The organism is Bacillus massiliigorillae (assembly GCF_000380245.2).
In the GTDB taxonomy this organism is placed as follows: Bacteria; Bacillota; Bacilli; order Bacillales; family DSM-1321; genus Bacillus_AD; species Bacillus_AD massiliigorillae.
In genome coordinates this window covers 3,382,229-3,475,612 of the sequence record NZ_HG428741.1, presented here as the reverse complement: position 1 = coordinate 3,475,612, position 93,384 = coordinate 3,382,229, and the positions used below count along the sequence as shown (strand labels likewise).

The 93,384-nt window shown below is 34.2% G+C and carries 85 protein-coding genes, 9 pseudogenes and 3 riboswitches (1 of these 97 running past the window's edge); of the genes and pseudogenes, 61 read left to right on the top strand and 33 right to left on the bottom strand.

Features of this window, described 5'->3' with window-relative positions:
- Positions 1 to 9: 9 nt before the first annotated feature.
- Entirely contained in the window at positions 10 to 1,293 is a 1,284-nt protein-coding gene (locus TX86_RS16060; protein WP_042349915.1) for a glycoside hydrolase family 18 protein, read from the bottom strand.
- Between the two features lie 152 nt (positions 1,294 to 1,445).
- Here TX86_RS16060 and TX86_RS16055 point away from each other — a divergent pair, with 152 nt between their 5' ends.
- From TX86_RS16055 to TX86_RS16045, 3 genes are all read left to right on the top strand, one after another.
- Positions 1,446 to 2,066 carry a GyrI-like domain-containing protein gene (locus TX86_RS16055; RefSeq protein WP_042349913.1) on the top strand — a complete coding sequence of 207 codons (621 nt, stop codon included), beginning with the start codon at positions 1,446 to 1,448 and terminating at the stop codon, positions 2,064 to 2,066.
- Between the two features lie 231 nt (positions 2,067 to 2,297).
- Positions 2,298 to 2,855 carry a VanZ family protein gene (locus TX86_RS16050; protein ID WP_042349912.1) on the top strand — a complete coding sequence of 186 codons (558 nt, stop codon included), beginning with the start codon at positions 2,298 to 2,300 and terminating at the stop codon, positions 2,853 to 2,855.
- Between the two features lie 184 nt (positions 2,856 to 3,039).
- Complete coding sequence (locus tag TX86_RS16045; protein ID WP_042349910.1) at positions 3,040 to 4,449, top strand: SpoVR family protein; 1,410 nt, start codon at positions 3,040 to 3,042, stop codon at positions 4,447 to 4,449.
- 333 nt (positions 4,450 to 4,782) lie between these two features.
- On the opposite strand, the gene TX86_RS16040 is transcribed toward TX86_RS16045, so the two are convergent.
- Both TX86_RS16040 and TX86_RS16035 read right to left on the bottom strand, forming a co-directional pair.
- The gene (locus TX86_RS16040; RefSeq protein WP_042349908.1) at positions 4,783 to 5,988 is read right to left on the bottom strand and encodes a COG4705 family protein; all 1,206 of its coding nucleotides are present in this window, start codon (positions 5,986 to 5,988) and stop codon (positions 4,783 to 4,785) included.
- Between the two features lie 211 nt (positions 5,989 to 6,199).
- Positions 6,200 to 6,661: a DUF2231 domain-containing protein gene (locus tag TX86_RS16035; RefSeq protein ID WP_042349906.1), complete on the bottom strand. Its 462-nt coding sequence runs from the start codon at positions 6,659 to 6,661 to the stop codon at positions 6,200 to 6,202.
- Between the two features lie 188 nt (positions 6,662 to 6,849).
- On the opposite strand from TX86_RS16035, the pseudogene TX86_RS26355 reads away from it, so the two are divergent.
- Both TX86_RS26355 and TX86_RS16025 read left to right on the top strand, forming a co-directional pair.
- Positions 6,850 to 7,169: pseudogene (locus TX86_RS26355) on the top strand (SpoVR family protein); the annotation flags it as partial.
- Positions 7,170 to 7,440: 271 nt separating this feature from the next.
- On the top strand, positions 7,441 to 8,388 hold the full coding sequence (locus TX86_RS16025; RefSeq protein ID WP_042349903.1) for an NAD-dependent epimerase/dehydratase family protein: 948 nt from the start codon (positions 7,441 to 7,443) through the stop codon (positions 8,386 to 8,388).
- Between the two features lie 539 nt (positions 8,389 to 8,927).
- On the opposite strand, the gene TX86_RS16020 is transcribed toward TX86_RS16025, so the two are convergent.
- Entirely contained in the window at positions 8,928 to 10,163 is a 1,236-nt protein-coding gene (locus tag TX86_RS16020) for an IS110 family RNA-guided transposase (protein WP_042349902.1), read from the bottom strand.
- 446 nt (positions 10,164 to 10,609) lie between these two features.
- Complete coding sequence (locus TX86_RS16015) at positions 10,610 to 11,317, bottom strand: hypothetical protein (protein WP_042349899.1); 708 nt, start codon at positions 11,315 to 11,317, stop codon at positions 10,610 to 10,612.
- A 211-nt stretch (positions 11,318 to 11,528) separates the two neighbouring features.
- On the opposite strand from TX86_RS16015, the pseudogene TX86_RS16010 reads away from it, so the two are divergent.
- From TX86_RS16010 to TX86_RS16000, 3 genes and pseudogenes are all read left to right on the top strand, one after another.
- Positions 11,529 to 11,951, top strand: a pseudogene (locus TX86_RS16010) (DUF4275 family protein).
- Positions 11,952 to 12,133: 182 nt separating this feature from the next.
- Entirely contained in the window at positions 12,134 to 12,484 is a 351-nt protein-coding gene (locus TX86_RS16005) for a hypothetical protein (protein WP_042349896.1), read from the top strand.
- 118 nt (positions 12,485 to 12,602) lie between these two features.
- Entirely contained in the window at positions 12,603 to 13,094 is a 492-nt protein-coding gene (locus tag TX86_RS16000; RefSeq protein WP_042349894.1) for a hypothetical protein, read from the top strand.
- A 185-nt stretch (positions 13,095 to 13,279) separates the two neighbouring features.
- Here the strand turns inward: TX86_RS16000 and TX86_RS15995 are convergent, their stop codons facing one another.
- On the bottom strand, positions 13,280 to 13,990 hold the full coding sequence (locus TX86_RS15995) for a hypothetical protein (RefSeq protein WP_042349892.1): 711 nt from the start codon (positions 13,988 to 13,990) through the stop codon (positions 13,280 to 13,282).
- Between the two features lie 337 nt (positions 13,991 to 14,327).
- Between TX86_RS15995 and TX86_RS15990 the strand changes: the two are divergent.
- Positions 14,328 to 14,964: pseudogene (locus TX86_RS15990) on the top strand (SpoVR family protein); the annotation flags it as partial.
- Between the two features lie 290 nt (positions 14,965 to 15,254).
- Here TX86_RS15990 and TX86_RS15985 read toward each other — a convergent pair.
- Together TX86_RS15985 and dsdA are read right to left on the bottom strand one after the other, a co-directional pair.
- Entirely contained in the window at positions 15,255 to 16,580 is a 1,326-nt protein-coding gene (locus tag TX86_RS15985; RefSeq protein WP_042349891.1) for a GntP family permease, read from the bottom strand.
- 14 nt (positions 16,581 to 16,594) lie between these two features.
- Positions 16,595 to 17,887 carry a D-serine ammonia-lyase gene (dsdA, locus tag TX86_RS15980; RefSeq protein ID WP_042349889.1) on the bottom strand — a complete coding sequence of 431 codons (1,293 nt, stop codon included), beginning with the start codon at positions 17,885 to 17,887 and terminating at the stop codon, positions 16,595 to 16,597.
- Positions 17,888 to 18,177: 290 nt separating this feature from the next.
- Here dsdA and TX86_RS15975 point away from each other — a divergent pair, with 290 nt between their 5' ends.
- From TX86_RS15975 to TX86_RS27485, 7 genes and pseudogenes are all read left to right on the top strand, one after another.
- A complete protein-coding gene (locus tag TX86_RS15975) occupies positions 18,178 to 18,723 on the top strand; it encodes a helix-turn-helix domain-containing protein (RefSeq protein WP_042349886.1) in 546 nt (181 codons plus the stop codon).
- Positions 18,724 to 18,920: 197 nt separating this feature from the next.
- Positions 18,921 to 19,045, top strand: a pseudogene (locus TX86_RS27870) (SpoVR family protein); the annotation flags it as partial.
- 60 nt (positions 19,046 to 19,105) lie between these two features.
- Positions 19,106 to 19,774 (top strand): response regulator transcription factor, encoded by a 669-nt coding sequence (locus TX86_RS15970; RefSeq protein ID WP_042349885.1) that lies wholly within the window; start codon positions 19,106 to 19,108, stop codon positions 19,772 to 19,774.
- Positions 19,775 to 19,806: 32 nt separating this feature from the next.
- Complete coding sequence (locus TX86_RS15965; protein WP_230203629.1) at positions 19,807 to 20,781, top strand: sensor histidine kinase; 975 nt, start codon at positions 19,807 to 19,809, stop codon at positions 20,779 to 20,781.
- 156 nt (positions 20,782 to 20,937) lie between these two features.
- The gene (locus TX86_RS15960; protein ID WP_042349883.1) at positions 20,938 to 21,705 is read left to right on the top strand and encodes an ABC transporter ATP-binding protein; all 768 of its coding nucleotides are present in this window, start codon (positions 20,938 to 20,940) and stop codon (positions 21,703 to 21,705) included.
- The gene (locus TX86_RS15955) at positions 21,695 to 23,770 is read left to right on the top strand and encodes an ABC transporter permease (protein ID WP_042349882.1); all 2,076 of its coding nucleotides are present in this window, start codon (positions 21,695 to 21,697) and stop codon (positions 23,768 to 23,770) included. Before TX86_RS15960 ends, TX86_RS15955 begins: the two co-directional genes overlap by 11 nt.
- Before the next feature lie 86 nt (positions 23,771 to 23,856).
- Positions 23,857 to 23,946: pseudogene (locus TX86_RS27485) on the top strand (SpoVR family protein); the annotation flags it as partial.
- Positions 23,947 to 24,119: 173 nt separating this feature from the next.
- On the opposite strand, the gene TX86_RS15950 reads toward TX86_RS27485, so the two are convergent.
- The 3 genes from TX86_RS15950 to TX86_RS15940 all read right to left on the bottom strand — a co-directional run bounded on the left by TX86_RS15950 (position 24,120) and on the right by TX86_RS15940 (position 26,825).
- Entirely contained in the window at positions 24,120 to 25,118 is a 999-nt protein-coding gene (locus TX86_RS15950; protein WP_042349881.1) for an NADP-dependent oxidoreductase, read from the bottom strand.
- 71 nt (positions 25,119 to 25,189) lie between these two features.
- Complete coding sequence (locus tag TX86_RS15945) at positions 25,190 to 26,425, bottom strand: NADH:flavin oxidoreductase/NADH oxidase family protein (protein ID WP_042349880.1); 1,236 nt, start codon at positions 26,423 to 26,425, stop codon at positions 25,190 to 25,192.
- Positions 26,426 to 26,468: 43 nt separating this feature from the next.
- Positions 26,469 to 26,825, bottom strand: a complete 357-nt coding sequence (locus TX86_RS15940; RefSeq protein ID WP_042349878.1) for an ArsR/SmtB family transcription factor — start codon at positions 26,823 to 26,825, stop codon at positions 26,469 to 26,471.
- Positions 26,826 to 26,972: 147 nt separating this feature from the next.
- Here TX86_RS15940 and TX86_RS15935 point away from each other — a divergent pair.
- Positions 26,973 to 27,177, top strand: a pseudogene (locus TX86_RS15935) (SpoVR family protein); the annotation flags it as partial.
- Between the two features lie 230 nt (positions 27,178 to 27,407).
- On the opposite strand, the gene TX86_RS25850 reads toward TX86_RS15935, so the two are convergent.
- Together TX86_RS25850 and TX86_RS15925 are read right to left on the bottom strand one after the other, a co-directional pair.
- Positions 27,408 to 28,490: a GGDEF domain-containing protein gene (locus tag TX86_RS25850; RefSeq protein WP_052343696.1), complete on the bottom strand. Its 1,083-nt coding sequence runs from the start codon at positions 28,488 to 28,490 to the stop codon at positions 27,408 to 27,410.
- A 226-nt stretch (positions 28,491 to 28,716) separates the two neighbouring features.
- Positions 28,717 to 29,556, bottom strand: coding sequence for a DUF2935 domain-containing protein (locus TX86_RS15925; RefSeq protein WP_042349874.1), 840 nt, complete (start codon positions 29,554 to 29,556; stop codon positions 28,717 to 28,719).
- A 315-nt stretch (positions 29,557 to 29,871) separates the two neighbouring features.
- Between TX86_RS15925 and TX86_RS15920 the strand changes: the two genes are divergently transcribed.
- The 4 genes from TX86_RS15920 to TX86_RS15905 are packed head-to-tail and all read left to right on the top strand — an operon-like array spanning position 29,872 to position 32,423.
- The gene (locus TX86_RS15920; RefSeq protein ID WP_042349873.1) at positions 29,872 to 30,573 is read left to right on the top strand and encodes a copper amine oxidase N-terminal domain-containing protein; all 702 of its coding nucleotides are present in this window, start codon (positions 29,872 to 29,874) and stop codon (positions 30,571 to 30,573) included.
- A gap of 40 nt (positions 30,574 to 30,613) precedes the next feature.
- Positions 30,614 to 30,946: a hypothetical protein gene (locus tag TX86_RS15915; RefSeq protein WP_042349871.1), complete on the top strand. Its 333-nt coding sequence runs from the start codon at positions 30,614 to 30,616 to the stop codon at positions 30,944 to 30,946.
- Between the two features lie 2 nt (positions 30,947 to 30,948).
- On the top strand, positions 30,949 to 31,875 hold the full coding sequence (locus TX86_RS15910) for an FAD:protein FMN transferase (protein ID WP_042349870.1): 927 nt from the start codon (positions 30,949 to 30,951) through the stop codon (positions 31,873 to 31,875).
- The gene (locus tag TX86_RS15905) at positions 31,872 to 32,423 is read left to right on the top strand and encodes a ferric reductase-like transmembrane domain-containing protein (protein WP_042349869.1); all 552 of its coding nucleotides are present in this window, start codon (positions 31,872 to 31,874) and stop codon (positions 32,421 to 32,423) included. The genes TX86_RS15910 and TX86_RS15905 overlap by 4 nt, the downstream gene beginning before the upstream one ends.
- A 109-nt stretch (positions 32,424 to 32,532) precedes the next feature.
- Here TX86_RS15905 and TX86_RS15900 read toward each other — a convergent pair whose 3' ends face one another.
- The 3 genes from TX86_RS15900 to TX86_RS15890 form a co-directional block, all read right to left on the bottom strand.
- Positions 32,533 to 32,991: a DUF2231 domain-containing protein gene (locus tag TX86_RS15900; protein ID WP_042349867.1), complete on the bottom strand. Its 459-nt coding sequence runs from the start codon at positions 32,989 to 32,991 to the stop codon at positions 32,533 to 32,535.
- 65 nt (positions 32,992 to 33,056) lie between these two features.
- Complete coding sequence (locus TX86_RS15895; protein ID WP_042349866.1) at positions 33,057 to 34,286, bottom strand: sensor histidine kinase; 1,230 nt, start codon at positions 34,284 to 34,286, stop codon at positions 33,057 to 33,059.
- 1 nt (position 34,287) lies between these two features.
- Entirely contained in the window at positions 34,288 to 34,959 is a 672-nt protein-coding gene (locus TX86_RS15890; RefSeq protein ID WP_042349865.1) for a response regulator transcription factor, read from the bottom strand.
- A gap of 461 nt (positions 34,960 to 35,420) precedes the next feature.
- Between TX86_RS15890 and TX86_RS15885 the strand changes: the two genes are divergently transcribed.
- Entirely contained in the window at positions 35,421 to 37,331 is a 1,911-nt protein-coding gene (locus TX86_RS15885) for a heavy metal translocating P-type ATPase (RefSeq protein WP_042349864.1), read from the top strand.
- Positions 37,332 to 37,708: 377 nt separating this feature from the next.
- Positions 37,709 to 38,149 (top strand): ferritin-like domain-containing protein, encoded by a 441-nt coding sequence (locus tag TX86_RS15880; protein WP_042349862.1) that lies wholly within the window; start codon positions 37,709 to 37,711, stop codon positions 38,147 to 38,149.
- A gap of 464 nt (positions 38,150 to 38,613) precedes the next feature.
- On the opposite strand, the gene TX86_RS15875 is transcribed toward TX86_RS15880, so the two are convergent.
- Entirely contained in the window at positions 38,614 to 39,816 is a 1,203-nt protein-coding gene (locus tag TX86_RS15875; RefSeq protein ID WP_042349861.1) for an MFS transporter, read from the bottom strand.
- Positions 39,791 to 40,258 (bottom strand): MarR family winged helix-turn-helix transcriptional regulator, encoded by a 468-nt coding sequence (locus TX86_RS15870; protein WP_042349859.1) that lies wholly within the window; start codon positions 40,256 to 40,258, stop codon positions 39,791 to 39,793. Before TX86_RS15870 ends, TX86_RS15875 begins: the two co-directional genes overlap by 26 nt.
- Before the next feature lie 424 nt (positions 40,259 to 40,682).
- Here TX86_RS15870 and TX86_RS15865 point away from each other — a divergent pair, with 424 nt between their 5' ends.
- On the top strand, positions 40,683 to 40,946 hold the full coding sequence (locus TX86_RS15865; protein WP_042349858.1) for a CD3324 family protein: 264 nt from the start codon (positions 40,683 to 40,685) through the stop codon (positions 40,944 to 40,946).
- 154 nt (positions 40,947 to 41,100) lie between these two features.
- Positions 41,101 to 41,736: a FusB/FusC family EF-G-binding protein gene (locus tag TX86_RS15860; protein WP_042349857.1), complete on the top strand. Its 636-nt coding sequence runs from the start codon at positions 41,101 to 41,103 to the stop codon at positions 41,734 to 41,736.
- A 231-nt stretch (positions 41,737 to 41,967) separates the two neighbouring features.
- Here the strand turns inward: TX86_RS15860 and TX86_RS15855 are convergent, their stop codons facing one another.
- Positions 41,968 to 42,726: an SDR family oxidoreductase gene (locus TX86_RS15855; RefSeq protein ID WP_042349855.1), complete on the bottom strand. Its 759-nt coding sequence runs from the start codon at positions 42,724 to 42,726 to the stop codon at positions 41,968 to 41,970.
- Between the two features lie 1,192 nt (positions 42,727 to 43,918).
- Between TX86_RS15855 and TX86_RS27865 the strand changes: the two are divergent.
- From TX86_RS27865 to TX86_RS15845, 3 genes and pseudogenes are all read left to right on the top strand, one after another.
- A pseudogene (locus TX86_RS27865) lies at positions 43,919 to 44,308 on the top strand (PAS domain-containing protein); the annotation flags it as partial.
- Positions 44,309 to 44,416: 108 nt separating this feature from the next.
- Positions 44,417 to 44,740 (top strand): annotated as a pseudogene (locus tag TX86_RS27860) (methyl-accepting chemotaxis protein); the annotation flags it as partial.
- A 163-nt stretch (positions 44,741 to 44,903) separates the two neighbouring features.
- Positions 44,904 to 47,963 (top strand): hybrid sensor histidine kinase/response regulator, encoded by a 3,060-nt coding sequence (locus TX86_RS15845; RefSeq protein WP_052343695.1) that lies wholly within the window; start codon positions 44,904 to 44,906, stop codon positions 47,961 to 47,963.
- On the opposite strand, the pseudogene TX86_RS27855 reads toward TX86_RS15845, so the two are convergent.
- The 3 genes and pseudogenes from TX86_RS27855 to TX86_RS27050 all read right to left on the bottom strand — a co-directional run.
- Positions 47,856 to 48,084 (bottom strand): annotated as a pseudogene (locus tag TX86_RS27855) (DUF2935 domain-containing protein); the annotation flags it as partial. The gene TX86_RS15845 and the pseudogene TX86_RS27855 sit on opposite strands and share 108 nt — an antisense overlap.
- Positions 48,085 to 48,195: 111 nt before the next feature.
- On the bottom strand, positions 48,196 to 48,483 hold the full coding sequence (locus tag TX86_RS15840; protein WP_042349851.1) for a hypothetical protein: 288 nt from the start codon (positions 48,481 to 48,483) through the stop codon (positions 48,196 to 48,198).
- A gap of 350 nt (positions 48,484 to 48,833) precedes the next feature.
- On the bottom strand, positions 48,834 to 48,989 hold the full coding sequence (locus tag TX86_RS27050) for a hypothetical protein (protein WP_195892900.1): 156 nt from the start codon (positions 48,987 to 48,989) through the stop codon (positions 48,834 to 48,836).
- 157 nt (positions 48,990 to 49,146) lie between these two features.
- A riboswitch (Fluoride riboswitch) is annotated at positions 49,147 to 49,206 on the top strand.
- Between the two features lie 47 nt (positions 49,207 to 49,253).
- On the opposite strand from TX86_RS27050, the gene TX86_RS15835 reads away from it, so the two are divergent.
- The 10 genes from TX86_RS15835 (at position 49,254) to TX86_RS15795 (ending at position 56,991) form a co-directional block, all read left to right on the top strand.
- Positions 49,254 to 49,628 (top strand): fluoride efflux transporter FluC, encoded by a 375-nt coding sequence (locus TX86_RS15835; protein WP_042349849.1) that lies wholly within the window; start codon positions 49,254 to 49,256, stop codon positions 49,626 to 49,628.
- Positions 49,629 to 49,633: 5 nt separating this feature from the next.
- Positions 49,634 to 49,993 (top strand): fluoride efflux transporter CrcB, encoded by a 360-nt coding sequence (gene crcB / locus TX86_RS15830; protein WP_042350552.1) that lies wholly within the window; start codon positions 49,634 to 49,636, stop codon positions 49,991 to 49,993.
- 147 nt (positions 49,994 to 50,140) lie between these two features.
- On the top strand, positions 50,141 to 50,749 hold the full coding sequence (locus tag TX86_RS15825; RefSeq protein WP_195892899.1) for a TVP38/TMEM64 family protein: 609 nt from the start codon (positions 50,141 to 50,143) through the stop codon (positions 50,747 to 50,749).
- A 69-nt stretch (positions 50,750 to 50,818) separates the two neighbouring features.
- A complete protein-coding gene (locus tag TX86_RS27045; RefSeq protein WP_195892898.1) occupies positions 50,819 to 50,971 on the top strand; it encodes a hypothetical protein in 153 nt (50 codons plus the stop codon).
- A gap of 394 nt (positions 50,972 to 51,365) precedes the next feature.
- The gene (locus TX86_RS15820) at positions 51,366 to 52,073 is read left to right on the top strand and encodes a GntR family transcriptional regulator (protein ID WP_042349847.1); all 708 of its coding nucleotides are present in this window, start codon (positions 51,366 to 51,368) and stop codon (positions 52,071 to 52,073) included.
- Entirely contained in the window at positions 52,070 to 53,272 is a 1,203-nt protein-coding gene (locus TX86_RS15815) for a CaiB/BaiF CoA transferase family protein (protein ID WP_042349845.1), read from the top strand. The genes TX86_RS15820 and TX86_RS15815 overlap by 4 nt, the downstream gene beginning before the upstream one ends.
- Positions 53,273 to 54,160 (top strand): hydroxymethylglutaryl-CoA lyase, encoded by an 888-nt coding sequence (locus TX86_RS15810; RefSeq protein WP_042349844.1) that lies wholly within the window; start codon positions 53,273 to 53,275, stop codon positions 54,158 to 54,160.
- Positions 54,161 to 54,170: 10 nt separating this feature from the next.
- Positions 54,171 to 55,208: a TRAP transporter substrate-binding protein gene (locus TX86_RS15805; RefSeq protein ID WP_439096814.1), complete on the top strand. Its 1,038-nt coding sequence runs from the start codon at positions 54,171 to 54,173 to the stop codon at positions 55,206 to 55,208.
- Positions 55,209 to 55,222: 14 nt separating this feature from the next.
- Entirely contained in the window at positions 55,223 to 55,720 is a 498-nt protein-coding gene (locus TX86_RS15800; protein WP_042349842.1) for a TRAP transporter small permease, read from the top strand.
- Positions 55,717 to 56,991: a TRAP transporter large permease gene (locus TX86_RS15795; RefSeq protein WP_081707682.1), complete on the top strand. Its 1,275-nt coding sequence runs from the start codon at positions 55,717 to 55,719 to the stop codon at positions 56,989 to 56,991. The genes TX86_RS15800 and TX86_RS15795 overlap by 4 nt, the downstream gene beginning before the upstream one ends.
- A gap of 148 nt (positions 56,992 to 57,139) precedes the next feature.
- On the opposite strand, the gene TX86_RS15790 is transcribed toward TX86_RS15795, so the two are convergent.
- On the bottom strand, positions 57,140 to 57,598 hold the full coding sequence (locus TX86_RS15790; protein WP_042349840.1) for a helix-turn-helix transcriptional regulator: 459 nt from the start codon (positions 57,596 to 57,598) through the stop codon (positions 57,140 to 57,142).
- 237 nt (positions 57,599 to 57,835) lie between these two features.
- Here TX86_RS15790 and arcA point away from each other — a divergent pair, with 237 nt between their 5' ends.
- The 5 genes from arcA (at position 57,836) to TX86_RS15765 (ending at position 63,089) form a co-directional block, all read left to right on the top strand.
- The gene (gene arcA / locus TX86_RS15785) at positions 57,836 to 59,056 is read left to right on the top strand and encodes an arginine deiminase (RefSeq protein WP_042349838.1); all 1,221 of its coding nucleotides are present in this window, start codon (positions 57,836 to 57,838) and stop codon (positions 59,054 to 59,056) included.
- A 36-nt stretch (positions 59,057 to 59,092) separates the two neighbouring features.
- On the top strand, positions 59,093 to 60,088 hold the full coding sequence (argF, locus tag TX86_RS15780; protein WP_042349837.1) for an ornithine carbamoyltransferase: 996 nt from the start codon (positions 59,093 to 59,095) through the stop codon (positions 60,086 to 60,088).
- Between the two features lie 14 nt (positions 60,089 to 60,102).
- Positions 60,103 to 61,038, top strand: coding sequence for a carbamate kinase (gene arcC / locus TX86_RS15775; protein ID WP_042349835.1), 936 nt, complete (start codon positions 60,103 to 60,105; stop codon positions 61,036 to 61,038).
- Between the two features lie 86 nt (positions 61,039 to 61,124).
- A complete protein-coding gene (locus tag TX86_RS15770; protein WP_042349834.1) occupies positions 61,125 to 62,660 on the top strand; it encodes a YfcC family protein in 1,536 nt (511 codons plus the stop codon).
- A 105-nt stretch (positions 62,661 to 62,765) separates the two neighbouring features.
- Entirely contained in the window at positions 62,766 to 63,089 is a 324-nt protein-coding gene (locus TX86_RS15765) for a hypothetical protein (protein WP_154663121.1), read from the top strand.
- Between the two features lie 213 nt (positions 63,090 to 63,302).
- On the opposite strand, the gene TX86_RS15760 is transcribed toward TX86_RS15765, so the two are convergent.
- From TX86_RS15760 to TX86_RS15745, 4 genes are all read right to left on the bottom strand, one after another.
- Positions 63,303 to 63,959 carry a cupin domain-containing protein gene (locus TX86_RS15760; RefSeq protein ID WP_042349831.1) on the bottom strand — a complete coding sequence of 219 codons (657 nt, stop codon included), beginning with the start codon at positions 63,957 to 63,959 and terminating at the stop codon, positions 63,303 to 63,305.
- A 207-nt stretch (positions 63,960 to 64,166) separates the two neighbouring features.
- Positions 64,167 to 64,754: a TVP38/TMEM64 family protein gene (locus TX86_RS15755; protein WP_042349830.1), complete on the bottom strand. Its 588-nt coding sequence runs from the start codon at positions 64,752 to 64,754 to the stop codon at positions 64,167 to 64,169.
- Between the two features lie 209 nt (positions 64,755 to 64,963).
- A complete protein-coding gene (locus TX86_RS15750; protein ID WP_042349829.1) occupies positions 64,964 to 65,413 on the bottom strand; it encodes a winged helix-turn-helix transcriptional regulator in 450 nt (149 codons plus the stop codon).
- Positions 65,414 to 65,434: 21 nt separating this feature from the next.
- On the bottom strand, positions 65,435 to 66,808 hold the full coding sequence (locus TX86_RS15745; protein WP_042349827.1) for an FAD-dependent oxidoreductase: 1,374 nt from the start codon (positions 66,806 to 66,808) through the stop codon (positions 65,435 to 65,437).
- A 168-nt stretch (positions 66,809 to 66,976) separates the two neighbouring features.
- Here TX86_RS15745 and TX86_RS26345 point away from each other — a divergent pair, with 168 nt between their 5' ends.
- The 8 genes from TX86_RS26345 to TX86_RS15710 all read left to right on the top strand — a co-directional run bounded on the left by TX86_RS26345 (position 66,977) and on the right by TX86_RS15710 (position 77,366).
- Positions 66,977 to 67,126, top strand: a complete 150-nt coding sequence (locus tag TX86_RS26345; RefSeq protein ID WP_154663120.1) for a hypothetical protein — start codon at positions 66,977 to 66,979, stop codon at positions 67,124 to 67,126.
- A gap of 224 nt (positions 67,127 to 67,350) precedes the next feature.
- Positions 67,351 to 69,870: a bifunctional diguanylate cyclase/phosphodiesterase gene (locus TX86_RS15740; RefSeq protein WP_081707680.1), complete on the top strand. Its 2,520-nt coding sequence runs from the start codon at positions 67,351 to 67,353 to the stop codon at positions 69,868 to 69,870.
- Positions 69,871 to 69,989: 119 nt separating this feature from the next.
- Positions 69,990 to 70,625: a hypothetical protein gene (locus TX86_RS15735; protein ID WP_154663119.1), complete on the top strand. Its 636-nt coding sequence runs from the start codon at positions 69,990 to 69,992 to the stop codon at positions 70,623 to 70,625.
- Positions 70,622 to 71,362, top strand: coding sequence for a GGDEF domain-containing protein (locus TX86_RS15730; RefSeq protein WP_052343694.1), 741 nt, complete (start codon positions 70,622 to 70,624; stop codon positions 71,360 to 71,362). The genes TX86_RS15735 and TX86_RS15730 overlap by 4 nt, the downstream gene beginning before the upstream one ends.
- Before the next feature lie 336 nt (positions 71,363 to 71,698).
- Positions 71,699 to 73,045 carry a branched-chain amino acid transport system II carrier protein gene (gene brnQ, locus TX86_RS15725; protein ID WP_081707679.1) on the top strand — a complete coding sequence of 449 codons (1,347 nt, stop codon included), beginning with the start codon at positions 71,699 to 71,701 and terminating at the stop codon, positions 73,043 to 73,045.
- A 479-nt stretch (positions 73,046 to 73,524) separates the two neighbouring features.
- On the top strand, positions 73,525 to 75,420 hold the full coding sequence (locus TX86_RS15720) for a heavy metal translocating P-type ATPase (RefSeq protein WP_042350547.1): 1,896 nt from the start codon (positions 73,525 to 73,527) through the stop codon (positions 75,418 to 75,420).
- A 174-nt stretch (positions 75,421 to 75,594) separates the two neighbouring features.
- Complete coding sequence (locus TX86_RS15715) at positions 75,595 to 76,317, top strand: ABC transporter ATP-binding protein (protein ID WP_042349823.1); 723 nt, start codon at positions 75,595 to 75,597, stop codon at positions 76,315 to 76,317.
- On the top strand, positions 76,314 to 77,366 hold the full coding sequence (locus TX86_RS15710; RefSeq protein WP_042349821.1) for an ABC transporter permease: 1,053 nt from the start codon (positions 76,314 to 76,316) through the stop codon (positions 77,364 to 77,366). The genes TX86_RS15715 and TX86_RS15710 overlap by 4 nt, the downstream gene beginning before the upstream one ends.
- A gap of 303 nt (positions 77,367 to 77,669) precedes the next feature.
- Here TX86_RS15710 and ribH read toward each other — a convergent pair whose 3' ends face one another.
- The 6 genes from ribH to TX86_RS15675 all read right to left on the bottom strand — a co-directional run bounded on the left by ribH (position 77,670) and on the right by TX86_RS15675 (position 84,895).
- Positions 77,670 to 78,140, bottom strand: coding sequence for a 6,7-dimethyl-8-ribityllumazine synthase (gene ribH / locus TX86_RS15700; protein WP_042349819.1), 471 nt, complete (start codon positions 78,138 to 78,140; stop codon positions 77,670 to 77,672).
- A 15-nt stretch (positions 78,141 to 78,155) separates the two neighbouring features.
- The gene (locus TX86_RS15695; protein WP_042349816.1) at positions 78,156 to 79,346 is read right to left on the bottom strand and encodes a bifunctional 3,4-dihydroxy-2-butanone-4-phosphate synthase/GTP cyclohydrolase II; all 1,191 of its coding nucleotides are present in this window, start codon (positions 79,344 to 79,346) and stop codon (positions 78,156 to 78,158) included.
- Between the two features lie 20 nt (positions 79,347 to 79,366).
- Positions 79,367 to 80,005 carry a riboflavin synthase gene (gene ribE, locus TX86_RS15690; protein WP_042349815.1) on the bottom strand — a complete coding sequence of 213 codons (639 nt, stop codon included), beginning with the start codon at positions 80,003 to 80,005 and terminating at the stop codon, positions 79,367 to 79,369.
- A gap of 9 nt (positions 80,006 to 80,014) precedes the next feature.
- On the bottom strand, positions 80,015 to 81,097 hold the full coding sequence (ribD, locus tag TX86_RS15685; RefSeq protein WP_042349814.1) for a bifunctional diaminohydroxyphosphoribosylaminopyrimidine deaminase/5-amino-6-(5-phosphoribosylamino)uracil reductase RibD: 1,083 nt from the start codon (positions 81,095 to 81,097) through the stop codon (positions 80,015 to 80,017).
- A 157-nt stretch (positions 81,098 to 81,254) separates the two neighbouring features.
- Positions 81,255 to 81,388: riboswitch (FMN riboswitch) on the bottom strand.
- A gap of 161 nt (positions 81,389 to 81,549) precedes the next feature.
- Positions 81,550 to 81,682, bottom strand: a riboswitch (FMN riboswitch).
- Positions 81,683 to 82,363: 681 nt separating this feature from the next.
- Positions 82,364 to 83,791: an MDR family MFS transporter gene (locus TX86_RS15680; RefSeq protein ID WP_042349813.1), complete on the bottom strand. Its 1,428-nt coding sequence runs from the start codon at positions 83,789 to 83,791 to the stop codon at positions 82,364 to 82,366.
- Between the two features lie 300 nt (positions 83,792 to 84,091).
- Complete coding sequence (locus TX86_RS15675; protein ID WP_230203627.1) at positions 84,092 to 84,895, bottom strand: C39 family peptidase; 804 nt, start codon at positions 84,893 to 84,895, stop codon at positions 84,092 to 84,094.
- Between the two features lie 224 nt (positions 84,896 to 85,119).
- On the opposite strand from TX86_RS15675, the gene TX86_RS15670 reads away from it, so the two are divergent.
- The 10 genes from TX86_RS15670 to TX86_RS15625 all read left to right on the top strand — a co-directional run.
- Positions 85,120 to 85,854, top strand: a complete 735-nt coding sequence (locus TX86_RS15670) for a polysaccharide deacetylase family protein (protein ID WP_052343693.1) — start codon at positions 85,120 to 85,122, stop codon at positions 85,852 to 85,854.
- A gap of 267 nt (positions 85,855 to 86,121) precedes the next feature.
- Positions 86,122 to 86,310 (top strand): hypothetical protein, encoded by a 189-nt coding sequence (locus TX86_RS15665; protein WP_042349812.1) that lies wholly within the window; start codon positions 86,122 to 86,124, stop codon positions 86,308 to 86,310.
- A 383-nt stretch (positions 86,311 to 86,693) separates the two neighbouring features.
- Positions 86,694 to 87,884 carry an ABC transporter substrate-binding protein gene (locus TX86_RS15660; RefSeq protein WP_042349811.1) on the top strand — a complete coding sequence of 397 codons (1,191 nt, stop codon included), beginning with the start codon at positions 86,694 to 86,696 and terminating at the stop codon, positions 87,882 to 87,884.
- 77 nt (positions 87,885 to 87,961) lie between these two features.
- Positions 87,962 to 88,840, top strand: coding sequence for a branched-chain amino acid ABC transporter permease (locus tag TX86_RS15655; protein WP_042349810.1), 879 nt, complete (start codon positions 87,962 to 87,964; stop codon positions 88,838 to 88,840).
- Between the two features lie 15 nt (positions 88,841 to 88,855).
- The gene (locus tag TX86_RS15650) at positions 88,856 to 89,821 is read left to right on the top strand and encodes a branched-chain amino acid ABC transporter permease (RefSeq protein WP_042349809.1); all 966 of its coding nucleotides are present in this window, start codon (positions 88,856 to 88,858) and stop codon (positions 89,819 to 89,821) included.
- Complete coding sequence (locus TX86_RS15645; RefSeq protein WP_042349807.1) at positions 89,796 to 90,578, top strand: ABC transporter ATP-binding protein; 783 nt, start codon at positions 89,796 to 89,798, stop codon at positions 90,576 to 90,578. Before TX86_RS15650 ends, TX86_RS15645 begins: the two co-directional genes overlap by 26 nt.
- Positions 90,578 to 91,285: an ABC transporter ATP-binding protein gene (locus tag TX86_RS15640; RefSeq protein ID WP_042349806.1), complete on the top strand. Its 708-nt coding sequence runs from the start codon at positions 90,578 to 90,580 to the stop codon at positions 91,283 to 91,285. Before TX86_RS15645 ends, TX86_RS15640 begins: the two co-directional genes overlap by 1 nt.
- A gap of 402 nt (positions 91,286 to 91,687) precedes the next feature.
- Complete coding sequence (locus tag TX86_RS15630) at positions 91,688 to 92,554, top strand: SPFH domain-containing protein (RefSeq protein WP_042349803.1); 867 nt, start codon at positions 91,688 to 91,690, stop codon at positions 92,552 to 92,554.
- 11 nt (positions 92,555 to 92,565) lie between these two features.
- Positions 92,566 to 92,733 carry a type II toxin-antitoxin system antitoxin gene (locus tag TX86_RS27040; RefSeq protein WP_195892897.1) on the top strand — a complete coding sequence of 56 codons (168 nt, stop codon included), beginning with the start codon at positions 92,566 to 92,568 and terminating at the stop codon, positions 92,731 to 92,733.
- 142 nt (positions 92,734 to 92,875) lie between these two features.
- Positions 92,876 to 93,384, top strand: the 5' portion of a protein-coding gene (locus tag TX86_RS15625; RefSeq protein WP_042349802.1) for an NAD(P)/FAD-dependent oxidoreductase. Its footprint extends 391 nt past the window's final position; 509 of the gene's 900 nt are visible here — the first part of the coding sequence; the start codon lies at positions 92,876 to 92,878; its stop codon lies beyond the right edge, outside the window.

The window sequence follows — 93,384 nt, the reverse complement described above, 5'->3', positions numbered from 1 at the left end:
ATAAGGAATCTATTTTTTCACTACATTGAAATTATCATCAAGGAGTAGCCAGTTTTGTGGGAAAGCTAGACCTAATTTCCAATAGCTCATTCCTCGAAGGTTGAGTTCCTTCAGTAAATTAAATTTGGCTTGAATGGATCGTGCATCCTCGAACCATACCTCATGCTCATTACCTGATTCATCTCGATATCTGAAAAAAGGTGCCTGTGCTTTGTAGTCATATTCAATATTGACATGAAATTGTCTTGCAATATCGATTGCTTGCTGGGGACTAATGGCTTTTGCTGTGGTTCCTGGTTTAAATGGTAATGTCCAATCATAGCCATATAAGTTTTGCCCCATCATAATTTTTTGAGCAGGTATTTCACTAATGGCGTAGTTGAGTACATTACGCACTGGACCAATTGGAGAAACAGCCTGAGCCGGCCCACCTGAATAACCCCATTCATAAGTCATAATAACCACGAAATCAACAACAGCTCCTTGCGCTTTATAGTCATGCGCCTCATACCACACACCTACTTGTGTAGCACTTGTTTTCGGGGCAAGAGCAATAGATAGGAACCAGCCATTTTTGGAAAAACGTTCTTTAGCTTTACGGAGAAAAGCTGTATAAGCATCCCTGTCTTCAGGTCGAAGATGTTCAAAATCAAAATGAATATCTCGAAATCCATATTTTTTAGCTGTTTCTTCTATATTGTTTAAGAATTTATTTTGAATATTCATATCCGTTAATAAAATATGGCCAAGTTCATCACTAAAGGCATCATTTTCTTGGTTTGTAATGACCATCATCAGTACAGTATTGTTTTCCTTCGCAATGTTAGGAAATTCATTTAATAAAGGTTCCTTTAAACTACCATCTCGTTTTGCTTGAAAGCTGAAGGGAGCAAGGTAGGTTAAGTACGGAGCTGCATCTCGTGCTCCTTGTTCTAAAGTCGGAGACACACTAGTACCTCGTGGTTCTACATAGCCGTTGAATTCTGCATAGCTCTTTTTTCTAGGAGGAATATATAATCGTTGTCCGACCATTAATGGTGTGTTAAGTGAAATATTATTTGCTGAAGCGATTGCTTGTGGTGTCATGCCAAACTTTCTTCCAATAGTCCATAAACTATCTCCTTGCATTACCCAATAATAACTTCCTTGTATAGGGATAACTAATGCTTGCCCAATAACTAATTGATTTGGTGTTTTTAATTCGTTAGCGGTAATAATGCTATCTGGAGTTGTATTAAAGGCATTTGCAATACTATAAATACTTTGCCCTTGCTGCACAACATGAATTTGCATAGTAAACCTCCAATGTTACTTTTTTCTATCATTGTATGTCTAAGAGTACTCACTCATGAATTCTAGGTTTGGAATTGCGATAGAAGAGGGAAAGGATAAAAAATATATATCCATAAATACTCAGCAATTTTAATTAAGAAGGAGGAGAAATAGTGAAATACGAATGGAGAAAAGCGGCTAAAGATTTATACATACCAAAGAAGAAACCAGAGCAAGTAACGATACCGAAGTTTAGTTTCTTCATGTTAGAGGGTAAGGGAAATCCTAATGATGAAGCTTTTTCAGAAGCGATTGGTGTCTTATATTCATTATCTTATACACTTAAAATGCTACCGAAAAAAGGGATTATTCCAGAGGGGTATTATGAATATACGGTCTTTCCTCTTGAGGGTGTTTGGGATATGGAGGAAGCGGGAGATATAAGTACTTTAGAGAAAGATAAACTTATCTTTACAATTATGATTCGCCAACCTGATTTTGTAACGGAAGAATTAGCGAAAGAAGTAGTGGAGATGGTGAAGAAGAAGAAACCTCATCCTTTATTAGATCAAGTTACATTTAGCAGTATTGATGAAGGTCTATGTGTACAAATGTTACACATTGGCTCGTATGATGATGAATCAGCAAGCTTTGCAAAAATGGATGAATATTGTGAACAGCATAACTTAAGCAGAATTTCTCGAACTCATCGCGAAATTTATATTTCTGACCCTCGTAAAGTACAACGAGATAAACTGAAAACCGTATTGAGATTTGAAGTAGAAGCAAATTAAGCTGCTGTTATTGTCATGGATGGTAGTACAAAAGAAAACCAATTTTATTTGGATATGAAACTTTTTAATTCTGAATTACGTATATTATGTATAAGCATTTTAAGTTTAAGAGACACAGTAGACAATCTTAAGAAATTATTAATAATTTCGCTTATAAATTCTTTAGAAATATACTGTATGATTCAAAATAAGAAATGACATTAATAAACGATTTGTAAAAGAGGTGAGCCCTTGAAGCGTGTATTAAAGTTTGGTTTAGTTGTGGTCTTTAGTCTATATTTGGTCATCTTGACAAAAATAATTCTATTTAAGTACTATCCTATCTCTGAAGCTATCGAGCATTTGCAAAACTTTCGTATAAGTTACATAGAAAAAGGATGGGATACAGCTAACTTCATTCCTTTTCAAACAACAATTGACTATCTGTTTTATGTTGATATTCCATTAATAGCTAAAGTAAAAAAATTAGGAGTATACATAATTGCATTTGCGCCTCTTGGAGCCATGCTACCTCTTTTTTCAAAACGTTTTTTAAAAGCTCGGTATGTTTTATTAGTTGCCGCAGCAATCGGTTTGGCGTTTGAATTATTTCAAGGCATCTTTAAATTTGGTGTTTTTGACATAGATGATTTGTTACTTTATGTAGTAGGAAGCGCTATTGGTTTCATACCTATGCTGCTGATTAATTACATTCAGTTAGCGAAGCAAAAGAAAAATGTTAAAAAATTTAGAATTGAATGTAATGGGCTAAGTAGAAAAAGCCAAGAAAACTATCGGGCATATCAATAAATAAAAGCTGTGCAAAAATTGATTGAAATATCACTTTTTGTACAGCTTTTTAGTTTTCCCTAAAACTTGCTCTATGAAAAAGAATAAATAAATTTTTCTTTTCTTTCCTATTATCGTTGATTGTTACGTCATTTTCTACGTGTCCTTTCATACTATGTGATAAGAAGGAAAAGGAGGGAGTAAGGTGAAAATAGATGAACAAAAGGATTTAGAAAAAGCCATCGATGAAATAACGGAGATTGCTACTGGTTTTGGTTTAGATTTCTATCCAATGAGATATGAGATTTGCCCGAGTGAAATTATTTATACATTCGGTGCTTATGGTATGCCTACTCGCTATTCCCATTGGAGCTTTGGTAAGCAGTTCCACAAAATGAAACTTCAATATGATTTTGGCCTAAGTAAAATCTATGAATTAGTTATTAATTCTAATCCTTGTTATGCTTTTTTATTAGATTCGAATGCACTCATTCAAAATAAGTTAATTGTAGCCCATGTATTAGCCCATTGCGATTTCTTCAAAAATAATATTCGCTTTCAAAATACAAATCGAGACATGGTTGAAAGCATGGCGGCAACCGCTGACCGCATTCGCCAATATGAAATTGAGTATGGCAAGAGAGAAGTAGAAATCTTCTTAGATGCAGTCCTATCTATTGAGGAACATATTGATCCAGCGCTCCTACACCCTGCAACAACGATTGAGATGGAAGAGGAAGAAGAAGAAGTGAAACAAAAACCTTCTCCATACGATGATTTATGGAATTTAGAAAAGAAAGAAACAAAACCAGAACAACCAAAAAAGAAATATAAAAAATTCCCGGCACAACCTCAAAAGGATTTACTACTTTTCATCCAACAATATAGCCGAGAATTAGAAGACTGGCAACGTGATATTCTTACAATGATTCGTGAAGAAATGCTATATTTCTGGCCTCAGCTAGAGACGAAAATCATGAATGAAGGTTGGGCATCCTTCTGGCATCAACGCATCCTACGCGAAATGGACTTAACATCAAGCGAGTCTTTAGAATTTGCGAAATTAAACGCAGGCGTTGTGCAGCCATCTCGTACAGGAATTAATCCGTATTACTTAGGCTTAAAAATCTTCGAAGATATTGAAGAGCGCTTTAATAACCCAACAGATGAAATGGTTCGTCGAGGTGTAAAACCAAACTCTGGTCGAGAGCAAATGTTTGAAGTGAGAGAAGTAGAATCAGATATTTCCTTCATACGTAATTACTTAACGAAAGACCTTGTGATGAGGGAAGATATGTATTTGTTCCAAAAACAAGGCAAGGACTATAAAATTGTTGATAAAGAATGGAAAGGTGTCCGAGATCAGCTTGTGAATATGCGAGTGAATGGCGGGTTCCCATATATTACGGTTAATGATGGCGACTATTTGAGAAACGGTGAGCTGTACTTGAAGCATTGGTATGAAGGTATTGAATTAGATGTGAAGTATTTAGAGAAGGTTCTTCCTTATATTTATCAGCTTTGGGGTCGAGGTGTTCATTTGGAAACAAAGGTGGAGGAGAAGCCGATTCTTTATACGTATGATAGTAAGGGGATTTATAAGAAGTATTTGTAATTTCATATTGTTATTGGCTTTTTTGATTAAATACATGGAGAAGAACGATCTTTTCTTATTAGATTATAGAGATGCTGATTGATATTTAGAAGACAATTAATGAATTAGAGCAGTCAAATCTATCTGGAATCGGGTTTCCTAAAATAAGAAGCAGCGATAAAGTCTTATAATATCGCTGCTTTTTATTTGTGGTTGTCTATATAGGTTGCATTATAGATATTTATAAAGCTTATTTTATAAGTTACTTTGAATTATTCTCAATTTTCTATTCTTGATACGAATAGGTAAGGGTTCCATTAAAAAAGGAACCGCGATTGGCGATTCCTAAGAGTATTATTTATTTGCACCTTTTAAGACACTAAATGAATTAGTAAGTGCAGTTTTACTATTATTAATATCAGGTTTTGAAGAACGAACTGCTGCTAGCACAGAGTCAATTGTTCCATCAATTTTTGTCCATGTAGTGCTATCAATTTTTCGAAGCTTAGGTTCTTGTGTATCCCACTGATGTTCCAAATTATCAGAGCCTTTTTTTGCTGAAGCAAAGTTATTTTTATTTACAGCGTTTAGTATATCATTTTCAATTTTAATAAAATCATTTAATTGACCCACTAATGTAGTTTGCCCTGAGGCACCTTGTGATGCAATATTATTACTGCGCCATTTATAACCACCTGTACCAACAACTAAGAAAATTATGAGTACAACAATCGTTTGTGTTAGCACATGTTTCTTAGTTGCCTTACTTTGGTTTGTTTCCGCTATACCACTTTTAGCATTTGTATCAATTTTTGAAACGGTAAGGAAAACGATGATTGCTAAAATAGCGATAAGAAAAATTACACTCGTAACGGTTGTTCCGAGTCCTAATCCGCCATTTACTTTTGATTGAGATAGGTAATCTCCAATTGACGCTCCAAGTGGACGAGTTAAAATATACGCAATCCAGAAAGCTAATATTCCGTCAAGTTTCAAAAATTTATAAGCTAAGAACACAAGAGCAATAATAATAGCAACGCCTAATCCTGTATTAAGATAACCAAATCCAAGTTGTTCGGAATATAAATCGCCGACCGCTGTTCCAAGTGCAAAGGTGAAAAGGACCGTAAGCCAGTAGAAAACTTCTCTTTTTCTAGTAAAAATCGAGTGGATTGATAGAGTTTTTTCACTAAGATACCAAAATAGAAAAGTCAGTCCTAGTAACACCGAGAATACAGCTGTACTAACCTCAAGTAGAACGCCCATATTATCTGTCAAATTATCCGTTACAAGTGTTCCAAATACGCTTATAAGAACAACTGTTACCCAGTAAATGGCTGGAACATATTTGGTTGCTTTAAATTGAAAAAACAATGCAATAAAAAATGCAACTCCCATAATAATGGTAGTAAGTGTTAAACCAAGTCCAATGTTGAAATTGATATAATCAGCAAATGTTTCGCCAACAGTTGTACACAAAACTTTGATGATCCAAAAGAAAATCGTCACTTGTGGTACTTTGTTAAGTAAAATTTTCATTTTATTTTGGTTTTTTCGCATATATAATCTCCTTTCTTTAAAGGGCTTCCCACAAAAATTATATTTCTCTCTCTAAGTCAAGTTAATCATTAAGGAAGTCTGTGCTGTTTCTTCCACAGTAGTTGCCATAATCTTTACGATTCCAAAAAAATATGGTGACTTGTGATTCTTTGCTTATCATTTATCGACCTAAAGGTTGGATCATTTCAGTTTGTTCAGAAAATGATAAGTTTTATTGATTGGTACTTACTTGATGTTCGTAGACAATTTTACCACCCAGATGACCTGTGATAGCCATTAAAGCCGTTCCAGAAATACTTAAAATGATGATTAGAATCGTAATTAATCCACTTTTGAAGATCGGTTTTTTTAGAAATTCAAATTTAAAAAATGTGTGTTTAAATAATAATTTAATAGCAGTTAAAACCCCAAAAATAATCATGGACAAATCAGCGAAAAAGGAATGTAATTCAACCTGATCGTGAAGAATTCTACCCCAGTTTGAAAAAGCAAATTCTTCTGCCCCATCCCCTGAAAGAACAGTAGCTATCCCAGAAATGAAACCTATGACGATTAATGTTGTTCCCATTTTATTAAGGGTCTCTTTTTTTAGAAAAACATTTACGATTTCAACTACTGCTCCAATAATGAGTAGCGCAATAGGGAAATGGACAAGTAATGGATGTAGTGGCATTTTTCATCGTCTCCTTCTATTTGATATCACTATCATATAAAACAAAACTGAAGGAAAACTGAATTTTAGCCACCAATGGGTAGAGAAATAATAAATGTTGTCTCTTTTCCTAACGAGCTTTTTACATTTACTGTTCCTTTGTAATAATCAATAATAAATGATGCATAAATAAAATATTTTGTTAGTAACTTAATCCTTTAACATTAAAAATCTTCGAGGACATTGAAGAACGTTATAATAACCCAACAGAAGAAATGATTCGTCGGGGTGTGAAACCAAATTCAGGTCGGGCTCAAATGTTTGAAGTACGTGAAATTGAATCAGATATCTCCTTCATACGTAATTACTTAACGAAAGACCTTGTGATGAGAGAAGATATGTACTTGTTCCAGAAGCAAGGTAAGGATATAAAATTGTTAATAAAGAATGGAAAAATGTTCGGTATCAGCTTGTGAATATGCGTGTGAATGGTGGATTCCCGTATATAACAGTCAATGACGGTGACTATCGGGTGCTAGAGCTTAAGTTCAGGGCTGCTTTATAGTAGCCTTTTTTTCGTTATGCGATTGGTGCAGGTTAGTTCAAGAAGGATTTGATTAATATTATAAAGAATAATATTTGCACCAAAGCAATGTCATCATTTAGCCTTATCCGTCATATGATGACATTACTTATTATTTCTCGAAGCAGGGCAGGTCAATAGCTGTACTAAGCAAATCTAGCAGGGGGCCTTCGTTTATTCACAACCTAATGGCTCCTAAGAAAAGGAGCATAGATTCATGGAAAAAGTATTCGTTACAGGCGGTACTGGCTACATAGGAAAATCACTAATTCAGGAAGCGTTTAAGGAAAATATGGAAATTATCGTACTTACTCGTTCTGATGAAAAAGCGAGACAGCTGGTGGAACAAGGAGTTTCAGCAGTCGTTGGCGATCTGCTGGAGGATGGCGAGTGGCAAAAGGTTATTCAAGAGTGTCAGTACGTCATTCACTTGGCAGCACCGCCAACCTGGGGTAAGAAGGTTACGAAAAAAGTGGCTTTGGAATATAGCCATGGACATTATGCCATGACGGTGCGCTTGCTCAATCACATCAATCCCTCTGCTATTCAAAATATTATTTATGTCGCAGGTACGAGCTACTTAGGAGATAGCGGTTCAGATATGCCTAAGGATGAAACATACCGCAGTGAGCCTAAAGGATGGGGACCTTATATAGTGCCTTCTGTAAATGAGTTAGACAAGTATAAAAATAGTGGGTTGCCGATTACAACTGTGTTTCCTGCACAAATTTATGGCGCGGATTCTTGGACCGTGCAACTGTTTATAGAGCCACTGTATCGTAAGAAGCCCATTTATTCTTTATGGGGAAAAGAACCGATGTTTTCGCCCATTCATGTGGAAGATTGCGCAAGAGCCTGCCTGTATTTAACGAAACATGCCAGTATAGGTGAAAAATACATTCTTTGTGATTCCCATCCCATTACATCAGAAAGCTTCAAACAAATGATTGAACAGGAACTTCGTGTGACTGGAAAAACGGTGAAAATCCCTGCATGGCTGTGTCGACTGGTTATTGGACCTGTTCTAACGGAGTATGCAACTGCACATACTTATTTTTCAAATGATAAGTTACTAGATACAGGTTTTAAGTTTCGTTATCCGAGCGCAGTTGAAGGAATTCCTCAGGTAACAAAGCAATGGCTGTCTAGTCTTTCCTCCAAATAGAGGAGTCTCCACCTTCATCAATGTCAAATCAATATTTTTCCATTATAACGCTCTCAAGGGTCTTTCTCTATATTAAGAAGAACGGATGGCAGCTATTGGTAGCGTAGAAACGTTAGCTCTCTGTATATGAAGTAACGGTTCCGAAAATTTAAGGCTGAAGGCGGCTGCAACGCAAGCAGAGATGGCCGCGGTTATGTACCGTATGCTGCAAAAGATGAACTTCAGGTAGGTTAGAAAAACTATACACTTTGAGGTCTGGCCTTTCTGTACTGTTTGCTTATGCTTACCCCTATTTAAGATACGGTTCATCGAAACAAATATTGAATTCGTTCTTAAGAATGGGATTCCCTCTTGAACTGACTTGCCCTATATATAACTCGATAGTTTGCGAATAAATACGCTTAAACAAAACCAGCTAATAGTTTGTCAAACATTTCGCTAAATAATGAGATTCTAGAGTGCTATACTAAAAGTAGGGCATGACAAATAAGCTTCCTCTAACGATATGGAAGTTCCTTGAAGATATGTGAAAAATTATTTTAAGCAACATCTTGGAATGTTGTTTTGTTTTTCAAAAGAGCGTAAATCCAATGTAAAAGCTTGTTAGCACAGGCAATAATGGATACTCGATAAGGTTTGCCTTCTTCACGTTTCTTATCGTAAAACTCACGTAATCTCTTATTTCGAGGGATGAGTTCTTTTGTCGTTCGGGTTTTACGTGCATCTCGAATGGCACAACGGACAGCTGTAAATAGGGCATGTCTAAGCCTGCTGGAACCCCTTTTCGTGATATGATTTTTAGTTCCCTTAAAGGTACCAGATTCAAATATGCTAGGGTCAATTCCTGCAAATGCAACCAACTTCTTAGGGTGATTAAACCGATCTATTTCTCCAATTTCAGAAATAATCGTTGCTGCGATTTTTTCACCGATACCAGGAATGGATTGGGTAATCTTATATTCTTCAATATTTTTTGCTAAAGCATCTATCTCTTCTTCAAGCTTAGATAGGTGCTTTTTATATTCAAGAAGAATCCCTATAAGCATCTCTAAACTAATCAAATGACTATGATATAAAGTCTGTTGAAATGGATTTCGACTAGCTGCTTTCATTAGTTTAGAAGCTTGATTACTAGCCCACTTTTGTGAACGACTTTTACACAGTTCATGAATCTTTATGGATACGGCTTCTTCGCCAGCTTCTAAAATGCCTTTTGAGGTAGGGTAGGTTAATAAGGTAAGTAAAGAAACATTCGAATATAATTCTCCAAATACGCCTACATATTCAGGAAACACTTGGTCCAACACAGATTGAAACTGTAATTTAGATTGTACAAACATACCTGTTAAATTTTCGTGTTGTCTCGTCAGATTACGTAAGTTTAATAGTTGAATACCACGCTTTTTATATGGCTCTAAATCTTCTTTATAATACATCTCGCAGAGATGTTGGGCATCGATTATATCGGTTTTGACTTTACGTAAACTTGAGCTTTTCGTTTTATAAGAAATGAGTGGATTCACAATGATTAACAGGTAACCTCTTTTTTCGAAATACTGTACAACAGGCGTATGATAATGCCCAGTAGACTCCAACATAATGGGTGGTTGTGAACCTGATACTTCTTCGATTTCTCTGATAAATACGTGGAGTTCATGTAATCCTTCTAGTGTATGTGCTACTTTAAAGCTCTTTTTATATGGTTTCTTTTTCTCCAAGAATGCTTGAACCTGACTTTCTCCTTTTGAGACATCCAGACCAATGACTGGATTCATGTGTATCTCCTCCTATTAATCAAATCACTGGTAACCCCTATGGCTGCTTATAGTGTCATAGCTTCGCTTGTTATACGAGATCTACGTCCCAACCAGCTTCAATCATGTTTCTATAAGTAGGGGGTGAACGGTTTAGTTTTCGGGCTTAACTCCCACAGGTGCAGTCGTTCTACCCCAGCTACCATTAGTATTCTAGAACCTAAATTAAAAGGTCAACCAATAACATTGGTCAACCTTATAATACGATCAGGTGCTTTAGTTCAATAAGAATTAAACAACTTTATTAATGATTTTTAAGTACAAATACCTTTTAAATATATAGAAATTAAACAACTTTATTGTTGCCAATCACAATTTACGCTTTGACAGAGAATTTGTTCTTGTGATTGGAAGTAGATTCGCAAAACGTAGATTAAATTAGGAAACATAAGGTTGAATAAGATGCTTCATTGATTTGAAGCATCTAAAAAGGGATTGAAATTAATACCGAGATAATAATGAAAATAAATATCATGGAACTCTTCATGTGTTATACCAAATTTTTGGGAAATCATATCCAATATAATTTTTGAATCGGTTTTATGAGTATAGTCATGTCCTGCGGAGGTAATTAGTCGAAACTTATTATCCGCGTAGTTTAATACTTCTAATTCAAGCTCAGCTTTATCTTTTCTAGAATTATAGAGTAAATGATTTAGGGTGCTAGTATTATAGGATTTTTTATTATTTATATAAAATAAATTTTCAGTCTTATAATGCACTAACTTTTTATTAGGTATCTCACTTGATAAAAGGTATTTGTTTGAATCTGTGTTTCCAATTAGTTTTAAATCAGAAATATGTAAAGTATTTTGGTTATCGCTAGTGAGTAGATAATGTCTTAGTTGTCTTTGAAAGTACTCAAATACAGCAAACTGGTTAATCGTCTCTAGTTCATCATACTGATTTTTTAACTCCAGGTTAATTTCAATAGTTGAATAGCTATATTGAACGTCAATATTTTCGATAAGATAGTTTAAAGAATTAGATTGTATAATCTCGTTTGCAACTTTTTTTAGATCACTAACAGTTCCACTGCTTTCAACGATATGTAAAAGACACATTGTGGTTAAGATTAAGAAACTTATGCTAAAAATTATAACTTTTCTTTTCATTTTAATCCTCTTTTCCTCCTCAGGAAAACAGCTTATGAAAAAAAATTGATAAAAATGTGTGAAAAGTAGGAGTGTTAAATGAACTCGATAGGAAACAAAAGAGTAAATGAGTTTCTCCTTTCTTATGCAACTATCGGAGCAGTTTAGTTGAAGAAGGGCTTTCGTATATTATGGCGAATTTAACTTTATTTAGGAAGAGAGAGAATGAAAAATGAATGATCTATATGATAGACTTAAAACCAAAAAAATAAAGATAACTGAAATTCCAAAATGGGGACCTTATTTACGAAAGCAATGGGGAAATATTTTTGCTAGTCATTTAAGTGATAAAGATAAGAAATGAATTTATCTATTTGATACGGGTGGCTATTTATGGCACTTGTTTAGTTATGAGAAGAAGGATTGTTTAGGGGAAGAAAAAGCTGAAGCCGCATTCAATAATCAGACAAAGAATAATTGTTATGTGTTTTATCAACATTCGGATTATGCTCTTTTTCTTGAGAATGCCTCTATGTTTAATACTGATGACCTCATAAATGAACAAGATATTTATATTGTAGATAAAGGATTTAACTGGACTTACATACAAACACACGAAGCTGGATGGTGTGGACCATACTTTAGTGTTAAATGAAATTAGGTTGTTTCGCTAACAGGTGCAATAGCTTGGGTTCAGAGTTGATTTTTGTCAGCTCTTTTTCTTATGCAACAAACGGAGCAGGTTAGTTACATAAGGAGTATTTACGAAATTGTGTAAAAATCTATAATTAGTGTAATATTACACTGTAGAGTGAAGGGATAAGAGCATTAATTTAAATGAAAATATGTACGAAGATGAAGCAAAAGGGATGGTGTTTATGGGGGGGGCGAATAACGTTTGTATGTATATTGTTTGTCGTAGCTTCACTTTTAGGGGTGGGTGCTCAAGACGTTGCTTATATGCCTATGTTTGATAAAACAGGTTTGGGTAGTCCTGAGGCATTGGAGTGGTCAACTTACTTGAGTTGGTTCTTCTTTGTGGTTATGTACATACTTATAGCTGTTTCTGCCACTAAGAAAGATACTAAAGACAATAGCGTGAAGGTTATATATACTTTGTCCGTAATATTATCGATACCCGTATCAGCGTGGTCGTTGTTTGTAATTGCGATGAGTATTGGGCATTAAATGAAGAAGGAAAGTACGGCAACTAGATACTTTTCTTTTATTTACGTTAGTTGCTACAAACGGGGCAGGCTAGTGGAATTAAAAAAATCATTCTTGTAATGTTGAAAGGGGTGATAAAATGGAAAAGTCATTTAACGAAGTTTACGATTTATTACAAGAATATATTAAAGAAGATTCTGGGATGATAGACTTGGGTTGGTGTGGAGAGCTTCTATATCCTTTTTATAAACATTTTAATGATAATGATATAAGATATAGAGCAGGTTCACTTATAGCATTTTTTGGGTTACTAGAAGAATGGGAATTAGAGTGTGGATTTCCTTTTTGTACTGGAAAGTTTGATATAAATAAGAGTCATCATTTTGATAAGTATATCGAAGAATTTTTGAAATACTCGTCGAATATAGAGGAACAATTACCTCATATTAATAAAGTTATTATATATTTTTTAATGCTATTAGATAAAAGAGATGGTTTTGAGAACACTTTTCCAAATATCAATAATGAACTTTTTAAGATAATTAGAAAGCAATTGTTTGGTAGTGAAATACTATTGTCAGATGATTTATATATAAAAGCATTTAGAGAAGCAAACATTGATATTTCTTAGCTAAATATAAATGTTTACTTGTGAATAAACTTACTTAAACTAACGGGTGCATTCGTAGAAGATCAGGGCTGTCATTTAGACAGCTTTTTCTTATGCAGCTAACGGGGCATTTTAGTGGAATTAGCGTTTTAGAAAAAAACTCCTAGAAAATACAAGGTTAATTATAAAAAATAAAACCCTACTCTTCAGTAGGGAAAGGTAGGAAATAAATAATATTTGTTATCAATGTCAGCAAGCTCCTCAGCAGTTAAATTAAATTTATCGCAAGTCGCTTCCACAATTAACGGATCATCTTGGTCTGGATTATAATACTTTCCATTCTTAGTTATAAGAGTAAATAGTCTTCGAGCGTATCGGTGTACGTCTATATCATCATAGCCATTAACTTTTTCAATAGAAGTATTTGAAATGTGTTGGTTAGTTACTCGTTTAAACTCAGAAGATGAAAAAATGATTTTTTTATTTATTGAAAAGTAGCTTTCATAGGATAAGATTAAATTTTTATTGGGTAATATACTATCATATACAAAAGTGTTTTCATCAAATTTCCCGTAAATAATTACATCTTTTCTGCTTAGGAAATTAGCTTTTTTATTGGAATGATTATTAAGAATGACACGAAGTTTTTGGGTAAACATTTTAAAATTCATAAATTGCTCAATGGTAGCCATATTTGAAATTTTTCTATCTATGTCTAATTCTATATAGATAGTTCTATTATCAATACTAAACCTTGGATTACTAAATAAATTTAATAGGTAGTGTTTTTCAATTATTTGAAATGCAGATTGTTCGAGAATCTTTATTTGTTTGTTTTTGTTGTACGTAGCAGAAGAATCTGAAGAAAGTGTAATTATTAACAGTAAAGGTAGTAAAAAGATGTATTTCTTGTTCATTCATTCTCCTTAATAAAATTTTTGTACTTAAATAGAAATTTTATTAAAAAGTATTGAGAGAAGTACGTAATGAATATGGACAATTTATTAATAAAAGTTAGGGAATTTAAGAGTGAAATGTTTTTTTAATTTGACGACAAACAACTTTATTATGAAATAGGATAGAGATTGTGGAGACAAACTGCGGCAAGTTTGTGAGGTTTTACACTTAAACTATTAGATGCAATAGCTCAATAAAGAGTAGTGTAGGTTTGAGGAGTAATTAATTGAATCTTGATATGTTCTGAAAGCCTGATTATTGATATATCAGGCTTTTACATAAGATCCTTAGGAGAAGGAAGGCTGGGCATCTTATTGGCATCAACGAATTCTAAGAGAAATGGACTTAACATCAAGCGAGTCTCTAGAATTTGCGAAGCTAAACGCAGGTGTTGTGCAGCCATCTCGTACAGGAATTAATCCGTATTACTTAGGTTTGAAAATTTTTGAGGATATTGAAGAACGTTATAATAATCCAACAGATGAAATGGTCCGTCGTGGTGTGAAACCAAACTCAGGTCGAGAGCAAATGTTTGAAGTGAGAGAAGTCGAATCAGATATTTCCTTCATACGTAATTATTTAACGAAAGACCTTGTGATGAGGGAAGACATGTATTTGTTCCAGAAGCAAGGCAAAGATTATAAGATTGTCGATAAAGAGTGGAAAGGTGTGCGAGATCAGCTCGTCAATATGCGAGTAAATGGTGGATTCCCGTACATTACGGTTAATGATGGTGACTATTTACGAAACGGTGAGTTGTATTTAAAGCATTGGTGTGAAGGCATTGAGTTAGATGTTAAATATTTAGAGAAGGTTCTTCCTTATATTTATCAGCTTTGGGGAGGGACGTAGGGTTCATTTGGAGACGAAGGTGGAGGAAAAGCCAATTTTGTATACGTATGATAGTAAGGGGATTTATAAGAAGTATTTGTAATTTCATATTGTATAAGGATCACTATATGCTAAGCTGTTTGTTGGGATTTTGACTTTATTTTGTAATAATTTATGTTTATTTAAAAGACAATTATAAATAAAGTACATGATATGATTATCAAAAAGAGAAGCAAAGGTCGTATATTGCCTTTGCATCTCTTTTGTATCTATTTAGATTGATTATTTGTTATTAATGATTTCGTTCAAAGAGTCTATTTCAGAAATCGACGGATCAGGTTTAATTTTTTCTCATTAAGTATATTCTTTGCATTTTTTTAACTTATTTCTAGTTTATAGTAAAACAAAAGATAACAACATTACAATGGTGAAAGCTACGAGAGAAACGATAACGCTGGTGATAGGTAAAACTTTGTAGGCGTATTTTGATTCAAGATCGGAGGCAGTCACCACTGACCAGAACATATCGTCGTTTCCGTGGAAGACCATAAAGGAACCAGACGCGCACGCCAGAAAGATCAGCATCGTGCCCAAGGTGCTATCGTAGCCCATGGCAGGAATCACTGGAGCGATGATCAAAGTCGCAGTCAATAACGAAACGGTGATAGAGCCGATGGCAGTTCTAAATAAAACGCCGATCAAGAAAGGTGTTAATAAGCCTAAAGAAGAGCCCACCATTAATTTAGCCAAGACATCTTTAAGCTCCGTCGCTTGCAAGATGGCGCCAAACGCGCTACCGGCGCAAATGATCATTAAAATTTGTGCTCCTGTTCGTAACGAATTACCAACAATCCCATCAAATTGCCAGATTGTCGCATCTTTTTGTTTTTTCCAACACAAGATTAAGGCTATCAGCATTCCCACAGCTAAAGCGATTTCAGTTGTGCCTAAACTAGCTAAAATCATGTACGGCACTGAATCTGTAGTTAGCTGATCTAACAAGAAAGTTTTTGTTAAAATCAATAGTACTGGTAATAAAATCGGTGCGATGGCAGCCCAAAATGGAATTTTACTTGCATTTTCCTGTGCGTCAATTTCGTTTAACGTTTTAGGATAAGGATATTTTTTTCCTAACCAGCGGGCACATAAGTAGATGGTAATTAATAATGGAATGAAAAAAAGCAACGACACGAACATTACTTTCCCGATATCCAATTCCAGCACATTTATGGCTGATAATGGTCCTGGCGCTGGCGGCATAAAGGTTGTCGGAACCAAACAGCCTAAGCTTAAGGCGATAATCATTACCATAAAATCGACTTTGGCTTCTTTACTGATTTTTTTTGCTAAAGGCGCTAGCAAAATAAACGTAGAAGAACAAAAAACCGGGATCGATACGATAAAGCCAGTGATGGCTAGACCGATAGGCGATAACTTTGGCCCAGTGATCTTGACGATTTTCTTGGCAATTACATCTGTGGCGCCGCTAGCTTCCAATAAGCCTCCGGTCACAGTTCCAATCAATACGATCAAGCCTAAATCTACCACCGCCGAACCCATTGCTTCTTTGATAATGGTCATGATCTCTAGTAAATCTAAGCGAGACAATAAACCATAGACTAATGCTACACTTAGTAAAGCGAAAAAAGGATGCAATTTAATTTTGATACTTAAAAAAATCAATAATAAAATACTAACAACTAACGTGATAGCTACCATATCTTTACCTCACCTTAAGCTTGCGCTAAAAGGTCTTTACCTTTTTGATAATAAGTAGCCATTTCATCTTTTGGCACCATATTTCCTCCAGTTGCCCAGACGATATGAGTACCCGTTTTCATAAATGGTTCTGTTTCGGCTAAATGACGATTCAAATCCGCAAGAGAAGTAAATCCAGACGCTGCGGAAGGTTCCACATAAATCTTTTCACTATCCACTAACATCGCTAAGTATTGATATAAACGATCATCTTGGAATGTTGTTTCGGCATACATTAACGGTTCGATCACTTTGCCGACTAAACGAGAAGGGCGGCCAACTGCTAATCCGTCAGCAGCGGTTTTTCCGTCGATGCCGATATCGTTTACAGAAATGTCATCATGTAATTGCGTGTATAAGCCTAATAACATACAAGGAGAGTGAGTCGGCTCTACGAAAATAATATGGACGTTGTCGCCAAATAAAGTTTTTAAACCAAAGGCTACACCGCCAGGGCTACCACCAACGCCGCAAGGAAGGTACACAAACAATGGATTTTCTTCTGAGACTTCGATTTTTTGCGCAGTAAATTGTTTTTGCAAACGGAATGCCGCCACCGCATAGCCTAAAAATAAATCACGAGAAGCTTCGTCATCGACAAAATGACACATTGGATCTTTTTCCGCTTCGGCACGTCCAGCCTCTACTGCTAGGCTGAAATCTCCCTGATGTTCCACTACGGTTACGCCTTTTGAACGCAATAAATCTTTTTTCCATTGTTTCGCGTCTTCTGACATGTGGACAGTAGTGTGAAAACCTAATTTCGCTCCCATGATCCCGATACTCAAGCCTAGATTACCTGTGGAACCTACAGCAATACCGTATTGTGAAAATAACTCAACAAATTCCGGCTCCGCTAATTTGGCGTAATCATCAGTTACTTTTAGTTTGCCAGATTCTAAAGCAATCGTTTCCGCTAATTTCAACACTTCGTAGATTCCGCCCCGAGCTTTGATGGAACCAGAAATCGGCAAATCACTGTCCCGTTTCAAATACAAACGGCCGTTAGTTTCGATTTGGTCGAATTTTTCGATGGCTGCCAACATGTGGGGGATTTCCGTTAATTCTGATTCGATGATGCCGTTAGTTTTTTGTGTTTCCGGAAAAACAGTGGCGATGTATGTCGCAAAACGCTCCAAACGCTCTGATGCGTCTTGAATATCCTCTAAATCAAACAGGTTCTCACCAGCTTGACCTAATTTGGGATTTTTCCAGCAAACTTCTTGATAGTTCTGTAATTGTTCTAAAAAGTTATCCATCTTTATCATAATTCTCTAACTCCTCTAGCTGCATTTTTCATTCAAGCTCAATCTTTGGCAGAATCACCTTGGAAGCCTTTTGATTTATTACACTACTAGTTATAATAGTGGTAAATCTAATTTAACACTTAAAGGCCCTTTCATTTTGGTGAAAAATAAAGTCATCAGCTATGATTATTTTAAATGTAGGCAGACCACCGAAAAAATGTGAATGATTACACAAGTAATAATAGCATAGCTGTTATTGGGTGTGAAGTGTGATTTAACAAAAATAAATATAATTTAACAGGAGTTACAAAATGGAATCTCTCGATGTTGGAAAAAAAGTAGAAAAGTTTAGAAAAGACAAAGGTTATAGTTTGCGCGAATTATCCCGTTTAACGGATATTACCCCTTCGATGTTAAGTCAGATTGAACGGGGCTTAGCCAATCCATCCTTACAAACTTTAAAAGTTTTAGCGGGAGCTTTAGACATACCTATTTTTCATTTCTTTTTAGAAGAACGTGAAACTTCAGACTTGATTGTCAAAAAACAAAAGCGCCGCAAAATGATCGTGGATAATTTAACTTATGAATTGCTTTCACCAGACTTCAGCGGCGAATTAGAAACTGTCGTAATGAAAATACCCCAAGGTGTCGCATCTTCTAACGAACCCATCGGCCACAAAGGAGAAGAAATTGCCTTCGTATTGAATGGAACAGTCCAGCTTTACTTAGGGGATAGTATTTACCAATTAGAAGAAGGGGACAGCGTTAAAATCCCTGCTTTTATGAAACACAAATGGGAAAACTTAAGTCAAGAAGACGTCACGGTTGTATTCTCCGTTACTCCGCCATCATTTTAATTATTAGTTCTAAACTCAATAGTGTCGCAAGGAAGTTCCAAGCTTAAAAGACATATATTTAAAACTATCCATACACAGAACAGTCCTTTATATTACTCTCGGATGACTTATCCATGACAAATAAAAAGGACTGCTGTTGATATAGCTGTTCCTATCCTAAAATGGATGGGGTTGAGGTTTTAGAAAAAATAAGAGATTTCCCATATATTACGGTAAATGATGGAGATTATATACGGAATGATGCATTGCATTGTATCTAAAACATTGGTACGAAGAAATAGAGTTAGATGTGAAACATTTGGAGAAGATGCTTCTTTATATGTAAACCTAATAAAGATAAAATGAATAATTGAGAAGTAAATAAAATGTTGGGAATAAAAATATGATTAAAATAATGATTGTTGAAGATAATGTGCAGCTACAAAATGAGATTGCTTATATGTTAAGTCAGCATGGTTATTCGGTTATTAAGGCAATGGAATTTGATCAAATACCTAGTTTAGTAAAGGAAAGACATCCACATTTGATATTGTTAGATATTAATTTACCATTTGAGGATGGATATAAAATATGTACAGAAATACGTGATTTTTCAAAAGTACCGATAGTTTTTGTGACGAGTCGCAATACGAATATGGATGAGCTCATGAGTATTACGTTGGGTGGCGATGATTTTATAGCTAAGCCATACAATACACAAATTTTATTAGCGAGAATTAATGCACTTTTAAAGAGAGCGTATCCAAGTGAAAATGCTATGGATGTGATTGAGTATAATGGAATCAAGTTGAACATTTTATCAAGTACAGTTGAGCATAATGGGAATGTTGTTGAACTGACCAAGAATGAATTGAAAATATTGCATTATCTTTTAAATCATCAAGGGAAAATTGTTTCTAGGGTGGATATTATGGAGCATTTATGGGATAGTGCTTTATTTGTAAATGATAATACGTTAACAGTAAATATTACGAGAATACGGAATAAAATTGAAGAGCTCGGTGTAAAGGAGTTTATTAAAACGAAAAGGGGACAAGGCTACGTCATATGAGGTTCAAAGAGTACATAAAGGACAGAATACACGTGCTTTTTTTACATGGGATATGCTTTATTACACTGATGGTCTTTTTGTTTAGTGTGGGTAATACATTCGATACCATGAAAGTAATTGCAATTGTATGGATTTTTATATTCATCACCTTTTTTACCTATGAATACAGAAAGCGAAAAATATATTATGAAGCGATTTTACAGGCGGCTGATCAGCTTGATAAGAAGTATCTTATTAGTGAAGTAATAGACATGCCACCTTATGCAGATGCAGTGCCATATTATTTGTTGTTGAAAAAAGCGAGTAAGTCTATGCGTGAAGAAATCAATCACATTAAAAGTCAACGTAAAGAGTATAAAGAATATATTGAGCAATGGGTACATGAAGTAAAAACACCGATAGCTTCTATTAAAATATTAGAAGAAAACAATAAAACGAATACATCCCGAGTTGTTTTACAAGAGCTAGAACAGATTAACAGGTATGTGGAACAAGCATTGTTTTATGCTCGAAGCGAAGAAATAGAGAAGGATTATTTAATCAAGGAAATTTCATTATTAGATTCCGTTAATAATGTTATTATTCAAAATAAGCAGATGTTCATCTTGAATAATATTGATATTGAACTAGCTGATTTACATCAAACAGTGTATTGTGACAGTAAATGGATCGAATTTATTTTGAATCAAATTATCGTTAATTCAGTAAAGTATCGAACAGAGAAAAATCCTATCGTTAAAATCTATACAGAGAATGTAAGAAATGGCATTCAATTGATTGTTGAGGATAATGGAATCGGTATCCCTCAGTGTGAAATCAATCGTGTCTTTGAAAAAGGATTTACAGGTAATAAAGGAAGAACAAACAATAATGCGACAGGTATTGGATTATATTTATGTAAAAAACTATGTGATAAACTGAGCTTACTACTAACGATTGAGTCTGAAGAGCAAGTATATACTAGGGTAAGAATTACATTCCCAAAAGGAACCTTTTCAAAAGTATAAGAAATGTAGTAATGGGACGTCGAATTTGTTTTTTCGACGTTTTTTTATTTGCTTGTGATTTACATAGAGTTAAGTGACAACATTGTAACTTTAAAGTAAGGTTACATCGAATTTCAGTTGGCTAAAATCATATACAATACAATCGAGGTGATAGTGATGGATACAGTATTAAAAATAGATAGTGTAGAAAAGTATTATGGAAACAAAGGAAATGTGGTAAAAGTTATTGATGATATAAATTTTGATGTGTTTGAAGGAGAATTTATTGGCGTTATGGGTCCTTCTGGCTCAGGAAAGACAACTTTATTAAATATGATAGCAACGATTGATGAAGTTAGTTCTGGGCATATTTATGTTGATAACAAAGATATAACTGAAATTAGCCAAAAAGATTTAGCGAAGTTTAGAAGAGAAAATCTAGGTTTTATATTTCAGGATTTCAATCTTTTAGATACATTGACGATTCATGAAAATATTGCCTTAGCCTTAACAATAAACCGCTGTAAAAAAGGTGATATCGATGAAAAAGTAAAGAAAGTTGCACATACATTAGGAATTGATGAGATTCTAACTAAGTATCCATACGAAGCATCGGGTGGGCAAAAGCAACGGTGTGCATGTGCAAGAGCCTTAATTACGAATCCGAAGCTGATTCTTGCAGATGAACCAACTGGTGCCTTAGACTCAAGGTCTGCTCAAATGTTAATCGAAATGCTGTCAAATTTAAACAAAGAGTTAGGTGCTACTATATTAATGGTTACGCATGATTCATTCACTGCTAGCTATTGTGATCGAATTCTTTTTATTAAAGATGGCAAGATCTTTACAGAGCTACGAAAAGGAGAAAATTCTCGTAAGCAATTTTTTAATCAAATACTAGATGTGGTTGCATTGCTAGGAGGGGACGTAAGAGATGTTCGCTAGATTAGCCATTGGAAATGCTAAACGATCTATTAAGGATTACTTGATTTATTTTATTACGATTACATTATGTGTTAGTTTTTTTTATGCATTTACTTCGTTATCGAGTTCGAGCTATAAATTCATAACGGAAGGTTCATATAATTTTGAGATGTTACAGAATATATTAAAATACTCAACGTATGGAATTACAGCTTTACTAATTATTCTCATTGGATATGTGAATCAATACATGATGAGAAGAAGGCAGAGAGAATTTGCTACGTATATTTTATTAGGAACGGAACAAAAGAGTGTTGCTTTCATGTTTTTTATTGAAACATTATTGATTGGAATAGTTTCGATTATTTTGGGGATTTTTATTGGAACATTATTTTCACAAGTCGTAACAGCACTAGTACTCTTAACAGCTAAACAAGAAATCGTTTTTTCTTTTCGATTATATATGGATACAGTAGTAATAACCTTTCTCTTTTTTATTGCTATGTTTTGTATTATAGGTATCTTTAACATTAGAGTATTGAATAAAAAGAAACTGATTGATATGTTACACGCTGACAAGAAAACAGAATTTCAATTTAAGCGAAGTAGTAAAGTATATATCATTACTTTTATGACATCAGTGATGATGTATGGAGTTTGTGGTTATTGTACGTACAAGCTTATTAGTATAATCAACCATTCAGGAATGATTGAAATCAGCGACCGAGTATACATACCGTTTGCTTTAATAAGTTTTATTATCGGGACATATGCATTATTTTATTCCTTGGCATATATCATTATTTTTATAAAGAATCGATGGCTCCATTTTAAATATGAATACACAAATCTGTTTTTAATAGGGTCAATCGTTTCAAAAATTAAAACAGCACCAATTCTAATGGCGACTATTGCTATTACCTTTTTAGGAGCATCTTTAAGCTTTACATTAACGCTCATTCTTTCACAATGGAGTTTGGGATATTTAGATTATCGAGCGCCGTATGATATTAGTATATCGAATGAATATGCTATTGCTTCAAATATAAAAGATATACCGAAAATAGATTATAACGACTTAACGGAATATCTACATAAGGAAGGCTATAACATAGATGAATATCGTCAAGTTGAAAAATATTTTTTACAGGATGAAGATTTTTACCAAAGAGAAAAAAGTAGCATGCCGATTTTAGCAATTGGATTGAGTGATTTTAATAAGCTAAGAGATATGCTTGGCTATGACAAGGTGGACTTAGGAGAAAATGAATTTACAATGCAATGGGCCAAAATGGCAAGTGAAGCAGAATTAAAGCGATACATAAAAGAACATTCAACACTAAAGATAAATGGACAACATTTTACTATTAGCTCTGAACCATATTTTAAGGAATCAATTGGTGAAGGAGTCTATAATTACTTTACAGATGCACTTATTGTATTGCCTGATGCTATATGTAAAGAATTAACGATAGCAAGTACAGATTTTCTTGCGAATACTACTAAAGAAATCAGCTATGAAAAAGCTAGTTATTTCGAAAAACAGATTGTACCTAAATGGTTTGAATTAAAACATAATGATTTATTGAGTAAGTATGATGAAGAACTCAAAAGTGGTGAGAGGTTTTATCCAATTCATACTAATATGAAAGTAGTCGAAGTGAGTGAAATATTAAACGCTACACTAGCAATGAGAATATTAGGCATTTATTTAGGAACGGTACTGTTAATGATTAGTTTAACGGTACTTGCCTTACAACAATTAGCGGATTCTATTGAACATAAAGCAAGATTTAAAACATTAACTAAATTAGGAATCGATCATAAAGAGATTAGTAAAATCATCTTAAAACAAATATCCATCTATTTTGTATTACCTATTTCAATAGCGATTATAGGCTATGTCCTATTTATTAGTAACTATATACAGTTATATAGACAAGAAATTAATTCGTATATAGGCGATCAAGCTTTTCGGTTGAATGTTGGTATATCAATTTTACTAATCTTAGGCATTTACGTCGTTTACTTTATAGCGACCTATTACACTTTTAAAAGAAATGTTAAAGATGGATTTAAGAGATGAATAAGGAATGGAAAACACTCCAGTTTAGTTAGGGGTGTTTTCTTTGTTTTTCTGAGCTTTTAAAATAACCGCCTTAGCTGAAATATGGCTGGGCATCCTTCTGGCATCAACGTATCTCACGTGAAATGGACTTAACATCAAGTGAATCTTTAGAATTTGCGAAGCTGAATGCAGGATGATTAATGTCTTCGTTCAAAGAGTCTAATTCAGAAATCGACGAACCAGGGTTTAATAGCATCATCTATAATTGCTTTATACATGTTTAAATGCACAGTTAAACATACTTATATTTGTGGTAGAATCCAAATTTAGATTTACAACGTTAAGGAAATAATTGTTTGTTTAGAAATTATCTGATTTTCAAAACTATTTTCCCTTTAGCTCTTCCTGACTCCGAATAGTCCATTGCCTTTTGAGCATCTTTAAAAGAAAAAACTTGGTCAATGACGGGTTTGATTTTATTTGACTCAATCATGTTTGTAATAATACGTAATTGATTTCCACTTGGCTTCATAAACAGAAACGTATATTGAACATTATGTTTTTTTTCAAGTGCAGTAATTTTTTTAGTTGCTGCTGAAAATAATATTGTTTTTAAAAATCCGGAACCGTATTCTCTACCAAAACGAGCATTCGGTAATCCTGAAACAGAAACAATTTTTCCTCCTTCTTTTACAACATCAAATGATTTTTCGAGGTTCTTACCCCCAAGTGTATCAAATACGGCATCATAATTATTTAATCGATCTTCAAATCTCTCTGTCTTGTAATTGATTATTTCATCTGCACCAAGAGACTTTACTAGATTCATACCAGCTTCACTAGCGGTAGTAGCGACAGTGGCACCCATTAATTTAGCCAGTTGTATAGCGAAGGTACCAACACCACCAGCCCCAGCTTGAATCAATATTTTTTGTCCTTTTTGTAATTGAAGTATGTCATGAAAAGCTTGATAGGTGGTTAATCCTACTAGTGGGATTGAGGCTGCTTCCTCAAAGCTCAAATTTTTCGGTTTGAAGGCAATGTCATTTTCATGAATGGCGATATATTCCGCAAAAGTGCCGATTTTACTCTTACGTGGACGTGCATATATTTCATCGCCGACTTTAAAACGAGTCACTTTGGCTCCAACCTTGACTATAACACCAGAAAAATCATTGCCAAGAATAAGAGGCATTTTATATTTAACTAATAATTTCACTTTCCCATCGCGTATTTTATAATCAACAGGATTAATACTAGCAGCATGAATTTCTGCGAGTACTTCATGTTCTTCTATTTCAGGTATAGGTACTTCTGCCAAACGCATTGGGAATTTCCCGTACTTATCAATAACCATTGCTTGCATTTCTGATTCCTCCAAATCATGTTTGTTTCTATTTCATGATTTCAATAAAACATTGCTTAGAAAAAATATTATTAAGCCCTTCTCTTTTTAAACACTTCTAAACCATGATTAGCCATATTCTGGATTAACGATAACCAAGGGCAGTAATTTGGTTTAGGATTTTTTCCTTTCCCTATTCGGACAAGTTGCTGTTCATACCAACCTAAATCTAACATAGAGCCGACTCTTGCATCTAACCATTTAACATCTGTTCTAATAGGTTTGATTTCCATTGTTTGGTACGTACCTGCAAAAATACGATTTGGCAGATCAGGCATTAATACAAATGGTTTTCCTATCCCAACCATATCGACTGCGTTGCTTTTGATGGCGTTCGTCATACCTTCCTCTGAACGAAATCCTCCTGTTACAACTAAAGGAACAGATATTATTTTTCTCGCTTTTTCGGCATATTCTAAAAAATACGCTTCTCTCGTTTTGGTACGATTATTTGAACTACTTTCCATCATGACGGGGTTTTCATAATTACCTCCCGATATTTCAATTAAGTCTATCCCAACTTCAGACATTTTCTTTAATACTTGCATAGATTCCTCTTCAGTAAATCCTCCTCGTTGAAAATCAGCAGAGTTCAGCTTAAGTCCGATAGGAAATTCTTCTCCCACTTGACGTCGAATTTCATGATATGTTTCTAACAAAAATCTCATGCGGTTATTTAAACTCCCGCCCCATTCATCATTTCGTTGGTTATGGTGAGGTGACAAGAATTGACTAACTAGATATCCGTGAGCACCATGGATCTGAACACCTGTAAATCCTGCTTTTTTTGCAATTCTAGCTGCGTTGCCAAAACGTTTAATAAGATCTTTAATTTCCTCTACTGTAAGAGCTCGTGGTTTATTAAATATATTTGATACATGGCCAGAAAGTGGTATGGCACTTGGGGCAACGGGTGTTTTCGATACACTTTTTGGTGATTGTTTCCCAGGATGATTCAACTGTAACCATAATTGTGTTTCATTTTGTGTACCTGCTTGCGCCCACTTCTTTAACATATCTAAATCTCGTTCATCCTCAATAACAACATTTCCTGGTTCACCTAGAGCTTTGCGATCAATCATCACATTTCCAGTCACTAGTAGACCTGCACCACCTTTAGCCCATGCCTCATACAAAGTAACTAATAACGGTGTAGGATTATTCTGTTTAGTACCTAACGTTTCACTCATGGCTGACTTATGAAAACGATTTTTAATTGTTACTTTGTCAGATAGTTTTAGTGGATTTCCTAAAGTAGAATTTTTCATTTGTTGTCTATCTCCTTTTCCAATAGGTATCATAAAAAATTTATTATGAAGATTCTTTTGGAGCATCCCAATGATTTGTCATGTATTCTTCAATATGTTCTGTTAAATTTTTCAGCAAACGAATGGTGCTTTTGGTTGGATCTAAATAGTAGTAATTCATTGTTCCTTGACGATTAAGATTCACTACTTTGGCTTCTTTTAGAATCTTTATATGGTGAGAAACAGCTGGTCGGGAGAGATGTGTTTTCTTTGTAATTTCTCCTACTCGCATTCCTTCACAACCAACGCTTAGTAATGCAATGATAATGGATTGTCTTGTTTGATCTCCAATTGCAATTAACACTTCTTGACAGTCTTCAAATTCTCGAGCTAATAAATCAAGATTTCCAGTATTCTTCATAAGCATGACTCCTTTGTTTAAATGTTTAATCCATTGAGTAAATGAATCATAACATATTATTTTTTTAAAAAAGCATTGGGAAAGAAAATCGAGACCATTGAATGAACATTTATGTTCAGTTATTAACATAAGTGTTCCATGTATATTCCAACAGATGAAATGGTCCGTCGTGGTGGGAAACCAAACTCTGGTCGAGAGCAGATGTTTGAGGTGCGTGAAGTAGAATCTGATATATCCTTCTTACGTAATTATTTGACGAAGGATCTTGTGATGAGCGAGGATATGTACTTGTTCCAGAAGCAAGGGAAGGATTATAAGATCTTTTGATAAAGAGTGGAAAGCTGTGCGTGACTAACTAGTTAATATGCGTGTGAACGGAGGTTTCCATACATCACAAGGGATATTGAGTGAGAGTTCAAAAGATGTCGGACGGGTTTTACGAACAGTTTCTTTTTTTTATAGTGTAAATACACCTATCCGATTAAGGATAAGTGCATTTGGTAAGGGCAATATGATCAAATTAAGAATAACAAACAGAAAAAATATAACCTGTCCCATCATCAGAACAGTGATATTATACTGTTAGGTGTCCTGTGAGAAAGAATAGGAATCCTTACCACTACGCTTCGCCTGATAAAGGGCTTCATCTGCTTCACGGTAAATCGTCTCGAAGCTTTTGTGGGTTTCATGCTGAAAAAATGCAGCACCGATGCTGACGGAAAAATGATACTCTGGCATGTCGGGAATGGATAAACGACGAATTTTCTGTATGATACGGTCTATGTATATTCTTCCGTCCTCCTGATTTTCTAAGCTTTGTGCAAATATCATAAACTCGTCTCCACCAAAACGAATACCTACATCGTTGTCACGAAATGACTGCCTCAAACAAAGGGAAACAGATTTTAGAACATTGTCACCATTTAAGTGTCCATATCGGTCATTGACATCTTTGAAGTTGTCAACATCAATCAGTAAAAGCATTCCACTTTTTCCTTGTCTCATTAACTGTCTGACTTTCTCCTCGCCCGCACCTCGATTATTGAGTTCCGTCAGCGCATCTGTTTCTGCTATAAGTCGCATTTCCATAGCATATTCCACATTGTTGATTCTATCTTGAAGGATAAGACAATTGACACCGACCCCAAGTACAGTAAATAGTATTAAATCAATCATATCAGCCATGAATAACTCTGTTGTCTTTGCCATATAACAACATATGGTGTATACCACCGAATTCATAAGTATGAATAATACGATTCTCCATGGTTTATCCAAAATAAACATTGGTAGGACACACAGGAATACCATAATCGTGATGGAAGGCTCTTTCGGATCTCCGAATGTGCCCATAATAATTCCTATTATCATAATCGGTATAATCCAAAGATAAAAGACAGTAGTAACACGTTTTATATTACCTGTGGTAAACCTGTTGAACAGATACATGACCAAAAAATACACCCACATGACAATGAACTCAGTGCTAAATGTGAAAATATCTCGCATAAGCCAGCCGAATATGATTGCAAAAGACATCATTATAATGCCTAAAATAGAAAATGCCCGCAGATTCCTATTATTTCTTGCAAGTACCTCCACTGCACATCTATCGACAGCACTTCCACGCAAAAAGTCCTCCCAGTTGTTCTCTTTTTTCGTCATTATCGGACTCCTTCCCAACTAATTGCTTCTGAGTTATTGTTTTGTATTAGTATATAAATAATCTCATATCTCCAGTCCTTATGACAACGCTCTGGATGAAACAACGTTTAAGGTGTTTAACTCTGATGAAAATAAAAAAGAGCTGCCGCCGCAACTCGATTTTTATTCAAGCACTCATGCTTTATTAACCCAACATACACATTCTTTAACTTTTCTATTATCTAGGTTACCGGGTACCGCCTGTAAGATGCGCGTCAAACATATCAATGATTTCAAGGAACCTATCGGCTTCCCGGAAAACATGGTCTGCTAATAGAGGATGAATAATACTCTTTATTTTACATTGCTCAATTAGATCACGGGCTGTTTTCTTGAAGTCCCTAAGAGATGCGACCGAAACCCGATTTTGATCAAGGAATTGATCTAATAGTGGAACTGTTTGAGATTGTGGCTTCATAGATTCTAAGTCTCTTGCTTGATACAGCAATTGATCAAAATCATTGCTGAAATTCCGTGCAACATCAACTAGTTTCCTTTCTGACGGATCAAGGAGATGACCAATAAATTTGGCATGGTCTGCCATAATCCTTAGGAAGAAGACATTTTCTTTAATAATGGCATCTGGAAGCGATTGTAATTTTCCTTCATTTAATTCAATTAATCGTTTTCTAAAATAATTAGCTTCCCTACTTGTATGGTCAACTAATAGTGGAAAATTATTTGCCCCTGGCAATTTGCAAGCGAGAATTAGTCCTAATACTTTCCGTTTAAATGCGAAAATATTTGTTGCAGCTTGTTGTACCTCTGAATTAAATCTTCTTATTTGTTCGGGGTCTGTTTGATTGTTAAAGGAATGCGCAGTTTGTTCGATGTGTTCAAATAAGCGATAAAATTGATTAGCGTCTTGAATTAGTTGAGTATCTTCTGCTCTAAAACCCAATCGAAGAAATAAAGAGTGTTCTTTCATAATCCTGGCCCAAAAACGAATTTCATTTAAAGAGCGCTCAACGAACAATCCAGATGTAACACCAGTATCAGCATGCAGAGATGTATCATCCCCGTTCATTTTATAACCTCCCCGAAATAACACTTTTGCTCTATTCATATTTAGAAAATCAATCGAATATGCCTTGAAATTATAAAATAAAGTGGACGTTATCTTTGTTTATGCCTATTGTTACTATCGTTAAAAATCTTGATTCCCACAATAATCTTATGAAACTAAACTACCCTCAATATACAAAGCGAAATTTCCCGATAGCAGTATAAGAGAAAGCAATATAGGTTAGTGGATTCATTCTCAATTTGGTTAGAAAACATAGAATTCTTTTAATTTTATTTTAATCTTTCTTGTCTATTCTGTTGGAAAAGGAGGAGTGTTATGAAAAACATTTTTAAACTGTTGTTATTGCTGATTTTGGTGTTTGCGACAACTTCTTTTACGTACTTATCTGTGCGAGCTGATGGTGACGATGAGAAGAGAGAACATAATGAGTATAAGTATAGAGATGATGGATATAAGCATAAAGAGGATGATGAGAAGAGAGAACATAATGAGCATAAGTACGGAGATGATGGGGATAAACATAAAGAGGATGATGATGTACAGTATGAAGAACGCATACAGAATCAAAAAAATAAACAGATAAACCAAACAAATGAAGTTATGGAATCATGGTCTAAATGGTCACGCTCAGCAGCGATCGGAGTATCGCAGGAACAATTGCCTATCAAAGATTCAATGAAGGTGAAAATACAAAATGGTAATGAATCAATAACAGTTGTTGCTTATCCGTATAGAAGTGAAGTAATGATTCCTATTAAAGAAACATCGGAATTGTTAGGAGCTGATGTAGCTATTTATGAAAATATTCAAGCCGTTGAAGTTGTATATCAACAAAAGCAATTAATATGTAGGCTTGGATCAAGAGCGGTGTATGAAAATGGTTTGAAGACACCAATGCCCGTTCCAACACTTGCATATAATAATGAATTATATGCTCCTATAAGTGTGTTAGCGAATGGATTAGGTTATACAATTACGTATGATTCTCAAAAAGGTTTTATTTTTGCCCTTAACTAATAAATATTGTTATGAATGACTGTGTAAAGGAGACAGAATAATGAAAAAAAACTGGGTAAAATGGGCTGTTGGTTTAGGGAGTATAACCGCTTTCACAGGAGTAACCTCTATTCTTCAAGATAATCAAAATGTTCAAGATAGTGAAGCAAAGGCTCAAGTAGCAACTGATACTTGGAAGATTGATACCGATAATACTGATTTATCTAATTTGAAAGAAGCTGAGAAAGCCGACCGAGAGCGAACTATTGCTGGATTGGATTGGGAAGATGGTAATTGGAATGTGGACAATACAGATGAGCAAGCAACATATGTAACGCCGACGAATCCTTATCAAGGACAAATACAGCAAGATAATCGTACGGAGAGATCATAAATATGAATGCTCTTTCTACTATTAAAACATTTGAATGTATGAATACAACCATTCGATTAGGTGGTTTGAATTCAAAAAGTGAAACGATAGAAAATTTAACGAATTATTTTCATAGCTTTGAACATCGTTTTTCTCGTTTTATGGATAGTAGTGAACTATCAACTTTTAATAATCAGCCAGTAGGTATTCCTATTTTTGTTTCAGATGAGTTATATTCCATAATCAAAGAGGCACAATTTTATGCTGAAAGAACAGAGTATCTTTTTAATCCATTAATAGGAAGTAGAATAGAAGAGCTTGGCTATGATATAAGTTTTCAACCACATATGTATAAAGAAGCTCGTGAATTAAATCCTTTTACTGTTCATAAAAAAGGAATCGAACTCCTTCCACAATCAAATGTGATTATTAAACATAGTAATGAAAAATTAGATATTAACGGGATTGCAAAAGGATGGAGTGTAGACCAAGCAAAATTACTAGCTATACGAGCAGGCATGGAAGAAGGTTTTATTAATGCAGGCGGAGATGTAGCTATTTGGGGCGATTCTTCTCAAATAGTGGGAGTGAGTAATCCTCTTCAAGAAGAATTAGATATCATTTCTTTATTTGTTAAGAACGCGAATATGGCTACGTCTAGTCCTCTTTATAGAAAGTGGAAGCAAGGCGATAAAGATAGACATCATATTATTAATGGACAAACAGGTTATTCTATTACAACGAATGTGGTGCAAGTTACAGCAATAGCCCCAACAGTTTCAGAAGCAGAAGTATTAGCAAAGGTACTGTGTATGATGCCTTTTGAAGAAGGGATAAAGTGGCTTACGAAACATTTTCCAAAAAGAGCAGCGATTATTATTAGAGAGGATGGAAAAATCGCTATTAGTAAGACCATTCATGAGTATGTGGAAGGGATGAATCTATTATGATTTTTAATATAGTTGGAACATGGGAAATGATTCGAGCCGCAGGAATTGTAAGTTATATGCTTTTTTGGTTTGGTGCATGCGCAGGAATTTTATATAGTGAAAAGGTTTTTATGAAAAAAAGAGCTATGTTATTCATGTTGCATCAAAGCAGTGGTTGGTTTGCCTTTCTGTTTGCTTTGTTACATGGGGGATTATTGCTAATCGACACTTATATGCCGTATGGGTTTACGGAATTGTTGATTCCATTTACAGCTAAAAATGAAACGACCTTATCAGGATTTGGAACCATCGCGTTCATTTGCCTTTTTATTGTATTAATATCCTCTGATTTAATGAGAAAGCTATCTAAAAAGGTTTGGAAGGCTGTTCATTTGCTTACAATACCAACTTTTATAATGATGAGTATACATGGCTTTTTTATCGGTGCAGATTCTTTAACACCTCCAATGTTACTTGTTTATATGTTTACAACTGTAAGTTTCTTGCTGTTAATAGGACTCAAGGGGATAAAATATGGTTTTTCTAAATCGCAAAATAAAGTTGTATAAACTAAGCTTTATAGCTTTATAAAACACCTGTTTGAAATCGATATATTTTCAAGCAAGTGTTTTATTTTTTAATCAAATGTAAAAAGGACAGCATATACTGTCCAATTTATTAGTCGGTATTCACTTGGTGTTCGTAGACAATTTTCCCACCTAGATGACCAGTAACCGCCATTGAAGCTATTCCAGAAATACTTAAAATTACGATTAGGATAGTAATTAATCCACTTTTAAAAATTGGTTTTTTAAGAAATTCAAATTTGAAAAATGTGTGTTTAAATAATAATTTAATAGCAGTTAGAATTCCAAAAATAATCATGGACAAATCAGCGAAAAAAGAATGTAGTTCAACCTGGTCATGAAGCATTCTACCCCAATTTGCAAAAGCAAATTCTTCTGCTCCATCACCCGAAAGAACATTAGCTATCCCTGATATGAATCCAATAACGATTAATGTTGTCCCCATTTTATTGAGAGTCTCTTTTTTTAGAAAAACATTAACAATTTCAACTACTGCTCCAATAATGAGTAGCGCAATAGGGAAATGAACAAGTAATGGATGTATTGGCATTTTTCATCGTCTCCTTCTATTTGATATCACTATCATATAAAAGAAAACTGAAGGGAAACTGAATTTTAGCCACCAATGGGTAGAGAAATAATGAATGTTGTCCCTTTTCCTAACGTACTTTTTACATCTACTGTTCCTTTATAATAATCAATAATTTGCATGGCAATTGCTAGACCAAATCCTGCTCCTACTTGATTTCTAGAAGTATCAACTTGATACATACGATCAAATATATGAGGAAGATGTTTAGAAGCTATACCAATACCATTATCTTTTATTTGTATGACAATATCTTTTTCATAGGAAGCAATAAGAATCTGGATTTCACCATCATCTCCTGTGTACTTAATCGCATTTTCTAGGAAGATCGAAATTAATCGTTTGATCTGTATATGATCTGCGTTTACTTGTATGGATTTCTCATTCTTATGCACAGTAATTTTTTTAGGTGATGCTATACGCTGAAAGCTTTCACCAATACTTTCAATTTGTAATTGAAGATCATAGCTTTCTTTTTGAAAATTAATTTGATGCGATTCGTATTTCGTTAACAATAATAATGTTTCAATTAATTGATGTGTTTCTTTTACCTCGTCTTTCAAATCCTTCACGATTTCTCGAGAGAAAGGGGAAAGGTCTTGTTGCTCTTCTAATATTTCAACAGACGATAACATAACGGATATAGGTGTCCGCAGTTCATGTGATGCATCTGCTGTAAATTTACGCTGTTTTTCTATGTTTAATTTAATTGGAAGTATGGCACGTTTAGCTAGAATATTTCCGACATAAATGGAAACAAGTAAAAGAATAATAACGATACAAATGAGCATATAAAACCAGCGCTCAATTTGTTCTTCAATTCGACTAATATCTTTTGCAACAAATAATGTGCCTATATCTTTGTCTTGATATCTGAGAACCTTATTTGAAAGAGCGTAACTTTTTTCATCATTTATATCAGCAAGAGTGATAATAGTAGGGTTGGACTTCAGGTCCATCTTTCTGATTGTTTTTTCTAAGTTTCTATTTTGAGTATGACTATTAGAAATCAATTTATTTTCAGGAGTTAAGAAATAAAATAAATATTCTCCTGATAGGTGATATTTTGTAATGTATAGTGGATTCTCAAGAAATTCTTTATTTTCAGTTGATAAAACATCATGGACCTCCTGTTTGGCAACATTATATAAAGAACCACGAAAGAGAAAAAATAGTCCTAAAATCGTAATAAGCATGATGAGTACAAAGCAAGCTGAAAAAATAAAAGTGAGTTTTTTATGTAAATGATCCAACATTTTATTTCACCAACTTGTATCCCGCACCACGAATGGTTTGTATATACTTTTTAGGGTTATCAGTATCCAATTTTTTACGTAAAGAGCCAATAAATGCTTCAATTGTATTAGTGGTTATATATTGATCAATTCCCCATATAGCATCTATGATGACATCCTTAGAAAGAATATAATTTGCATTTTTAGCTAACAAAAGTAATAGCTGATATTCCCTTGGGGTTAATTCGATTAGTTGGTTATTAACAATCACCTCATGTGTTGATTGATTTATGTGTAAGTCTTGTATCTGAATAATTGAATCTTGATACATTCGTATACTTCTTCTAGATAAAGCTCTCAGTCGAGCCATTAATTCAGAGAACTCAAAAGGTTTGGTTAAGTAATCGTCACAACCAGCTTCTAGTCCATATATTCGATCTGGCACTTCATCTTTAGCTGTAAGCATTAAAATACCACCATGATAACCAGATTGACGAAGTTTTTGACTAACTGAAATACCATCCATTTTTGGCATCATCCAATCTAAAATAAGTACATCATATGGAGAGGTTATCGCATAATCATAAGCGGCTTCTCCATCTTGCACCCAATCGACTGAATCGTATTCTTTCTTCAGTTTATACATAATAAGCTTTCCAAGTCTTTGGTCATCCTCTGCTAATAAGATCTTCATTGTTTCAACTCCTTATAGATAAAATATTTAGAATATATTAATTGTGGGTATAGCTTGATAGACTAGCCTCAATAATGAATTCATTGAGTAGGGAAATCTATTACCATTTACCCATTACTTTCGTGATTAACTCTAATATCATACTTATTTTAACAACTTAATCTGAAGGATTTCTGAAAGAACTGTATAAAAAATTGGATTATTCGATTGAATTAATATAACAATTATAAGTTAATTCTTGTAATAGCTCATATTTGCAAATGATAACCATTATTAATAATAATTATTATCAGTTATTAGTTTTTTATTGTTATAAACAACAATGGTTCTCAATTAGTTATTTATTTTCTCAATTAGATTGACTTCTGATGATGAGGTTGTTATGCTTGAATTAAAGATAGAGCAAAATAAAAAATGCGATTTTTTATATAAATAACAGCTAAGAAAAGAAGGGGATACTAATGGCTTCAGAAAGTAAAACTCAAATATCTATATGGAAAAAAGCATGGGAACACATTGAATTAATTGCGGCATTAACAAGCGGTCTGTTTATCTTAATTGGTTGGATTTTATCTAAAAATGACATGGTGACATTTTCGGTTATTGCCTATTTATTAGCTTTTGTTATTGGCGGATATGCTAAAGCAAAAGAAGGTATATTGGATACGATTGAAACAAAAAGATTGAATGTTGAAATTCTTATGATATTAGCTGCCATTGGCTCGGCTATTATTGGCTATTGGGCTGAAGGATCTATTCTAATCTTTATCTTCTCTTTAAGTGGTGCACTTGAGACTTACACAATGAACAAGAGTCATAAAGAAATCTCTGCTTTAATGGATTTGCAGCCTGAAGAGGCATTATTAATCGATTCGGAAGGAAATGAATCACTAGTTGCGGTTGCTGATTTGAAATTAGGAGATCATATCTTAATTAAAGCAGGTGAGCGAGTACCATCTGATGGTTCCATTATTGATGGTACAACTAATATTGATGAAGCAGCTATTACGGGTGAATCAATTCCCGTTAGTAAAAAAATAAATGATGAAGTGTTTGCTGGTACTGTTAATCTACGAGGAACGATTACGGTTGAAATTACGAAACCACAAGAAGAAACATTATTTCAAAAGATTATTCAATTGGTACAGTCAGCACAAAGTGAAAAATCTCCTTCTCAATTATTTATAGAAAAATTTGAAGGTACGTATGTAAATGTTGTCTTAATTGTTGTAGCATTAATGCTATTTTTACCTCACTTTATGTTTGGTTGGAGTTGGAATGAAACGATTTATCGTGCAATGGTTCTATTAGTAGTGGCATCTCCATGCGCATTAGCCGCTTCAGTAATGCCAGCTACACTCTCAGCTATCTCAAATGGAGCCAAAAGAGGTATTTTATTTAAGGGTGGCGTTCACTTAGAAAGCTTAGGTAACTTAAAAGCTATTGCCGTAGATAAAACAGGAACTTTGACCAAAGGGAAGCCAGAAGTGACAGATGTATTATTCAGAGCTGATTTTACAAAAGACAATTTTCTTCAGTACGTAGCATCTGTTGAAAAATATTCTAATCATCCATTGGCACAATCGATTGTAAAATATGCTTCAGACAATAGTAATATCTCATTTATAAAACCTGAAACATCAGAAGATATCTCAGGATTTGGAGCAAAAGCAATCATAGCGGGAGTCGAATGGAAAGTTGGTAAGGCAGATTTTGTTGGGGCGGAAGAAGCTGCTACTTTTCAAAATGGTATAGCAAAGAAATTGGCGGCCGAAGGTAAAACAATTGTCTTTGTCAGTGACCATAAAGGAATTGCGGGATTAATCACGTTAAAAGATACTGTTCGACAAGAAACCATAGAAGCAATAGAAAAACTAAAGTCTGTTGGTGTTTATACCTTTATGCTCACAGGAGATGGTAAAGCAACAGCACAGGCTATTGCAAGTGAAAGTCACGTAGATGGATTTGTCGCAGAATGTTTACCTGAGACAAAGGTAGATGAACTGAAAAAATTAAAAGAAAAGTATGGCACAGTAGCAATGGTTGGGGATGGAATTAACGATGCGCCTGCATTAGCCACAGCTTCAATTGGTATCGCGATGGGTGAAGGTACGGATGTAGCACTTGAAACAGCTGATGTTGTATTGATGAAAAATAATTTATCTCTTATTGCCGAAGCTGTTGTTCTATCTCGAAAGATGAATAAGATTATTAAACAAAACGTTATATTTTCTATAAGTGTAATAGTGCTATTAATTTGTTCTAACTTTTTACAAACAATTAGTTTACCCCTTGGGGTAATAGGGCATGAAGGAAGTACGATTCTTGTTATTTTAAATGGGCTTCGTTTATTAAAAACAATAAAAGAATAATATATATAAATAAAAGCAAGTGAACATTAAACGGATTTCACTTGCTTTTATTTGTGGTGAATATCTAATCGGAATTTGTATTTGTGAAAATCTAGTTTTATAAATTCTAAAAACAAATCCATTTACATAATTCAAAACATTTAAGAACTTTTTAATCAATTTGCTAAAGAAGTTAACGGTAAAGCAAATGTCAAAAATGGTGTTTGCTTAGTAGAGTTTCAGTGTAATTCTAACTAAATAATCTATATATGATGGTAAAGCGATTCTTAGATAGAGTCGCTTTTAATTATGTATAATGCATATATATTAATAAAAGAAATGCTCACCTAGTATCAGACCAATTCATAGGATAATGTACTGAAATATGGGGGGATAAAATGTATTCACACATATATAATTATGAAGATTTAAATAGGCAAACTAATAAGTTAATAAATGATATTGAAAAAGCCATTAATGGAGAATATAGTGCTATTATGTGTTATGAAAGTCTGGCAAAAATAGCTCCTAGTGAAAAAGAGAGAAAACAGATTCTTGAAATTCAAAGTGATGAAAAGAAACATCTTCAACAATTTATACAATTATATTACAGCTTAACTGGAGTACAGCCTCAACCTAAAATGACTGAAGAATGTGCTGAAAATTATATAGAAGGATTACAATTAGCTTTAAAAGATGAACAGGAAACAGTTGATTTTTATTTAGGAATTTCTGATGAAACAAGCAATGTGTATACGAAAGAACTGCTTAAAAGAATCGCGATGGATGAGCAAAATCATGCAGTATGGTTTTTGTATTTTTATACAAAATTGAAGTGATTATATTCATAATAAGTAAGGGTCTATGTTTTCACTGTCATTCTATGTTAAGAAATATTTATTCTTCTGTACAATTCAGTCCGTTTATTTGGATATATGCACGGCGATTATTATTAAGAAGAGAAACAATGCTAGAAAAGTGCCTCTCTTCTTAATAAACTTTATTTCAGTCAAAGTTTTTTACCTTTATTTCACAAAAATAAGATATAAAAAACAAAGGAACAAAGTGCCAATCAAATGACTGGCTCTCAAACTATAATAAGCAAAAAAATTTCCCCATCGAAAAGAAAAGATAATATGTAAATATGAAATATTTATAATGAAATTTCGAAAAAAGATTGAAAAATTATATTTGGAATTAGTGAGGTTCCATTTTGGATTATAAATTACATTCAAATTAATACGAAAATGATAGTGGAAAAAGAGCATTTGAAAATTATGTTTCAAATACCCTTTTGACTATATTATGAAGCTGATAAGTATTCGCTTAGATGCTGTTGTTTCTTATGATGAAGGAAGTAGTAAATAATCATGGATATAATTACAATTATACCTGCAATAAGAAACATTAAGTTAAAGTTAGTTTTAGCTTGAATTAGTCCATTTACATATGCTCCGATTCCAAATCCCGAATCGAAAAAGAAAAAGTATGTGGCAGTCGCGGCACCGCGACGATGATCGGGAGCGTATTGTACCGAAATCGTTTGAAAGCTAGGGACAATGACTCCGTATCCAAGCCCGATAATTGCTGCAGTCACTAAGTAGAAAAGGCCATTTTGTGTAAAGCTTAGTAAAATCATGCCAACCATATATAAAATAAAAGCTGGATATAATACTTTGTTAGCTCCGTATAAATCATACCATTTACCAGTGAACGGTCTCGATAAGACAATGGTAAGTCCAAAAATAATAAAGAATACACCTGCAATTGCTTCAAGTCCAAGTTCAGCAGCAAATAATGAAACATAGGAAGAAATGCTACTGTAAGAGAAGGCGAAAATTGATCCAGCTAGAGCAATTGGAATAGCGCTTGTTTCAAATAACGCTTTCAAAGAATAAGAAGCTTTTGGTGCATTTGTTTGTTTCACTGACTTTAGTTTTTGAGTATCTGATTTTCCTAATATACCTAATGTAAAAGAGATAAGAGCAAATACAGTACATGAAATAAATAAAATAGTGAAAGAAAAATGTTGAATAATTGTTAAACCGACATAAGGTCCAATAACCATTGCAATGCTCATAAACATTCCATAATAGCCAATTCCTTGTCCTCTTTTACTTTCGGGTACAACATCTGCGGCAATTGCGCCTGTAGCTGTTGTTGCAAGACCGAAACCAATTCCTTGTAAGAAACGGAGTATTAATAAGAATTCATAAGAGTTCGATAATAAATATAACCCAGTCGAAATTAGAAAAATAGTAAGAGCTAATATTAGTATTTTTCTTCTGCCGATAGAATCGAGCCAACTGCCTGCAAATGGTCTAATAAGAACAGATGCTAACAGAAAAATGGATACTACTAAACCTACGGATTCCTGTGGCTGATGAAGGTCATCCAATACGTAAAAAGGTAATGCAGTCATCAATGAATAGAAAATCATGAAAATAAAAAAACTATTCACTGAAACAAATATAAAGTCTTTAGTCCAAAGTTTGTCTTTCTTCAAAAATAGTTCCCCCTGTTTCATCTTGCTGTTTCAATTTGTAAATAATTGTTCGAAGTACTTTTTCTGCTGCTTCTATTTCTTGCTGAGAAAGTTGATCAAACAGAGGTTCTTCAAACTGATTCACTTCTTGCTCCCATTCTGAGATTTTCCCCTTTGCAAAGTCCGTTAAATGAATCATCTTTTCACGACGATCTTGTCCTTCTTTTCGAATAATAAGTCCAGCTTTCTCCATACGAGTAATTGTTCGTGTCATTGATGGAGCTTCTATATTTAAAGATGAACTCATTGCAATTTGTGTGGAAGGACCGTTATTCATAAGGAAACGGATGACAGCCCATTGAGCTACGAAAAGTCCAGTAGGTGCCATTTTTTCATTAAATGATTTAGAAAATTGCCTTGCAGCCTGGTTCAGTAATGGAATGACGTCCTGTTTATTTTTCAATAATCATCATCTCCTTTTTTGCATATGATAAATTAGTTACCTAGCTAAGTATAGGTTTGTTATTTATTTTCGTCAAATAATTTGGATGAAGAAATAAATAAAAATTGTTACTGAGCATGTAACTTTTCCTCATAATTTATCTATATTAAGTATAGATGGGGTGTTCGAATATCTTACAGTTAAAAAAGCGCATTATTTCTATTATAATGAAGCTATCTTAGTAATACATACAATGCTTAGGGAGGTGATGGAATGACAAGTAAGATTACATTGTCAGATTCTGCAGCGTCTCATGCAAAGCCTAGTATTGGGAAGGCGATACTTTGCATGGGGTAGACTTTATTAAAAATCGCCCAAGTTAGCTTTTCTGATACGTTGGCTTTGCACCTTATTTTAATACTAATAAGAATAAGGAGCTGGAAGAATGGCATACGTTAAAGCAACAGCTATTTTACCTGAAAAGCTAATATCAGAAATTCAAAAGTATGTACATGGTGAAACAATATATATCCCTAAACTTGAAACCACTCACCAAAAATGGGGGACTCGTTCAGGTTCAAGAAAGTTGATTGATGAAAGAAATGTTACTATTAAAGAAGCGTTTAAAAGCGGAATAACAATAGATCAATTAGCTGAGGAATACCATCTTTCTATAGAAACAATAAAAAAAATTGTGTACTCTAAATAAAGAGCATTCAAGCACTGATGATATAGTCAGTGCTTTTAATTATGGTGAGTTTGTTTCTAAATCATTTTAACCATAGTATATAATTCGTAAATAATATAAAGTATAGAAATAAGAGTGATTTAAGGGTATGTCTATGTGAATTGGAGTGATAAAAATGGAGCCCTTTATTAGAAATGATCAATATAACTTTATTAAGAAGCAAACTCAGACGTTAGTGAATGGTCATTCGTCTGTAAATGATATAGCTGTTCTACAAGCATTGAAATCTTTAGCGATTGAAAGAGTATTAAACTTGTTTACTGACATAAGTAATGAGCAAAAACAGTTACTAGAACCAATCGTTGAAATTAAAGATAAAGACCATGCTGAAGAATTTTTATTACAATTAAAGCCTTATGTTATTCCTTTTGAAGAAGTAACACAACAAACTATTAAAAAATTAATGCCTAAGGTAAAGAAGTTAAAGGTACCATCATTGGAAAACACGGATTGGAAAGATATATCATACTTAAGCTGGGATGATAAAGGCTCACAAAAAAGATATATTATTGCTCGTTACAATCACAAGCTTATGGGTCTACAAGGGACTTTTAAACCTATAAATAAAAAGGGGATTTGTACGATTTGTAATAAACTTGAAGAGGTAGGAATGTTCATGACTGAAAAAAAAGGAACTGTACAAGGTACGTTCACTAAAAGAGGAAATTATATTTGCCAAGACAGTCAAGCATGCAATGCTAATATAACATCACTGGATAAATTGAATGATTTTATTTCATTAAGCCGTTAAGATTTAAGTGATAAATATCTAAAAGCACTTCAATAAGACTATTAGTTGAAGTGCTTTTCAATGTTTATTTAACTATTGTCGTCTGTTTGATTACTAGCATTTGGGTCATTTTCTACGTCTTTAATCTTGTTTTTTCTTTATGAATATTTCTACCTAATTTAAGTAGTTTTTATCAATACCGAATGTTGATACGCTTGCCTAATATATTAAATAGAAATAGGATATTTCAACTTAATATGCTGTCCAGCCACCATCAATTGTAACGATCTGACCATTAATGAAATTTGAGTCATCAGATCCTAAGAATAAAGCTAACTTTGCAATCTCTTCAGGTTGACCTATACCTGGGTTAATCGCCAAACCTAACTGTTGACGAGAAGCACCGTATTCACTTACTTTACCCATTGAAGAAGAGATGTTTGTTGCTACTGCTCCTGGAGCAATTCCGTTACAACGAATGTTTTTATTAGCATACATAAACGCTGTATTTTTTGTTAAGCCAACAACTGCGTGTTTCGATGCAGTATATGCTGCACCTGCACGTGCTCCATATAAGCCACCAGCTGAAATATTATTTACGATAACACCATGACCTTGTTTAAGGAAAAGATCTGTTGCTAATCGCATAGTGTGCATAACAGAAGTTGTATTTACTGCAAAAATCAAATTCCAACGTTGATCTGTAACTTCACCTACTGGTTCCATTCCATCCATAATACCTGCGTTGTTTACTAAAATATCGAGACCACCAAATACAGATTGTGTTTCATTAAATAGATGAATAAGATCTTCTTCTGAAGCTACATTTGTTTGAATAGCAAATGCTTCACCACCTGAGCCTTTAATAGTACTAGCTACGGCTTGAGCACCTTCTAAGTTTAAATCAGAAACAACAACCTTTGCTCCTTGCTTAGCATATAGTTCAGCAATTGCTTTTCCCATACCTGATGCTGCACCTGTTACAATAGCTACTTTGTTTTGTAGTTTCATTGTAATTCCTCCCAATAATTTCAATTATCCTTACTGAAAAATTTGAAATATCCCTCTTATTTTATATACCTCTTGTATAAAATTGTAAACATTTAGTTCGAGAAATTAAAGGAATCCTTGTTTAATCATGTATGGTGAAGATTATAGATATGAGATAGAAATGGTAAAGTTGATGTTGATAATTTAGCCATGGATTATATTACATATTCACGTTACCAAAATATAGCAACCGATGAAATGTTCAGGGTAGCAAGGAAATTAGCAACTATGGTTGATAAACCAACTTCTAACTTTACACCTGCCATACTAGAAAATAAGCCAACCTGTTTTGAAAACCAAGTGCGGTTTTTTCAAAACAGGTTGGCTTATAAAGATTGTTTAGCTTCAGTGACCAGCATTAGCCCTCTAGATTTAGAAACGAACAGCGCATATCTTTATTACCGCATAGCCTTTTGCGATTGGGAGTAAATCAAGGAACATAGACAGCAATCAAAAAAGACCAGTGCCGGCTTTTCTTAAAAGATAAGAATGTATATAAATTTGTGCTGTGTCTAGCTCCAGCGCCCAGCGACTAGTAGATTTCGCCCCTCTCTCTACGATAGGTCAACATCGAATCGTCTACCGCCTCTTCGTGTTGTCTAGTTCCGAACGCCTTCGGCTCGAGGTCTAAGTCAATCAGTCCAGAAGGTTAAAAGCGACCTTCTAGCCAGCTTGCCTTATGCTTGTCACCGATAAACGGGCGTTCTCCACATTTCGGTTTTTCCTTTATCGAAAGAAGAGTGCTCCAATCTATACGTCGCAAAACGGGTGCTTGCGCTTTTCTTATTATCTAGTCTTCTTCATATGGTTGTATCATGTAACCTACTTTAGCATTGCATTCAGGGCATAAAGGATCATTATTAATGTAAGTAGTGTCTTCAAATGTCACATTATTGTTACATATATCACATCTAATATATTTGCTCATTAGTATTGCTCCTTTTTTGATTTTTTAAAACTATATTAATGATAATCAAAATTTATTCATCGAATGCGTGCAAGTTGAATATTATTCTAGAGATTCTTCATGCTAGAAATCATGGAATTATATTCAGAAGAATATAAATGTTATATAATTTGAGAGAGAGTGGCCGATGACCATTCGTAGTATTTAAATGTAAATCATTCAACATGTTAAAGGAGTTAGCGAATATTGAACACTATTGCGAATGGTAATAGAAGCACACAAGTATTAGATGAGAAATCTGTCTTATTTGCACTTGAATCAAATCTAGCGATGATAGAATTCAATTTGGATAAGGAAGTTATATGGGTTAATGATAATTTCGCACAAACACTAGGATACACAACTAATCAAATGAAAAAAATGTCTCATAGACAGTTTTGTACGGAAGAATTTAAAAACAGTAAAGCATATGAAGAATTATGGGAGAATTTACGTAGAGGAATAAAGTTTCAAGAAAAGATTGAAAGAGTTGGAAAAAGAGGGGATATAATCTGGCTTGAGGCTACTTATATTCCAATTCTAACTGGAGATGGGAAAGTAGACTCTGTGCTTAAGATAGCCACTGATATTACAGGACGTGAAAATAAAACAATGGAAATCATGGCACAATTGAAATCAATGCCCGTAGAACTGCTAGATTTGGTAGCTTTAAATTCTCAAGAAAAAATGGAAGCACTTAACAAGTTGAAAGAACAGACGGATTTGATTATTGAAGTCTCAAAATTAATACGCAATATATCTACTCAGACTAATATGTTAGCTTTAAATGCAGCTATTGAAGCAGCACGTGCTGGAGAGCATGGTAGAGGCTTTAAAGTGGTGGCTGATGAAGTGCGCAAATTAGCTGGAAATGTTTCGGATTCTATTAATCAAGTTAATAGTAATGTAGAAAATATAATAAATGAAGTAGCGAGAGTTACTGATATTACTGAAAACTTACAGGTAGCAATTAAGGAAACACAAATTAAATTCAAGACAACGATTGAAGAATTTGAAGAAATACAATAAAGAAACTTCATTGTTATCATTTCATATAAGGATTAATTTTGTGAAGTTTTGCACTTTGGGTATATGATAAAAGAAAAATGACTGTAGCCTCTTTTGGAATAAAGAGGCTCTTCATCTGAAATTGACGTATTATTCTGATAATAAAACAAGGGAATAGATGAATATGGTAAAAAAGAAAGACACCCTGATAATTGTTTTAATAGCTTTCGTTATGTTTATTGGTTTTCGATTGTGCTGGATTATTTACTATCAGAAAACGGATTATCCTGAAGTAAATAATGGAGTTCTTGATTTGAGGGAAGTAACAATTAAAGACAATGAAACTATTTCACTTGATGGGGAATGGGAGTTTTTTTGGGGGGGATGGATTGATCCGACTAATATGGAACTTTCACTATCAAAGCTACATTCGTCGAGGATATCTATGCCTGAAAATTTCCTTGATAATGCTAATGATAAAGATATTTCCCGATATCAATACGGCACATACCGTGTTCGTATATTGTTAAATCCACAAAATACAGAGAACTATAGTATCTATTTCAAAGATTTGCGTACATCATCTATCGTTTATGTTAACGGTAAGAAAATAGATATACCAGAATTAAAAGGAACAGATGCGAAGAGCATCAATTACCTCCCTATGAATGTACATGTTGGACATAATCAGAAAGAAATTGATCTTGTAGTCTATGTGTCAAATCAGGTTTATCCTTATTTAGGAGCAATGCTAAAATCAGTTGAACTAGGTACATATTCAGCGATACAAAAAGAAAAATTAACATCCATTTCGATGCAGTTTTTATCAGTGAGTGTATTGCTTTTACATGGAATATATACACTAATCATCTTTTTGTTTTTTGTTAGAAAGAAGGAATTTTTGTATTTATTCATTGCTTTTATATGTGTAGCTTTAAGTGTTTTAATAGATGATGATAGAATCATAATTTATTTATTCCCAGGTATTTCTTATAAATGGTGGATGATTTTATACTATTTTTCTTATTTGAGTAGCGTTTACTTCTTATTACAATTTGTGAAGAGTTTACGTGATAAGAAGATAGATGAAAAATCGTACGTAAGGGTAGTAGCTAACATCTATCAAATACTATATTTTATTTTTCTTATATGTATATTGGTTGACCCATTTAAGAAAGAGTCTATGTTTGGCTATGCAATTATTTTGTATTTTGGTTTAATGCTAGGCTTATGGTATGTATTTAAGGGTGTTTCCATTGCAAGGAAAGAATTTCTTTTTTATTTTTGGGCAACCATTTGTGTAACGTCTAGTTATCTTTGGGGTGCAATGAGAGTTATAGGCATTGTTGATTACTTTCCATACTATCCACTTGATATCATTATAGGTGTTATTACATTTTCAACCTATTGGTTTAAACGTTTCTTTGATACTTCAAAAAAGAATAATGAATTGGCTTCGGAATTGCAAGCTATTGATAAAAAAAGAGAGGAGTTTCTTGCAAATACTTCTCATGAATTAAGAAACCCTCTTCATGGAATTATGAACATAGTTCAAACTGTTTATGAAAGTGAGAAGAATCAATTAAATGCAGAGAATAAGCAGAATTTGCAGCTTCTTATGAGAGTTAGTCAAAGAATGTCTCTTATTCTTAATGACCTACTTGATATAACAAAACTAAAAGATGGTTCTATAAAATTACAAATGGGACAAGTGAATTTGTTATCGGTTGTTTTAAATGTGTTTGATACGTTACGCTTTATGACAGAAGGTAAAGATATCAAGTTTATTATTCATGATTCGGAATTATTTCTCATCGTAAGAGCGGATGAAAATCGTTTGTTTCAAATTATATTTAATTTAGTTCACAATGCTGTTAAATATACCAACTATGGGAAGATTATCATTTCTTGTGATGTAAGAGATGGAGAAGCCTTTATAAAGGTAGAGGATACAGGTATTGGGATGGATGAAGTAACAATCGAATCTATTTTTGAACCGTATAAACAAGCTGACTCTAGTATGACATCAATTGCTGGGGGAATAGGTCTAGGACTAAGTATTTGTGATCAGTTAGTTAAACTACATGGGGGAGTTTTATCAGTAAGTTCAACTCTAGGTAAAGGTTCGATATTTATGTTTACTCTTCAAACAATCCCAACTGAAGAACAACTGCCATTAGAAAGTATAGTTATGTTTGATGACGTTAAAGAGCAACTTGAACGTGTGAAGGAACCAACTAAGCTAAATGAAGATGTTCTAAAAGTTTTAGTTGTAGATGATGATTCTATTAATCTACAAATTTTAGAAACAATCTTAGAAGCAGAAACATTTAATGTTGTCACATGTACAAGTGGCAAGGAAGCATTAGAATTATTAGATAAGGGAAATTGGGATTTAGTAATTACTGATGTTATGATGCCTTATATGTCTGGGTATGAATTAACTCAGAAGATTCGAGAAAGGTTTAAAATATCTGAACTACCAATTTTATTGTTAACAGCACGTAGTCACTTCGAAGGTATTCAGGCAGGCTTTTATTATGGGGCAAATGACTATGTTATGAAGCCAGTTGAAAAACTTGAACTAACAGCTCGAGTTAGATCTTTAACACAATTAAAATTATCTATTAATGAGAGAGTTCGAATGGAAGCAGCTTGGTTACAAGCTCAAATCCAGCCTCACTTTTTATTCAACACATTCAATACGATAGCGGCTCTAAGTGAGGTAAATCCTTCTAAAATGATAGATTTATTAACGGAGTTTGATAATTACTTGAGAGCAAGCTTCGATATGCAAAATTTAAATCCGGTAGTTCCATTACAGCATGAACTCGACTTAGTACAATCTTATATTTATATCCAGCAAGAGCGCTTTCGAGATCGATTGAAGGTTGAGTGGGATATAGATGACAAACTCGATGCCCAAGTACCACCGCTTACCATTCAAACAATAGTAGAGAATGCCATAAATCATGGAGTTTTAAAACGTTCAAACGGCGGTACAGTACGTATAGGTATTAACCACCAACAACAAGGAGTTCTTATATCTATAGTTGATAATGGAGTTGGGATGACAGAAAACCAATTACAAGAGCTTCTGACTTATCCGCTAAATGAACAGCAAGGAATTGGTTTATTAAACACTGATAAAAGATTGAAACAACTTTATGGAAGTGGACTTATTATTCAGAGTGTTCTGAATGAGGGTACAGCGGTTAGCTTTTTTATTCCTAAAGGTGAATAGGAAATGGACTGATTTCCGTAAACATGGTCAGCAAGAAGCGGATTAATCATACCTTTAATCTGACAAGTTTGAACGAGTTCCAAGCCTACTTTCTTGAACCCTTAAGCTTAACTGTAGCATTTCACTATATTGAAGTACATTTTAGTGGATTAATTCTTTGAAGGTAAGTTCCTAGTTCATAAAAGGCACCCTAAAAGAAATTTCAAATTGCTTTAGGGAGCCCTTTTAATATTTAAAGACAGCATTCTTTAGTGTTACTATTGTATGAAATATTCTGAGAGGAGTGGCTTGAGCGAGATTTCATGTTGTAGTGTTTAGAATATATCTCTTGTTCAGTATTCGATTCCACATTATCCTGATATTGATATTCCTCTTGAGTAGGAGCTGATGGTACAGAAAAGAACTTCTCCGTAATCCAAGGTGTTTTAGTTGTATATGTTTCTTGATTAGCTGATACAATTGTTCCTGCTCCAGCAACCATGGATAAACTCAACATACTTACTGCAATTTTTTTCTTCATTTTTTTCTCCTTCAGGTGTTGTTCTTACATTATAAACAGGATCATTTTATAAAATAATCAGGTAAATAATGGGAGATAGGAGGGGTGGTTGAATACTTAAAAAAAGAGACTTTATTATAGTATTAGTCAATTGTTATATATGTTGCTGTACTGGGGATTGAATGATATGGCTAAAGTAGAAGGAACAGAAGAGGAGAAATGATTATTCTTTCAGTATGTACAAGGTAAGTGTGGATACTTATATTAAGTGTTTTTCCTGAAACGGAAGAAGGATAAGAAGATATGCAGTAAGCAAGTGAAAGGAGGAGGAATCTTTCACTTGCTTTTTCTATTAGCGATTATTCATTTAACTAATCCTTTAGCCGATTTTTAAAATTCTCTTCTGGAAGAATATTTTCAATTGGTTTTCCGTATATAACGTTATTTTTCCCTTCAACTACGCTATGTTTTGGAAAGTCTCCAGGATGTCCTTTCTCTTTATGGTTGAAATTTTTACCACGACCCATAATCAACTCTCCTTTCGGTTCTATCTATAAGTTTTGCTCTTTCGACTTTTTTTATGTAAGATGTGTTTTGATTTCTACATATAAGAATTTGAGTAAAGTACATTACTGGTAAGTATTCACTTTGGGAAATTTATGACTTATAATACATGTAGAAACGTATTTTATAGGTGATGGAGTTCACCTTTAACTGCTAAATGCTAATGACTCCTGCTGGTTTATTACTGGCAGGAGTCTTTTTATTTCAGAGAAATGGGGGTTAGTTTTATGGTTTATTTGTACATAGGTATGGCGGGTGCACTAGGCGCGATTTTAAGATATATAATTGGCGTGTTTTTATTTACAGATAGCGTATTTCCATATGCAACATTATGTATAAATTTGATTGGTAGTTTCTTATTGGCATGGTTGACTACGAAATTATTTAGAAGGATTTCTCTGTCTAAAGCTATTACAACCGCAATCGGAACGGGATTTGTAGGTTCGTTTACAACGTTCTCAACCTTAAGTGTAGAAACAGTGCAATTATTTAAAAACAATGATATATTTTTAGGCTTTTTATATATTTTTATAAGTATTGTTGGTGGACTTGTAATGAGTAGAATTGGATTTGATGTGGGTGAGGAGGTACGTAAATCGTGAGTGGCTTGTATGTACTTATAGTTGGATTAGGAGGTTTTTTTGGAGCGATTGCTAGGTATTCCATTAGTATGCATCTAAATACTAAATCCAAATCTGCTTTTCCGATAGGAACGCTTACTGTAAATATAGTCGGAGCTTTTTTTCTAGGATTCATTACTGGTGCTAAGGCTGATTCGATCATATTACTTTTATTTGGAACAGGTTTTTTAGGAGCTTTTACAACGTTTTCTACTTTGAAGCTAGAAATGACTCAATTGTATATTAATAAGCGTAATCGGATATTTCTTTTGTATACAATTATGACTTATGGATTCGGTATCGGTCTTGCATATTTGGGTTATTTGATTGGTAGTCATTTACTTTGAAGTGTTGAAATAGATTCGATGCATTCTTTGACTAAATACAACCAATATTAAATTACAGATGATAAATGTCATTTTCCACTCCAATTAAATAACACAATAATGGAATGTATCATAGAAATGATTCCATTTACATCAATCCCATGGGGAGTGAAGAACATAGAACATTTTGTATTACACACATCAATTACAGATCTTGATACCGTTGTTACTACTTATAAATCTTTAGGGCCGCTGAGGATTATTTTAATCATATTTATAGAGGCCTTTTTTCCGTTCATTCCTTTGTGCGGTCTTGTCATATTAAACGCTATTGCTTTTGGATTTGCAAAAGGGATTTTAATATCTTACATTGGATCTTTAGCTGGGAATTGGGCTTTATACGCAACTTTTTATTACTTCGGCAATTTGCCTTTTTTCGTTAGTCTTCGTCAAAAAGAGAAAGTCAAAAAATACACTGAATGGCTAGAGAATAAAGGTTTTTTCTTAATCGCATTATGCTGTTTCGTACCAATCATTATTAATTCCATTGTCTCTATGCTAGCTGGGATTAATCGGATGAGCTTTCGAAAGTTTGCTCCAGCTTCAGCATTAGGTATTCTTGTATTATTTTTCATCTTATCCGTTATAGGAGTAAGAGTAACTAATATCTCAACAAATCATTGGGAACTAGTCATCATTGTTATTTTGATTATTGCATTAGTAATGATAGGAAAAATCGTACAAAAAAGATTATCTCAAGTAAAGCGTGATTTTTGAATAAATCTCTATAATAAATCAAACAGTAAAAAATGAGACGTGAAGTATTCAAAAAAGGAGTTCGTATATATGGATAAGAATTTCAAAGGCTATAAAGAAAAAGAGCTCGTAAAAAATGATTTAAAGCATTCTGGAGATTCGATTGATAAATTAAGAATAGAGGAAGATGCCAACATTGATTTAGCTGCTAAAGAAATTGGACAAGTAAATGAAAACTTGTGATTTATTTGGCGACTAAGTTAGGAATGTGCAAGGGGTTGGTTCTCCCGTTTTGTTTGATATTTTCTAAAACTGTCAATCGAAAGCGTTAAAGAAACTGTAAGAGATATTGATATGTATGCTAATGAATTTAGGGAGAAAGTTATTTTCTCCCTTTTTTGTCGATTTGTTTTTAATTATTGTCATATAATATCTGTGATAATCTCCCTTTTAACTCCAAGTTTTTAAAACTCAATATAATGAGCTTCTATTATGTCATTGGTCCTGAATTTAAATACATATATTTCTCTTCTGAAAGGGGATAATTCCTAAAAATTCTTTTAATATCTAAAAATGAATAAAAATAACAAAAAACAATTGACTATACATAATGTTTTGACTATTCTAAAAATACTTTATGTATACTGTCGACAGAAAGGAGGTTTCTATTATTCACTCTGTGAAAAAAGGAAGCACATTAAAATCGCAAGTGTATGAGTTTCTTAGAGAGAGAATTATGCTTGGACAACTAAAACCAGGTGAGAGATTAATTGAAACTACTATTTCAAATGAGTTAAGTGTGAGCCGTAGCCCTATTCGAGAAGCAATTCGGATGCTAGAAAAAGATGGTTTATTAATCGTTCATTCATCGGGAGGCGTAACAGTTGTTCAACCAACAATTAAGGATTTTCAATCTTTGTATGAATGTCGTATCGAATTAGAGCCTGTCGTTGCTTATTATGCAGCTTTGAGGCGTAGTCCAAAGCAGTTAGAAACAATCAAACAATATTTAATGCAGATGGGAAAAGTTACGGAAGATACTAGTTTCAAAAAAGTTCATGATGCTAGTGCAAATTTTCATGAAGCAATTGCCACTGCTAGTAATAATCCTTTTTTAAGATCTATGGTAATGCAATTTCGAGGAATAACTAGTTTCTATCGTAAAGTTTTTCTTGAAGAAACACCTCATCATGCGGAAGCAGCGACGAGGGAACATCAACAAATATTTTTATCAATTGAAAAACAAGATGCTAAAGAAGCAAAGCACTTAATGAAAACTCATATCGAAAACGACTACAATTTGTTTTCGCAGCTTAATAGAAAAATCTTGGAGGATGGGAAATGACAAAGAAAAAACCACTTGAAGGGGTAAAAATTCTTGAGTTAGGCAACTTTGTCGCAGCTCCATTCGCTGGAAAGCTTTTTTCGGAATTTGGAGCAGAAGTTATTAAAGTTGAAGAGCCATCGAAAGGAGACCCGCTTCGGAATTGGAGAGTCATGCACAATGACACATCTGTATGGTGGTATGTTCAATCGCGTAATAAGAAATGTATTACAGCTAATATGCGAAGTGAAGAAGGACAAAAAATCATTAAACAGTTAGCTGAAAAAGTGGATGTTGTCCTTGAGAATTTTAAGCCAGGAACATTGGAAAAATGGGGACTGGGTTTAGAAGAATTGCGTAAAGTAAATCCATCGATAATTATGACAAGGATTTCCGGTTATGGTCAGACAGGGCCTTATCGAGAGAAGCCAGGGTTTGGTAGTGTGGCAGAAGCGATGGGAGGACTTCGAAATTTAACAGGCTATCCTGATTTACCTCCTGTGCGAGCAGGGGTTTCTCTTGGCGATATGGTGGCTGGCCTGTATGCTGTCATTGGTACATTGATGGCTTTGCGTGCAAGAGATCAAGACGAGAATCGAAAAGGGCAAATGGTCGATATAGCTCTTTATGAATCTGTCTTTAGCTTATTGGAAGGAATTCTTCCTGAATACGACTTAATGGGAATAGAAAGAGAGAGAACAGGATCAACTTTACCAGGGATTGCTCCGTCTAATACATATGAATGTGCTGATGGAAAACATATCGTAATTGGAGGAAATGGGGATAAGATTTTCCAACGTTTAATGACGGTAATTGGAAGAGAAGATTTAGCGAATCATCCTACATATTCTTCGAACCAAGGACGAGCAGATAATGCTGAATTTATTGATACTGTTATTGAAGGATGGACGAAACGCTATTCGTTAGAAGAAGCGCAACGAATTTTAGATAATGCATCTGTTCCTGTAGGCCCTATTTATGGCATTGAAGATATTGTTAAGGATGAACAGTATAAGGTCAGAGATATGCTGAGAGAAATAGTTTTGCCGGATGGTAAAAAAGCATTGGTACCTGGCATTGTACCGAAACTATCAGAAACACCTGGAGATATTGAGTGGACTGGTCCAGCCTTAGGTGCACACAATGAGGAAGTTTTTAAAGAATATATGGGCTTTTCTGCTGAAGAGTTAAAAAAGCTTAAAGAACAGGGTGTTATTTAGATGGGAGCAGTTCGAATAATTGATGTTAGCCCACGAGATGGATTGCAGAATGAACCTAAACAAGTGACTACTCAAGAAAAAGAAACATTAGTAAAGCTTCTACATGCAGCAAGAATTCGAACAGTTGAGGCTACTTCATTTGTTCATCCGAAAAAGGTTCCACAAATGGCAGATGCTTCAGATGTGTTAGTAGGAATTGCTGGCATGAAAGACTTACAATCCATTGCTTTAATTCCAAATTTAAAGGGATATGAACGAGCGAGAAATCATTCACTTTCTGAAGTGAATTGGGTGAGTTCAGCGACAGAAACATTTAATCAGAAAAATATAGGGTTAACAATTGATGAAAACATGGAGCAGTTTCAGTCACTCGTAGCGCAAGCTCGAAAAGATGGTATTCAAACGTGTTTTTCTATCGCGGTTAGCTTTGGTTGTCCTTATGAAAATAATGTGTCTGAAGATCAAGTATTGAAGCTTGTTAAACGTGCAAAACAGGCTGGTGCAGACAGGATTGGTATTGCAGATACAATTGGTATTGCTACACCTGATCATGTACATCGGTTAATGAAAAAAGTTTTAGATATAGCTGGTGAAACACCGATAGCTATCCATTTACATGACACGAGAGGACTAGGTTTAGCGAATGCTTATGCATCTTATCAAGCGGGTGTTCGCATATTTGAAACAGCTGTTTCTGGGATAGGGGGATGTCCTTTTGCACCGGGGGCAGCGGGAAATCTAGCAACAGAGGACTTAGTTTATTTGTTTCATAGAATGAATATCGATACAGGAATTGATTTTGCAAAACTATTAGATGCCGCAGATTATGCAGCTAGTCTTTCTACTAAAAATCCTTTAGGGCGCATTCGTCACGTAGAAAGAAAATAAGGAGGGGTACATGATGAAGAATTTCATGAAAACAATTGGATTTATAATGATTATTGTTATTGCTTTAGTAGGTTGTAGCTCAAAAACGGAAAAAGAAAGTAAGGGTGCAGGTGCAAGTGGAGATGGTTATGAGAAAACGACTATTCGCTTAGCTTATAACTTACCTCAAGATCACCATATTTCAAAGGGGATTGAACAGTTTGCTAAAGATGTAACGGAAAAGTCAGATGGAGCAGTAAAGGTTCAAGTTTATCCAGCAGGTCAATTACTTAGTGACAAAGATATGAATCAATCTATTTTATCTGGTGGTGTAGAAATGGGTGTGAACTCTTCTACGTTATGGGAAAGTACAGTTCCTGCTATGGGGATTTTTGATGTACCTTATGTTTTTTCAGATTATGATGCAGCAGGGAAAGCATTAAATGGTGAATTCGGTGATAAATTACGAGGCGCAATGGAAGAAAAGGGAGCGAAAGTGTTATTATTTGCAGATTATGGATACGCTCAATTCGCAAATAACAAAAGACCTTTAAAAAAGCCTGAAGATTTCAAAGGTTTAAGAATCCGTAGTATTGGAGATATTCCATCTGAAATGATTAAAGCTTATGGGGCTTCACCAGTGTTTATGGGAGGCGGAGAAGTATATATGGCACTTCAACGTAATACAGTAGATGGTGCTACATCAGGTACAACAGCGATGTTACAACGTAAATATGATGAAGTAGCAAAATATTTAACAATCAATAATTATGCATACTTAGAATTTATTTTGGCTGTGAATCAAAAGTATTGGGATGGCCTTCCAGAAAAAACACAAACATTATTAACGGAAACAGCAAAAGAAACAGAAGATTGGATTCGTCAGCAAGCTAAAGAAGAAGACGAGCGTACAGCAAAAGAGTTAGAGAAAAAAGGAATGAAAGTATATGTAGTACCTCAAGAAGATCTTGCACAATGGAAAGCTGCAGCAAAACCAGCGTGGGATGCTTTCACTAAAAATGCAGGTGATACTGGGAAGGAACTATTAGAAATGGTTGATAAGCAGTAAGGAGGGTATAGTGTATGAAATTGCTTTATAGAATGTCCGATTTACTTATTAATATTGGAGCATATTTAGCTGGGCTACTTATCCTCCTCACAACTTTTATGATATTTTACGAGGTAATCTCAAGGGCGTTCTTTAATCAACCAACGATCTGGGCTACTGAGTTATCAATTTATGCCATTATTGGTAGTGGCTTTTTAGGAAGTGCCTATGCTGTACGAGCATACGCACATATTACTGTAGATTTATTAATTAATAATGTAAATGATCGCTTCAAGACAGTACTTGCCTACGTTTCTAATGCACTTGGTTTAGTATTTAGTATTATTTTCACTTATTTTGGTTTTCATCATTCAATGACAACGATGGAATTAGGTGTTACATCTGCGTCATTATTGAGAATTCCTATGTACTTGCCTGAATTATTTCTTCCTGCTGGGGGATTCTTGCTTTGTTTAGCTTTTATTCTTCAGATTGTAGACGGAGGAATCCATAAAGGAGGCGAGCATTTGTGAATATATTTTTTATGGGCACATTAGGTGGGCTATTGCTCATTGGGGTACCAGTTGCGTTTGCATTAGGTTTGTTAGCCATTGCGGGTATGTATTTCTTTAATGGAGGAGTTATATCATTTTCTCAGATTCCGATTATTTCATATAAATCACTGGATGATTTTACATTAACTGCATTGCCAATGTATGTCCTTATGAGTCAAATATTAGTTGTCAGTGGTGTAGGTCGTGATTTATATGAAATGGCAAGCAGATGGTTTCGGCATTTACCAGGTGGACTAGCTATAGCAACATTATTCTGCTGTGCAATCTTTTCCGCTATTTCCGGTTCAAGTGTCACGACAGCTATTACCGTTGGGTCTGTAGCATTACCGGAAATGGTAAAGCGAGGATATAATAAAAAATATGTATTAGGGCTTCTTGCGGCAGGGGGAACATTAGGTATCCTAATTCCTCCAAGTGTTCCAATGATTATCTATGGCTCAGTAACGGGTGAATCAATCGGTAAGCTTTTTATGGCAGGTATTGTTCCAGGGATTGCATTGACTCTTTTATTCATGATCTTTTCGTCTTATCAAACGAGACATATTAAGGATACACCTGCTACGTGGGGAGAACGAATGGAATCTGTTAAAGTTGCTATTTGGGGCCTCCTATTACCAATTCTGATTATTGGTGGAATTTATAGTGGAATCTTTACTCCAACAGAAGCTGCAGCTGTGGGTGTTGTTTTAAGTTTAGCTATTTCAGCTTTTGTTTATCGAAATTTAACTTTAGAGAACGTAAAAAAAATCATTTTAGCTACTGTTAAATCAAATGCAATGATTTTATTCATTATTGTTGGAGCTATGTTGTTAGGTTATATCATGACAATCTTACAAATTCCTCAAGCAATTACGGAATTTGCAACTGAAAGTAATGTATCGCCTTGGGTTATCTTTATTTTAATCAACATCGTTCTATTAATACTGGGAATGTTTTTGGAGACCATTTCGATATTGGTTATTACATTACCAATCATTTATCCGATTATTGTTTCATTAGGGTTTGACCCAATCTGGTTTGCGATTGTTATGGTTATTAATATGGAATTAGCTTTAATTTCACCACCGGTTGGATTGAACCTATTCGTTCTTAAAGGAATCGATCGTTCTAATACCATAAGTGAAATTGTAAAAGGTGTTATTCCTTATGCTGTAATAATGATTCTCTTCATTGTAGTTATTTCATTTTTCCCTGATATTGTCACTTTCTTAGGAGATCATGTTGAGTAACTTCATACGTAAGAGTATTCTTTAAAGAAGAAGAGGACCTTCCTGTTAGAATTACATTTTCTAACGGAAAGGTCCTTTTTAGTTTGAAGTATAGTTAGCGATTAAAAAGGTTTGGTAACTATATTTTTATGTATCCATCAATGAATGACTAATAAAGTCTTTTAACAAGCTCTTCAAAATAAGCAAAGGCTTCATCCTTATTAAAGGAACTATACCAACGATAATTATCATCATCAATAATTCGAAAATGTTGGCTAATTACATTTTGTTGCAATACAAAGGATTTATCCTGCTTTATTTGCTTCCACCAAACCTTACCTCCTAAAGTTTTTTCCTTTGGGGTAATAATTTTATCGTGTGCTAATGTTTCGATCACTTCTAATGGCTCTGCGCCTAAGGCAGATTGAATGACATCAGAGTCTTTAAATAAGGCACAAACAGCGATTACACAAGTCCATGTAGCGGGAGTGCGTTCTTTTTCAATTTGCACTAAAGTTTTCTTTGAAATACCAAGTACTTCAGCCATTTTATCTTGTGTGTAGCCTTTTTCATGTCTAATTAGTTTCAATTTTTTTGAAACAATATGAATTACATCCTCCTTGTTCATTTTAAACCTCCAAAACTTATGTATTATCTAGTGTAATATTACACTTTTTATTTTCGTGCAACAAGTAAAATAAATCATACGAACTAGTATGAAATGATATTGATTTGTATTTTGATCGCCTATTGGTTTTTCAGTCAATTTAAATTCCTATCTTTAATTTCCAAGACTATTACTGTTGAAATGAAAAATAATAAGCAAGACGACTAAACAAGGTAGGTCGTTAAGGAGGAATTTGCAATGGGAGTAGTAGTAAGAAATGAAATAATGCCGTTGAAAAAAGTGTTATTGCACAGGCCTGGAAAAGAAATCGAAAATTTAACTCCTGAATACTTAGAAAGGCTTTTATTCGATGATATTCCTTGGCTGGAAAAAGCGCAAAGTGAACATGATGCCATGGCAAAGGTATTAGAGGAAAATGGTGTTGAAGTTGTTTACTTAGATGATCTAACGGCTGAAGTATTACATGATTCAAAAGTGAAAGAGGAGTTTATATACCAATTTATTGCTGAAGCGGGTGTTAAATATCCTGGTACAGTCAAAAGAGTATATGAGTATTTAAACGCAATACAAGATAATAAAGAGCTAGTTAGAACAACAATGGCAGGAATTAGAAGAAAAGATCTTCCAGCAGATAAACAAGTAAGTTTAGCTGGCTTTGTTCAAAAATATCCTTTCGTAACAGATCCTATGCCAAATCTATACTTCACCAGAGATCCATTTGCAGTCATTGGAGATAAAATCAGTTTAAATAAAATGTATTCCGTTACAAGAAATCGAGAAACGATATATGCGGATTATATTTTTAAATATCATCCCGATTACAATGATACGCAAAAAGTATACAATCGTGACTTTGATAATGCTATTGAAGGTGGAGATATCTTAAATCTCTCAGCAGAAGTCATTGCTGTAGGTATTTCACAAAGAACTACTCCAGAAGCAATTGAAGAATTAGCGAGACAGCTTTTCTTCAAGACAGAGGGGAATTTAATTACTACGGTTTTGGCGATTGATATTCCTAAATCTCGTGCGTATATGCATTTAGATACTGTATTTACGCAAGTGGATTATAACAAATTTACAATCCATCCACATATTCAAGGACCTCTTCAAGTATTTGAACTAACAAAAGGAGAAGGTTCTAATGAATTAAAAATTGAGAAGTTAAATATGGAGCTAGACAAAATTCTTTCTACGTATCTTCATACAGAAGATATTGTTTTAATTCCATGTGGTGGTGGAGACGATATCGTGGCTGAGCGTGAGCAATGGAATGACGGTTCAAATACACTATGTATCAAACCAGGGCATGTCATTGTTTATTCACGAAACTATATTACGAATGAACTGTTAGAGCAACATGGAATTACGATTCATGTTATTCCATCGTCTGAGCTTTCAAGAGGTAGAGGTGGCCCACGTTGTATGTCGATGCCTCTTCTTAGAGAAGAAAAATAATGATTAGATTCGAACATTTTATTGGAGGTATTACAAATGGGAGTTAACTTAAGAGGTCGTTCATTTTTAAAATTATTGGATTTTAGCCCTGCTGAAATTCGTTACTTAATTGATTTATCGAAAAATCTGAAGGACTTAAAACGTGCAGGAATTTGTCATGACACGCTTAAGGGAAAAAATATCGTACTTTTATTTGAGAAAACATCGACACGTACACGTTGCTCGTTTGAAGTGGCTGCTTATGACTTAGGAATGGGAGTTACATTCTTAGATGCAGGTTCTTCACAAATGGGGAAAAAGGAATCGATTGCTGATACAGCACGCGTTTTAGGAAGAATGTACGATGGTATTGAATATCGTGGATTCTCACAAGGAATTGTGGAAGATTTAGCACGTTATTCCGGTGTTCCTGTATGGAACGGATTAACGGATGAATTCCACCCTACGCAGATGATTGCTGACCTATTAACCATTGAAGAAAAACTCGGAAGATTAAAAGGCGTTAACTTCGTTTATATGGGAGATGCAAGAAACAACATGGGTAACTCATTAATGGTTGCTTGTGCGAAAATGGGTCTAAACTTTACGGCGTGTGCGCCTAAGGAATTATTCCCTCATGATGAATTAGTTGAAACATGTAAAGAAATTGCGAAAGTATCCGGTTCTACGATTACATTAACGGAAGATGTTTCGGCTGGTACGAAAAACGCAGATGTAATCTATACAGACGTATGGGTATCAATGGGTGAGCCAGATGAAGTATGGGATAGCCGTCTGAAATTATTAAAACCATATCAGGTTAATAAAGCTGTTATGGATAACGCAAACCCTGAAGCTATCTTCATGCACTGCTTACCAGCCTTCCATGATTTAAAAACAGAGGTTGGTAAAACGGTCGGGGAGAAATTCAATATTTCAGAAATCGAAGTTACAGATGAGGTATTTGAATCAAAACAATCCGTTGTATTTGATGAAGCAGAAAACAGAATGCATACAATTAAGGCCATTATAGTTGCAACCATCGGTTCATAAAGGAGACTAAGTGAATGGGTAAACGATTAGTTATTGCTTTAGGTGGAAATGCATTGGGAAATACGTCAGAAGAGCAACTTGAATTAGTGAAACATACAGCGAAAACCATTGCCGATTTAGTAGAAGAAGGTAATACAGTTATTGTTGGTCATGGAAATGGACCACAAGTCGGCATGATTAATCTTGCGATGGAGTATGCAGCAACAAATGGTGCAAACACTCCTCCAATGCCTTTTCCTGAATGTGGTGCAATGAGTCAAGGTTATATTGGATATCACCTTGAACAAGCCATCAAACAGGAATTATCGAATCGTAATATTAATAAGGAAGTTGCATGTATTATTACAGAAGTAGTTGTGGATATTAATGATGAGGCATTTACTAATCCAACAAAACCAATCGGCATGTTCTATAGCAAAGAAGAAGCTGATGCGATAGCTAAAGAGAAAAACTATTCATTTGTTGAAGATGCAGGACGTGGATTTAGACGTGTTGTACCGTCACCAGCACCAAAAGATATTGTCCAACTAAATGTTATTAAGCAACTTATCGATCAAGATGATGTTGTTATAACAGTTGGTGGTGGAGGAATTCCAGTAGTTAAACGTGATAACAACTATGAAGGTGTAGCAGCTGTAATTGACAAGGACAAGTCGTCCTCCAAATTGGCGCAAGACCTAAATGCTGAAATGCTAATCATTTTAACTGCTGTCGATCGAGTTGCTATCAACTTCAATAAGCCAGATCAAAAAGATTTAGCTAAAATGACGGTAGCTGAAGCTGAGCAATATATAAAAGAAGGTCATTTTGCTCCAGGTTCGATGTTACCAAAAGTTGAAGCTTGTCTAAGTTTTGTAAGAAATACTCCTGGAGGAAAAGCTATTATCACCTCATTAGAGAGAGCGAAAGATGCTTTACAAGGAGTAACAGGTACGATTATTGAAGCATAAGTAAATTGATTACTTACAAATGGATGACGACCTCTTGGCGTCATCCATTTGTAGATATATAAATTATTGATGAGAAGGTGGACAGAATGACAACTAAGAAAAAGAAGAAATTTCAGTTTCCAACCGCTTATACAGTACTTCTTGCGTTGACCATTATTGTGGGGCTTGTCACTCAATTTGTACCTCAAGTTATTCCTGCTAGAGTTAGCGATGTACTAATGGCTCCTATTACAGGAATGATTGGAATAAAAGATTCTACGATACAAGAAAACATTAGTGAAAAAATGCAAAATGAAGGGATTCCACAAGCATTAGATTATTTAAAAGGTGCAGAAGGTCATTATATTAATGTAGCAAATGAAGGATCTCTTGCGGGAGCCATTGATGTTGCCTTCTTCATTCTTATAATTGGTGGATTTCTAGGTGTTGTTACGAAAACAGGAGCACTTGATGCAGGTGTAGCTGCGATTGTAAATAAAATGAAAGGTAAAGAACTAATATTAATACCGATTTTGATGATTATTTTTTCCCTTGGTGGAACATCGTATGGTATGGCTGAGGAAAGTTTAGCTTTTTATGCTTTAATAACAGCTACGATGCTAGCTGTGGGATTTGATCCGCTCGTTGCCGCAGCAACCATTATGCTTGGAGCGGGATGTGGAACATTAGGTTCAACTGTAAATCCTTTTGCACCAGGTGTAGCAGCCGCATCAGCTAAGTCAGTAGGAGTAGCAATTAATCAAGGAACGATTATTATCCTCGGTGTGATGTTATGGCTTGTAACGCTAGCGATAGCTATTTTCTTCGTAATGTCTTATGCCAAAAAGGTGAAAAATGATAATTCGAAATCATTATTAACAGAATCAGAATGGAAAAATGCAAAGGAATCATATGGTAATAACAATGAGGAAACGATGGAATTTACCGGAAGAAGAAAATTAGTATTAGTTCTATTTGGTATTTCGTTTCTCGTTATGATTCTCGGAATTGTTCCTTGGGAAGATTTTGGCGTAACGTTCTTTGCTAAATATACAGGTATGCTGACGGGTTCTCCTCTTGGACAATGGTCTTTCCCTGAATTAGCTGCATGGTTTGCGATTATGGGAATAGTTACGGGTATGGTATACCGCCTGAGTGAAAAAGATCTTGTGGATTCATTTATTGTTGGTGCAGCTGATATGGTAGGCGTAGCATTAATTTTAGGAATTTCCCGAGGAATATCTTTTATCATGTCGAATTCAGGATTAGATTTATTTATTTTAGATAAAGCATCGAATGTACTAAATGGAATTTCGGGAATTGCGTTTGTAGGCATGGCTTATTTAATCTACATAGGTTTGTCTTTCTTAATTCCTTCATCATCAGGATTGGCAACCGTATCAATGCCGATTTTTGCTCCTTTAACAAAAAGCTTAGGTTTATCTCCTGAAGTGATGATTATGGTTTTTAGCGCTGGATCAGGCTTTGTGAATCTTTTCACGCCAACTTCAGGCGTAGTAATGGGTGGGTTAAGTATTGCGAAGGTTGAATATTCTACTTGGTTAAAATTTGTTTGGAAGGTTCTTATAGCTATCTTTATAGCTTCTATAGCCATATTAGCTGTTGGTATGATGATTTTCTAATAAAGAAGGATGAGTAACTTGGGAATTATCAGCTTTTTTTCGGTTGTCTTTTTTATCTTCACTGCTGTTCTTATATTTTCAAGAAAAAGAACGGGGAATATATATATGATATTTGGTGCGCTAACATTTGCATTTGTTCTTTTGTTTGGCTCATCTCCAAATATGAATGATTCCTTACAATCGGTTAATACCTTTCTTATTATTTCCATCATGCTATTGCTTTTCGGTATGATGAATGGAATTATTACGCTATACTTTATTCGTTTACCTAAGCGTATTAGTTTTATCGCTTCTATTGTAGGAACGGTTATGTTAATGATTTTCTTTTTTAATCTGAAAGGAATTATTGTCTATATGTATGTTCCTGTATTATTAGTTTCTGTTTTGAACAGATTATCAGCTTTTAATTTATTAAAAAAGAATATATAATCACATAAATTTTCTAGGCGTAGACAGCAGCGATGCTGTCTATTTACTTTATCTACCCATATTGTTTCAGATATTGAATCGACTGCAAATGAGGAATTGTTATTAAAAAATGGATAATTAATTCAAAAAAGATTTTAAATGGTTTATTTATTTGTAAGTCAAATAAATAGTAAAAGCCAACGGAAATCGTCGGCTCTTAACACAGTAATCTGTTTAGTAATAATAAGGTAATGCATGTTGATAAGGATACCAATAGTAAGTTGGAATGTTATATCTAGGGGTATTGTAATAATTCATGTATTGATCTGCATATTGGTTTGAAGTAGTTTTTGTACGTTTTGTGCAGTTTTTCGGAGGACCGATATATGTTCCAGGTGTTATAGGGGAGATTGCTTTCTTCCATTCTTTTTCATCCATACAATACGTTTTCGCCATAATATTAGCAGGAGTTAGTTTTATAATGTCTGAACCGAGTATAACTTCAGGTGTTGGTGCATCGAATATGGCTAGTAAATGTGTGTCATTAACAGTAGCTTCTTCATAATGCCACCAGCCTTGTGGAACATTGGCTACTTGACCAGGTTTAATAGGATAGTTTTTAATCTTTTTTGTATATGGATTGAGTATAGAAACAGTAGCGGCTCCCGAAATACAATATACTAATTCTGCAGCATTTTGATGGTAATGTGGCTCGACAACATTATTCTTACTTAAATAAATATCTAATAATGAGACATTTTCTAGAGTGTTTAATTGGTTAATTCCTAATAAATTAATGAAGTTTTGATTGTCTTTTTTGAATAAAGTGTTGTTATTTAGATCAAATGAGAATTGTGCAGAAGGTGAAGTATAGTCTACATTGGATACCATGGTGAGAACCCACCTTTTTTTATTGTAATGTGTAGGAATCACATTCTTTGCATGATATGAGTTATTTACCTATGTGGTGCAAGGTTTATCGGTAGTGGAAAAAGCTAAACAAATGAAAGAATGCCTTTATATTAAGATATAGATTTTCGTAGAAGATTAATAAACCAGTAATCTTACACAAATGTATAGGATTACTGGTTTTCTCTATTAACTGTTTGAAAGCATCCGATTCTTCATCTGTGTTCCAATTAAATGAATGCTAAAAAATACCGCAATAACTGTAAGAACCTTTAATGGAGAGTGCAGGAATGCGTGTAAGTCGGAACCTACTAGGCTGAAAATAGTATTTAAACCTGTTATGCCAAATGCAGATGCGAAAGCAAATTTCTTGAAATTCATTTTTGTAATGCCAGCAACAGTTGTAATAACAGAGTTCGGAAAAACAGGTAGCATACAGAGAAAACCGATAATAATAAAGCTATGTTGTTCTAAGCGATTCATGTAAGTTTGAACAGTGCGATGTTCAATATATTTCCGCAAACATTTTCTATTTCCAAAAAAACGAAAAATGCCATATACTGCCCATGCACCAAGTATGGAGCCTAGAGATGATAGAAGTAACCCTTCAATAAGACCAAATGCGGCAGAATTGGCCATGACAAAAGCGGAAAGTGGTAAAAATGGAAGGAAAGCTTCCATGAAACAAAGTAACATAGCCGTAATAGGTCCGATTTGTTTATATGTTAAAGTAAGTGTTGTTATAAAGTCAGAAGGGTTCATTGCTTGTAAATTCATAATATATTTCCCCTATCTACAATGTGGTACAACAAGTGTACGAAAAAGAGTTAAAGATAAAGGTAGGAAATATCTTAAGAATTTATGAAGAAAAAGAAGGAGGCGTGTCAAAAGTAATTTCTAATCACTTTTGACACGCCTCTTATGCTTTTTGCTCTCATAGTATGTTATAGCAAAACCAAATAGCTTCTTTCGGAATTTAAGTATTATTACTCGTCATCACTATTAACAATGAATTCACAACTACTGCATTCATCTTCATGTACGGTCTTACCACAATGGCTACAGAAGTATTGAATTTCTACTGTATGCCCACACTCATTATGAATTAATTTCTTATAGGCAGGGTCTAAATGCTTGCTTCCCCATAAAATGAAGCTATTAAAGACACCTTTAAGGTCTTCTCCACTTTCTGTTAACTTATATGCATATCGTGGTGGATGTGATTGATATAATGAGCTTACAATAAGTCCATCACTTTCTAATCGCTTTAATCGTTCAGATAATAAATTAGTTGGAATGCTTTCAAGACCTGATTGTATTTCTTTAAATGTTGTACGGCCCAGTAACAGTTCATGTAAGATTAACAGCGACCATCTATCACCGATGATATTTAAAGTTTGAGCGATGTTGCAGTTTAAATTATATTGTTTTTTCATATATAGTCATTCTCCAAGTACTTACTTAATTTGAGAGAACAGATCGTTTAAAGCCTCACTCATAGTAGGGTGTGTAAAGATATGATCTCTTAGGAAAGTATAATCTTGTCCTGTTTTCATTGCAATATCGACAATATTAATGATTTCGCTTGATTCAGCACAGAACAGGGAACAGCCAAGAATTTTATTTGTTTTTGCATCGACAATAGCCTTCATTAAGCCTGTTGTTTCATTAATTAAGCGAGCACGTGGAATACCAGCCGCTGGTAGTTTTGCTACTTTAATATCATACCCTTTTTCTCGAGCTTCATCTTCACCTAAACCTACATTTGAAAGAGGTGGGTCAATGAAAACACTATAAGGTACTGTAGTTCGATCATTTACTTGTCGTTGTTTATTCCCGAATAAGTCATTTTTAATAATTCGATAATCGTCGAGCGAAATATAAGTGAACTGTAATCCGCCTTTTACATCACCAATTGCCCATATATGAGGTACGGATGTTCTTAAAGTGCTGTCTACTTTAATAGCGCCTCTTTCATCTATTTCAACACCGGCAGCTTCTAAGTTTAAACCGTCAACATTTGGTTTTCTTCCAGTTGCTAAAAGGATAGCATCCGCTGCTAATTCATAAGTGTCTCCATCAACATTATATGAAATAATGGTTTCGTTATTCTCTTCTCTAACTTCTTGAACTTTGGCACTCATTTTAATAGTGATATGTTTTTTCTCTAATGCTTCTTTCACTAGGCCAGCAATATCTCGGTCTTCTCTTGGAATAAAGGTAGATGAACCTTCAATAACTGTTACCTCTGATCCAAATCCACTGTACATTGAGGCAAATTCTAATCCGATATAGCCTCCACCAATAATTGCTAATCGTTTAGGTAATTGGCTAAGTTCCATAATAGAAGTGCTTGTGTATACAGATTTACTTTCTTTTAATCCTTTAATATTAGGAATAATCGTTTCTGCACCAGTATTGATAAAAATCTTTTCAGCTGATAAAACGATTGATTCTGTTTCAGTTTGTACGACTACTTCACGAGCAGATTGGAAAGATGCCTTTCCAGTAAATACAGTAATATTCTCTTTGCTATCTAAATTGTCAAAGTTCTTTTGACGTAAAAATGAAATAAGTTGGTTTTTATTTTCAATTGCTGTTTCGTAATAATTTTTTTGGTCAGCAAAATTATTTAGTTGTTTTATTTCACCTTGTTTTGATTGATGAACTAATGATTTTGTTGGAATACATCCAATGTTAATACATGTTCCACCATACATTTTAGCTGAGCGTTCCACTACAGCTACTTTCCAGTTTCGATTAGCTAAATCAGCAGCAAGTGTTTTTCCGCCTTTACCAAATCCAATAATAATAGCATCATATTTATCCATGATTGTTTCCTCCTGGTGTTATATTCTGTCTGAAATATTTTCTTTATGCTCATAATGTAACATAGTCACTTTATTTTTTCAAGTAACTTTATTTTTTAAAGTTTATAAGACTAATTTTAAGATTGAATACTGAAATCTGTGGGAATGACTCCGGGTGGATTTAATAAAATGATGAATTACGAAAGCATGTTTTATGGAATAAAAGCATTGCTGTATGGACTTCCAATTGGTTTTGGAAAGTGCTTCTTTTATATAAAGTGGTCAGCAAAAGCGGACATTTTTTTGATTAGAGAGGGTAATAAAGAAGTAATGAAGTAATGAAGTAAGCAAAAGAAGAGTATATGATTAAAGCAGAAATGATGTATGTTTACTCTACTATTCCTACGTTTTTTCTATATAGGGGATAAAATGTTAGATAGTTCATAAAGTTGAATTAATTAGAGGGGGTATATTGATGTATTCATTTTATAATAGAGTTATATGGAAATAGAGAATAGTGATATTTGTATAATGAAAATTCATATTTTTACGTAAGGAGAAAAATGATGAAAGTTTTAAGTACTCTTTATAAAAGTAAAGATGGATTTAAACGATTATTGGGCGGTACAAATATCAATATACAAGAGGAATGTCTTGTTAGAATTTACACTGCTATATGTACCGGGGATGAAGCTGTTGAAATTGCATCAGAAATGAAGGAGGTATTGCCAGAAGCGCATATTGTTGGTGCTAGTGGAAGTGGAATTATTTATCATGGAAAACAGTATGATGACGAGACCTTAATAATAGTCGAACAGTTTGATTTAACAAAAGTATCCATAAACACACATACTTTTTTAGGAAAGAGTGCAATAGAAGTTGCAAAAGAGATTTCAGATACCATTGAGGGTGTATCGGTTCCATTGATGCATCTTCTCTGTGGTGATCATTACTATGATATTCATAACTGTATAGAGGAATTTAATAAATTAAACAAGACGACAAAATTGGTTGGAGGCATTGTTGGGGATATTTTACCTAACAATATACCGGCATATGTTTTCACAGAACACGGTATTATTGAGAATGGTATTGTTACAGCGGCTCTTAGTAACGAAGAGCTATATGTATTTAATGAAGTCAATATAGCGCATGAACCAATTAGCCCTGTTTATGAAGTGAATAACTGTGATGGTGCTTTATTGATAGAAATTGATCATAAGCCAGCCGTTGATTGGTGCAGAGAGCAATTTGGTATGAAGGATTTAAAGGAATACTCAGATTGGCAGCTTATAGCTGAAAATGATGATATCGTTCATTTCCCAATGGTTTTAGAGGGGCACGGTGGGGCAAGTCGTTTTATTAAGTATGATTCTGCTTCTAAAAAAATGTCTCTCTATTTTTCACAGATTAATAATCAAACTAAGTTTCGTATCGGTTATACGAGTCCGACTAAATGTGTTCAAGAATGTTTAGATATTTGCCATCATATCGTAGATACTCCAATTGAAAGCTTGTTTTGTTATTCTTGTCTTTTTAGAAAGCTTTATCTTGGAAATTGCGCACAATGGGAATTAAGTCCGTTTGCTAACACTGGAATTTGTGGTGTCTTTATGATGGGGGAAATTGGATACATTGATGGGAAAAATGAGTTTCTGAATGGCTCCTGTAGTTTAGTAGGAGTGGCAGAAAAGGATATCTATATCAATCCTGACTTTAGTGTGTTTGAAGATTTAAATAAAATAAAAGATGATAATCAACGCTTATTAAGTTTTGTTTGGCAAAAGCAAAGTACTGCTATGAGCAAGGAAAATGAATTATTGATAGAACAGCTTATTCAACAGCAAAAAATGATGAAGCAGCAATTATATGTCGATGTTAATATGGGATTGGAAAATACGATTAAATTTGCACAAGATGACTTAATCTATCATTTTGATAAAATGTGTATGGTACAGATTGAAAGTAGTAGTTTGCTCGTGTCTAGATTTGGAAGACAAGGTTACTATCGAATCATACAGAAAGCGTTGAGACTTGTAAGTGAATTTGCTTCAAATATAGAAAAGAGAGATAAACTTTTTTATTATGTTCATAATGATAGTATTGTTTATGTGGTTGCTAATTTTGAACTTAATCAACAGGAGTTTATGGATATTATTAAATCAATGTATGATCAATTCCAATTTATCAAACTAGATGAAAAGGATGAGATATTGATTAACCGTTTTGTAGTAGTACTGAATCAAAAAGATTTATTAGAAAAAGGGTTGGGTATTTTAGGTTACTATCAAAATTCACAAACGAATTTTTTAATATTTGATGATAATACGGATACAAATCAAAAGCTTGAACATGAAATGGAAATGATACAGATTTTAAATCAAGTGATTGAAAAGCAAAAAGTGATTCCCTATTTTCAAGGTGTTTATGACAATGAAAAGAAAGAGATTAACAAATACGAGGCATTAATGCGTATAGAGGATGAAAATGGAAAGATTTATAATCCTTTTGAGTTCATGGATATTGCTAAGAAATATCATTTATACTCGACATTAAGCACATTAATGATTAAAAAAGTGTTAACTTTATTTGCAGGGGAGAAGTCCGTTATATCAATTAATCTTTCGGCAGATGATATTAATCTGGAAGAAGTCCGTCAATTTATTTATCATGAATTGGAACAAATAGGCGATGCTAGTAATATTATTTTTGAAATTCTTGAGGATGAAGAATTTAGAGATATGGATGTTCTTCGAAACTTTATTGATGTCGTTCGTCAGTATGGAGTGAAGATTGCTGTAGATGATTTTGGAAGTGGATACTCGAATTTTATAGAGATTGTAAAAATTGAGCCTGATTTAATTAAGGTAGATGGAAGCATAATAAGAGACATCGATTGTAATCTGATTAATCAAAAGGTTTTAGAAAACATCGTATTTTTAGGGAATCAATTGAATGCCAATCTTGTTGCGGAGTTTGTAGAAAATAAAAAAATACAAGAAAGGGTAGAGGCTCTTGGTATTCGATTTTCACAAGGTTTTTACTTTTCTAAACCGCTACCGTATCGAGAGCTCGGGTTATAAAATTTATGAACAGCAATGTTTTACTTTTAGGTATAGAACTTTTTACTTTATGCTTATTTGTTGTTTATAATTCTATTATTTTTCTCTTCTTAGATAAAATTTTTCAGAAAGAACGAAAAATGATAACTAGAATGGGAACTTCTCTTATTAATCTTTTCATAATGATGTTTGTAGTTCATGTTGAAAAAAGTGGTTCTTTATTCACTTATACCATTCTTTATATTGTGCTGTTAGTTGAGTTTTTCTTTTTTTATAAAAATAAGTTGAGTAGAAAACTATTAATTGTGACAATCTTTATCAGTCATATTATTGCAATTAGAACTATAATACTATCTGGAACAGCTTGGCTTTTTAATTGTTCTGTTTCAACCATACTAGCAAATAACGAAGGTTTTTTGCTTACTCTAATGATTTCACTCTTCATTCTGATGGTTGCGACTTTAATAGTAATGCGAGTTATTCCGATTGAAAAGATTCGTTTAGTAATAAACCGTGATGATCAGAGTTTTTTCTTATTAATCTGGTTAACGGTTTGTACGATTTATTTGCTAATAAACTCCCAAGTGTATGCTTATGATATGTTTATCGTTTTTGCATATCAAGACCAAGTATTGAAGTTTATTACGATATTAATCGGAATATACATTATCATTTTTTATAGTATTTCTAATAGCACGTTACTTAGCGTGAAATTAAAAAATCAACAACTACAGGCAGAAATCAAAAAACAAGAAAATTATCATCATTATGTATGATGTCGATCAATAATTTAATATTAGAATATCATCAAGGCATTGTTAGACATGAACTTGAATTTCGCCTATTAGATAAAGTAGAAGGATATTATTGGGTTCAAGTCATTACTAATACTATTTGTGATGACCAAACAAATGATATTTTAATTTTTGCTTATTTCGTGGATATAGATCATGAAAAAAGAGAAGAATTATTACTTAAAAATAGGGCTGAAAAAGATGGTTTAACAGGTCTCTATAATAAAGTAACAACAGAATTCCTTGTTTCTGAAAAACTTAAAATGGAAAATGGTGTTTTAATTATTATTGATGTAGATAACTTTAAGTCTGTAAACGATTATTTTGGACATGCCAAGGGTGACGAAGTATTAAAACAGCTTGCTGAAGAGCTCAAATGGATATTTCGAAAGGATGATATTGTCGGCCGTATAGGCGGAGATGAATTCATGGTCTTTATGTCAATGCAATATGATGAGGATTTTATTTATAAAAAGGCAGAAGATATTTTAAGAAGGTTTTTTAAAAGTTTTGAGGATTCTAGTGGCAGATTGCATACGATTTCAGCAAGTATAGGTGTTTCCAAAGCAATCAGTGAAAAGAGTAGTTTTAATCAGCTTTATAAGCAGGCAGACACTGCATTGTATCATTCAAAGAATAAAGGAAGAAATACAGTTCATATTTACGATTGCTCAAGTTTTGTAAGTTATGTTTCAAATAGAGGTGTTAAAAGGAGTTAGATGCTAGATATACTACTCCTTGCAATGAATTTGGATAGTAGAATTCTACAAAAAAGAGTAATCAAAAGTGAAGATTGCTCTTTTTTATTTTAATATAATTCAAATTGTTGAAAATGTTTTGATTATATATTATTATATTAAGTCGAATAGGCGAATATTCCAAAAGAATTAAGACAGTGGTTACGTAGCAAAGTGATTTTAGACCAATAAATATTCAGAAAATTTCTAAATAACTGTATTTTGTGTTAATATACGAATATATCATTGAAAAATTTCAAAATATAAGGTTTAAAGTAGTAAACGTAATAATAAATTATCATTTAGGAGGATCTCATTTTGAAGCAGCGTAAGAGTGATTTTACATCAACTGTAGCAATTGGTTTTATGTTATTTGCATTATTTTTTGGAGCTGGTAATTTAATTTTTCCAGTATTAATGGGACAAATGGCTGGAACGAATGTATGGTCAGCAACATTTGGATTTATTGTAACTGGAGTGGGATTACCTCTATTAGGTGTACTAGCAATTGGTTTCTCAGGAAAAGAAGATTTATATTCAATGGCTAGTCGAGTACATCCAATATTTGGTTTGGTTTTCACGACTGTGTTATATTTGACAATCGGACCATTCTTTGCGATTCCAAGAACAGGTACTGTTTCTTATGAAGTAGGTATTAAGCCATTATTAGGAGATACTACAAGCAGTACGCCGTTAATTATTTTCACAATTATTTTCTTTGCGATTACTTGCATCTTCTCATTGAAGCCAGGGAAAATTGTAGATATTGTTGGTAAGGTATTAACACCGATTCTATTAATTGTAATTGCTGTATTAATTGGAGTGGCAATTTTTAATCCAATGGGCGGTTTTGGTGCCCCAAATACGAAATATACTGACGCATCATTCTTTAAAGGTTTCCAAGAAGGTTATTTAACAATGGATACTTTAGCAGCATTTGTATTTGGTATTATCGTAATTAATGCTGTAAGAGAAAGAGGCGCAGTAACAAAGAAGCAAATCATGACTAATACTTTGAAATCAGCACTGATTGCTGCTGGTCTATTAGCTATTATATATGCTGGTCTTGCTTACCTAGGTGCAGCAAGTATTAATGAAGTTGGTGGATTAGACAATGGTGGAGCAATTCTTTCTGCAGCATCTAGTCATTACTTCGGTTCATATGGAAGAATTATTTTGGGAGTTATTGTAATTGCAGCTTGTTTAACAACAAGTATAGGGTTAGTAACAGCGTGTTCTGCGTACTTTAATAAATTAATTCCAAGCGTATCCTATACAACTTTTGCGATTGTGCTTTCTGTTTTTAGTACTATTGTTGCGAATGTAGGATTAGAGAAATTGATTGCTTTTTCAGTTCCTGTATTGGTAGCTATTTACCCACTAGCGATTTGCTTAATTGTTTTAACCTTTTTACATCGATTCTTCCAAGGAAGATCTTCAGTATATATTATGAGTCTCGCTTTAACGTTTATTGTGAGTTTCTTTGATGGATTAAATGCCGCTGATTATGGAGTTGAAGCTGTTAATAATATTTTTTCTGCATTACCACTTTATTCAGTAGGGTTAGGATGGGCTCTTCCAGCTGTAGTGGGAGGAATCTTAGGTTATTTCATGAACTTTAATAGTGGTAAAGTAACTGTTACTGAGCAAAAAACTATTAACTAATTTTCTTTATTATTCTTAAGTAGGATTCAACAGAAAGAATTGTTGAATCAAAATATCTTGATTCAAAGGAACGTCGTCTAAAGTTAGTCATTTCGTTACTTTATGAAATGATAAGAAAAAACAAGTCTATGGTAGATACCATAGGCTTGTTTTTTTATTCTAACAATTTAATATTTATTTAAAATTAAAAAATAATATGTATCAAATGATAATTATTATAAAATGTTATATTCTTACTTAGTATTAAAATCTTTTAATTTTAATAATCCATTATCAATTAGAGTTATATATTATCAATTAAATTGACTCTTTTGTTTTCATTTGTTATTGTTTTGTTATGAAATAATTTGATTCTAAATGAGAATGGATAATTTAAGATAAGATTAAACGTTGATTGATGGAGAATTTACTCACCGGAAATTATTAGTAGAACGAGATAAATAATATTGAAGGAGGGGCTTTAATTGGGGCAAGCGGACATGTCGAAGTTAAATATTTGGAATAAATTACATGAACATATTGAGTTGATAGCTGCTTTAGTGAGTGGTGTATTAATTTTAAGTGGATGGCTATTATCTAAAAATAATTTTGAAACAACATCCATTGTTACCTACTTATTAGCTTTCATTATCGGTGGATATGCGAAGGCAAAAGAAGGTATTACGGAAACAATTGAAGATAAGAAGCTAAACGTGGAAATATTGATGATTTTAGCAGCTGTAGGATCAGCTATTATTGGATATTGGACGGAAGGTGCTATTTTAATCTTTATTTTCTCTTTAAGCGGTGCACTTGAAACGTATACGATGAATAAAAGTCATAAAGAAATTTCTGCTTTAATGGATTTGCAGCCTGAAGAAGCTATGCTTATCAATCATTTAGGCGAAGAAAGAATTATAGCGGTTTCGGATTTGAAGATTGGCGATCATATTTTAATTAAAGCTGGGGAACGTGTACCCTCAGATGGAATGATTATTCAAGGTACAACAAATATTGATGAAGCGGCTATTACAGGTGAGTCCATTCCTGTTACAAAAGATGTAAATGATGAAGTTTTTGCTGGAACAGTAAATTTAAGAGGAACAATAACTGTTGAAATTACGAAAGCACAAGAAGAAACACTGTTTCAGAAGATTATCCAACTTGTACAATCAGCACAAAGTGAGAAATCACCATCTCAACTTTTTATCGAGAAGTTCGAAGGCACTTATGTAAATGTTGTTTTAATCGTTGTTGCTATTATGATGTTCTTGCCTCATTATGTACTAGATTGGAGCTGGAATGAAACCATTTATCGTGCGATGGTGTTATTAGTTGTAGCATCTCCTTGTGCGCTAGCTGCATCGGTTATGCCGGCTACATTGTCTGCTATATCTAACGGTGCACGTAGAGGGATTTTATTCAAAGGTGGCGTTCATTTAGAGAACTTAGGGAATTTAAAAGCCATTGCTTTAGATAAAACGGGTACTTTAACAAAAGGCAAACCAGAAGTAACGGACGTTCTATTTAGAGAGGATTTAACAGAGGAAGTTTTTCTTCAACATATAGCGTCGGTGGAGAAGTATTCGAATCATCCTCTAGCTCAATCAATTGTTAAGTACGCGGCAGCGCATAGTTCATTAAATATAATAAGACCTGAATCATCTGAGGATATATCAGGATTTGGAGCTAAAGCCATTTTGGAAGGTATCGAATGGAAAGTAGGTAAGGCTGATTTTGTTGGAACAGAAGCAGCGAATATATTTCAAAACGGCATTGCTAAACAATTAGCAGCTCAAGGTAAAACCATTGTTTTTGCTTGTGATGATAAAGGAGTCGCTGGTCTAATTACATTAAAAGATACAGTACGCCAGGAAACAATTGATGCGATTGAGAAACTGAAATCGGTTGGTGTTCATACATTTATGTTAACTGGTGATGGAAAGGAAACAGCTCAAGCTATAGCTGATGAAAGTCAAGTGGATGGCTTTGTTGCGGAATGCTTACCAGAAACAAAGGTAGATGAAATTAAGAAATTAAAAGCCAAATATGGCACAGTAGCTATGGTTGGTGATGGCATTAATGATGCACCTGCTTTGGCAACAGCTTCAATAGGTATTGCGATGGGAGAAGGGACAGATGTGGCTCTTGAAACAGCGGACGTTGTTCTTATGAAGAATAATCTAGCTCTTATAGCGGAGGCTGTTCACCTTTCACGTAAAATGAACAAAATCATTAAACAAAATGTCATTTTTTCATTAACAGTGATCGTCTTACTTATTTGTTCAAATTTCTTACAATTTATCAGCTTACCATATGGTGTTATTGGGCATGAGGGAAGTACGATTCTTGTTATCTTAAACGGTTTAAGACTATTAAAACCAATGCGTTGGTAAGTATTTATTTAAAAATTATTTAATCCGTCTATGAATATAGGCGGATTTTTTGTTTTAATCGTAGAAAATAGGGGATTAGTAATAAGTATTAATACATAAGGATGAAATTGACAGTAAATTGAAACCTACTTTACAATCGATGTGAGTAATCACTCACTTTTTAGGAGGGATAATATGGAATTAACCATTCAGGTCGAACAAGTTACAAAAAGCTTCGGTAAAAAAATGGTTTTAAATGATGTCAACATTACCATTGAGAAGGGCCAGATTTACGGTTTAATTGGACCCTCTGGTGCAGGGAAGACGACGCTAGTGAAAATGCTAGTTGGTATGGATAAGCCTGATGCAGGAATGATTACAGTACTAAATTATAACATGCCTAATCTGGATGTCCTGCAAGACATCGGTTATATGGCACAGTCCGATGCTTTGTATAATGATTTAACCGCAATGGAAAATTTAAAGTTTTTTGCTTCCCTATTTAAATTGAAAAAACAAGAGCAAAAACAGCGAATTGCCTATGCTGCTGAGGTTGTTAATTTATCCGATGAATTAAATAAGCGAGTATCTGCTTACTCAGGTGGGATGAAGCGCCGCTTATCACTTGCGATTGCACTTTTACAAAATCCTTCATTACTAATATTAGATGAACCGACAGTTGGTATAGATCCTGAATTGCGAAAGTCGATTTGGGAAGAGTTATTCCGTTTGAAAGCAGAAGGAAAAACCATTATTGTAACAACTCATGTAATGGAAGAAGCGGAGAAATGTGATGCTCTGGCTATGGTACGGGATGGAAAAATAATTACTGGTGGTACGCCAACAGAATTAAAAAACTTATATCACGTTGATAGTTTAGAAGAAGTATTTCTAAAAGCAGGGAGTGCACAATCATGAGAATTATTGCGATGATTAAACGAATTTCTATGCAAATGTTACGAGACAAGCGGACACTTGCATTGCTTTTCTTTGCACCGCTATTAATATTGACACTGATGTATTTTCTGTTTAATGGAAATGATGTTGACCCTAAATTAGGTGTTCATAATGTTGAAGAACAAGTAATTAAAGGTTTAGAGAAAGCAAGTATTGATGTTAAAGAGTATGAGACGGTTTCTAAAAATATGGTCGTAGAGAAAAATCTAGATGGATTACTGCAAATAAATGATGGTAAATGGACATTAATTTTGCAAAATGATGATCCATCCGTTGCTAAAGCATTACAAATGAAAGTAAAGCAAGTAATATCCTCTCAAGCCCAAGCGCAAATAATGGGAGGTAATTTGGTGAAAATGCCGCAACAACCTACTTTTGATGTGAAATACGAATATGGTGATAAAGATACAGAGTTCTTTGATGTACTAAGTCCAATATTAATCTCTTTCTTTGTTTTCTTTTTTGTATTCCTTATTTCAGGAATTGGGTTATTACGGGAACGTACGACAGGAACATTGGATCGATTAATTTCTACACCGATTAGAAGATACGAAATTATTACAGGCTATTTAGTGGGATATGGAATCTTTGCCGTTATTCAAACAGTTATTGTTGTATTATACGCCGTGAATGTATTGGATATCGTAATGGTAGGTTCGATTTGGAATGTCATTCTCGTAAATTTAATTGTTGCATTCGTCGCCTTATCTTTAGGAATTCTGTTATCTACTTTTGCATCGTCAGAGTTTCAAATGATGCAGTTTATTCCGATTGTCGTCATACCTCAAGTATTCTTTGCTGGGATTTTCCCGACAGATAGTATGGCTGACTGGATGGTGATGATAGGTAAGGTTATGCCTATTTACTATGCAGCGGATGCTATGAAAGGTATTATGTATAAAGGTGAAGGATTAGGAGAGATAGGTAGCGATATTGCCGTACTGCTCTTCTTTGCAATTGTCTTCATAATATTAAATATCTTTGCTTTGAAAAAATATCGCAAGTTATAAGTTTAGATGTAGCAACGAAGAAGGTTGAAAGAATATGTCGTCTGAACATTTATTGCATAAAAGAAGTTGTCTAAAAAAACGACGGATAAGCAATAGAAAAATTGTCGAAACAGCTATTAAAATGTTCGCAGATAAAGGTTTCGCTAACACATCAAGTGAAATTGCGAGGGCTTTCGAAGAATATAAGTATAAAAGTTCAATAGAAATTTATTAACAAACACCCTCCAATGTTTAGTTTTGTAGGGTGTTTGTTGTTTTTTGTTTTTGGGACGTTCTTATAGCGTGACCAAATACGATTTCATGTTATTTACGGAACATTGCTTTTAAATTAGCCATTTCAATAGCGGAAACAGCAGTATCATAACCTTTATTACCTGATTTTGTTCCTGCGCGTTCAATGGCTTGTTCGATGTTTTCGGTTGTTACCACTCCGAAAATTACGGGTATACCTGTCTCTAACGAAACGGAAGCGATTCCTTTGGCTGCTTCATTGCATACATAATCATAATGCGTTGTTGAACCGCGAATCACGGTTCCTAATCCGATAATAGCATCATATTTGTTCGTTTCTGCCATTTGTTTAGCTATGAAAGATATTTCAAATGCTCCTGGAACCCAAGCTACGTCAATGTTATCTTCATCAACACCATGGCGTTTTAAACCATCCATGGCACCACCAAGAAGTTTACTTGTAATAAATTCATTAAATCTCCCTACAACAATACCTACTTTTAAACCCGTTCCGATTAATTGTGCTTCGAATACTTTACCCATTAGAATAATCTCCTTTTAAGACAATAGGTGTCCCATTTTTATTTTTTTTGTTGTTAAATAATTTTCATTTTCTTTTACTGCGGATATTTGAATAGGTACACGATCAACTACATCGATATCATATTTAGTTAATCCATCGATTTTATCGGGATTGTTTGTTAGTAATCGGACCTTTTCAATGCCTAAGTCTCTTAAAATTTGTGCGCTAAGAGCATAATTTCGTAATTCGGGAGGGAAGCCTAGTTTCTCATTTGCTTCAACCGTATCATAGCCTTGCTCTTGTAATTCGTATGCACGTAGTTTATTTAATAATCCAATTCCTCTACCTTCTTGACGCATGTAAAGAATAACACCGGAGCCTTCTTCTTCAAGAATTTCTAACGCACGATTAAGCTGAGGTCCACAATCGCATCGCTTTGAATGAAAAACATCGCCTGTTAAACATTCAGAATGAATTCTGACAAGAGGTGCCTCGTCTGTCTGAATGTCACCTTTCACTAAGGCTACATGCTCAGAATCATCAAGCAAATTTGAATAACCAATAAGTTGAAAAGAACCATAATCTGTCGGTAAATGAACAGAGGCTTCTTTCTTTACGATTTTTTCGTTGTTATAGCGATAGTGAACTAAATCTGCAATAGTAATCATTTTTAATTGATGATCTAGTGCAATGTTTATAAGTTCTGGCGTTCGTGCCATTGTTCCATCTTCATTCATAATTTCACATATAACACCTGCAGGATAAGAACCGCATAGTATCGCTAAATCAACAGCTGCTTCCGTATGACCAGTGCGAGCAAGAACGCCATTTTCTTTTGCAATCAGAGGGAAGACATGCCCCGGTCTACGAAAATCTTGCGCTTTAGCGTTAATATTGAGTAACTGTAGTATGGTGTCAGAACGTTCAAATGCACTAATACCAGTTGTCGTGTTTTTATGATCAATACTTGTAGTAAAGGCAGTTTGATGATTATCTGTATTGTTCGCCACCATCGGATGGAGGTCCAGTTTGTCGGCCAATTCTTCTGTAATGGGCGTACAAATTAAGCCGCGTCCATGTTTTGCCATAAAATTAATAGTTTCAGGGGTAGCCTTCTCGGCTAAAGCGAGAAAATCCCCTTCATTTTCACGGTCTTCATCATCGATGACGATAACGATTTTTCCAGCCTTTAAATCTTCTAAAGCTTCTTCAATTGTATTTAACATGTATACTTGCACCACCTTCATTAAAATCCATTTTGAAGTAAAAACTCTTTCGAAATGGTAGTAGTTGAATGATTTCTTTCCATTTGATGAATCACATATTTACCTAGTAAATCATTTTCAATGTTGACTACATCATTTTCTTTTTTTAGTCCTAATAAGGTTTTTTCATACGTATGTGGAATCAATGAAACTGTTAATTTTTGTTTTTCAATTCCAAAGATGGTTAAACTAATTCCGTCAATTGCAATGGAGCCTTTTGGAATACAATATTTGCTTATACTTTCATCGATTCTAATATCAATGTAAACGGCATTTTCCCTTTTTTGCTTGCGGAGAATAATGCCTGTTCCATCGACATGTCCTGAAACAAAATGTCCGCCAAATCGACCATTTGCACTCATCGCTCTTTCTAGGTTGACCACGCTTCCGATTCTTACTGATTGGATACTTGTGGCTTTAACAGTTTCCGGCATAACGTCCACTGTAAATGACCCTTTCGTGAAGGAAATAACCGTTAAGCATACACCGTTTACGGCAATGCTATCACCAAGATGTACATCTTCTACGATTTTGCTAGATTGAATCGTTAATTGCATACTATTTGGTCCTTGCGTCATAGCAGAGACTTTACCCATATCTTCAACAATTCCAGTAAACATGAATTCACCTCAATTCAAAGTTGATGTTATTTTTAAATCATCGCCTATTTTCTCTACTTTTTTGAAAGTAAGAGGGTAAGCGTCGTTTATATTCGTTATATCAAGGTCAGCAAACATACTAGGTGCAGCACTGCCACTAACTAGTTTTGGTGCTATGTAAGTGATAATTTGATTGGTATTTTTAGATTGCAAAAAGCTAGCATTGATTGTTTGTCCACCTTCTACATAAAGAGAAGTGATGTTTCTTTCTCCTAGTAGATGTAGTACTTCTTCAATTTGAATTGTAGATTCAGTGAGCTTTATGATTTCAACATTTCTTTGTTGGAATCTAGCAATCTGTGAATCTTCAACGTGTGAGCCTGTAATTATCCAAGTAGGGCATATACCATCGGTAACGATTTTACAATCGCTAGGTGTTCGTAAATGAGTATCTAACACGATACGAATTGGCTGTTTATTAGTTTTGCCATTTCGATTTGTTAGGCTTGGGTTATCTTTTAGAACAGTTCCAATTCCAACTAGTATGGCATCGTGCTTACTTCGTTCATTATGAACATCCTGTCGCGCTTGTTCTCCTGTAATCCATTGACTATGACCTGTTTTGGTAGCGGTTTTTCCGTCTAAAGTTATGGCTTGCTTTAATGTGACGAATGGTTTTCGTGTTTTCATAAAATGAAAAAATGCTTCGTTTAATTGATCAGCATGTTCTTTCAGAATACCTGTTTGAACGTGAATGCCTTCCCTTTTTAACCTTTCTATACCAGAACCTGCTACTAAAGGGTTTTTATCAATCGAGGCTATTACAACTTCCTTGATTCCAGCGGCAATAATGGCTTCTGTACAAGGAGGTGTTTTCCCATAATGATTACAAGGTTCAAGCGTAACAAATAAAGTGCTATCTTTTGTTTTGCTGCCAGCCATATTGATGGCATGCACTTCTGCATGTGGCTCGCCAGGCTTTAAATGTGAACCAAAACCTACAATTTCACCATCTTTCACAATCACAGCTCCTACAACTGGATTTGGAGCTGTTTGGCCTTGAGCTACTGATGCAAGGTTTAAGGCAAACTTCATAAAAAACTCCAGATTCATTTCTTTCCCTCCAATCATGTAAAGTATTCTAACTACATAAAGAAAACTCCATAGGGTTTTCCTAAGGAGTTTTGGGAGAGTATGATTTTAATGGCATCGCGAAATAAGCCTTATGACGATTAATTTTTCGACAAAAAGGTCTTGTTACCATGTTACATACGTCCTTCTCCCATCCAGACTATACTGTCGGCTTTGGAATCACACCAAATCCTGCCTAAAAAAGGCTCACGGGCTTAGATATTTAATATCATCACCGTCGATTGGGAATTTCACCCTACCCCGAAGGACTACAAATATTTAATTGTCTACAACTTCATGTGATTGAACCACATAAATAAAACTCCATAGCTAAGCCTAAGGAGTTTGATGGGAGTATATAAATTTTATGGCGTCAAGAAATAAACCTAATGTCAATCGTTTTTTGACAAAAAGGTACTGCTAGCCATATCGCATACATCCTTCTCCCATCCAGACTATACTGTCGGCTTTGGAATCGCACCAAATCCTGCCTAAAAAGGCTCACGGGCTTAGATATTTAATATCATCACCGTCGATTGGGAATTTCACCCTACCCCGAAGGACACTATTAAAATTTAGGAAAAGTATAACACTAGGTTTTAATCATTTCAATCGTGTTTTTGTTTTAATTTTTGGATTATATGTATTATTTAGTTAGAATATGGTGATTTTTATGAATTATATAACTGGAGAAAAAGCGTCTTGAAAAGTTATTCTAAAATAACTTAAATGTATGGGCAAATAAATGATTTGATGATTTTTTACTTTGAAAGAGAGTATAAGAAAAGGCCTTAAATCAGAAAAATCCTACTGATAACTTGAATAGATTAGAGAAAAAGTTATGTATTAAAAAATAAAATATTTTTCTGAGATTATATTATGACTCCGTTTAAGTAGAGGAGATTTGAAGTAGAAGTATATAACGAATAGATTATTTAACTAGAATAAAAAATTTGTGCGTTAGGTTTAAAAAGATATAAAAAGCTCTCCTAAAAGTGAGTGAAGATCGTTATCAGGAGAGCCTAATAATATTAAAAAAAAAGAGTAAAATAAAAATCAATTTTTCTTGAAAGATAAGAAAGAATATAATTTTGAATGATGTCTAGCGCAAGCGCCCAGCGACTAGTAGATTTCGCCCATCTCCCTACGATAAGTCAACACGAAAAAGGCTACTGCCTCTTCGTGTTGACTTTATCTCAGTCGAAGTGCTCTAATCTATACATCGCTAAACGGGCGTTTGCGCTTTTCTTATTCTCCTTCTGAATGCTTAAGTGAACTAGGTGCTTCGTTTTCATTTGGATTGTGCTTAGGAATCCAAAAAGCAATAAAGATACATAGTAAAGAGATAGCAGCGAGTATGATGAATATTCCATGCAGTCCATTAGCTAGGATGGTTGGTGGAACATCACCGCCTGCATTTGTATAGCCACTGATTTGTTGATTTAAAAATGTACCTAGTATAGCAACTCCAAGTGTTTGTCCTAAAGTACGGAAAAACGTATTGGAAGAAGTGGCTACACCACGAAGGTTCCAGCTTACAGCTGATTGAACAATAATCGTAAATACTGTCATAGATAATCCAAATCCAAGACCTAAAATAAAGATAATAAAAAGAATAAGTATGCTAGGTGTTGATATTGTAATGAGAGCTAATGCAAAAGAACCGATTGCAAGAAAAAGAATACCAAAGAACGATATGATTTTAGGACCAAAGCGAATTAATAAGCGACTTCCAATGGTTGCCCCAAGTGGCCAGCCGATTGACATTGGCATCAAAATCATCCCGGAAAACATTGCTCCTTTTTGTAAAACGCCTTGTATCCATAAAGGAATATAGGCAGTAATACCAATTAGAATGACACTCGCCAAAAATGCAATGAGATTAGAAATTGACACTTCGCGATATTGGAAAATCTTGATTGGTAGCATTGGCTCTGGATGACGTACTTGAATAAAAAGAAAAATAGCTAAAAACAGAACGGCTACTGCAACCGAAATATACATAATAGTTGAATTCCAAGCGATTTCATTTCCGCCAGTCAGCAAGACAAAAAGTAAGGCTGATGTTCCTATTGTGAAAGTTAAAGCTCCACCATAATCAATTTTCCGTTCTTTTATTTCAATTTTTTCGTTTAGGTTTTTAGCAATTAACCAAATTGATATAATGCCGAATGGAATATTGAAGAAGAATATCCAATGCCAACTAATATAGTCAACAAAAAATCCGCCAACTAATGGACCGAAGATACCCGCTATTCCCCAAACAGAGCTAAAGAGCCCTTGCACTTTTGCACGCTGTTCAAATGTGAAAATATCTCCAATAATTGTAAAAGTGATTGGAACGACAGCTCCAGCGCCAATTCCTTGAATTGCACGGAAGATGATTAGTTGTCCCATATCTTGTGCAAGTCCACATAACATGGAACCTACTAAAAATATGGATGTTCCGATTAAGAATACTTTTTTTCTGCCAAATAAATCAGCAAGTTTTCCAAATATAGGTGTTGTAACGGCAGAAGTTAATAAATAGACAGCAAAAACCCAACTAATGAGCTCTAAACCACCTAGCTTCTGGACAATAGCTGGCATTGCGGTACTGATAATGGTTCCTTCTATTGCAGAAAGAAAAGTAGCAATAAGTAGAGCTGCTGTTATTTTCTTTTGATACGCATTCATTTTTTCCTCTCCTTCTGTTTTAATGTTTCCCTTGCTTAAAGGGCTATGCGAATACGATTTAACCAATTTATAGGTAGATAAAGTTTGGTTTGTCATATGGTTGAAGCAACTATTCTGACTTTGAATTCAGCATATTGATTATTATAAAGAAGTTTCTAATAGGGGAAAACTATTTATAATCAACATGATTTTCCCTTAATTGGATTCACTAAAAAAAGGCGCTCTGAAAGTGATTATAAATCGCTTTTGAGACTGCCTTTTTATGTTTTATTATTTAATTGGTTGTCATTTTCTAAACCATTAGCTTGTAATATACATTGCTTGTTTATTCATTTGAACCCATGCAGCCTCGAAATCCCCTCTATTTATTGGAACATTCTTTTTGTCTTGCAATGGATCATTTACATAAACAAATTCATTATCATAATCTGTGATAACAACGCTATGCTGTCGATATGTAACTTTCATTGAACCTTCTTCTGTAGTCCAATTTAGAAATTCTTCATCTGGTAATTTAGAAAACCAGGAGTTTGTAATCACCCAAACAGGGTGACCCTCCTTAACTGCTTTATATAGTTGGTCTGTTGATTCACCCGTTAGATTAACAATTCTATTAGAGTCTACATATAATTCAGCTAATTGAATAATGGGATCTATATAAACTCCTAATCCGTTTTCTTCAAACGTCGTCATATTTCCTACGAACCCGTTATGCATATTGCCATATAAACCATTTTTTTGAAAAGGTACATATGTAATTTTTTCAGAGAGTTCCATTTTATCAACAGAAACACCATTGTATTGGAGGATCATTGCTAAACTAGTAACCTCACAACCTCTTGGGAGTTCAGGTAGTTGTTGAATAAGTGGAACATCTAATTGTTTTTTGGTTATGATTTTTTCCTCTTGGTTATTAGTATGTATTTGTTCAGGAACTTCAATAGATGTTCTTTCTTCTTCTTCACGAACGATAGCGGTGTTTTCGGATGGTATATCCTGACTAGTGCTAGTATCTAAATTATTCATCATAAAAATAATGCCTACACCAACCGTCAATGCTAAAAGACCAAAGTACAGGCTATTCATTACTAAACGCTTAAGCATTATGTGTATCTCACTTTCTTCTATATTTAAAATTCTTCATAATAAAATCGTGTCTGGAAGAATTTTGTATATTATAAACAATTTAGCTTAATGAAACCTTAAAAGACAATTCATATGTAAAGTAGTTATCTCACTCTCTCTTTTTAAGCAGAAAAAATATATCGATTAAAACATTTTGTTTGTGACACAATAAGCTAAATAAAAACTCAAAGTGAGGGATTCTCATGAAGAGACTTACTACATATATTTTTTGTCTTCTTATTTTTATTCTACCAACGCAAGCGTTTGCTGTTCAAAAAGTACCTATTCTCATTTATCATTCTATCGATGAGTTCACCGGACATGGAATGAAGGAGTTATATGCAACGCCTAAGAATTTTGAGAAACAAATGCTTTATTTACGAAATCATGGCTATACATTATTAACGTTTGATAGATGGAATGATATTGGTAACGTAGAGAACCCTATTTTTATTACATTTGATGACGGATATAAAAATAACCTACATGCCATTACTATTTTTAAAAAATTACAAAATAATCATTTTAAGCCGACAGGTACTTTTTTTGTCATTTCAGATTTCATAGGTCGACCAAATCGTCTATCAAAATCAGATTTAAAAATGATGGCTGATTCTGGATTGGCATCCATTCAATCACATACTGCTACTCATCCGGATTTAACGAAGATTGATGATTTGCAATATGAGCTGAAAGAGTCTAAAGAGAAAATTCAGCAAATCACAGGAAAGCCTGTTATTGCGCTTGCTTACCCGTATGGTAGTTTCAATCAAAAAGTAATAGATGAAACGAAGAAGTATTATATGTATGGAATTACAACAATTTCTGAGCTTTATTCTAAGACGGGCAAGAAAGACGAACTTTATCTTTTGCCACGAATCTATATTAAGTATACAACGTCCATGAATGATTTCGCGAAAATTGTGAATGGTGAATGATGAAAATGAACGGCTCAAATTCGAATTCTTGATTTTTGAAAAGGAGTATCTCCTTCTAGTTTGAATATTGAATAATTGTAATGTGAATAACGGAACAATCAATGTTTTGCAAGTATATTAAATAGTAATTTAAAAAAGTTCGAAAAATATATGCAAATCAGTCACAAAAAAATTCACATTTTATCAAAAATGAATTATAATGGGTTTGTAATTAAATTTTATAAATTTTATAACTTTTTTTAATAAAACCAAGGGGTGGGAGTAATTATGAAATTAGTTGGTAAAGTTGTTACGTTCCTGTTGATGATTGTGGCATTTAAATATAGTATTGATTCATTTGTAAATGAAAGTATGATTCAAACATTCGGTTCATTTGCTTTAGGTTTAGTTTCTTTAATCGGATTCATTATATTAGTGGAAGAAGATTGTGTTAGTGATCGTGAATTAGCGAAGTAACTTTATAAGACATGAAGAAAAAAGAGCAATCCAGAAATTTGGATTGCTCTTTTTTATTAGAAACAATACAGGTTATTATTTTAGAAAAAAGATTTGAAAATAAATCCCGTATTATTAAATCTAGTGATATAGTTCTTTTGTCTATTAGTATAATTCGATTTAACTCGTGAATGAATTAACGTTTTAGCGAATGAAAATATTGATTATGTAGGAATCTACCTATTCTAGCATTTATGTGAAAAAATAATATAATCTATCAAAAAATAAAAATAATGTATAGACGTAAATGTAATTGTAATGTAATATATTCCTAATAAATGTTATTTTGTAATATTTAAAAAAGTCTGTAAATTTAGACAAATCAAACATTTTGGAGGGGTATCATGAAAAAGAAAAAACTAGCGGGGATTTTTCTATCTTTATCGTTAGTAGCCGGAGCCTTAGCTGGTTGTGGTTCAGACAAGAGTAGCGGTGAGGGAAGCTCAAAGGAAGATAGTGGAGATACAATTTTAATTGGAGCTAACCTAGAGCTTTCAGGTGGAGTAGCTTCTTATGGTCAATCTATTCTTGAAGGTGTAAACCTTGCTCTTGATGAAGTGAACAAAGAAGGTATTGATGGCAAGAAGATTAAATTAATTAAAGTCGATAATAAATCAGAAGCAGCTGAAGCTACAGCTGGTGCATTGAAATTGATTTCTCAAGATAAAGTAAAGGCAATTATTGGTGCCGCAACAAGCGGAGATACAACTGCACAAATTGAAATTGCTCAAAAAAATAAAATTCCTGTAATTTCACCAAGCGGCACAAGCCCAGATATCACGTATAAAGATGGAAAATTAAATGAATTTATCTTTAGAACAAGTTTTATTGATCCATTCCAAGGAATTGTAGCGGCAAACTTTGCTACTAAGGAGCTTAACGTAAAAAAAGCAGCAGTTTATATTGATAATTCAAGTGATTATTCAAAAGGATTGGCTGCAGCATTTACAGAGCAGTTTAAAAAGAATGGTGGAACAGTTATTCCATCTGAAGCATTTGTTGCGAAGGATACAGACTTCCGTGCAACTTTAACAAGATTGAAGGCAGAAAAGCCAGATTTTATTTTCATTCCTGCTTATTATGAAGAAGTTGGTTTAATCATTAAACAAGCGCGTGAAATCGGATTAAATGTCCCATTAATGGGTGCTGATGGTTGGGATTCTCCAAAGCTAGTTGATATTGCTGGTAAGAAAGCATTGAATAATACGTATATTACAAACCATTATTCTTCTGGTGATGGTGATGAAAAAGTTAAAACATTCGTGAAGGCATTTGGCGACAAGTATAAAGGTAAATCACCTGATGCATTTAACGCACTTGGCTATGACACAGTATATTTATTAGTGAATGCTATTGAGCGCGCTGGTTCTACTGATTCAGTGAAGATTAAAGACGCTTTAGAGAAAACAAAAAATCTAGATTTAGTATCTGGTAACTATACTGTAGATGAGAAACATCATCCGGTAAAAGCAGCTACTATTCTTGAGTATAAAGATGGAGCTCAAATATTTAAAACTAAAATTGAACCACAATAAGTTTTAAGAACAAATAGGGGGCAACGTTTGCCTCCTATTTTAAGTTTAATAATGTGGGATAGCAAGGAGACTAGAACATGGAAATGATTCAACAGCTCGTTAATGGGCTTTCACTCGGCAGTATATATGCTCTCATTGCACTCGGCTATACGATGGTATATGGAATTGTTAAGCTGATTAACTTTGCTCACGGTGATGTATTCATGGTCGGAGCATTTGTCGGCTTTTACTCTATTACGATATTAGATCTTTCTTTTATACCTGCACTTATTCTATCAATGGCTGTATGTGCGATATTTGGTGTATTAATTGAGCGAATTGCATATAAGCCACTCCGTAATGCTACAAGAATTGCGGCTTTAATTACAGCAATCGGTATGTCATTGTTTATAGAATATGGCTTTATTTATATTCGTGGGGCGCAGACAGAAGCGTACCCAGCTGATGTACTTCCAGCAACTAATATTGATATCTTTGGTGTTTCAATTAATAGTCAATCGTTATTAATCTTTTTAGTTTCCATTGTATTAATGATTATTTTACAAATTACTGTACAAAAAACGAAAATAGGGCGAGCGATGCGTGCCGTTTCTTACGATGCAGATGCAGCAAGATTAATGGGAATTAATGTAGATAACACAATATCAGCTACGTTTGCTATTGGTTCTGCTTTAGCGGGGGCAGCGGGTGTAATATTTGGTGTTTATTATATAAAAATCGAGCCGTTAATGGGTGTTTTACCTGGATTAAAGGCTTTTGTTGCTGCTGTTCTAGGCGGTATCGGAATTATTCCGGGAGCGATGGTAGGTGGATTATTACTAGGTGTTATTGAATCGATAGTAAGTGCTGTCGGGTACTCTTTATGGCGTGATGGAGTAGCTTTTGTTGTTCTAATTTTAATTTTGATTTTTAAACCTCAAGGTTTATTAGGGAAGAATAAAAAAGAAAAAGTATAAGGGAGAGACAAAGTTATGAAGTCATTAAAGCGAACAAAAGGATTTTGGCTCTCAATCTTGCTTTCATTAATCCTTTTTGTGGTTATTCAAGTCATGATTAACGGTGGAACATTAAATTCCTTTTATGAGAATATGTTAGTGTCTATCGGTATTAATATTATTCTAGCTGTAAGTTTACATTTAATTATTGGTATTACAGGGCAATTCTCGATTGGTCACGCAGGATTTTTATCTGTTGGGGCGTATGTTTCGGCAATTATTACGATGAAGATGGGACTTCCTTTTCCGGTAGCTATACTTGTTGCTGGTATAGTAGCAGCTTTAGCTGGTTTGATTATCGGTATTCCAAGCTTACGTTTAAAAGGGGATTATCTTGCTATTGCAACACTTGGCTTTGGGGAAATTGTTAGAATATTCTTTTTAAACATGGATTATGTGAATGGAGCAAGTGGGATGACGGTTTCTCATCTAACTACTTGGCCTTGGGTTTTCTTTTCCGTATTAATCACGATTCTTGTTATTAGAAACTTTACAAGCTCTACGCATGGTCGTGCTTGTATTTCAGTGCGAGAAGATGAGACTGCAGCGGATTCGATGGGGATTAATACAACTTATTATAAGGTAGTAGCTTTTGCAATTGGAGCATTCTTCGCAGGTGTTGCAGGTGCTTTATATTCTCATAACTACTATATTATCTTACCTACGAATTTCGGCTTTTTGAAGTCATTTGATATTTTGATTTTTGTTGTACTTGGAGGATTAGGAAGCTTATCAGGTTCAGTTTTAGCGGCGATATTACTGACTTTAGTAACGACTTTCCTGCAAGATTATCCAGAAACTCGAATGATTATTTACAGTCTAGTACTAATGGTGATGATGATTTATCGTCCTCAAGGATTAATGGGTACGAAAGAATTTACGAGCATCTTTAAGCGTAAAGGAGGAGGACATAAGCATGACAACAACCAAACCATTGCTTAAAGTTGATACAGTTGGCATTCAATTTGGTGGATTAAAAGCGGTTTCAGGTGTAAATATGGATCTGTATCCTGGTGAATTAGTTGGATTAATAGGTCCGAATGGTGCTGGGAAAACCACTTTCTTTAACTTATTAACAGGTGTTTATGTACCAACGGAAGGAAGCGTATCCTTAAATGAACGCAATTTAAGAAAGGTTCCTCCATATAAAATTAATCAGCTAGGTATAAGTCGTACTTTCCAAAATATACGATTATTTGGGGATATGACTGTTATTGATAATGTTAAAGTCGCTTACCATTCGTTAGCGAAGCATGGCATCATTAGTTCGATTACTCGCTTGCCTAATTTCTTTAAGGGTGAGCAGGAAATGGAAGAGAAGGCTATTGAATTCTTAAAAATCTTTAATTTGGAATTGTATAAAGATGAATTAGCGAAGAACTTGCCTTATGGGCAACAACGACGTTTGGAAATTGCCCGTGCGCTAGCAGCTAATCCGAAGCTATTACTTCTTGACGAGCCAGCAGCTGGAATGAATCCGCAAGAAACACAAGAGCTGATGAAGCTAATTGCTTTTATTCGCGAGAAGTTTGACCTCACTGTATTATTAATCGAGCATGATATGCCGCTTGTAATGGGAGTTTGTGAACGTATTTATGTATTAGATCGTGGTCAATTAATAGCAGAAGGTAAGCCAGAAGAGATTCGTAATAATCCAAAGGTAATAGAAGCGTATTTAGGCGAGGAGGTTTCATCATAATGTTAAAGATACAAGACATCAACGTATATTATGGAAATATACAAGCGCTTAAAGGTGTATCGATGGAAATCAATCAAGGGGAAATTGTTACATTAATCGGAGCGAATGGAGCAGGAAAAAGTACGTTGCTTAAGACTATATCAGGGCTTTTAAAACCAAAGCAGGGTGAAGTACTGTACGAAGGTCAATCAATTGGTGGAAAAGCAGCTCAAGCGATTGTGAAACTAGGAATCTCTCATGTTCCTGAAGGTCGACGCGTTTTCGCGAATATGTCTGTTGAAGAAAATCTGCAATTAGGCGCTTTTTTACGCAAAGACAAAGAAGGTATTAAGCAGGAAATGAAAAAGGTTTATGAATTATTTCCACGTTTACTTGAAAGACAAAAGCAGCTTTCGGGAACCCTTTCTGGTGGTGAGCAACAAATGCTTGCGATGGGACGTGCATTAATGGCTAAACCGAAATTATTATTACTAGATGAGCCTTCGATGGGGCTTGCTCCATTACTAGTTAAACAAATCTTCAACATTATTGAAGAAATCAATAAAGCCGGTACAACCGTTTTGTTGGTAGAACAAAACGCAAATATGGCTCTTTCTATTGCCAATCGAGCTTATGTTGTTGAAACAGGGAGAATTGTTCTTTCTGGAAATGCTAGTGAGTTAACAGCTAGTGACGAGATTAAGAATGCTTATTTAGGTGGACATTAATTACACAAAGCTATGATTCTCGAAAGTAGAGAATATACTATACGAACAAGGGCGAGTCTTCATACGGGAGGTTCGCCTTTTTGTATGGCATTGATGTCGAGTCTCCTGTTAGATGATTTAAAAGGAGTACAGCTTTTTCTATAATCGAAACTTTAAGTTTCTGTGTTGAAAAAATTTATTGCTTGGAGAGTGGGTTTTCCTATGCTGATCTTGGCATTCGTTTTTATAGGGAGGTTAGGGTCAGCCAATCAACTCCTACCATACATAATAGTTAAAAACTCTTTGCGTGGATTGGACAAAGAGTTTTTTATCGAAAAGAAAAAATATGCTTATACCTATTATAAAAAATATATCAACATGATATAATAGTGATATCACATTGATATATAGGAGGTATAGATCATGCAAGAAAGAAAAGCGTTTAAAATTAATGGCTATGTTGGAATTTTAGTTTCGTTAGTGCTCTTAGCTGTTGCAGGATTTTTGATTTATACGAATGCAAATGATCTTGTTGGAACAGACTTAATCTTACCTGTCATTTTGATTATAGTTGCAGCATTAATTCTTTCAGGTATAACGATTGTTCAGCCAAATGAAGCAAAGGTTTTAACTTTCTTTGGAACGTATTTAGGTGTTATTCGCGAGCAAGGATTATGGATTTCAATTCCGTTAACTTTAAAGGCAAGTGTGTCTCTTCGTGTGATTAACTTTAATAGTGAAAAATTAAAAGTAAATGATCTAGAAGGAAATCCAATTGAGATTGCCGCAGTTGTAGTATATAAAGTAGCTGATAGTGCGAAGGCAGTATTTGATGTAGAAGATTATGAAGAATTTGTTCAAATTCAAAGTGAAACAGGTATCCGTCATATTGCTAGTCAGTATGCATATGATCATTTTGAGAAAGATACAGAAATGTCTTTGCGTAAAAATAGTGATGAAATCGCTGATTACTTAGCTCAGGATTTACAAAATCGTTTAAATGTTGCTGGTGTTGATGTCATTGAAGCGCGAATTATGCATCTTGCTTATTCTTCAGAAATTGCATCAGCTATGTTACAAAGACAACAAGCACAGGCGGTTCTTTCTGCACGTAAAGTCATTGTCGATGGTGCTGTCGGCTTAGTAAAAAGCGCTATAGAGCAATTATCCGAGGAAGATGTGGTAGAATTGGATGAAGATAAAAAGGCGCAAATGGTTAATAATTTAATGGTTGCAATTGTTTCTGAGAAAGGAACACAACCTGTTATTAATACAGGAAGCATCCACTAGGACTTGATACAATGGCTAAAAGAAAAGCTTATCCACTTAGAATTGATCCTAAGCTATATGATGCACTTGAGAAGTGGGCAGAAGATGAGCTAAGAAGTGTGAATGCTCAAATTGAAATTCTTTTAAAAGAATCGGTTAAGAAAGCCGGTAGATGGAAAAAAGATAAAGAGAATGAATAATGAAAATCCCTTTGATTAGCAATTTTGCTATTGTTAAATCGAAGGGGTTTTTCTTTTTGTAGCAACAGTTAGTAGAATCTAAATTCTTTTTTGAGAAAAGCTAATAATACTATTTTGCTTTGCTTAGAAAGGATTGAGAAATATGCTTTATGATTGTGCTGTCATTGGAGGCGGGCCTGCTGGGATGAGTGCTTCGTTAGTTCTTGGAAGAGCGAGAAGAAATGTTATTCTTTTTGATGATAATGAGCCCCGAAATGCTGTTACAAGAGAATCGCATGGATTTCTAACAAGAGATGGTGTAAAACCAAATGAGTTGAAAAAGATTGCACGTACTGAATTGAGCAAATACCCGTCCATCATCTTACAGAGAATGAAAATTGCGTCCATTAGAAAAGGAGATAATCATTTTTCGATTGAAACATTAGAAGGTGAACTATATTCTGCTAGAAAAATTATCTTTGCAACAGGTGTTAAAGAGGCATTGCCGAATATAGAAGGTATTCAAACTTTCTACGGAAACAGTATTTATAGTTGCCCCTATTGTGACGGCTGGGAGATGAAGGAGAAAGCGATTGCGATAATCTCGAATCATCAAGCTATATTTGAAAGTATTAAACTGATATATAATTGGAGTAAAAATCTTATTGTTTG

What these genes read in the sequence shown, in the direction of transcription:
- TX86_RS16060 (WP_042349915.1), bottom strand. Translation starts at nt 1,293, where the DNA reads ATGCAAATTCATGTTGTGCAGCAAGGGCAAAGTATTTATAGTATTGCA.
- TX86_RS16040 (WP_042349908.1), bottom strand. Translation starts at nt 5,988, where the DNA reads ATGCGAAAAAACCAAAATAAAATGAAAATTTTACTTAACAAAGTACCA.
- TX86_RS16035 (WP_042349906.1), bottom strand. Translation starts at nt 6,661, where the DNA reads ATGCCACTACATCCATTACTTGTCCATTTCCCTATTGCGCTACTCATT.
- TX86_RS16025 (WP_042349903.1), top strand. Translation starts at nt 7,441, where the DNA reads ATGGAAAAAGTATTCGTTACAGGCGGTACTGGCTACATAGGAAAATCA.
- TX86_RS16020 (WP_042349902.1), bottom strand. Translation starts at nt 10,163, where the DNA reads ATGAATCCAGTCATTGGTCTGGATGTCTCAAAAGGAGAAAGTCAGGTT.
- TX86_RS16015 (WP_042349899.1), bottom strand. Translation starts at nt 11,317, where the DNA reads ATGAAAAGAAAAGTTATAATTTTTAGCATAAGTTTCTTAATCTTAACC.
- TX86_RS16005 (WP_042349896.1), top strand. Translation starts at nt 12,134, where the DNA reads ATGAAAATATGTACGAAGATGAAGCAAAAGGGATGGTGTTTATGGGGG.
- TX86_RS16000 (WP_042349894.1), top strand. Translation starts at nt 12,603, where the DNA reads ATGGAAAAGTCATTTAACGAAGTTTACGATTTATTACAAGAATATATT.
- TX86_RS15995 (WP_042349892.1), bottom strand. Translation starts at nt 13,990, where the DNA reads ATGAACAAGAAATACATCTTTTTACTACCTTTACTGTTAATAATTACA.
- TX86_RS15985 (WP_042349891.1), bottom strand. Translation starts at nt 16,580, where the DNA reads ATGGTAGCTATCACGTTAGTTGTTAGTATTTTATTATTGATTTTTTTA.
- dsdA (WP_042349889.1), bottom strand. Translation starts at nt 17,887, where the DNA reads ATGATAAAGATGGATAACTTTTTAGAACAATTACAGAACTATCAAGAA.
- TX86_RS15975 (WP_042349886.1), top strand. Translation starts at nt 18,178, where the DNA reads ATGGAATCTCTCGATGTTGGAAAAAAAGTAGAAAAGTTTAGAAAAGAC.
- TX86_RS15970 (WP_042349885.1), top strand. Translation starts at nt 19,106, where the DNA reads ATGATTAAAATAATGATTGTTGAAGATAATGTGCAGCTACAAAATGAG.
- TX86_RS15960 (WP_042349883.1), top strand. Translation starts at nt 20,938, where the DNA reads ATGGATACAGTATTAAAAATAGATAGTGTAGAAAAGTATTATGGAAAC.
- TX86_RS15955 (WP_042349882.1), top strand. Translation starts at nt 21,695, where the DNA reads ATGTTCGCTAGATTAGCCATTGGAAATGCTAAACGATCTATTAAGGAT.
- TX86_RS15950 (WP_042349881.1), bottom strand. Translation starts at nt 25,118, where the DNA reads ATGCAAGCAATGGTTATTGATAAGTACGGGAAATTCCCAATGCGTTTG.
- TX86_RS15945 (WP_042349880.1), bottom strand. Translation starts at nt 26,425, where the DNA reads ATGAAAAATTCTACTTTAGGAAATCCACTAAAACTATCTGACAAAGTA.
- TX86_RS15940 (WP_042349878.1), bottom strand. Translation starts at nt 26,825, where the DNA reads ATGAAGAATACTGGAAATCTTGATTTATTAGCTCGAGAATTTGAAGAC.
- TX86_RS25850 (WP_052343696.1), bottom strand. Translation starts at nt 28,490, where the DNA reads ATGACGAAAAAAGAGAACAACTGGGAGGACTTTTTGCGTGGAAGTGCT.
- TX86_RS15925 (WP_042349874.1), bottom strand. Translation starts at nt 29,556, where the DNA reads ATGAACGGGGATGATACATCTCTGCATGCTGATACTGGTGTTACATCT.
- TX86_RS15920 (WP_042349873.1), top strand. Translation starts at nt 29,872, where the DNA reads ATGAAAAACATTTTTAAACTGTTGTTATTGCTGATTTTGGTGTTTGCG.
- TX86_RS15915 (WP_042349871.1), top strand. Translation starts at nt 30,614, where the DNA reads ATGAAAAAAAACTGGGTAAAATGGGCTGTTGGTTTAGGGAGTATAACC.
- TX86_RS15910 (WP_042349870.1), top strand. Translation starts at nt 30,949, where the DNA reads ATGAATGCTCTTTCTACTATTAAAACATTTGAATGTATGAATACAACC.
- TX86_RS15905 (WP_042349869.1), top strand. Translation starts at nt 31,872, where the DNA reads ATGATTTTTAATATAGTTGGAACATGGGAAATGATTCGAGCCGCAGGA.
- TX86_RS15900 (WP_042349867.1), bottom strand. Translation starts at nt 32,991, where the DNA reads ATGCCAATACATCCATTACTTGTTCATTTCCCTATTGCGCTACTCATT.
- TX86_RS15895 (WP_042349866.1), bottom strand. Translation starts at nt 34,286, where the DNA reads ATGTTGGATCATTTACATAAAAAACTCACTTTTATTTTTTCAGCTTGC.
- TX86_RS15890 (WP_042349865.1), bottom strand. Translation starts at nt 34,959, where the DNA reads ATGAAGATCTTATTAGCAGAGGATGACCAAAGACTTGGAAAGCTTATT.
- TX86_RS15885 (WP_042349864.1), top strand. Translation starts at nt 35,421, where the DNA reads ATGGCTTCAGAAAGTAAAACTCAAATATCTATATGGAAAAAAGCATGG.
- TX86_RS15880 (WP_042349862.1), top strand. Translation starts at nt 37,709, where the DNA reads ATGTATTCACACATATATAATTATGAAGATTTAAATAGGCAAACTAAT.
- TX86_RS15865 (WP_042349858.1), top strand. Translation starts at nt 40,683, where the DNA reads ATGGCATACGTTAAAGCAACAGCTATTTTACCTGAAAAGCTAATATCA.
- TX86_RS15860 (WP_042349857.1), top strand. Translation starts at nt 41,101, where the DNA reads ATGGAGCCCTTTATTAGAAATGATCAATATAACTTTATTAAGAAGCAA.
- TX86_RS15855 (WP_042349855.1), bottom strand. Translation starts at nt 42,726, where the DNA reads ATGAAACTACAAAACAAAGTAGCTATTGTAACAGGTGCAGCATCAGGT.
- TX86_RS15845 (WP_052343695.1), top strand. Translation starts at nt 44,904, where the DNA reads ATGGTAAAAAAGAAAGACACCCTGATAATTGTTTTAATAGCTTTCGTT.
- TX86_RS15840 (WP_042349851.1), bottom strand. Translation starts at nt 48,483, where the DNA reads ATGAAGAAAAAAATTGCAGTAAGTATGTTGAGTTTATCCATGGTTGCT.
- TX86_RS27050 (WP_195892900.1), bottom strand. Translation starts at nt 48,989, where the DNA reads ATGGGTCGTGGTAAAAATTTCAACCATAAAGAGAAAGGACATCCTGGA.
- TX86_RS15835 (WP_042349849.1), top strand. Translation starts at nt 49,254, where the DNA reads ATGGTTTATTTGTACATAGGTATGGCGGGTGCACTAGGCGCGATTTTA.
- TX86_RS27045 (WP_195892898.1), top strand. Translation starts at nt 50,819, where the DNA reads ATGGATAAGAATTTCAAAGGCTATAAAGAAAAAGAGCTCGTAAAAAAT.
- TX86_RS15820 (WP_042349847.1), top strand. Translation starts at nt 51,366, where the DNA reads ATGTATACTGTCGACAGAAAGGAGGTTTCTATTATTCACTCTGTGAAA.
- TX86_RS15815 (WP_042349845.1), top strand. Translation starts at nt 52,070, where the DNA reads ATGACAAAGAAAAAACCACTTGAAGGGGTAAAAATTCTTGAGTTAGGC.
- TX86_RS15810 (WP_042349844.1), top strand. Translation starts at nt 53,273, where the DNA reads ATGGGAGCAGTTCGAATAATTGATGTTAGCCCACGAGATGGATTGCAG.
- TX86_RS15805 (WP_439096814.1), top strand. Translation starts at nt 54,171, where the DNA reads ATGATGAAGAATTTCATGAAAACAATTGGATTTATAATGATTATTGTT.
- TX86_RS15800 (WP_042349842.1), top strand. Translation starts at nt 55,223, where the DNA reads ATGAAATTGCTTTATAGAATGTCCGATTTACTTATTAATATTGGAGCA.
- TX86_RS15790 (WP_042349840.1), bottom strand. Translation starts at nt 57,598, where the DNA reads ATGAACAAGGAGGATGTAATTCATATTGTTTCAAAAAAATTGAAACTA.
- arcA (WP_042349838.1), top strand. Translation starts at nt 57,836, where the DNA reads ATGGGAGTAGTAGTAAGAAATGAAATAATGCCGTTGAAAAAAGTGTTA.
- argF (WP_042349837.1), top strand. Translation starts at nt 59,093, where the DNA reads ATGGGAGTTAACTTAAGAGGTCGTTCATTTTTAAAATTATTGGATTTT.
- arcC (WP_042349835.1), top strand. Translation starts at nt 60,103, where the DNA reads ATGGGTAAACGATTAGTTATTGCTTTAGGTGGAAATGCATTGGGAAAT.
- TX86_RS15770 (WP_042349834.1), top strand. Translation starts at nt 61,125, where the DNA reads ATGACAACTAAGAAAAAGAAGAAATTTCAGTTTCCAACCGCTTATACA.
- TX86_RS15765 (WP_154663121.1), top strand. Translation starts at nt 62,766, where the DNA reads ATGATATTTGGTGCGCTAACATTTGCATTTGTTCTTTTGTTTGGCTCA.
- TX86_RS15760 (WP_042349831.1), bottom strand. Translation starts at nt 63,959, where the DNA reads ATGGTATCCAATGTAGACTATACTTCACCTTCTGCACAATTCTCATTT.
- TX86_RS15755 (WP_042349830.1), bottom strand. Translation starts at nt 64,754, where the DNA reads ATGAATTTACAAGCAATGAACCCTTCTGACTTTATAACAACACTTACT.
- TX86_RS15750 (WP_042349829.1), bottom strand. Translation starts at nt 65,413, where the DNA reads ATGAAAAAACAATATAATTTAAACTGCAACATCGCTCAAACTTTAAAT.
- TX86_RS15745 (WP_042349827.1), bottom strand. Translation starts at nt 66,808, where the DNA reads ATGGATAAATATGATGCTATTATTATTGGATTTGGTAAAGGCGGAAAA.
- TX86_RS26345 (WP_154663120.1), top strand. Translation starts at nt 66,977, where the DNA reads ATGATGAATTACGAAAGCATGTTTTATGGAATAAAAGCATTGCTGTAT.
- TX86_RS15740 (WP_081707680.1), top strand. Translation starts at nt 67,351, where the DNA reads ATGATGAAAGTTTTAAGTACTCTTTATAAAAGTAAAGATGGATTTAAA.
- TX86_RS15735 (WP_154663119.1), top strand. Translation starts at nt 69,990, where the DNA reads ATGATAACTAGAATGGGAACTTCTCTTATTAATCTTTTCATAATGATG.
- TX86_RS15730 (WP_052343694.1), top strand. Translation starts at nt 70,622, where the DNA reads ATGATGTCGATCAATAATTTAATATTAGAATATCATCAAGGCATTGTT.
- TX86_RS15720 (WP_042350547.1), top strand. Translation starts at nt 73,525, where the DNA reads ATGTCGAAGTTAAATATTTGGAATAAATTACATGAACATATTGAGTTG.
- TX86_RS15715 (WP_042349823.1), top strand. Translation starts at nt 75,595, where the DNA reads ATGGAATTAACCATTCAGGTCGAACAAGTTACAAAAAGCTTCGGTAAA.
- TX86_RS15710 (WP_042349821.1), top strand. Translation starts at nt 76,314, where the DNA reads ATGAGAATTATTGCGATGATTAAACGAATTTCTATGCAAATGTTACGA.
- ribH (WP_042349819.1), bottom strand. Translation starts at nt 78,140, where the DNA reads ATGGGTAAAGTATTCGAAGCACAATTAATCGGAACGGGTTTAAAAGTA.
- TX86_RS15695 (WP_042349816.1), bottom strand. Translation starts at nt 79,346, where the DNA reads ATGTTAAATACAATTGAAGAAGCTTTAGAAGATTTAAAGGCTGGAAAA.
- ribE (WP_042349815.1), bottom strand. Translation starts at nt 80,005, where the DNA reads ATGTTTACTGGAATTGTTGAAGATATGGGTAAAGTCTCTGCTATGACG.
- ribD (WP_042349814.1), bottom strand. Translation starts at nt 81,097, where the DNA reads ATGAATCTGGAGTTTTTTATGAAGTTTGCCTTAAACCTTGCATCAGTA.
- TX86_RS15680 (WP_042349813.1), bottom strand. Translation starts at nt 83,791, where the DNA reads ATGAATGCGTATCAAAAGAAAATAACAGCAGCTCTACTTATTGCTACT.
- TX86_RS15675 (WP_230203627.1), bottom strand. Translation starts at nt 84,895, where the DNA reads ATGCTTAAGCGTTTAGTAATGAATAGCCTGTACTTTGGTCTTTTAGCA.
- TX86_RS15670 (WP_052343693.1), top strand. Translation starts at nt 85,120, where the DNA reads ATGAAGAGACTTACTACATATATTTTTTGTCTTCTTATTTTTATTCTA.
- TX86_RS15665 (WP_042349812.1), top strand. Translation starts at nt 86,122, where the DNA reads ATGAAATTAGTTGGTAAAGTTGTTACGTTCCTGTTGATGATTGTGGCA.
- TX86_RS15660 (WP_042349811.1), top strand. Translation starts at nt 86,694, where the DNA reads ATGAAAAAGAAAAAACTAGCGGGGATTTTTCTATCTTTATCGTTAGTA.
- TX86_RS15655 (WP_042349810.1), top strand. Translation starts at nt 87,962, where the DNA reads ATGGAAATGATTCAACAGCTCGTTAATGGGCTTTCACTCGGCAGTATA.
- TX86_RS15650 (WP_042349809.1), top strand. Translation starts at nt 88,856, where the DNA reads ATGAAGTCATTAAAGCGAACAAAAGGATTTTGGCTCTCAATCTTGCTT.
- TX86_RS15645 (WP_042349807.1), top strand. Translation starts at nt 89,796, where the DNA reads ATGACAACAACCAAACCATTGCTTAAAGTTGATACAGTTGGCATTCAA.
- TX86_RS15640 (WP_042349806.1), top strand. Translation starts at nt 90,578, where the DNA reads ATGTTAAAGATACAAGACATCAACGTATATTATGGAAATATACAAGCG.
- TX86_RS15630 (WP_042349803.1), top strand. Translation starts at nt 91,688, where the DNA reads ATGCAAGAAAGAAAAGCGTTTAAAATTAATGGCTATGTTGGAATTTTA.
- TX86_RS27040 (WP_195892897.1), top strand. Translation starts at nt 92,566, where the DNA reads ATGGCTAAAAGAAAAGCTTATCCACTTAGAATTGATCCTAAGCTATAT.